Source organism: Arthrobacter sp. B0316-1-20 (genome assembly GCF_059091865.1).
On the sequence record NZ_JBNHHC010000003.1, the window covers coordinates 1 to 114,153 of the forward strand.

Below are 114,153 nucleotides of genomic sequence, written 5' to 3' on the forward strand. Positions count from 1 at the left end.
CAGGTAGGAGAAGGCGCCTTCACAGCTGACCAAAGCCGGAACGGCCGACGGATCGGCGAAGGCCGACTCCAGGCCGGCCATCAGCACGTCCAGCTCCCGTTGGTATTCCGCGCCGTTGCGGCGAAAGTCGGCGGCGTGTGCGGGCAGCAGGCGGCTGAAGGCGTCCACGATGTTGTCCACATAGACCTTCGCCGCCTTCGGGGACATCCACGCGTGCGGGTTCGGCTTCCCGGCATAATTCCCGGCGGTGATGCCCACCGGCTCCACGCCGTCGCTGAGGACCACGTGCGGGGCCGGGACTGCATTCAGGAAGCGTGCGAACCAGCGTTCGAGGCCCAGCCCGTTGTCCAGGATGAGGTCCGCGTCCTGCGCCCGCACCAGGTCCGACGGCGTGGGCTGGTAGCCGTGGATCTCCGCGCCGACCTTGGTGATGGACGCGACCTCCACGTGGCCGCCGCCGATTGTGTCGGCCATGTCGGCCAGCACGGTGAACGTGGTCAGCACCAGCGGCCGCTCCGACGCGGCGGCGAACTGCGGCGGCGCCGCACAGCCGGTCGCCGCCAGCACGATGGCAACGGCCAGCAGGAACCCCCTCGCGCAAAGTTTCGGCATGCCTAAATTTTGCAGGACGGCCAGCCTCAAAACAAGCGGGGGAGGAAAAGTCCGGGGACCGGGGTCAGATCTTCCTGGCCCGCCAGCTGTGGGTCAGGTAGGGCAGGTCGATCATGGCCCCGGGGGAGTGGCCCAGATGGTCGTGCAGGTACCAGTCGAGGTTGCCCAGGACTTTCGCCCGGGTGGCCTCCGTCGCGCGCAGGTAGTAGCTGCGGGTTTTGACCAGCTCCATCACGTCGCCGGTGCTGAGCCGGTCCCGCCACCGGGTCTCGTGCCCTTCCGGCGGGTCGAACTCCGGGCCGACTCGGGGGCGGAAACCGGGCTTGAGCACGTCGCCGGCATGCATGATGCGCGAGAGGCGGTGCACCCACGGCACGCCGGTATCCAACTGGTTCCACACCAGGCCCAGGGTCCCGCCGGGCTTGAGGATGCGGGCGGCCTCGGTGCTCGCCCGCAACGGATCGGTCCAGTGCCAGGCCTGCGCCACGGTGACCACGTCCATGCCGGCGTCGGGGAGGCCGGTGTCCTCGGCGGTGCCCGCCACGGCGGCCACGCCCGGAAGGTTCCGCTGCAGCTGCGCGAGCATGTCGGCCGAGGGATCCACCGCAACCACCCGCAGCCCGCGTGCGGCCAGGGCGGCGGTGTACTTTCCGGTGCCGGCTCCCACGTCGGCGGCATCCCGTGCGCCGGCCGGCAGCAGCCAGTCGACGGCGTCGTCGGGGTAGCCGGGACGGATGCGGTCGTAGTGTTCGCCGCCCTGCTGGAAGGCGTCGGCGTAGGCGCGCCGCCGCTCATCGTCCATCCGGGGGCCGCTGTGTGCCACGTGGTGCTCCTGGTGCGGCGGCGTGCTACCGGCCCTCGCCGGCGGCCTCGATGCTGCCGGCCGCTTCGTCGTCGTACGCTGCCGGGGCTGACCCGGCGGGGCGCTGTCCGCGCAGTTCGGGGTTCAGGCGGTGCAGGGCCTCGACGTGGAGCAGGCCGTTGGTGGCCAGCGCGTTGCCGCCGAACGGGCCGTCTTCGCCCTCCAGCGAGCTGAACCGCCCGCCGGCTTCGGTCACGATCGGCACCAGGGCGGCCATGTCGTAGAGGTTCAGTTCCGGTTCGCAGGCGATGTCCACGGCGCCCTCGGCCACCAGGCAGTAGGACCAGAAATCGCCGAAGGCCCGCGTGCGCCAGACGGATTCGGTCAGGCCAAGGAAGTCGTCCAGGTTCCCGCGTTCCTTCCAGCCGCCCAGGCTGGAGTAGGACAGCGACGCGTTCTCCAGCCGGTCCACGGCGGAGACCTGGAGCCGGGTCGCGGTGGCCAGCGAACGTCCCGTGTAGGCGCCGGTTCCCTTGGCGGCCCACCAGCGCTTGCCCAGTGCGGGCGCGCTGACCAGCCCGACCACCGGCTGCCCCTCGTCCACCAACGCGATCAGGGTGGCCCAGACCGGTACGCCCCGGACAAAGTTCTTGGTGCCGTCAATCGGGTCGATGATCCAGCGGCGGGCGCCGTGGCCGCTGCTGCCGAATTCTTCGCCGAGCACGGCGTCGCGCGGGCGGGAGCGGGAGAGTTGCCCGCGGATTGCCTCTTCGGCGGCACGGTCGGCGTCCGTGACCGGCGTCAGGTCCGGCTTGGTCTCCACCTTCAGGTCGAGTGCCTTGAAGCGGGCCATGGTCTGCGCGTCGACGGAGTCGGCCATCACATGGGCCAGGCGCAGGTCGTCGTTGTAGCTTTGCGAAGCGTGGGTCATAGGTTTCAACCTATCGGTAAGTGAAGTGCGGACGCGGGAGGCGGAGCTGCAGCCCGGCCGGCGGCCCTTAGACGGTGCCGAGTTCTTTGGCCTCGGGGCGCTCTTCGGCGCCCAGCAGGCGGCGCAGCGACGCAAGCCTCGCCGCCCCGGCGTCGCCGGCCCCGCCGTCAGCGACGTAGGGGTCCAGCCCGCAGCCCACGGCGGCGGCGTCGTGCTTGCAGCCGCGCGGACAGTCGGCGGTGCCGGGCTCCAGGTCGGGGAAGGCGGACAAGATCCGGTCGGGGTCCACATAGGCCAGACCGAAGGAACGGATACCCGGGGTGTCGATGATCCAGGTGCCGGCGGGCGAGTCCTGGACCTTCAGCGCCAGGGCCGACGACGACGTGTGCCGGCCGCGCCCGGTGACGGCGTTGACTCCGCCGGTGGCGCGCTGGGCCCCGGTGAGCGCATTGACCATGGTGGACTTGCCGACGCCCGAGTGGCCGAGAGTGACGGTGACCTTGCCGTCGAGATAACCGCGCAGCGCGGCCACGGCGTCGGTATCGAGCCGCGCGGACAGGCCCTCGTCGGAGCGGGTGTCCACGCCGAGGGCGTCGGCGGCGGCGGTGCGGCTGACGATCACCGGCAGCTCCAGGTGCTCGTAATTGGACAGCAGCTCGGCGGGGTCCTTCAGGTCGGCCTTGGTGACGCACAGCAGCGGGCGGATCCCGGCGTCGTACGCGGCCACCAGCGCCCGGTCGATGAACCCGGTGCGGGGTTCGGGGTTCGCCGCCGCCACCACGATGACCAGCTGGTCGGCATTGGCCACCACCGCACGTTCAACCGGATCGGTGTCGTCCGCGCTGCGGCGCAGCAGGGTGCGCCGTTCCTCCACCCGGACCAGCCGGGCGAGGCTGTCGGGTTCGCCGGAGACATCGCCGACCAGGGCCACGAAGTCTCCGGTGACCACCGGGGTGCGGCGCAGTTCGCGGGCCCTGGCCGCGACGACGATGCGCTCGCGGGGAGTGTCTTCATCGACGACGGCGGTGTAGCGGCCGCGGTCGACGGTGACAATCCGCCCGAGCTCCGCATCCTCGTGGGCCGGGCGGTCCTTGGTGCGCGGACGGGAACCGCGCTTGTTCGGGCGGATGCGCACATCCGATTCGTCCCAGCTGCCGGTGCTGCGCGACACCGTCAGCCCTCGCTGGCCGAGGCGGCCGGGGCAACGGTGAACATGTCCTGCCACAGCTGCGGGAACTCGGGCATCGTCTTCGCCGTGGTGCCGATGTCCTCGACCTCCACGCCGCGCACGGCCAATCCGAGGATGGCGCCGGCGGTCGCCATGCGGTGGTCTTCGTAGGAATGGAACAGGCCGCCGTGCAGCGGCTTGGGCCGGATGAGCAAACCGTCTTCCGTCTCCTCGGCGTCGCCGCCCAGCCGGTTGATTTCCGCCACCAGGGCCGCCAAGCGGTCCGTCTCATGGCCGCGCAGGTGGGCAATGCCGCTCAGGCGGGACTCGCCGTCGGCCAACGCGCACAGCGCTGCCGCGGTCGGCGCCAGCTCGCTGGTGTCGGCGAGGTCGGCACCGGTGATCGAGGCGCCGCCGGTGACGGTCAGAGTGCTGCCCTCCAGCGTGACCGTGGCGCCCAGCCGCGGCAGGATGTCCCGCCAGGCGTCGCCCACCTGGGTGGTGGCAGTGGGCCAGTTGGGGATCCTGACCCGGCCGCGGGTGGCCAGGGCGGCGGCCAGGAACGGGCCGGCGTTGGAAAGATCCTGCTCGATCCGGGTATCGAAGGCACGGATCGGGCCCGGGGAGACGACCCAGTGGTTGGGGGTGGAGTCGTCGACGCGCACGCCCAGGTCCCTCAGCAGCCGCACCGTCATGGAGATGTGATCCAGGCTCGGCACGCGGTCGCCGGTGTGCTCGAGGTGCAATCCGTCGCGGAATCGGGGACCGACCAGCAGGAGGGCGGAAACGAACTGCGAGGAGGCGCTGGCATCGATCGCCAGGTGGCCTCCGGCCACTTCACCCGCGCCGGTGACGCGGAACGGCAGGCTGCCGAGCCCGCGGTCGTCCACGTCCACGCCCAGCCGGCGCAGTGCGTCGATGGTGGGGGACATGGGCCGGCGCCGCGCCGCCGGGTCGCCGTCGAACTCCACGGCGCCGCTGCACAGCGCCGCCAGCGGCGGCACGAACCGCATGACCGTGCCTGCCAGTCCGCAGTCGATGCGGGCAGCGCCCAGCGGGCGCGCCGGGTCGATCGGTTCCACCAACAAATCCGGGCCGAACCGGCCGTCGCCCTCGGTCTCCGTGATGCCGGCTCCCAGGGACCGCAGCGCCTCCACCATCAGAACGGTGTCCCGCGAGTGCAGCGGGGAGCGCAGCCGGGAGGGGCCGTCGGCCAGCGCGGCGAGCACCAGGTAACGGTTGGTGAGGGACTTGGAGGCGGGGACTTCTACTGTTGCATCGATCGGCCGCTCCGCGAAGGGGGCGGGCCAGTGGTTGGCAGCGTGGGGCATTGCGTTCAGGATGCCACCACGTCCGCCGTGGCTTCGCGCACCGCGCGCTCGGCCTTCTTCAGCTGCTTCCGGGCGTCATGGCCGATAGAACCGGCATTGCGGCGGGCGTCTTTGCCGATGGAGCGGACGTTGCGCCGGGCGTCAGCGGCAAGGTGCTCGGCCCGCCACACCAGGCCGGGCCGGCCATTGGTATCCACAGCGGCGAGCAGGACCGCACCGATCAAGGACAGATTCTTCAAGAGGTGGTTGCGGCGGGTGCGCCTGGCTTCCGGCGTTGCGGAATCGGCGGCGCGGTAATCCACCACGGTATTGAGGGCTGTGGTGCCGGCCAGTACGGCAGCCGCGAGCCGCGAGAACTTGCCCATGCCCAAGAGCACACCTGCTCCCACCTGGGCCGCGCCGATAGCGCGGGCCATCAGCTTCTCCTGCCCGGCCAGGGCGCCGGCCGCGGGAAGGACGGATTCTGTCTGCTGGACCAGCGGCCGCAGGGACACCGCGGTTTCGTCGGTGTGGCGCAGACGGTCTATTCCGGTAGCTACAAAGCTTGTGGCCAGCAGCGGGCGGGCGGCAAGGCGGACGATTGACATGGAAGCCTCCTGGCTGTCAGCGTGCGTCGAAGGATCTGCGCCTTTCCCGGAGCCAGGCCCCGGGAAGGTGGCACTGGACACTAGTCTGGCACTTTTGTTGGCACCGCACACCTTGCGGGGCCGTTTACCGCGGCCGGCGGGGAATAGTTGCGGCTCGTCGGCGGTTAGCCATGAGAGGAAGGCCGGTGCATTGTCTCCGGCCGGCAAGGTGTCGAAACGGAGGGAGATCCTGTGCCTACAGCGCTTGCCGAACGGGGCCGCGCAGGCCCGGTCGCCGGCGCTGCGTCCGCCCCGGCGTCAGGGCAGCCCAGCGTAGACTGGGAGCCAATGACGACTGAGAATTCGGACGCCACCCAGGACCGCGCCATCCCCGCCACAGCGGGAGAGCCGGATCAGGTCGACGTCCAGACGGAAACCGCCGACCAGCGCCGTGCCCGGTTCGAACGCGACGCCATGCAGTATGTGGACCAGCTCTATTCGGCGGCGATGCGGATGGCACGCAATCCCAGCGACGCCGAGGACCTGGTGCAGGAGGCCTACACCAAGGCGTTTTCGGCCTTCCACCAGTACAAGCCGGGCACCAATCTCAAGGCCTGGCTCTACCGGATCCTGACCAATACGTACATTAACCTCTACCGGAAGCGGCAGCGCGAGCCGCAGCAGTCCAACACGGACCAGGTCGAGGACTGGCAGATGTTCCAGGCTGCCGCGCACACCTCCTCCGGGCTCCGCTCGGCGGAAGCGGAGGCGCTGGACCACCTGCCGGACTCGGACGTGAAGAACGCCCTTCAGGCGATCCCGGAGGAATTCCGGCTGGCCGTCTACTTTTCGGACGTGGAGGGCTTCGCGTACAAGGAAATATCGGAAATCATGAACACCCCCATCGGCACCGTGATGTCCCGCCTGCACCGGGGACGCAAATTGCTGCGCGAACTGCTCGCAGATTATGCGCACGAACGTGGCATGTCAGGCACCAAGGACAAGAAAAACGCCGCGGCGGCGGTGGGGACACAACAGGAGAACGGCACATGAGCGACTGCCACGGACTGGGCGACTGCGAAGACGACCGGATGCAGCGGATCTACGAGTACGTCGACGGCGCACTCTCCCGCGATGACCTAGCGGAGATCAAGGCGCATCTGGACAGCTGTCCCGAATGCGCCGAAGAACACAACCTGGAGTGCCTGATCCGCTCGGTGGTGAAGCGCTCCTGCCAGGAGCACGCACCACAGACGCTGAAGGAACGGATCCTGGACAGGATCAGCCACATCAGGGAAACCGACACCGTGTAACGGACCTGCCGCGTCCTGGCTGCAGGGAACGCGCAGGGAACAACGAAAGAACCCCCGCCGCCCAAACCGGGTGCGGGGGTTCTTGTCTCAGCAGCCTCAGCCGCGCGGGCTGTTGGCGACTGCTTAGGTGTTGGGGCGCTTGCCGTGGTTTGCGCCGCCGCGCTTACGGTCGCGGCGCTTGCGTGCTCGCTTGCTCATGGGCTGCCTCCTTTGCTGGACGAAAAAGAACTGCGCACCAGTCTGTCATATGCCTGCCCCACCTCCTAACCGGCGGAGGGTCCGGAGCGGTCAGCGCAGGGCCGCCGTGATGGAGGCCTTGGCCTGCTCCAGCACGGTCCTGATGGTCTGCACGGCGACTTCGTCCACGGTGCCGGCCGCGGTCCGCCGCCGCAAGCGCACCCTCACGTCGTCGCGGAAATCGTTGAGCAGGTGTTCCAGTTCCTTCACCGTGCGCTGCCCGGCGGCCTCGGCCGCCCGCGGCGACTTCCGGGCGTTGGTGCGGGCGGCCTCGGCCGAGGCGGCAAGGTCGGCCCGCAGCCCCTTCATCGAACTGCGCAGTTCCTCCCGCAGTTCGTCCGCGAGCCGCCGCACCGAGGCAGAGATGTCGGCTTCGACTCCGGCCAGCTCTTCCCGGCGGGCAGCCAGCTCCGCCCGCCCGGCGTCGGTGATGCTGTACACCGTGCGCCGGCCATCGGAGGAGGTGATCACCAGCCCTTCCTCCTCAAGTTTGGCCAGCCTGGGGTAGACGGTGCCCGCGCTGGGGGAGTAGGTGCCGCCGAACCGGTCGCTGAGGGCACGGATGATGTCATAACCATGCTTGTCGCCCTCCGCCACCAGCGCGAGCAGGTAGAGCCGCAAGGCGCCGTGCGCGAAGACCGGAGTCATCAGCCGACCTGGCTTCCGGCGATGTCCCGGTGGAAGACCGCCAAGGTGCCCGAAACCGTGGTGGAGCGGATAGTGAGCCCGGGTCCTTCGGGCCCGATCCGGGTTTTCACCTTCTCGGAGAGTCCGAAAAACTTCTGGTCGTTCACCGTGATGCTGCCGGTGGCCGAGGAAGCAGCCACCTCCACCCCGCATTCCTCCGGTACGCGCACGGTAACGTCGCCGGAGACGGAATTGACGGCCAAGTCCTCCGGGGCGCCGTGCAAATCGAAACCCAGGTCGCCGCTGACCGTGCTGGCGCGGACGTGGCCCAGGAAGCCCGAGGCGGTGATTTCGCCGGAGACGCTCTTGGCCACCAGATTCCCGCTGTGCTCGCGGACGATGATTTCGCCGCTGACCGTATTGACGGTGAGCATGCCGGCGGTGTCGTCCGCCATCATGGACCCGGTGACCGTGCTGACATCCGCCCCGGCCGCGGTGCCACACACCAGGCCGTCGCCACTGACAGTGGCGGCCTTGACGGGCAGATCCCGGGGAACGCCAATACTGATCACCGCTTCGTCCCGGGCTCCGGGAAGCACCAGGTTGACGCGGCGGGCGAGGAAACCCAGCGGGCCGTCGCCGGCCTTGCCGTGGCTGATCTCCAGCGTGCCGTTGCGCAGGGTCATCTCCAGGGGCGATCCGGCGACCTCGGAGACCTCCACGCGGACCGTCGGCTCCTCATGGACGATGATGTCCAGCCGCCCCTTCACGATGGATGCCCGCAGCGAACGGACATCGTCGACGTCGATCGTCCGGGGACCGTCGATGCTCCACGTATCGTTCATGGCCTGTCCTGCCTCTGGCGATAAACCGCTCTAAACGCGATATATCTTGTGATGCAGGACACGATATATCGCGACCGCCGCGACCGCAAGGGCTGGAACCGCGTCCTTAAAGCGGAACGGCGGGACCGGAGCGTTTTCCGGTTCCCGCCGAGGCGGTGTTGAGGGCCTGCCCGGCAGGCCCGTGTCCTGCGCGCCCGCTCAGAAAGGCTCGGGGAGGTCCAGCCACGGGTACCACCCGCGGTGCAGCACCAGCCAGGCCAGCAGCCCGTAGCCCGCTTGGCCGGGGGCCCCTCCGTTGCTGGCCAAATCGGTGCGCCACTGCTCGTGGTTCAGCAGCGGCGTGAACGTGTCGACGAAGACGTGCTTGCGCCGGGTGGTGACATCGCCGAAGGCGGTGGACAGCTCGGCCAGTTGGATGTTGCGGTCCGGGTCCAGTCCCGGCGGCGGGCCGACGACGAAGACCTTGACGCTCAGCTGCGCCGCTCCGTCGAGGATGTTCGCGAGGTTGAGCCGGCTGCGCGCCGTGGACAGTCCGAGCTCGAGATCGCGGCCGGACAGCCCGATGACGAGCCGGTTTTCGAAGCCGTCATCGAAACGCCGTCCGGCTTCCTGCAGCCAGCGGCCGGCCAGTTCCTCCGTTCCTTCGTTGGGTGAGGCCAGCACGAAGGATTCCAGGGTGGCTGGGTCCGGGTTGGTCCGGGCCAAGGTGCGGCCGAGCCAGCCGAGGGCGCGCGGGTCGCCCACACCGGCCAGCAGTTGATCACCCACGGCGGCGATCCTGATTCTGCGTTGCTCCACGGGTAGCTTTCTGGTTCGACGGATGGGAAGCGGGCTTAAACGAAAGTGGGCGGGGCGCCCTGCGGCACCCCGCCCGCCATCTTACTTAGCGGCGTTCAAAGGCCTTCTTGACCAGGACATCCTGCTCCGCGGCGTGGCGCTTGGCCGAGCCGGTGGAGGTGGCAGCGGAGGCCGGGCGGGAAACCAGGCGCAGCTGACGGTCCAGGGCGTCGGGCAGGTACAGACCCATGAAGGGCCACGGGCCCTGGTTGGCCGGTTCGTCCTGTGCCCAGACGATTTCCGCGTTCGGGTACTTGGCCAGTTCCGCCTTGATCTCGTCAACCGGCAGCGGGTAGAGCTGTTCCACCCGGACGAGCGCCGTCTTGGTGTCGGAGTTCTTCTGGCGCGCGGCCAGCAGGTCGTAGTAGAGCCGGCCGGAGACCAGCACCACACGGTCGACGTCCTGGCCGTTGAGGTCCTGAACGTCGCCGATGACCGGCTGGAACGTGCCGCTGGTGAAGTCCTCCACCTTGGCCGCGGCAGCCTTCAGCCGCAACAGCTGCTTCGGGGTGAAGATGATCAGCGGCTTGCGCGGACGGTTGTAGGCCTGGCGGCGCAGCAGGTGGAAGTGCGAGGCCGGCGTGGTCGGGTTGGCCACGATCATGTTGTCCTCGGCGCACATCTGCAGGAAACGCTCGATCCGGGCCGACGAGTGGTCCGGGCCCTGGCCTTCATAGCCGTGCGGCAGCAGCAGCACCAGCGACGACCGCTGGCCCCACTTCTGCTCGGCCGAGGAGAGGAACTCGTCGATCACCGTCTGGGCACCGTTGACGAAGTCGCCGAACTGGGCCTCCCACAGCACCAGTGCGTCCGGTCGCTCGACCGAGTAGCCGTATTCGAAGCCCATGGCCGCGTACTCGGACAGCAGCGAATCGTAGATCCACAGCTTGGCCTGGTCGTCGGACAGGTGGCTCAGCGGCGCCCACTCTTCGCCGGTGACGCGGTCGTGGAAGACCGCGTGCCGCTGCACGAAGGTGCCGCGGCGGGAGTCCTGGCCGGCAAGGCGTACCGGCACCCCTTCCATCAGCAGCGAGCCGAAGGCCGCGAGTTCGCCGAAGCCCCAGTCGATGTTGCCCTCGCGGGACATCTGCTCGCGGCGCTCCAGCAGCGCCTTCAGTTTCGGGTGGACGGAGAAGCCCTCCGGTACTTCCACGTGGGCCTTGCCGATCCGGGCCATCATCTCGGCGGACACGGCGGTGCCGGCGGGCACATCGGCCCTGTCCTCGGTCTGCTGGGAGAGCGGGCGCTCCAGGTCGGACACGGCGGCGGAGTCCTTGGTGATGACCGGGATCGGCGAGGTCTGCGCCGCATGCGTCTCGGCGAAGACGCGCTCCAGCCGTTCCTGGTAGTCGCGCAGGGCCTGGTCGGCTTCGTCCTGGGTGATGTCGCCGCGGCCCACCAGGGCCTCCGTGTACAGCTTGCGGGTGGAGCGCTTGGCTTCGATGAGGTTGTACATCATCGGCTGCGTCATCGAGGGATCGTCGCCCTCGTTGTGTCCGCGACGGCGGTAGCAGACCATGTCGATGACGACGTCCTTGTGGAAGCGCTGGCGGTACTCGTAGGCCAGCTGCCCCACGCGGACCACGGCCTCGGGGTCGTCGCCGTTCACGTGGAAGACCGGCGCCTGGATCATCTTTGCCACGTCGGTTGAGTACACCGAGGACCGCGAGGCGTGCGGCGACGTGGTGAAACCGACCTGGTTATTGACCACGATGTGCACGGTGCCGCCGGTGCGGTAGCCGCGCAGCTGCGACAGGTTCAGGGTCTCTGCCACTACGCCCTGGCCGGCGAAGGCCGCGTCTCCGTGGATGATGATCGGCAGCACCGGGAACTCGTCGCCCTTGTCCAGCCGGTCCTGCTTGGCGCGGGCAATGCCCTCGAGCACCGGGTCGACGGCCTCCAGGTGGGAAGGGTTGGCGGCCAGGTAGACCTTGGTCTCGTTGCCGTTGTCGGAGGTGAACTTCCCTTCCGTGCCCAGGTGGTACTTCACGTCGCCGGAGCCTTGGACGCTACGGGGGTCCTGGGTGCCCTCGAACTCGCGGAAGACCTGTGCGTAGGTCTTGCCGGCGATGTTGGTGAGCACGTTCAGCCGGCCGCGGTGGGCCATGCCGATGGCCACTTCGTCCAGGCCGTCGTCGGCGGCGTCGGAGATCACGGCATCAAGCAGCGGGATCAGGGATTCCCCGCCTTCCAGCGAGAAGCGTTTCTGGCCCACGAACTTGGTCTGCAGGAAGGTCTCGAACGCCTCGGCGGCGTTGAGCTTGCCCAGGATGCGCAACTGCTCCTCGCGGCTGGGCTTGGCGTACTCGCGCTCCAGTTCGTTCTGGAACCACTCCCGCTCGGCCGGGTTCTGGATGTGCATGTATTCGATGCCGGTGGTGCGGCAGTAGGCATCACGCAGCACGCCCAGGATGTCGCGCAGCTTCAGGCGGTCCTTGCCGCCGAATCCGCCGGTGACCCATTCGCGGTCCAGGTCCCAGAGGGTCAGCCCGTACGTGTTGATGTCCAGGTCCGGGTGCTTGCGCTGGACGTACTCCAGCGGGTTGGTGTCCGCCATCAAGTGGCCGCGGACGCGGTAGGCGTGCACCAGTTGCTGGATGCGGGCCACCTTGTTGACCTGCAGGTCGACGTCCACCTGGTTGTCCGGGCGCCAGCGGACCGGCTCGTACGGGATGCGCAGCGCTTCGAAGATCTCGTCGTAGAAGCCCTGTTCGCCCAGCAACAGCGATTCGATCAGGCGCAGGAACTCGCCCGAGCCGGCGCCCTGGATGACCCGGTGGTCGTAGGTAGAGGTGAGCGTGATGATCTTGCCGACGCCCTGCGCGGCGATCGTCCGTTCGCTGGCACCGCGGAACTCGGCGGGGTACTCGAGGGCACCGACGCCCACGATGGTGGCCTGGCCCTTGGACAGCCGGGGGACGGAGTGCACCGTGCCGATGCCGCCCGGGTTGGTCAGCGAAACCGTGGTGCCGGCGTAGTCGTCGGCGGTGAGCTTCCCGGCGCGGGCCCGCTTGATCAGGTCCTCGTAGGTGTGCCAGAACTCGGAGAAGTTCATGGTTTCGGCGCGCTTGATGTTCGGCACCACGAGCAGGCGGGTTCCGTCCGGCTTGGGCATGTCGATCGCGATGCCGAAGTTGACGTGGGCCGGCTGGACAGCGGCGGGCTTGCCGTCGATCTCGGCGTAGTGGACGTTCTGGCTGGGGAACTGGCCCAGCGCCTTGACCACGGCGTAGCCGATGAGGTGGGTGAAGGAGACCTTGCCGCCGCGGGCGCGGGCCAGGTTGGAATTGATCACCAGGCGGTTGTCGATCAGCAGCTTGGCGGGAACCGCGCGCACCGTCGTCGCGGTTGGCACGCTCAGGCTGGCGTCCATGTTGGTGGCAATGGCCTTGGCCGGGCCGCGCAGCACGGAGACGGTGTCTTCTTCGGCCAGTGCGCTGGGCGCGGATTTGGGCAACTGGGCGGGGATCGGGGCAGGCTTCGCCTCGGCCTTCTCGGCCTTCTCGGCCGGCTCGGCCTTCGCCGCCGGCTTGGCGGGCGCGGCGGAGCTGTTGGTGGAGGTGTTGGGGGCCGGCTCATTGTCGGCGGGAATCGGCTTGGTTCCGGCCTGCTCCGTGGCCGTGCTCTCGCCCGAGGCCTGGGGCGCGGTATTAGCCGCGGCGGGGCGGGAAGGCGCGGTGGCGCCCGCCGGGGAAGCTGCAGTGTCTTTCGGGCTGCCGTCGCCGCCGTTGGCCGCCTCGAAGATGCTCCACCATTTCTTGTCCACGGAATTCTTGTCTTGGAGGTACTGCTCGTAGATCTCGTCAACGAGCCATTCGTTACCGCCGAATTCTTCGGGTAGACGAAGGTTGGGATGCTCTGGCACTTGTGATACGCCTCTTCCGTGAATTGCCGCTTGCCCTGCAGATCACGCGCTTCCCTTGGCTGCCTTCCGAACCTGCCGGCCAGCAGCGGAATTGCGAGTGCGCATCTGCCGCGCACTAGATCTGGACCAGTTGCCAGTCTAATGACACTTTCGCAACGCAGGCTAATCTTTAGCGTTTAAGCGGGGGAACTTCGTGCCGATTCGTCCCGCGGCCCGGCGGCCCTAGACTTTCAGGGGAGCCGGGAAATATGCAGGCGGCCGGGCCGCCCTCCGTGCGCAGCCCCGGCAGCGCACGGACACAACGGATCCGGACCCCTGGCCCGCAGCCCCACCTACCCGACCGGCCACCGCGCCACCTGGCCCCCCGGCCTGCACGGCGACGAGGAAAGAGAGCAGCCATGCGCCTGATCAACGAGCCGATGACCGACCTGACCTACTCGGACGTTTTCCTGGTGCCGTCGCGCTCGGATATCACGTCGAGGCTGGATGTGGACCTGTCAGCCGGCGACGGCACCGGGAGCACCATTCCCCTGGTCGTGGCGAACATGACCGCCGTCAGCGGCCGCCGCATGGCGGAGACGATGGCGCGGCGCGGCGGGCTGGCCGTGCTGCCGCAGGACGTGCCGCTGAACGTGCTGTCAGAGGTCACCGGGTGGATCAAGGACCGCCACATCGTCTTCGAAACGCCGTTGGAGCTGACCGCGGGCAACACCGTGATCGATGCCGTGCACCTGATGGACAAACGCGCGCACGGCGCGGTTGCCGTGGTGGACGACGCCGGCAAGTGCGTGGGCGTGGTGCGCGCCGAGGACTGTGAGGGCGTGGACCGCTACGCGTCGCTGGAGTCGGTGATGGCGGTCCACCCGCTGCTGCTGGATGCCTCCATGTTCGACGCCGGGGCGGACACTGCGCTGCGGCAGGCCTTCGACCTGTTCGACTCGGCCTCGGCGTCCTTTGCGCCGGTCGTGGACGACGACGGCGTGCTGGTCGGCGCGCTCACCCGTGCCGGCGCGCTCCGCTCGACCATCTACACCCCCACGCTGGATCCGCAGGGCCGCCTGAAGGTGGCCGCCGCCGTCGGGATCAATGGCGACGTCCGCGCCAAGGCCGAGGCGCTGCTGCAGGCCGGGGTGGACGTCCTGGTGGTTGATACAGCCCACGGGCACCAGCGCAAGATGTTCGACGCCCTCGAAGCGGTCCGCAGCCTGGACCCGCAGGTTCCGGTGGTCGCCGGCAACGTGGTCAGCGCCGACGGCGTGCGCGACCTGGTCGAAGCCGGCGCGGACATCGTCAAGGTCGGCGTGGGACCCGGCGCCATGTGCACCACCCGCATGATGACGGCCGTGGGCCGGCCGCAGTTCTCCGCCGTGCAGGAATGCGCGGAGGCGGCCCGGGAGCTCGGCGCCCACGTGTGGGCCGACGGCGGGGTCCGCTATCCGCGGGATGTCGCCCTGGCGCTGGCGGCCGGGGCCAGCCAGGTGATGATCGGTTCCTGGTTCGCCGGAACGCACGAAAGCCCGGGAGACCTGCTCACGGACAGCAACGGCCGCAAGTACAAGGAAAGCTTTGGCATGGCGTCGGCCCGCGCCGTCCAAAACCGGACCCGGCGGGAGGACGCCTTTGAACGGGCCCGCAAGGCGCTCTTCGAAGAAGGCATTTCGTCCTCCAAGATGTACCTGGACCCGCTGCGTCCCGGCGTCGAGGACCTGCTGGACGGGATTACCGCCGGCCTGCGCAGCTCGCTGACCTACGCCGGCGCACAGAACCTGGTGCAGTTCCGCGAACGCGCCATCGTGGGCGTGCAGTCGGCCGCCGGTTACGAGGAAGGCCGTCCGCTGCCGGAGAGCTGGTAGGACTGCCGCCGGTACGCCGGCGGCAGAACGGCCGCCTGGGACTGCCCCCGGCGTAACCCCGCCTGCTACGCTATTGCCCATAATGGACAGCTATTCTAGGAGCCGGTCCGTGACGCACCCCGCAGGGCAGGCAGCATGCCGGACCGCGGGAGCACAGGCAGCCCAACAGGGCACCGCGTGCGAGGCGTCACCCAGCACCGGCAAATCCCGTGCACGCGCCCGTCACACACTTGCCGCCCGCGCGGCCGGTCAGGAGCCTCCTAGTCCGGGCTCGGACGACCCCCCTCCGACTCCCTCCGACCGCCTGAAGTTTGGGGCGGTGGCGCACTAAATGGAATGGATCCAAATCACCGCCGGCATGCTGCTGATCCTCGGCACCGGCTTTTTTGTCGCCGTGGAATTCGCCCTGGTGGCCCTTGACCAGCCCACCGTGCAGCGCGCCATCGACAACGGCGACCGCGGTGCAGTGCCGCTGATGAAATGCCTGAAGTCCCTCTCCACGCAACTTTCCAGCTGCCAGCTCGGCATCACCCTCACCACGCTGCTGACCGGTTTCCTGATGGAACCGGCCATCAGTTCGCTGCTGCGTCCGCCGCTGACCGCGCTGGGCCTAGCCGAGGCCGTTATCCAGCCGGTGGGCGCGGTGATCGCCATGGTGATCGCCACCCTCCTGTCCATGCTGCTGGGCGAACTCGTGCCGAAGAACGCGTCCATCGCCTTGCCCATGGCGGTCGGCAAGTTGGTGGCCCGGCCGCAACTGATATTCACCGCGGTGTTCAAGCCGTTCGTGCTGCTGCTCAACGGCTTCGCCAACAAGGTGCTGCACCTGTTCGGGCTGGAGGCCAAAGAAGAGCTGTCCGGCGCCCGCACGCCCTCCGAGCTCGCATCGCTGGTACGCCGCTCCGCGGAAATGGGCACCCTGGATGCCGGGACCGCGAACTTCCTCGCCAAGACCTTGTCTTTCTCCGGCAGGACCGCGGCGGACGTGATGACGCCGCGCATCCGGGTGGAGTTCATCGACGCGGACCAGACCGTTGCCGACCTCATCGCCGCGGCCCGCCGCACCGGCTACTCCCGGTTCCCGGTGCTCGGCGATTCCCCCGACGACGTCCGCGGCGTCGCGCACATCAAGAAGGCGATCGGGGTGCCGCGCAAGAAGCGTCCGCACCTGCCCGTGGGCGCCATCATGGCCGACGTGCTGCGGGTGCCCGAGACGGTGCACCTGGATTCGCTGCTGTCGGAGCTGCGGGCCGCAAACCTTCAGTTCGCCGTGGTGCTCGACGAGTACGGCGGCACCGCCGGCGTGGTGACGCTGGAGGACCTGGTGGAAGAGATCGTGGGCGAAGTCGCCGACGAGCACGACCGGGTGAAGCCCGGCGTGCTGCAGAGCGCCGCCGGAAACTGGTATTTCCCCGGCCTGATGCGTCCGGACGAGGTCAGCGAGCAAATCCCGCAGCTGACCGTGCCCGACGGGGCCAGCTACGAAACGGTCGGCGGCTTCATCATGGCGCAGCTGGGCAGGATTGCGGTGGTGGGGGACACCGTGGCCGTGGAAGGCGGCATGCTGGAAGTCGAGCGGCTGGACGGACGGCGGGTGGACCGCGTCCGTTTCATCCCGAGTCCGGCAACCGGTGCGGTGCTGCCTGAGGCCGGCACCGCGGGCGGTGCGCTCTGATGGCCGCCATGGGAATTTTCTGGCTGGTGGTGCTGCTGCTCGCCAACGCGTTCTTCGTCGGCGCCGAATTCGCCGTCATGTCCGCCCGCCGCAGCCAGATCGAGCCGCTGGCCGACAGCGGCTCCAAGCGCGCCAAGACCACGCTCTGGGCCATGGAGCACGTCTCCCTGATGCTGGCCTGCGCGCAGCTGGGCATCACCGTGTGTTCGCTGCTGATCCTGAACGTGGCCGAGCCGGCGATCAAGGAACTGCTGTTGCTGCCGCTGGAGGGCTGGCTGGGCATTCCGCACGAGATCTCCTACGGCATTTCGTTCGCCGTGGCGCTGCTGCTGGTGACGTTCCTGCACGTGACCTTCGGCGAAATGGTGCCGAAGAACATGTCCGTGTCCATGGCAGACAAGGCCGCGCTGCTGCTGGCTCCGCCGCTGGTGGCGGTCTCCAAGGTGGTGCGGCCGGTGATCTCCACCCTGAACTGGACCGCGAACCACTTGCTGCGGGCCGTGCGGATTGAGCCGAAGGACGAGGTCTCTTCCACCTTCACGCTGGAGGAAGTCCAGTCCATTGTGCAGGAATCCACCAGGCACGGGCTGGTCGACGACGACGCCGGACTGATCTCCAGTTCGCTGGAGTTCTCTGCCGTGACCGCCGCCGCCGTGATGGTGCCGCTTGATGAACTGGTCACCATCGGCGTCGACACCACGCCGGAGCAGTTCGAGCGCGCGGTGGGGCGGACCGGGTTCTCCCGGTTTGCCGTGGCCGATGCCAACGACAACCTCACCGGGTACCTGCACCTCAAGGACGTGATGACCATCCCGGAGGACCGGCTCAACAAGACGATTCCGGTCACCAAGGTCCGCACCCTGGCCAACCTGGCGCTCGATGACGAAATCGAGGACGCGCTCGCCGTCATGCAGCGCACCGGCTCGCACCTTGCCCGCGTGCTGGGGTCCGACGGCACCACGCACGGCGTGCTGTTCCTCGAGGACGTGCTGGAAGTGCTGGTGGGCGAGATCCGCGACGAAACGCAGGCCCAAGGATTGCGCCGGACCGGCGAATAGCCCTCGCGTGGCGCGGGGCGGCCGGACCGCCCCGCGCCACGCGCCGGTCCCCGCCGGGGCCGGCTCAGCCCCCGTGCCGCACGCCAGTCCCGCGCCGGGGCGCGTCCGCCGCGCGCGCCGGAGGCCTTCTCCTGGCCGGGCGAGTCTGCCCGGGGCCGCCCGGCTGCCGCGCGCTTGCCTGTGCGCCCCGGACGTTCCCCCCACTGGCCGCGCCCGCCCGGGCGAATGCGAACGGTTCGCAACTGCGCTAAGCTGAAAACCCTTATTGTTACTGATTCTCATTATGAGTAGAACCGAGGTTTGCCCGTGAGGCACTCACGAACCGTTCCTGCACTGGCCGGGCTGGCCGCCGCCGCCCTGCTGCTGTCCGGCTGCGCCGCTGCAGGGGGAGAGGCCGAGGGTGACGGCAAGCTGAGCGTGGTCGCTTCCACCAATGTCTACGGTGATGTGGCCAAAACCATCGGCGGCGAGCACGTCGACGTCACCTCGATCATCGACCGGATGGCCCAGGATCCGCACTCCTACGAGGCAACGGCGCGAGACAAGCTCGCGATCTCCCAGGCCGACCTGCTGTTGGAAAACGGCGGGGGTTATGACACCTTCATGCACACCCTGGCGGACGAGACCGGCGTCGACCACGAGTACCTCATCACTGCGGTGGAGCTGTCGCCGCTGTCCGGTGCAGAAGGCGCCGACGCGGGGCACAGCGAGGACGCCGACGCGGGGCACACCGAGGGCGCCGACGCGGGGCACACGGAGGACGGCGGCCACGCGGACCACAGCCACGGCGGCCTCAATGAACACGTTTGGTACGACCTGCCCACTATGGCCGCGATTGCAGATGCCATCGCGGAGAAGCTCTCGGCCCTTGACCCGGAGCAGGCCGAAACGTTCCGGGCCAATGCCGAGCAGTTCCGCGCCGGAATTGACGGCCTCCAGAGCGACATGGACGAACTCGCCGCCACGGCGAGCGGGGAAGCCGTCGCGGCCACCGATCCGGTGCCCTTGCACTTCTTCGATGCGCTGGGACTCGAGAACAAGACCCCGGCAGGCTTCATGGAGGCGGCCGAGGAAGGCAGCGACGCCGCGCCGGCAGCCCTGAGGGAGGCCGAGGAGTTGATCACCGAGGGATCGGTACGGTTTGTCGCCTATAACGAACAGACCGAAGGCCCGCAGACCCAGGGCCTGCGCAAATTGGCGGAAAAAGCGGGCATCGAGGTCCTCAACTTCACCGAGACCCTGCCGCCGGACCAGGACTACCTGACCTGGATGGCGGAGAACCTGGAATCCGTGGACCAGGCGCTCGGCGCGTGACCGGTCAGAACGCCGGGCCGTGGTTAACTGAGGCTGTCCAAGCCGGAAGCCGCAATAGCCCGCGCATCCCCTTCACGCCCCGCGCGTCACGGAAGCTTCAAGGAACACTGCCATGACCCCCGCCGTCCGCTTGCAGGGCGCCTCGCTGTCCTTCGGCCAGCGCGTGCTGTGGCATGACCTCGACCTGACCATCAACCCGGGCGAGTTCTTCGCGGTGCTGGGTCCCAACGGCTCCGGCAAGACGAGTTTCCTGCGCGTATTGCTTGGCCTGCAGCCGCTGAGCAGTGGGACGGCCGAGGTCAACGGGCGGCCGCTGGAACGCGGCAGCCGGGACATCGGCTATATTCCCCAACAAAAGACCTTCGCTCCGGAGACCCCGCTGCGTGCGCGCGATCTGGTGGGCTTGGGTCTGGACGGGCACCGGTGGGGCATTCGGCTGAACGGCCGCAGGCATCGCCGGCGGGTGGACGAACTGCTTGAGATGGTGGGCGCCTCCGGTTACGCGGAGGCCCCGGTCGGGCAGCTGTCCGGCGGCGAGCAACAGCGTCTGCGGGCGGCCCAAGCGCTGGCCTCCGACCCCCAGGTGCTGCTCTGCGACGAGCCTTTGCTCTCGCTGGACCTGCACCACCAGCAGGCCGTGAGCTCCATGATCAACAGGCAATGCCATGAAAGGAACAGCGCGGTCGTCTTCGTCACGCACGAAATCAACCCGATCATCGACTATGTGGACCGGGTGCTCTACCTGGCCGGCGGCCAGTTCCGGGTTGGCACGCCGAAAGAAGTAATGACCACCGAGGTGCTGTCGCACATGTACAACAGCCACGTCGAGGTCATCCACAACCGGGGCCGGATCATCGTGGTGGGGCTTCCCGACGCGACGACCCACCACCACAGCGAGGTGGTGTAGGCATGGATGCATCGGAACTGCTGAATGCGGTCTTCAACTTCAACGACTACGGCGACCTGCTCCCGCTGGTGCGCAACTCGCTGATTGCCGGCGCCGTCCTGGGCCTGGTCGGCGGCCTGATCGGCGTGTTCGTGATGATGCGGGACCTCGCCTTTGCCGTGCACGGCATCGCCGAGCTGTCCTTCGCCGGGGCGGCATTCGCACTGCTGATCGGCGCGAACGTGGTGTTCGGCTCGCTGGTGGGCTCGGTGATCGCCGCCGTCGTCCTGGGCATGCTGGGGATGCGGGCCCGGGACCGGAACTCGATCACGGGCGTGATCATGTCCTTCGGGCTGGGCCTGGGGATCCTGTTCCTCTCACTCTACGAGGGCCGCTCGGCGAACAAGTTCGGCCTGCTGACCGGGCAGATCGTCTCCGTGGACACCGTGCAGCTGAACCTTCTGACCGCGGGTTCGGCCGTGGTGGTGCTCGGGCTTGTGGCCATCTGGCGTCCGCTGGCCTTCGCCAGCGCCGATCCGGACCTGGCCGAGGCCCGCGGCGTGCCGGTGGGTGCCCTCGCGATCGTGTTCATGTTCCTGCTGGGACTGGCCGTGGCGCTGTCCATCCAGGTGGTCGGCGCCTTGCTGGTGTTGTCCCTGGTCATTACCCCGGCGGCCGCGGCGCTCCGGGTAAGCAGTTCGCCGCGCGTGGTCGTGCTGCTGAGCGTGGTATTCGCGGTGACCGCCGTGGTGGGCGGCATCCTGCTGGCCCTCGGCGGCAGCCTGCCGATCAGCCCCTACGTGACGACGATTTCGTTCCTGATCTACGTGGTCTGCCGGTTGGCCGGGGCACGGCGGCAACGGCGCGGCAAGGTGGGGCGGCGTGACGTCGCCGCGGTACGGGTGACCGCCGGTTAAGCCCTGCCGGGCGGTGCGACGTGCCGCGGTACGGGTGACCGCCGGTTAAGCGCTGGCGGGGGCGGCGCTGCAGTCCGGGCACAGCCCGTACATTTCCACGGTGTGTGCAACCTGTGTGAAGCCGTGCTCCGCCGCCATCCGGGCGGCCCATTGCTCCACCGCCGGAGCCTCAATCTCCACGGTCTTGCCGCAGGTGCGGCAGAGCAAGTGGTGGTGGTGATGTTCGACGGCGCAGCGCCGGTACACGGCCTCGCCCTCGCCACTGCGCATCACGTCCACTTGGCCGTCGTCGGCCATGGCCTGCAGGATCCGGTACGTGGTGGCCAGCGAGACCGAGTCGCCGCGGTCCTGCAGCAAGCGGTGCAGTTCCTGCGTGCTGACGAAGTCCTCCAGGCTGTCCAGGGCGGCAGCCACGGCCACCCGCTGGCGGGTCACCCGCTGTTCCGAACCGCGGCGTTGCGCCTGCGGTTTCGCTGAAGGAACGGACATGTCCGCTTCGGCTCCTCGCTGTTGATACTGGCACCCGTGGGGTGCATCCCAGCCTACCAGCAGGCCTGATCAGCGGGGCCAGCCGGCCCGCCGGCCCGCCGGCCCGCCGGCCCGCCGGCCCGCCGGCCCGCCGGCCCGCCGGCCCGCCGGCCCGCCGGCACGCCTGCAGCGCCGGCCCGCCGGCCCGCTCACAGGCCGAACCGCCGGCACGCCGGCCGGCGCCCGCCGCTAGGGTGTGATCCATGAAGCTGACAAAATACACCCACGCGTGCGTACGGCTTGAGCAGGACGGACACGTCCTGGTGATCGACCCCGGTAACTTCTCGGAAGTGGAGCAGGCCCTCGATGGGGCTACCGCCGTCCTGGTCACCCACGAGCATGCGGACCACATCGACCAGGACCGGGTTCCGGGCCTGCTCGCGGCGGCGGACGACATGCAGTTGTTTGCCCCGGCCTCCGTGGCCGCCGACCTCCGGGCGCTGGTCCCGGCGGCAGCGGGACGGATCCATGCCGCCGAACCGGAGACGGAGTTCGAGGTGCCCGGGTTCCGCATCCGCACCTTCGGCGGCCAGCACGCCCTGATTCATCCGCACATCCCGGTGGTCGCCAACATCGGCTACGTCATCAATGACAGCCTGTACCACCCGGGCGATTCCTTCATCGTTCCGCACGGACTGGACGTCAGGACCGTTTTGGTGCCCATCCACGCGCCATGGTCGAAGACGGCCGAGGTGATCGACTTCGTCACCGCCATGCGCGCCGAGAACGCCTACCCGATCCACGACGCCGGGCTCAGCGACCGCGGCCTGTCGTTGGTGGAGAAGCACGTAACCTTCTTTGGCGGCCACTACGGCACCAGTTACCGGCACCTGTCGCCGGGGGAGAGCGTGGAGCTGGCCTGACCGTCGGGGACGGCACGGGCGGGGCTGCTTGGCCCAATACCCGCTGCTGTGATGGACTGTCGGGACACCTGCGGGCAACGACGCCCGCCAGCAGTCAGGAGGAGATCTCATGAGGACTCTGATGGACGTGCAGACACTGCGTGAACGGATGATCTCCGGACAGCGCACCGTACTGCTCGATGTTCGCTGGAAACTGGGCGACGACGCCGGCCACAGCCACTACCGCCAGGCCCACATTCCCGGCGCCGTCTACGTTGACCTGCCGTCGCAGCTTGCGTCGGCGCCGTCAGCGAAGGGCGGACGCCATCCGCTGCCGGAGCCGGAGGCCTTCCGCGAGGCCGCACGCGATTGGGGCATCAACAACGACGACGTCGTGGTGGCCTACGACGACAACGGCGGCATGGCCGCGGCCCGGGTGTGGTGGCTGCTGAAAGACGGCGGATTCGACTCCGTCTACCTGCTCGACGGCGGGCTCGCCGCCTGGCGGGACGAGGGGTTTGAACTGGACAGCGGCGACGAGCTGGCGTGCCTGGGCAACGTCGAACTGGGCAGCGGCAGGATGCCCAGGCTTGAGCTCGAGGACGTGCTGGATTTCGCGGGTACCTCGCTGTTGCTGGATGCCCGCGCCGCGGAACGTTACCGCGGCGAGTTCGAGCCGGTGGACCCCCGCGCCGGACATATCCCCGGCGCCGTCAGCGCACCGACCACGGCCAACCTGGCCCCGGACGGTCGCTTCCTGCCGCCCGCGGAACTCGCGGCACGATTCAAGGAACTGGGGGCGGAAGGACGGAAGGTGGCCGTCTATTGCGGCTCGGGCATTACCGCCGCCCACCAGGTCGCGGCGTTGGCCGAGGCCGGCATGGATGCGGCGCTCTTCCCCGGCTCCTGGTCGCAGTGGTGCGGACATCCGGAGCTGCCGGTAGCCACGGGGAGCGCGCCGTAACCAGCCGCCTGGTCAGCCCCGTGCCCGCGCCCTGCAGTACGTCACCGAAAGCGTCACAGAGGGTGTGCCGTGGTGGCATGGCGAAGCAGCAAACGGTAGCGTCAGGCCCATGACACTTGGCCGTCCGGCACCGCCGCCGCTGGGGAAACCGCTTACACCTGACCAGGAGCAGCAGGCCCTTGCGGCAGCCGACCTGCAGACACCGAGGAGCAGTATGAGGACGGCCGCGGCCTACGGAGTGACTGGCCCCGGATCCGGAATGGTTGCGCTGCAGATCGAACGCCGCGCCGCCGGGCCGCACGACGTGGAGATCGCCATTGCCTTCTGCGGCCTCTGCCACTCGGATGTCCACACGGTCCGCGGCGAGTGGCGCGAGATCGAGTATCCGCTGGTGCCCGGCCACGAGATCGTTGGGCGGGTCACGGCCATCGGCCAGGACGTCACCCTGCATGCCGTCGGCGACCTGGTGGGGGTGGGCTGCATGGTGGATTCCTGCGGCGACTGCTCCGCCTGCGGGGAAGGACTTGAACAGTACTGCGACAAGGGTGCGGTGGGCACCTACGGCGCCCGCGACCGCCGCCACGGCGGGGAGATGACGCAGGGCGGGTACGCAACGTCCGTCGTCGTCGATGAAAACTTCGTGCTGCGCGTGCCCCCGGAACTGGACCCCGCCGCCGCGGCCCCCCTGCTCTGCGCCGGCATTACCACTTACTCGCCCATGCGCTACTTCGGCGTCGAAGCCGGCGACTCCGTCGGCGTGGTGGGCCTGGGCGGGTTGGGACACATGGCGGTCAAACTGGCCAAGGCCATGGGAGCGTCGGTGACCGTCTTCACGAGCACTGCGGACAAGGCCGATTCGGCCCGCGCGCTCGGCGCCGACCACGTGGTGGTGACCGGAGACGCCGAGGCGCTCGCCGCCGCCCGCCGCAGTGTCGATTTGGTCATCGATACCGTGGCCGCGGCCCACGACCTGGCCCCGTACCTGCGGGCCATCCGCCGCGACGGTGCGCTGATCCAACTGGGCGTGCCGCCCGAGCCGATGCCTCCGGTGCCGGTCAACCTGCTGATGCGCGAGCGCGTCGCCTACGGCGCCTCGAAGATCGGCGGCATAGCCGAGACCCAGGAGATGCTGGACTTTTGCGCCGAACACGGGATCACGGCCGACATCGAACTGGTGGGCGCACCGGACCTCGACCAAGCCTATGACCGCATGGTGGCCGGGGATGTTGCCTACCGGTTTGTCCTGGACATCGCATCGCTGAACCGCTGAGCAGGGGCAGAAACTGTGGCGACCGACCGGTGTGGACCTGCCTGCACCGAAGCTGAGGCCGAACCTTCGCTGTCACCCGACCGGACCCCCATAGGCCCGACTGGAACCTGCCCGACTCTTACCGACCCCCGAGTGACCCCAACCGACAAGGACTGCGTACATGAGCACCCTCTTCACCAAAATCATCGACGGCGAGATCCCCGGCCGCTTCGTCTGGAAGGACGACGACGTGGTGGCGTTCCTGAGCATCGGCCCGCTCGCGGACGGGCACACCTTGGTGGTGCCGCGGCAGGAGGTGGATCGCTGGACCGACGCCCCCGCCGACCTGCTGCAGAAACTCACGGCGGTCGCCCAGACCATCGGCAAGGCCCAGGTGGAAGCCTTTGGCGCCGCCCGCGCCGGTTTGATCATCGCCGGCTTCGAGGTGAACCACCTGCACCTGCACGTCTGGCCCTCCAACTCGGAGGCCGAGTTCGATTTCAAGAGGGCGCAGCAGGACCCGGACCCGGCCGTGATGGATGAGTCAGCCAAGCGCCTCCGGGCGGCGCTGCGCGAGGCCGGACACGGGGACGTCGTCCCCGCCGACTAACGCGCATGCCTCAGCCGGCGAGGGCCTCGTTCAGGGCAGTTCGGACGCGCTTTTCGGATACCGAATACGCGGTGCCGAGTTCCTGCGCGAAGAAGCTGATCCGCAGTTCTTCCAGCATCCAGCGAACCCTGTCCAGCCCGGAGCCGTCCAGGTTGCCGGGCTTCAGCGCCGCCCTCGCGTCGTCGTACTCGTCTTCGAGCCGCTGCACCACCGCCATGTGCTGCACGTCCCGGCCCACGGCGGTCGGCAGTTTTTGCAGCCGGCGCTCAATCCCCTCGAGGTAGCGCGGCAACTGGCTGAGCTGCGCATAACCCGTGGCCGCCACGAACCCGGGATAGACCAGCTGCTCCAGCTGGCTCTTGATGTCGGAGAGCGGACTGATCAGGGCCAGGCTGGCGTTGGACTTCAGCTCCTTCTGAATCCGCCGGGTGCTGGAGAGGATCTTCTCCACGATGGCGGTCACGGTGAAGACGGTGTCGATCAGTTCCGCGCGGACCTGCTCGTACAGCGCGTCAAAGCCGGCCCGGGTGAAGGGCAGCTCGGCCGGCACCAGCTTGTCCACCGCGGCCTGCGTGCAGTCGTCGATCAGCGACGCCACCGAACCGTGCGGGTTCTGCGTGAACGACAGCTTCTCCGTGTTGTTCAGGTGGTCCAGCACGTACCGCTGCGGCGAGGGCACCCGCAGCACCAGCAGCCGGATGATGCCCGAGCGCATCGCCGCCTGCTGGCCGGAAGGTGTCTGGTGAACGCGCACACCGACGGTGCCGCCTTCGTCCACCAGGGCCGGATAGCCGGTCACGGTGTGCCCGGCCACCTCGCGCCTGACCTCGCGGGGGAGATCACCGTCCGGCCAGGCGGTCAGTCCGCTGCGTTCCTGCAGGCCCGCGGCGGCATGTGCAGCAGTGCCCGACGCCGGTGCCCCGGCAACGGGCGCCGCGCCCGGGGCCGCGGTCTGGCCGCCGCCGCGCTTCTTGCCGGTGGCGCCGCGGCGCTGACCCGCCGGCGACGGCTGCGCCGTCTTCGGGGTCGCCCCGAGCGACTCGGCGATGGCCCGGCGGTTGGCCGGCGCAAGTTCCTGCTGCAGCCGGTCCAGGTCCTTGTCCTCGCCCAGCACCCTGCCGGTGCCGTCGAGCACGCGGAACGTCATCCGCAGGTGCGGCGGCACGCTCTCCCAGTTCCATGAGCCGGGCGGGATGATGTGCCCCTTCAGCCGGCGCAGCACCAGCTCCAGCGACGGCTCCAGGTCATCTTCGGCCGGATCGAAGTCCGCCGCCAGGGCCGCCGCCGCGCTCCGGGCAACGTCCGGGGCGGGAACGAAGTTCTTCCGGATCTGCTTGGGCAACGACTTGATCATCGCGGTCACCAGCTCCACCCGCAGGCCCGGGATCTGCCAGCGGAACGGAGCCCCGTCCAGCTGGTTGAGGAACAGCACCGGCACGTGCACGGTCACGCCGTCCGACGGATCCGGGGTTGCCCCCGGTGCCACGGGCGAGAATTCATAACTCAGCGGGAGCTCGAAGGTCCCCTGCCGCCAGGTCTTCGGGAACGCCGAGGTGTCGAGTTCCTCGGCGTCGGCGGCCAGCACGGCATCCGGATCGAAATCCAGCAGCGTGGGATTCTCCGCCCGCGCATCCTTCCACCACTTGTCGAAGTGCCGTTCGGAGACCACCTCGGGGCCGATCCGTTCGTCGTAGAACTCGAACAGCGTTTCGTCGTCCACGCGCAGGTCGCGGCGGCGCATCCGCGTCTCCAGTTCCTCGACCTCGGCCAGCAGCTTGCGGTTGCGGTGGAAGAACTTGTGGTGCGTGCGCCAGTCGCCCTCCACCAGGGCATGGCGGATGAACAGCTCGCGGCTGAGTTCCCGGTCGATCCTGCCGTACTGGATGCGGCGCTGCGGGACGATCGGCACCCCGTAGAGGGTGACCTTCTCGTAGGCCATCACGGAGCCCATCTTCTTGGACCAGTGCGGCTCCGAATACGTGCGTTTGCACAGCTGCGGGGCAATTTCTTCGGCCCAGGCGGGATCGAATTTCGCCGCCACCCTGGCCCACAGCCGTGAGGTTTCCACGAGCTCGGCGGCCATCACCCAGTCCGGCGACTTCTTGAACAGCGCCGATCCGGGGAAGATGGCGAACCGGGTGCCTCGCGCGCCGGCATATTCGCGCTTGCGCTCCTCGTACACGCCGATGTGGCTCAGCAGGCCGGCGAGCAGGGACTTGTGGATGTCATCGTGCCTGCCCACGGGGTCGACCTCGTGTCCCGACTCCAGCGAGATGCCCAGCGGCTTGGCCAACTGGCGCAGCTGCGCGAACAGGTCCTGCCACTCCCGGACCCGCAGGTAGTTGATGAATTCCGTGCGGCACAGTTTGCGGAACTGGGTGGAGGAGAGCTCCTGCTGCCGCTCCTGCAGATAGCGCCATAAATTCAGGATGCCGGTGAAGTCGGACTTCTCGTCCACGAAGCGCTTGTGCTTCTCGTTGGCCTGCTGCTGCTTGGCCGCATTGTCCCCGTGGGACCGTTCCCGGGGGTCCTGGATGGTCAGCGCCGCCGCCAGCACCATCACCTCGCGCACGCAGCCGCGCTGGCCGGCTTCCACGATCATGCGGCCCAGGCGCGGGTCCACCGGCAGTTGCGCCAGTTTGCGCCCGACGGCGGTGAGGCCGGACTTCGGCGCGGGCCCTCCCTTGGCGCCGGGCTCGGGCAGGGCGCCGAGTTCGCGCAGGAGGGTGACGCCGTCGTTGATGGCACGGGACTCGGGCGGCTCCACGAACGGGAAGGCTTCGATGTCCTTCGGACCGCGGGCCACGCCCATCGCAGTCATCTGCAGGATGACCGCGGCCAGATTGGTGCGCAGGATCTCGGGGTCGGTGAACTCGGGCCGGGACTCGTAGTCCTCTTCGGAGTAGAGCCGGATGGCGATGCCGTCGCTCACGCGGCCGCAGCGGCCCGAGCGCTGGTTGGCCGAGGCCTGCGAGATGCGCTCGATCGGCAGCCGCTGGACCTTGGTCCGGTGCGAGTAGCGGGAGATGCGCGCGGTGCCGGTGTCGATGACGTACTTGATGCCCGGAACCGTCAGCGACGTCTCGGCCACGTTGGTGGCCAGCACGATCCTGCGCTGGCCGCCGGGGGAGAAAACCCGGTGCTGTTCCGCCAACGACAGCCGGGCGTACAGCGGCAGGATCTGGGTGCCGGCCAGCCGGCGGTTGGTCTTGATCCTGGCCGTGAGGGCGTCGGCGGCATCGCGGATCTCGCGCTCGCCGGAGAAGAAGACCAGGATGTCGCCGGGAGCCTCCAGGGACAGCTCGTCCACCGCGTCACAGACGGCGTCGAGCGGGTCGCGGTCTTCCTCCAGCTCGTCCACGTCCGGGTTGTCGGGATCGGTGGCCGCCGGCTGGTTCAGCGGGCGGTAGCGGATTTCCACCGGGTAGGTCCGGCCGGAAACCTCGATCACCGGCGCCGGCGCGTCGTCGCTGCCGAAGTGCCGGGCAAAGCGGTCCGGGTCGATCGTCGCGGAGGTGATGATGACCTTCAGGTCCGGACGCTTGGGCAGGATCTGCTTGAGATAGCCCAGGATGAAATCGATGTTGAGGCTGCGTTCGTGGGCCTCGTCGATGATGATTGTGCTGTACTTTTTCAGGAGTTTGTCGTGCTGGATTTCGGCCAACAGGATGCCGTCCGTCATCAGCTTGATCCGGGTATCCCGGCCGACCTCGCCGGTGAAGCGGACCTGGAAGCCGACCTCCTGGCCGATTTTCACGTCCAGTTCCTCGGCGATGCGTTCGGCCACGGTCCGGGCGGCCAGCCGCCGGGGCTGGGTGTGGCCGATCAGCCCCTTCTCGCCCAGGCCCAGCTCCAGGCACATCTTCGGGATTTGCGTTGTCTTGCCGGAGCCGGTTTCGCCGGCGATGACGGTCACCTGGTTCGCGGCGATGGCCGCCATGATGTCCTCGCGCCGCTCCGAAACCGGCAGGGCCGCGGGATACGTGATGTTCACAGCCATGATTGACCACAGTCTAGTCGCTGGACCCGCTGACCCGGACCGTCCGCACAGCGCGCACGGCCCGGCGTGCGTCCGTGGACATAAATAACTATCCGGCGACAAACAGATGCAATTTGTCCGGCGGGGGAGACGTATCTCATATGGTTGTCCTGACCCCGCGGTTCTGATTAGACAATGTGACTCGGTTCACAGGTAAGATCTTCAGGACGCTTCCGCAGGGTTGCCTGCCATAACCGCCGGCGCCGATGACGACGCCGCGTGTGGCGGACCGCTTCAGCCGCGCCGGGGAGGGGCGGCAAGGCGGAAAAGTGCCGGGCTATCCGGCACGTGACGGACATTTGAAAGGAACATCGTGAAGAAACGTTCGACCATGTTCGGCCTGGGGTCAGGCCTGCTGGCCACCGCCCTGCTTGTTTCCGCGTGCGGCAACGCGGGATCCTCCGAGGGCAATGCCGCTGAAGGCAGCACCGAATCGGTGGAGATCGGCATCAGCCAGATCGTCTCGCATCCGTCCCTGGACGCGGCCCGCGAAGGGTTCAAGAAGGCGCTGGCCGACAACGGCTACGTCGAGGGCGAGACCGTGACCTACGACGAGCAGAACGCGCAGGGCGACCAGGGCACCGCGACCTCCATCGCCGGCAAGTTCGCCAGCGACCAGAAGGACCTCATTCTGGCCATCGCGACGCCCACCGCACAGGCAGCCGTGCAGGCCATCGCCGACACCCCGATCCTGTTCACCGCGGTCACCGACCCGGAGTCCGCCTCGCTGGTGGAAAGCATGGACGCTCCGGGATCGAACGTCAGCGGTACCTCGGACCGCAACCCGGTCGAGGAGCAGCTGGCCCTGGTCAAGGAGCTGAACCCGGACGCGAAGTCCGTGGGCATCGTCTACTCCTCGGGCGAGGTCAACTCCACCGTGCAGGTGGAATGGGCCAAGGAAGCGGCCAAGGAACTGGGCCTGGAGATCAAGGAAGCAGCAATCTCCAACTCCGGTGAAGTCCAGCAGGCCGCCGAGTCGCTCGACGTCGACGCGTTCTACGTGCCGACCGACAACAACGTGGTGTCCGCCCTCGAGTCCCTGATCCAGGTGGCCGAATCCAAGAAGATCCTGACGATTGCCGCCGAGGGCGACTCGGTGAAGCGCGGCACGGTGGCCACCTACGGCATCAACTACGAAAAGCTGGGCTACCAGACCGGCGAGATGGCCGTGAAGATCCTCAAGGGCGAGGCTGAACCGGCCTCCATGCCGGTGGAGACCCAGACCGAGCTGGAACTCTACGTCAACCCGGCCGCCGCCAAGCGCATGGGTGTGACCCTGCCGGACGGCTACGCCGACACGGCTGACCACGTCTTCGAGTAAGCCCGAACTCCCAGCTCGAGCCGAAGAAGTCCGCAGTCCCTCCGGCGGCCGGCCAGCCCGGCCGCCGGATCGACGCCACGAGAGAACCAAGGTCCTTTACCTATGATTACCGCGGTTGAGCTTGGGCTGATCTACGCGATCATGGCCCTGGGGGTCTACCTGACCTTCCGCATCCTCGATTTTCCCGACCTGACGGTCGACGGCAGTTTCACCACCGGCGCCGGAGTCGCCGCCATCAGCATCATCAACGGCATGCCGCCGGTCATGGCCACCATCCTGGCCTTCATCGCCGGCATGGCTGCCGGCACCGTCACCGGCCTGCTGCACACCAAGGGCAAGATCAACGGCCTGCTGGCCGGCATCCTGACAATGATCGCCCTCTATTCCATCAACCTGCGCATCATGGGCCGGGCCAACCTGCCGCTGTTGCGCGAAGAAACCCTGATCACCCCGCTGCGCGAGTCGGGGATGCTCGGCGGCATCGGTGCCATCGCCATCTTCCTGCTGGTCGCCCTGGTGGTGAAGGTGATCATGGACTGGTTCCTGCACACCGACATCGGACTGGCCATGCAGGCGACCGGCGACAACGAACAGATGATCCGCAGTTTCGGCGTCAGCACGGACAACCAGAAGATCCTGGGCCTCGCCCTGTCCAACGGGCTCGTGGCCGTCTGCGGCGCGTTCATCGCCCAGTACCAGGGGTTCGCCGACATCGGCATGGGCATCGGCCTGATCCTGGCCGGCCTGGCCTCGGTGATCATCGGCCAGGCGATCTTCGGAACCCGCCTGATCTGGATCGCCACCCTGGCCGTGGTGCTCGGTTCCGTACTGTACCGCGTGGTCATCCAGCTGGCCCTCCAGGCCGGCCTGCAGCCGAACGACATGAAGCTGGTCTCGGCCGTGCTGGTGGTCATCGCGCTGGTGCTGCCGCAGTGGAAGGTCTTTCGCCGCGTCGGCGGGCTCGGAAAGATGAAGAAGTCCCTGACGGGAGCGAAGGGCTGACATGCTGGATATCAAGAACGTTCACAAGACCTTCTTCGCGGGCACCGTCAACGAGCGCGTCGCCCTGCAGGAGATCAACCTGTCCCTGGCCGCCGGCGAATTCGTCACGGTGATCGGCAGCAACGGTGCCGGCAAATCGACCATCCTGAACATCACCTCCGGCAAGCTGCGCCCGGACGTCGGCACGGTGAGCATCGACGGCAACGACGTCACCAGGCTCGCCGACCACCAGCGTGCCCGCTTCGTCGGCCGCGTCTTCCAGGACCCGATGGCGGGAACGTCACCGGAGATGACCATCGAACAGAATCTGGCCATCGCCTACGAACGCGGTAAGCGCCGCGGATTGCGCCCCGGCGTGACCCGCAGGAAGCGCGAATTCTTCAAGGAAGAGCTGCGTTCGTTGGAGCTCGGGCTGGAGAACCGGCTCAAGGCCAAGGTCGGCCTGCTCTCGGGCGGCCAGCGGCAGGCGCTGTCGCTGCTGATGGCCACGTTCAGCAGCCCGAAAATTCTGCTGCTGGACGAGCATACCGCCGCCCTCGACCCGCAGCGTGCGGAGCTGGTCAGCCGCCTGACCGCCGAGGTGGTGGACCGGCACCGCCTGACCACGCTGATGGTGACCCACAATATGGAGCAGGCGCTCCGGCTGGGCACCCGGCTGATCATGATGCACGAGGGCCGGATCATCCTGGACCTAAACCAGGAACAGAAGCAGAAGGCCACCGTGCCGGACCTGTTGCATGAGTTCGAGAAGATCAAGGGTGTGGTCGACGACCGCACCATGCTCCAGTAGCGTCCGCGCTGCAGGAGCCACCGGCATCGGACCGGGTCGACGTACGACGGCGGCTGTCCCACCTAGGCGGTAGGGGCGGCCGCCGTTCCCGTGCCGGCCGCGGCAGCCAGCCGGCCCGCGAGCTCCGCGGCGCGCTGCCGGAATTCCGCCGGCTCCAGGATCTCGAACGCAAAGCCGGTGGCGGCCAGCTCGACCAGGGGGTAGTCCAGCGAATCGTAACCGGCGCGCAGCACGGTGGCCCCGCCGTCGTCGGACAGGACGGCGATGTTCGGCGGGATCCGCTCGGCGACGGCCTGCAGGGGAGCGTCGATCCGGACCACCACGTCGAACCGATACGGGGACCTGGTGATCGACTGCTGGACGTAGGCGGCCAGGTCCGGCTGCGGCAACTTCCGCGGGGCAAAGCGTTCACGCGTCGTGGGAACCGACTCGAACCGGTCCACCCGGAAGGTGCGCCAGTCCTGCCGGCCGGTATCGTAGGCCACCAGGTACCAGCGCCGGCCGGTGTCCACCAGCCGGTACGGTTCGGCCAGGCGGCGGCCGGACTCGCCGTCCGCCTTGGCGTAGCGGAAGCCGACCACGCGCCGTTCGGCGATGGCGGTGGAGATCCCGGTCAGCACCTCGGGGTCAACGGCCGCGGTGGGGCCGGCCAGGGTGACCACGGCGTTCTTCAGCGTGGAAAACTTGGGCCGGAGCCGCGCCGGCAGCACCTGCTCCAGCTTGGTCAGCGCCCGGAGCGACGCCTCGCCGACGCCGGCCACCGGGCTGGCGGTCACCGCCCCAAGACCCAGCGCGACGGCGAGGGCTTCGTCGTCGTCGAGCAGCAGCGGCGGAAGCTGCGCGCCCGCGCCCAGCTGGTAGCCGCCGGCCACGCCGGGGGACGCATTGATGGGATACCCGAGGCTGCGGAGTTTGCCGATGTCGCGGCGCACCGTCCGTTCGGTGACACCCATCCGCTCGGCCAGGGCGGACCCGGTCCACTCCCGGCGCATCTGAAGCAGGGAGAGCAACTGCAGCAGCCGCGCGGATGTTTCGAGCATGGCCCACCTGACTTCAGCAGCCGGAGCGTGCCGAATCGTGCAGCACGCGCGGGTGCCGGTCGTTCCGGCAACAGGGCCACTCTAGTCCCAATTCCGGACAGGATCGGTCCGTGATGCAGGGGGCCCGGCGTCGGCAACCTGCCCGGTTGCAGGGGGTGCGTCCCGACTATGGGCAAACAGCCGGCCGCCCGGCATGATGGATTCCCGGGCTCCCCAGGCGGGGAGCCGCCGTTGGGAGGAGCGGGCATGTCTTTCAATGCAGCCGAGGAGTTGCTCGAGCAGCTGACGTGGCATTGGGACGCCCAGGCCCGGCCGCGGCTGGAGGGGCTCACCGACGAAGAGTACTTCTGGGAGCCCGCCGAGGGCTGCTGGAACGTGCGGCACCGCGGGACCAGTACCGCCCCGATGGCGGTGGGCGCCGGCATTTTCACGATCGACTTCGGACTTCCGGAGCCGGTGCCGCCGCCGGTGACCACCGTCGCCTGGCGGCTGGGCCACATTCTGGTGGGCGTGCTGGGCAGCCGTAACGCCTCGCACTTCAACGGGCCGCCGGTCAGCTACGAATCGTTCGACTATCCGGGCACGGCGTCGGGCGCGTTGGAACTGCTGGACGAATACTATGCGCACTGGACCGCGGGGGTCCGGGGACTCGGCGTCGAGGGGCTGGCGGCGCCCTGCGGGCCGGCCGAAGGCCCCTATGCCGATCGCTCCATGGGGACGCTGGTGCTGCACATCAACCGGGAAATGATTCATCACTTGGCCGAGATCGCGCTGTTGCGCGACTTGTTCGCCCACCGCCAGTAGCGCGACCTGTCCGCCCACCGCCGGCAGTCGGGCGCAGGGGGGACCCGCGCTGCCGTGGAAAAGCTCGGGTCCCGCGGGTCCCTTCGTCAGGAACCCGCGGAGGGGTGGCCGGGTCAGGCCAGCCGGGCGAGGTCGGTGTAGGGGCGGCTCGGGGTGGAGCCGGCCGTCCAGTCGGCCTGTGAGCGTTCCGGCGGGGTGTTGCCCCGTCCGTCACGCAGGATCAGCCGGAGGGTTTCGATGATGACGAGGAGTGCCAGTGCGGTAATCAGGAGGAGTTCCATGCCTCCATGGTGGTCCTGCGGCCGGCAAAAAAAGAGTGGCAGAAACGACCATAAAGCATAAAAAACTGCCATACTGGGGGCATGCTGAAAAAGGTGGCCGTGGTGGTGCTTCCCGGAGCTGCGCCGTTCGAATTCGGGGTGGTCTGCGAAGTCTTCGGCATCGACCGTTCCGACCGGGGGACCGGCGTTCCGGCGTTCGACTTCCGGATCTGCACTCCCGTGCCCGGGGTCGTCAGCAGCAAGCTGGGATTCTCCCTCAATGTCCCCCTCGGGCTGGAGGCCGCCGACGACGCGGACCTCGTGGTGGTGGCGCCGTACCAGCGCATGGACCAGGCCCCCGAAGCACTTCTGCAGGCCCTGCGGGCGGCCCACGCCCGCGGCGCCTGGGTCTTGTCCGTGTGCTCGGCGGCCTTTGTGCTGGCCGAAGCTGGGCTGTTGGACGGCCGGCGCGCCACCACCCACTGGCAGTACTCGCACCAGCTGGCCGCCGAATATCCGCAGGTCGACGTCGACGAAAACGTGCTGTACGTGGAGGACGAGCGCATCATCACCAGCGCCGGCACCGCCGCCGGAATCGACGCCTGCCTGCACCTGGTCCGGACCGAACTCGGGGCATCCGTGGCGTCGGCCATCGCCCGGGACATGGTGGTGCCGCCGCATCGGGCCGGGGGCCAGTCGCAATATATTGACCGGCCCATGTCGCTGGCCGGCTGCCACACCCTCAAGGACCTGCTGGCCTGGCTGTCCGAGAACCTGGCCCAGGACGTCAGCGTTGCCCAGCTGGCCGCGCGGGTCCACATGTCCGAGCGCACCTTCGCCCGCCGGTTCCGGGCCGAGACCGGCGCGACGCCGGCGGCATGGATCAACGCCCAGCGGGTGCTGCGTGCGCAGGAACTGCTTGAGGAATCGGACCTGAACATCGAGGAGATCGCCCGGATTACCGGGTTCGGCCAGGCGGTGCTGCTGCGCCACCATTTCGCCAGGTCCGTTGGCGTGAGCCCGGCGTCCTACCGCCGCACCTTCCGCGGCGGTGGCGCCGCCGCCGGCGCGCGGCAGCCGGCAGGCAGCGCGGCCCGCTAGGGGGCCGTTTCCCTCCGCGGCACGCCGGGGGTTGTCCTTGTACCGCGGCCCGCGTGCAGGCACACTCATAAGTGTGCTTAGTAGTCCGGCGGGCGATGCGCGGCGGATGAGCAGGGTGCATGCGCCTGCCGGGTGCGCGCACCCCAAGCGAATAAAGGAGAACCGGTGATGAGTTCAGCTGCAGAAGGGGCCAGAAGCCCGAAACAACGACGCAATGACGTGGTAGCGGCGGAGAGGCGCCAATTCGGCGGCATCAAGTGGGGCTCCGCGTTCTTCGGCTGGCTCGCGGCCACCGGGATCGGAGTCATCCTGACGGCGCTGATGGCCGCCATCGGCGCCGCCGTGGGGATCGCCGAGAGCGCCGATCCCGCGCAGGTCGCCGAGCAGGCGTCCCGGAACCTGGGGACGGTCGGCATAGTGGGCGGGATCATCCTGGCCGTCATCTTGTTCATTTCGTATTTCTGCGGCGGGTACGTGGCCGGCCGGATGGCCCGCTTCGACGGCGTCAAGCAGGGGCTGGCCGTGTGGCTGTGGGCGATCGTGGTTGCCATTGTGCTCGCCATCCTGGGGCTGATCGCCGGCAGCCAGTTCAATGTGCTGAGCAGCTTGAACAGTTTCCCCCGCGTGCCCCTAGGCGAAGGGGAGCTGACGACCGGCGGCATCGTATTCCTGGTCGTCGCCGCGCTGGTCTCGCTCGCCGGTGCCATTCTTGGTGGCAGGTCCGGCATGCATTTCCACCGCAAGGTGGACCAGGTGGGCGTCGACCGCCGCTTCGACGGGCCGGGAGACGGCGAGTGAGGTGACTCCGGCGCAGGCCGGCTGCCGTTAACGGGAGAATCCCCGGCTCTTGAGCCGGGGATTCTCCCTTGTCCTGCGCTTCAGTGCCCTCGATAGGATTCGAACCTACGGCCTTCTGCTCCGGAGGCAGACGCTCTATCCCCTGAGCTACGAGGGCGCGGCACCGGCTGGAAACCCGGTGCCCTGCGGGACCTATTGAGCTTATCAGTATCTGCGCCGCCAGAAGAAATGCGCCCGGACCGGCCCCGACGGCGGCCGCATGCAAGGTGGCCGGTCCGGCCGGCACAGTGCGCCTGCGAGCCCGGTCACAGCCAGCCCGCCGAAAGCCGGTCGGATCAAGGGATTGCCCTATGCTTGTGGGGTGACTCCTGAAGAACTTTCCGCTGCCATTGCCGCCTGCCTGCAGGCCGCCGTCGACGCCGGCGACTTCGCCGTCGAAATGCCCAGCGAGGTCCGGGTGGAGCGCCCCAAGAACCGCGAGCACGGGGACTGGGCCACCAACATCGCCATGCAGCTGGGCAAGAAGGCCGGCATGAGCCCGCGCCAGTTCGCCGAAATCCTCAGCGCGCGGCTGGAGAAGATCGACGGCGTCAGCCGGGTGGACATCGCCGGACCCGGATTCCTGAACATCACCGTGGACGCCGCCGCAGCCGGAACGCTGGCCCGCAGCATCGTGGAGGCCGGCAGCGCCTTCGGCACCGCCGGCGACCTGGCGGGCCAGCGGATCAACCTCGAATTCGTCTCCGCCAACCCGACCGGTCCGATCCACCTGGGCGGGACCCGCTGGGCGGCACTCGGCGACGCCCTGGCCCGCATCCTGGCCGCCCAGGGTGCCGACGTCACGCGCGAGTACTACTTCAACGACCACGGGTCGCAGATCGACCGCTTCGCCCGCTCGCTGCTGGCGAAGGCAAAGGGCGAACCCGCCCCCGAGGATGGCTACGGCGGTGACTACATCGCGGACATCGCCCAGGCGGTGCTGCGGCAGAATCCGGATGCGCTGTCGGCGGCCGACCCGCAGGAAGAGTTCCGCAGCCGCGGCGTCGAACTGATGTTTGGCGCCATCAAGGAATCGCTGCATGAGTTCGGGGTGGACTTCGACGTCTACTTCCACGAGAACTCCCTGTTCGAGGACGGCGCGGTCGAAAAGCTGCTGGAGCAGCTCAAAACCTCCGGCAGCCTCTACTTCCAGGACGGTGCCTGGTGGCTGAAGTCCACCGACTTCGGCGACGACAAGGACCGCGTCGTCATCAAGTCCGACGGCAATGCCGCCTATATTGCCGGCGACATCGCCTACTTCAAGAACAAGCGGGACCGCGGCTTTGACCTGTGCATTTACATGCTCGGCGCAGACCACCACGGTTACGTCGCCCGGCTGAAAGCCGCCGCGGCCGCCATCGGCGACGACGCCGACCGGGTGGAAGTGCTGATCGGGCAGATGGTCAACCTGGTCAAGGACGGCAAGCCCCTGCGCATGTCGAAGCGGGCCGGCACGGTGGTGACCATGGAGGACCTGGTCGACGCCGTGGGCGTGGATGCCGCCCGCTATGCCCTCACCCGCTCGCACGCCGATTCCAACATCGACATCGACCTGGACCTGCTGGTCAAGCACAGCAACGACAACCCGGTCTTCTACGTGCAGTACGCCCATGCGCGCACCTGCGCCGTCGCGCGCAACGCGGCCTCGTCCGGCGTGGACCGCAGCGCCTTCAATGCCTCGCTGCTGGACCATGCCACGGAGAACGAGCTGCTGGCCGTGCTCGGGGCCTACCCGTCGGTGGTCGCCACCGCCGCGAAGCTGCGCGAACCGCACCGCGTCGCCCGGCACCTAGAAGTCATCGCCGGCGCCTACCACCGCTGGTACGACGCCTGCCGGGTGACGCCGATCGGCGACGGCGCAGTCACCGATACGCACCGTACCCGCCTGTGGTTGAACGCCGCCGTCACCCAGGTCCTGGCCAACGGTCTTGGGCTGCTGGGTGTCAGCGCGCCGGAGAGGATGTAATGCCCGCAGCACACGAAACCGCCGCCGCGTCCGACCTGGCTCCGGACTGGCTCACCTGCCCGCAGGACGTCAACCGGCTGGACGCAAAGCTCTGGGCCCGGGACGTGTCCCGCGGCGCGGAGGGCGAGCTGGAAATCTCCGGCCTCGGCGTCACCCGGCTGAAAGAGCAGTTCGGCACGCCGCTGTTCGTGGTGTCCGAGGACGACTTCCGGGCCCGCGCGCGCGGGTTCAAGCAGGCCTTCGACGAGGCCTTCAGCACGCTCTGCGGCGGCGTCGACGTGTACTACGCCGGCAAGGCGTTCCTCAGCGTGGAGATTGCCCGGTGGGTGGCGCAGGAGGGGCTGCGGCTGGACACCTGCAGCGGCGGGGAGTTGGCCGTGGCCGCCCGCGCGGGCATCCCGGGGGAGGACCTGGGCCTGCACGGCAACAACAAGTCGGACGCCGAACTCCACCGCGCGCTCGACATGGGGCTGGGCCGCATCGTAGTGGACAGCCTGGACGAACTGGCACGCCTGGGAGCCATCGCCGCGGCCCGCGGTGAAATGGCCAACGTGATGCTGCGGCTGACCCCCGGCGTGCACGCGCACACCCACGAGTTCATTGCAACGGCGCACGAAGACCAGAAGTTCGGGCTCTCGATGGCCGGCGCCGACGACGGCGCTGGGCACGACGACGGCGCGCTGCCCCGGCCGGCCGGCTCGCCGGCCGCTCAGGCCGTGGCGGCGGCGCTGGAGCACGAGTCCATCAACCTGCTGGGCCTGCACTGCCACATCGGATCGCAGATCTTCGAGCCCGAGGGCTTCGCGCTGGCGGCCGAGCGGCTGCTCACGTTCGTGGCCGAGGTCAAGCGGGTCCACGGCGTGGACCTGCACGAACTGGACCTGGGCGGCGGCTACGGCATTGCCTACACCGAGGCCGACAGCCCCCGCCCGCCGGCGGAACTCGCCCAGGCGATGGCCGCCGTCGTGCGCTCCGTCACGCAGCGGTTGGGCATCCCGGTGCCGCGGATCTCGATCGAGCCGGGCCGGGCCATCGCCGGGCCCAGCACGTTCACGCTCTACTCGGCCGGCACCCGCAAGACCGTCCAGGTGGACACGGAGGGCGGCGGCAGCAGCCCGCGGCGCTACGTGTCCGTGGACGGAGGCATGAGCGACAACGCCCGGCCGGTGCTCTATGACGCCGATTACTCGGCGGCGCTGGCCTCCCGTGTGACGGACGCGGCCCCGATTATTTCCCGCGTGGTTGGTAAACACTGCGAGAGCGGTGACATTGTAGTCAGGAACGTTTACCTGCCCGAGGACATCGAGGCGGGGGACCTGCTGGCGGTGCCGGCGACCGGGGCCTATTGCTGGGCGCTCTCCAGCAACTACAACTACGTTGCCCGGCCACCTGTGGTTGCCGTGCGCGGCGGCGAGGCGCGGTTGATCATCCGAGGCGAAACCGAAGCCGACCTGCTGGCCCGCGACCTGGGCTGAGCGCCGGCCGGTCAGCAGTAATTGCGAGTAAGACTAAGACTGAGAGTTTGGGCAGCATGAAAACGCTGAAGGTAGCACTGTTGGGATGCGGAAATGTCGGCGCCCAGGTGGCCCGCATCCTGCTTGACGACGCCGACGTGCTGGCCGCGCGGACCGGCGCGCGGCTGGAACTGACCGGCATCGCGGTGCGGAATGCCGCCGCCAAACGGGCCGTGGCACTGCCCGCAGAGCTGTTCACCACCGACGCCGCGACGCTGGTCAAGGACGCGGACATCGTGATCGAACTGCTGGGCGGACTGGAACCGGCCCGGACGCTGATCCGCACCGCAATCGACAACGGCGCCGCCGTCGTCACCGGCAACAAGGCCCTGCTGGCCGCCGACGGCCAGGAGCTGTACGCCCAGGCCGACGACGCCGGCGTCGAACTCTCCTTCGAGGCGGCCGTGGCCGGGGCCATCCCCATCCTGCGGCCGATCCGCGAGTCGCTGGCGGGGGACCGCGTCACCAAGGTGATGGGCATCGTCAACGGAACCACCAACTACATCCTGGACCAGATGGACTCCACCGGCGCCCAGTTTGGCGAGGCGCTGGCCGCCGCGCAGGAGCTCGGCTACGCCGAAGCCGACCCGACCGCCGACATCGAAGGCCATGACGCCGCCGCCAAGGGCGCGATCCTGGCCGGGCTGGCCTTCCACACCGCGGTCGACCTGGCCGACGTCCAGTGCCAGGGCATCAGCTCCGTCTCCGCCGACGACATCGCCGCGGCCCGGGACGCCGGTTACGTGATCAAGCTGCTGGCGATCGCCGAGCGGCTGAGCGGCGCCGACGGCCGCGAGGGCGTGTCCGTGCGCGTCCACCCGACCCTGCTGCCGCGCCAGCACCCGCTGGCCGCCGTGCACGGGGCGTTCAACGCCGTCTTTGTGGAAGCGGAAAACGCCGGCGAACTGATGTTCTACGGCCAGGGTGCCGGCGGCGCGCCGACCGCCTCGGCCGTGGTCGGCGACGTGGTCAGCGCCGCCCGGCGCATGGTCGGCGGCGGCCCGGGCCGGACCGAAACGGCGACCGTGGACCTGCCCGCCGTCGGGCTGGACTCGGTGCGCACCAGCTACTACATCGGCCTGGACGTGGCCGACCGGCCCGGTGTGCTGGCCCAGATTGCCGGCGTTTTCGCCGAGCACGGGGTCTCCATCGAGACCATGCGCCAGACCATCCACACCGAGGGCCCGCTGGATCCCGCCCACGACGGCGGCGAGGTGACCGCCGAACTGCGCTTCGTCACCCACCGGGCCTCCGAGGCGTCGCTGGCCGCAACCGTCGAGGCCGTGCGCGGGCTCGACATCGTCAACGCTGTTACCTCTGTCCTGCGAGTAGAAGGAATCTAAGTGGCCCACCAATGGCGCGGCGTCATCCGCGAATACGCGGACCGGCTGCCGGTATCGGAGCAGACCGAGATCATCACCCTCGGCGAAGGCGGCACCCCGCTGGTGCAGGCCAAGGCCCTCTCCGAACTGACCGGATCCGAGGTCTACCTCAAGGTGGAGGGGATGAACCCCACCGGCTCCTTCAAGGACCGCGGCATGACCATGGCCATCACCGCGGCCGTGGAGGCCGGCGCCAAGGCGGTGGTCTGCGCGTCCACCGGCAACACCTCCGCGTCCGCCGCCGCCTATGCCACCCAGGCCGGGCTGAAGTGCGCGGTGCTGGTGCCGGCCGGCAAGATCGCCATGGGCAAGATGAGCCAGGCGATCGCGCACGGCGCCGAGATCATCCAGATCAACGGCAACTTCGACAACTGCCTGGAAGTGGCCCGCAAGCTCTCCGAGGCCTACCCGGTGTTCCTGGTCAACTCGGTGAACCCGGCACGCATCGAGGGCCAGAAGACGGCGGCCTTCGAGACTGTCGACTACCTGGGCGACGCCCCGGACATCCACGTGATGCCGGTGGGCAACGCGGGCAACATCACCGCGTACTGGAAGGGGTACCAGGAGTACGCCGCGCCGTACGAATCGGCCATTGCCGGCATGCTCCCGCCGGTCGCCACCAAGACCCCCACGTTGTGGGGCTTCCAGGCCGCCGGCGCGGCGCCGCTGGTGCTGGGACACCCGGTAACCGAACCGGAAACCATCGCCACCGCCATCCGGATCGGCAATCCGGCCTCCTGGGACACCGCCATCGCCGCACGCGACGAGTCCGGAGGCCTGATCGACTCGGTGACCGACGACGAGATCCTGGCCGCGCACCGCTGGCTCTCCTCCCGCGAGGGCGTCTTCGTGGAGCCCGGCTCCGCGGCAGGCGTTGCCGGCGTGCTCAAGAAGCACGCGGCCGGCGAGGTGCCCGCGGGCAAGACCATCGTCATCACGGTCACCGGCCACGGGCTGAAGGACCCGCAGTGGGCCCTGCAGACCGAGGACGGCAGCGAGGCGGCGCCGGTCAAGGTGGACTTCGACGTGGTCAGCGTGGCCAGCGCCCTGGGTCTTGAGTAGCAGCACCTTGCCGGGGGAGGGCACCGCCGTGGCCGGACGCATCGCGCCCGGCCAGCGTGTCACCGTGCGGGTTCCGGCCACCAGCGCCAACCTGGGCCCGGGCTTCGACAGCCTGGGCCTGGCCCTGGCCTACTACGACACCGTCACGGTGGAATCGACCGACGACGGCGTCTTCCACGCCTCCGTGAGCGGCGAGGGCGCGGCGGGCCTTCCCGCCGATGAAAGCCACCTGATCATCCGCACCCTGCGCGGCACGCTGCGTGAGGCCGGGTACGACGCCGGCGGGCTGCGCCTGCGGGCCCGGAACCTCATTCCGCACGGCCGCGGCATGGGATCCTCGGCCGCCGCCGTCGTCTCCGCCGTGCTGTTGGCCAACGCGCTGCTGCCGGAGCGGGAACGGCTGGGGGCGGCGGACATCCTGCAGGTTTGCTCGGCGCTGGAGGGCCACCCCGACAACGTGGCTCCGGCCCTGGGCGGACAGCTGGCCATCTCCTGGGAAGAGGCCGGCGTGTTCGCCAGCACCTGCGTGCCGATCTGCCCGGACATCGTGCCCGTGCTGGCCATCCCGGCCTACGAGCTGTCCACGGAAACCGCGCGCAACCTCCTGCCCGCGTCCGTGCCGCACCACGTGGCCGCCGCCAATTCCGGCCGCGCCGCCCTGCTGGTCCACGCGCTGACCCGCGATCCGTCCCTGCTGCGGGCCGGAACCGAAGACTGGCTGCACCAGCGGCACCGGGCACCGGCCATGGAACCCAGCGCCGCGCTGATCGCGGCGCTGCGCAGCCAGGGCCACGCCGCCGTCGTCTCCGGTGCCGGACCCACCGTGCTGACACTCGCCGCCGACGAGGCCGAAGCGGAGCAGGTCCAGCAGGCCATCGCCGCGCATCTGGAACGCCGCGACTCGCCGGGAAACTGGCGGGTGCTGAAACTGGCAGTGGACACAGATGGTGCTAAAGTGGAAGTGCACCCCCGGGATTAACCGGCGAGGACACCTGCCGGATGCTCCGGATCAAGCAAGCCGAGTAGCCGTTTGGGCAGGATCCCCGTTCCAGGTGCAGCCTTTCAGGAGCCTTCCGCGGCACTCAACGGCGTTGCTGCCGGCCATCGGCCGGACAGGACCTCACTCGTTCCATCCGGACGGCTTGTTTCAAGGTTTTTCATCTCTGATCACCCGGACTTGTTTCGGCACGACGCCGCAGGCAATACCGGACCCAGCCGGGCTTCTCATGCAACGGCCGGGTAGCAAACAACGCGGTGCGCTTCATATGCACACCGCCCGACGAGGGGGAAGGATCCTTCGTGACCGAAACCACTGACCTGACCGCAGGTGTGGAAACAATAGACTCTCCTGCACCGAAGAGTGCAGGCCTTGCCGGCCTGAAGCTGGCCCAACTGCAGGTGCTGGCCGGGCAGCTCGGCATCACCGGCGGCTCGCGGATGCGCAAGGGCGACTTGGTCGCCGCAATCTCCGACCACCAGCGTGGCTCCTCCGTGGCAGACCGCACGGCCAAGAAGGCCGAGCAGCCGGTGCGCACCGAAACTCCGGCGGCCAAGGAAGAGACCACCGGCGCGGCAAGCGGCGGCGCGACCGGCGGCACCGCCGGCGGCGATCTGACCAAGGCGGCGGAGCGGGTCAGCCGCACCCGCAACCGCAACCGCCGCGCCAGCAGCGACGGCACCGTGGCTGCCGCCGACGGGGAAGCAGCCGCCGCCACCACCGAGGCCCCGGCCGACACCGCGCCGGCCCAGGCCCCCGCGGCGGACAACGCACCGGGCGACGGCGACGGACGCCAGGAGCGCCGCAGCCGCGGACGCAACCGCCGCTCCGAATCCGGGCAGCAGGACGCGGCCGAGACCAAGGCCGACGCACCGCAGGAAGCTGCGGACGGCAAGCCGGCCGAGGCTCAGCAGGAAGAGAAGAGGGACGGCCAGGACGCCGCCGGCCAGCAGCAGCAGTCCGGCCGCGGAGACGGCCAGTCCGACCGCCGCAGCCGCAACCGCAACCGCAGCGACGCCGACCGCGACACCCGGGACAACCGGGACAACCGCGATTCCCGCGACACCCGGGAGCGCGACACCCGGGAGCGCGACACCCGCGATACCCGCCAGGATGACGGCGACGAGGGCGGCCGCGGCCGCAACCGCAACCGCCGCAACCGCCGCGACAACGACAGCAACAACACCCGCTACCGCGACCGCAACGAGCGTCGCCGCGGCCGCGACCGCGGTCCCGAAGTCGACGACACCGAGATTTCCGACGACGACGTGCTGCTGCCCGTTGCCGGCATCCTGGACGTGCTGGAGAACTACGCCTTCGTGCGCACCTCGGGCTACCTGCCCGGACCGAACGACGTTTACGTCTCGCTGGCCCAGGTCAAGAAGCACAACCTGCGCAAGGGCGACGCCGTCGTCGGCGCCATCCGCGCCCCGCGTGACGGCGATTCCGGCGGCCAGGGCAACCGGCAGAAGTTCAACGCATTGGTCAAGCTCACCTCCGTCAACGGCAAGCCGGTGGAGGAGAACAAGGACCGCGTGGACTTCACCAAGCTGGTCCCGCTGTACCCGTCCGAGCGGCTGCGCCTGGAGACCGAGCCGAAGAAGATCGGCCCCCGCGTCATCGACCTGGTGGCTCCGATCGGCAAGGGCCAGCGCGGCCTGATCGTCTCCCCGCCGAAGGCCGGCAAGACGTTGATCCTGCAGTCCATCGCCAACGCGATCACCACCAACAATCCCGAGGTCCACCTCATGATGGTGCTGGTCGATGAGCGGCCCGAAGAGGTCACGGACATGCAGCGCACGGTCAAGGGCGAGGTCATCGCCTCGACCTTCGACCGTCCCGCCGACGACCACACCACCGTGGCCGAACTGGCCATCGAGCGCGCCAAGCGGCTGGTGGAGATGGGCATGGACGTGGTTGTCCTGCTGGACTCGATGACCCGTCTGGGCCGCGCCTACAACCTGGCCGCCCCGGCCTCGGGCCGCATCCTCTCCGGCGGCGTGGACTCCTCGGCGCTGTACCCGCCGAAGCGTTTCTTCGGCGCCGCCCGGAACATCGAAAACGGCGGCTCCCTGACCATCCTCGCCACCGCACTGGTGGAGACCGGGTCCAAGATGGACGAGGTCATCTTCGAGGAGTTCAAGGGCACCGGCAACATGGAACTGCGACTGTCCCGCTCGCTGGCGGACAAGCGCATCTTCCCGGCCGTCGACGTCAACGCCTCGGGCACCCGCCGCGAGGAGAACCTGCTCTCGCCCGAAGAGGTCAAGATCATGTGGCGCCTGCGCCGCGTCCTCTCCGGTCTGGACACCCAGCAGGCGCTGGAACTGCTCACCGGCAAGATCCGGGAGACGCAGTCCAACGTCGAGTTCCTGATGCAGGTCCAGAAGACGACGCTCGGCTCGAAGGCCGAAAACGACAAGTAGCTGGGTTACCGCTCAGAATTTTCTCCGGCCCCGCCCCTTCGCGCGGAGGCTCTCGTCCTACGGACTCGAGCCTCCGCGCTACGGCAGGCCCGATGCCACTCCCGGGCCGGAGAAAGATTCTGAGCGGCTTGTCGTTTAAGCCGCCTTACCTGCCGTCCCTTTCGTTGCTATTTAGACTTGTTGTGAGTCGAAAGAGGTTTGAAGATGTTTGAGTCCGTTCAGGGGCTTCTTGACGAGCACGCCGAGCTCCAGAAGGAATTGAGCGACCCTGCCGTCTATTCCGACCAGGCCCGGGCCCGGAAGCTGGGGCGGCGGTCGGCGGAGCTGAACGGCATCGTCGAGGCGTACAAGCGCTGGTCGCACCTGGCGGACGACCTCGAAGCGACACGCGAGCTCGCCGACGAGGATCCCGAACTGGCGGCCGAGGTGCCCGGACTCGAAGCCGAACTCGAAATCGCCCAGGAACGGCTCCGCCGCCTGCTGATCCCGCGCGATCCGGACGACGCGCGCAACGTGATCATCGAGGTCAAGGGCGGCGAAGGCGGCGACGAGGCGGCCCTGTTCGCCGGCGACCTGCTCCGGATGTACATGCGCTACGCCGAATCCCGCGGCTGGAAGACCGAGATCATCTCCGCGACGGAGTCCGACCTGGGCGGCTACAAGGACGTCCAGATGGCCATCAAGGGCAACTCCAACGACCCGTCCGAAGGCGTCTGGGCCAGGCTCAAGTTCGAGGGCGGCGTGCACCGCGTCCAGCGCGTCCCGGTGACCGAATCGCAGGGCCGCATCCACACCTCCGCCGCAGGCGTACTGGTGCTTCCGGAAGTGGACGAGCCGGAAGAAGTGGATATCCATCAGAACGACCTGAAGATCGATGTTTACCGTTCCTCGGGTCCGGGCGGCCAGTCGGTGAACACCACCGACTCGGCGGTGCGCATTACCCACCTGCCCACCGGCATCGTGGTCGCGATGCAGAACGAAAAGTCCCAGCTGCAGAACCGCGAGGCCGGCATGCGCGTGCTCCGGGCGCGGCTGCTGGCCCACCAGCAGGAGCAGATCGACGCCGCGAACTCCGAGACGCGCAAGTCGCAGATCCGCACCATGGACCGGTCCGAGCGCATCCGTACGTACAACTTCCCGGAAAACCGGATTGCCGACCACCGCACCGGCTACAAGGCCTACAACCTGGACGCGGTGATGAACGGTGAACTGGAACCGGTGATCCAGTCCGCCATCCAGGCGGACGAGGAACACCGGCTGGCCGCCCTGGGCGAGGAAAACTAGCCGGCAGTGCCCGCCACGAACCTGGCCCACGCCCTGTCCGCCGCCGCCGCGCGGCTGGCCGAGGCCGGCGTCCCCTCGCCGCGGGTGGACGCCGAACTGCTCGCCGCCCACCTGCTGGACGTCTCCCCGGGGCGAGTCCGCGCGCTGGCCCTGCTGGGAGCGGAAGCTCCGCCCGGGCTCGAGGACCTGGTGGCCGAGCGGGCCACCCGCATCCCGCTGCAGCACATCACCGGCCGCGCCTATTTCCGGCATCTCGAACTGCAGGTGGGACCGGGCGTGTTCGTCCCGCGGCCGGAAACCGAAACCGTTGCCCAGCACGCGATCGACCGCGCCCGCGCCCTGCCCGCGGCCAAAGTGGTGGACCTGGGCACCGGCTCCGGCGCGATCGCCGCCGCCGTGGCCAGCGAAGTTCCCACGGCCACCGTCTACGCGGTGGAACTGAGCGCCCTCGCCCACGCCTGGGCCGAACGGAACCTGGCGCCGCTGGGCGTCACCCTCCTGCGGGGGGACCTGCGCACCGCGCTGTCCGCGCACGACGGAACGTTCGACGTCGTCGTCTCCAATCCGCCGTACATCCCCGCCGAAGCGGTCCCGCGCGAGCCCGAAGTGGCCGAGCACGACCCGCAGATGGCGCTCTACGGCGGGGGAGCGGACGGCATGGAACTGCCGGCGGCGACGGCGGCGACGGCCGCGCGGCTGCTGAAGCCGGGCGGCCATTTCATCATGGAGCACGCCGAAGTCCAGGCCGCTGCCGTGCACTCCCTCCTGCGCTCGGCCGGATGCTGGGACCAGGTAGCCACCCGTTACGATCTGACCGGGCGCGAGCGGGCCACGTCGGCCCGACGGTTATGAGAATGGAACAATGAGTCTGTGAGCACTACGTATAACTGCGACGACGCCGCCGCCCGCAGCGAGGGACTGGCGGCAGCCCAAGCCGCCATCGCCGACCGGCAGTGCGTTGTCCTGCCGACCGATACCGTCTACGGGATCGCCGCCGACGCGTTCTCGCCGCAGGCCGTGTCCACCCTGCTGGCCGCCAAGGGACGCGGGCGCAAAATGCCCCCGCCGGTGCTGGTGCCGCGGCCGCAGACCATGGACGGGCTGGCCACCGACGTGGGCGACGAAGCCCGGGCCCTCGCCGACACCTTCTGGCCCGGCGGTCTGACCCTGATTTTCCGCGCGCAGCCGTCGCTGACCTGGGACCTGGGCGAGACCAAGGGCACCGTCGCCCTGCGCATGCCCGACGACGAACTGGCGCTGGAACTGCTGGCGGCCACCGGGCCGCTGGCCGTGTCCTCCGCGAACCGCACCGGGCAGCCGTCGGCGCAGACGGCCGCGCAGGCCAAGGAACAGTTGGCCGAGTCGGTGGAGGTCTACCTGGAAGACGGCTTCCGGCCCGTGGACGGCACGACGGCGGTTCCCTCCACCATCGTCGACTGCACCTCCGCCACACTGCGGGTGGTCCGCGAGGGCACGATCAGCCTGGAGGCCCTGCGCACCGTCGTGCCGGGCATCCTGGGCCTGGGGGAGACCGTAGAGGCATGAGCCACGATTCCGCTCTTCCCCGCGGCAAGACCGCCAGCAGCGACCGGGCCCTGTGGCTCTGGTCGCAGATCCTGCTGGACTCCCTGGCCTGGGTCCTGGCCATCGTGCTGGCCGTCTTCCTGCGCTACGAGATGACGCTGAGCCTGACCAAGATTCCCGGCATTATCCTGCTCTGCGCGGTGGCCATCGCGGCCCAGATGGCCGTCGGGTCTGCGTTCGCCCTCTATAAGGGCCGCTACAGTTTCGGCAGCTTCCACGAGGCCAAGCTGCTGGTCATGGTGACCATCTCGGTGTCGTTGATCCTCAGCGTCGGACTGCTGTTGTTCGGCATCTCGCTGGGCATCGCGCGCGGCACCGGCCTGATCGCCTTCCCGTTCGCCTGCCTGTTCATGGCCGCCGTCCGCTACCTGAAGCGGATGTACGTGGAAAGCAAGGCCAAACCGGGCGACGAGGCGGAGCGGACGCTGATCTACGGCGCCGGTTTCGTCGGCAACAACATCGTGACCCGGATGAGCAACGACCCGGCCTCGCCCTGGCTGCCGGTGGGGCTGATCGACGACGATCCGGCCAAAAAGCACCTGCGCATCGCCTCAGTCCCCGTGCTGGGCCGGATGGAGGACCTGCCGGAGATAGCGCAGCGCACCGGGGCGACCGTGCTGCTGGTGGCGATCGCGGACATCGACTCCGCGCGGATGCGGCAGATCTCCGACAGCATCGCGGGCCGGAACATGCGGGTGCTGGTGGTGCCGCCGCTGAAGGAAATGCTCACCGGCCGCCAGGACTTTTCCTTCCGCGAGGTGGACATCGAGGACCTCATCGGGCGGCAGCCGGTGGATATCCACGTCGAAGAGATTGCCCACTACGTCACCGGCAAGCGCGTGCTGGTCACGGGCGCCGGCGGGTCCATCGGTTCCGAACTGTGCCGCCAGATCCACGCCTTCCAGCCGGCCGAGCTGATCATGCTGGACCGCGACGAGACCGGGCTGCAGGGCACGCAGATCTCGATCACCGGCAAGGGCCTGCTCACGGGCAGGGACACCGTGCTGGCCGACATCCGCGACCCCGCCGCCCTCGAGGCCATCTTCCTCGACCGGAAGCCGGAAGTGGTGTTCCACGCCGCGGCGCTCAAGCACGTGTCGCTGCTGGAGCAGTACCCGGAGGAGGCCTGGAAGACCAACGTGCTCGGTTCGCTGAACGTGCTGCGCGCGGCCCGCGCCGCGCACGTGGCGACCTTCGTCAACATCTCCACCGACAAGGCTGCCAACCCAACCACCGTGCTGGGCCATTCCAAGCGCGTGGCGGAAAAGCTGACGGCCTGGGTGGCGCAGCAGACCGGGCAGAAGTACGTCTCCGTTCGGTTCGGCAACGTATTGGGCAGCCGCGGCTCGGTGCTGCCGCTGTTCAGCGAGCAGATCCGCAAGGGCGGTCCGGTCACGGTCACCGACGCCGCGGCCACCCGGTTCTTCATGACGATTCCGGAAGCCTGCCAGCTCGTGATCCAGGCCGGCGCGATCGGCAGCGGCGGGGAAGTGCTGATCCTCGACATGGGCGAACCGGTGAAGATCCTGGACGTCGCCGAGCGGATGATCGCGATGTCGGGCAAGGACGTGGAAATTGTGTTCACCGGCCTGCGCCCCGGCGAAAAGCTGCACGAGGACCTGATCGGGGAGGGCGAAAGCGATTCCCGTCCCCTGCACCCCAAAATCTCGCACGCCTCCATCGAGGGCCTGGACCCGGACCTGATGAGCCTGTCCGAGTGGAAGAGCCGGCAGGACCTGATCTCGGCCTCGACCGGGGCGATAAACGTGGTCCCGGCGGCAGCGGCCGCTGACGACGAACTCGACGACGTGGTCCCGCCGGCAGCATCCGCCGACGATGAACTCGAGGCCGGGCTCAAGGACGACGGGCGGGAGCGGGCGTCGTGACGGCAGCCGTGGTGGCCGTTGCCGCGGCCCTCCTGCTCAGCCTGTTGCTGCCGTTCGCGCTGATCCCGGTGCTCAAGCGGCTGGGCGTGCTCGACGTGCCGAACGAGCGGTCCTCGCACACCCGCGTCGTCGTCCGCGGCGTGGGCATCACGGTGGCGGCCGGGCTGCTGGCAGGCCTGCTGATCGCCGCGCTCGGAGGCGCCGTCGAGGCGCCGCAACTGCTGCTCGCGGTCGCCGGGGTGGCCGCCGCCGCCGCGTTGCTGGGCTGGATCGAAGACTTCCGGGGACTGTCCATCCGCGGCCGGGCCGCGCTGCAGCTGGGCATCGGAGTCGGCGGCACCGCACTGGCCATCGGACTCACCGGCCAGACGTGGTGGTGGCTGCCCCTGGGCGCCCTCGCCCTGGCGGCCTACATCAACATCGCCAACTTCATGGACGGCATCAACGGGATTTCCGGGTTGCACGGCACGGCCGTCGGACTGATGTTCGCCGCTACCGGCGCCATCACCGGCCACGGCTGGCTGGTGGTCGGCGGGACCGTGGTGGCGGCCGCCTTTGCGGCGTTCCTGCCCTGGAACCTGGGCCGCGGGAACGTCTTCCTGGGCGACGTCGGCAGCTACCTGCTGGGGGCGGGCCTGGCCATGCTGGGCATCACCGCCTTTCTGGACGGCGTGCAGGCGGAGTACCTGCTGGGACCGGTGGCCATCTACCTGGCCGACACGCTCGCCACGCTGCTGCGCCGGATCAGCGCGGGGGAGCGGTGGTACACGCCGCACCGGCAGCACGCCTACCAGCGGCTGACGGACGTGGGCTTCAGCCACGTGCAGTCGGCGCTGCTGGTCACCGGCTGTACGTTGCTGACCGGTTTCTGCGGCTACCTGGCGGCCGAATCGGGCCTCGCGGGCAAGGCGGCAGCCATCGCCGCGTGCGCCGCCGTCGTTGTTTTTTACTTGCGGGCGCCGGTGCTCTTCAGCCGCCGCTCATCCAACGCCGCCAACCGGGCGGCGTAACGGCGGGGCCCGACTCGTAGGCAAGTTCTATCTCATGTAGAATAAACCCGGCCGTTCCGGCCCGCCCCGCACCGCGATCGAAAACGGACTACCAATGCGCGCTTCACGCCACGACGGCCACTCCGCCGCTGGCGCAGCTGTCGCTGCATCCGGTCCCACCCGGTCGCCGTGGCTGAAGATCCTGCGGTCCGCCCTGGTCGCCGGCGGTGCAACCGCCGGGCTGGTCATCGTGATGTCAACGGTGGCGGCGGGTGCGGCCGGTGCCCTGAGTGCCCTGCTCGGCGCGACGCTGGTGGTGCTGTTCTTCGCGATCAGCCTGCTGGTGGGCCACTACGTGGGGCGGTCCAATCCTTCCGGCGCCATCGGTGCCTTCATCGCCACCTACATCATCAAAGTAGTGGGCTTTGGGGCGGCTCTCTTCCTCATCGGCACCCCGATGTGGCTCGAGCGGACCTGGTTCTTTGTTGCGGCGGTGGCCACCGTGGTGGTCTGGCAGGCGGCCGAAGTGTTCGCCTTCTCGCGCACCCGGCACCAGTTGTACGCCGACCCCGAACCGGAGCCGGCGGACCGTCGGCAGCATTCGGAAGGGGAAATCGGACATGGCCTCTAAAGGCACATCCGGCCCCGCGCGGAGCGGTTCCGGGGACGATTCCACCTACCAGGGCGGCAACACCGTCCTCACCTATATCCTTGGCGGGATCATCGCCTGGGGTTTGGTAGGCTGGGGTTTGGACTATCTGTTGGATACCCGCTGGCTGATTTTCGTCGGCGCCGTTCTGGGCGCTGGAGGCGGATATTATCTGGCCCGCAAACACAACCTCACGCGCGGCGCCCGGCGCCGCCATGAGGATGGCGCGGGGGACCACACCTAAATGTCAGAAAACTTTATATGGTGGCCTGCCTCGATGGCGACCCACCCTGAAACGCCCAAAGATGGACACTGCAGAGAGGAAACGCGTTGATCGCGCTTGCGCTTCCGGCGGCCGCTGATGAAGGTGGCTTCGTCCCACCGAGCCTCGAAGATATGCATCTACCGGAGGTTCTCCCGTGGATGGCCCCGTACGGTGAGGGCTTCGGCAAGCAGATGCTGCTGGTCCTGCTGTCCGTCGCACTGATTTCCTGGTTCTTCGTGGCGGCCTCCCGCCGCCGCCAGCTTGTTCCCGGCAAGCTGCAGCACCTGGGCGAAATGAGCTACAACTTCGTCCGCAACTCGGTGGGCAAGGACATCATCGGTGAGCGCGACTTCAGGCCGTTCGTCCCGCTGCTGATGGCACTGTTCTTCTTCATCCTGGTGAACAACCTCTTCGGCTCCATTCCGCTGCTGCAGCTGCCGACCCCGTCGCACGTGGGCACGGCCTACGCCCTGGCCGGCGTCGTCTACATTACGTGGATCGCCCTGGGCATCAAGAAGCACGGCGTCGGCTACTTCAAGCTCGCCGTCGTTCCCACCGGCGTTCCGAAGGCGATCCTTCCGCTGGTCGTCCTCATCGAGATCATCTCCACCTTCCTGGTCCGCCCGGTCACGCACAGCCTCCGTCTGTTCGCCACCATGCTGGCCGGCCACCTGATCATCATGCTGGCCGCCGCCGGTTCACAATACCTACTGGTCGAAGCCGACTTCTGGTTCAAGCCGCTGGGAGTGCTGACCATTGCGGGCGGTGTCGCCATGTACTTCTTCGAAATCCTGATCCAGGTCCTGCAGGCGTACGTGTTCGTCCTGCTGACCGCGATCTACATCCAAGGCTCCTTGGCCGAGGAACACTAAATTTCCCCTCTGGGGAAGCGCCTGAACCAACAACCTGCCCGACGGGCATCTTGAAAGGAACAAAATGGAAATCCACGGTAGCCTCAACCTCATCGGATACGGCCTCTCCGCAATCGGCGGTGCCATCGGTGTGGGTCTGGTCTTCGCCGCGTACATCAACGGTGTCGCTCGCCAGCCCGAGGCACAGCGTGTGCTGCAGCCGATCGCCTTCCTGGGTCTGGCCCTGACTGAAGCTCTGGCTATCCTCGGACTGGTGTTCGCGTTCGTCATCGGTGTCTAAGACCGAACGCTTATTTTCCACACCGAATAGATAGGACGGGTGAGATATGAATCAGGCAATGATCCTCGCCGCCGCGGAGGGTGTTAACCCTCTGATCCCTAACATCTGGGAAATCGTCGTCACGCTGATCGGCTTCGCGATTCTCATGTACATCGTCGCCAAGTTCGTCGTTCCGGCGTTCGAGAAGACGTATGCGGAGCGCACCGAAGCTATCGAGGGCGGGATCGCCAAGGCGGAGGCCGCCCAGGCCGAAGCCAGCGCTGCGTTGGACGAGTACAAGCAGCAGTTGATGGACGCCCGCGCGGAAGCCAACCGCATCCGCGAGGACGCCCGCGCCGAAGGCGCCCAGATCCTGGCGGAGCTGAAGGAAAAGGCCCAGGCAGAGGCTGCACGCATCAGCGAGCAGGCCCAGGTCCAGATTGATGCAGAGCGTCAGGCAGCCGTGACATCGCTGCGCAGCGAAGTCGGCACCCTGGCCACCGAACTGGCCGGCAGGATTGTCGGCGAGTCGCTGAACGACGACGCGCGCGCTGCCCGCGTCGTGGACCGCTTCCTCGCCGACCTTGAGTCTCAGAGTGCAGGTGCTGCTAAATAATGGCCGGTGTATCGAGCGAGTCACTGAAAGCGGCACAGCAGGAACTGGAGGCTAAGCTTCCCACCGCTTCGCTGTCCCTGGCAGAGGAACTCTTTGGGATCCTGGGCCTGCTGGACAGCAATGCCGGTCTGCGCCGTGCCCTGACCGATCCGGCGCGCGACAGCAGCGAGAAGGCCGACATGTTCGGCCGCCTCCTCGAGGGGAAGGTCTCGGCGGATGCCCGGGCCATCGCAACCTCGTTGGCTGCCGCGCGTTGGGCCTCCGCGCGCGACATCGGGGACGCCTTGGAGACCTTGGCGGCCACGACGGCTGTCGCAGTCGCAGAGGGCCAGGGTGTTGACGGACTCGAAGGTCTGGAGAGGGACCTGTTCGCGTTCAACCGCATTGTCGGGTCGGACCACGGCCTGCAGCGTGCCCTGCTGGAACCCCAAGCTTCGGACGAAGCCAAGTCGGCGCTGGCACTGAAGCTGGTGCCGGCCGCGGGCCCCGTGGCACAGCTGCTGATCCGGCAGGCGGTAACCGCCCCGCGCGGCATCAAGCCCACGGCCCTGGTAGAGCGGTTCATCCAGTTGGTGGCCAAGCGCCAGCAGCGTTGGATCGCGGAGGTCAGCGTTACCCGTCCGCTGACCGGCGAACAGATGAGCCGCCTGCAGGCCGGGCTCAACCGGTTGTACGGCCGGGAGCTGCGGATCCACTTCAACGTTGATCCACGGCTGGTTGGCGGCGTGCGGGTCATGGTCGGGGATGAGGTCGTGGATGCGTCCGTGATCTCCCGCCTGGCCGAACTCCGCCGGAGTCTCGCGGTTTAGTCTCCTCGCGGAGACTGGGCCGGAAGCCTCACACAGACTGAAAAACACACCGGTCGTCGCGCACCACGCGATGATCATAAACACAGGAGAGCAGGGACTGCAGATGGCCGAATTGACCATCAACGCCGACGACGTCCGCAATGCGCTGAACGAGTTCGCGGCGTCCTATGAACCCGGAAGCGCCGAGCGGGTCGAAGTCGGCCACGTGACCACCGCCAGCGATGGCATCGCCCGTGTCGAGGGTCTTCCCTCGGCCATGGCGAACGAACTGCTGCGTTTCGAGAACGGCGTCCTGGGCCTGGCCCAGAACCTCGACACCCGCGAAATCGGCGTCGTGATCCTCGGTGAATTCACCGGCATCGAAGAGGGCATGGAAGTTCACCGCACCGGTGAGATCCTGTCCGTACCGGTCGGCGACGCCTTCCTCGGCCGTGTCGTGGACCCGCTGGGCCTGCCCATCGACGACAAGGGCCCGATCGAATCGCACGAGCGCCGCGCACTGGAGCTGCAGGCTCCCGGCGTTACCCAGCGCAAGTCCGTGCACGAGCCGCTGCAGACCGGCATGAAGGCCATCGACGCGATGATCCCGATCGGACGCGGACAGCGCCAGCTGATCATTGGCGACCGCCAGACCGGCAAGACCGCCATCGCCGTCGACGCCATCTTGAACCAGAAGGCCAACTGGGAGTCCGGTGACGTCAACCGGCAGGTCCGCTGCATCTACGTGGCGATCGGCCAGAAGGCATCGACCATCGCCGCCGTCCGCCAGACCCTGGAGGACAAGGGTGCGCTGGAGTACACCACCATCGTGGCGTCTCCGGCCTCCGATCCCGCCGGCTTTAAGTACCTGGCGCCGTACGCCGGTTCGGCCATCGGCCAGCACTGGATGTACTCCGGCAAGCACGTCCTGATCATCTTTGATGATCTCTCCAAGCAGGCCGAAGCCTACCGCGCCGTGTCGCTGCTGCTGCGCCGCCCGCCGGGACGCGAAGCCTACCCGGGCGACGTGTTCTACCTGCACTCCCGCCTGCTGGAGCGTTGTGCCAAGCTCTCCGACGAGCTGGGCGCGGGTTCGATGACCGGCCTGCCGATCATCGAGACCAAGGCGAACGACGTCTCGGCCTACATCCCGACCAACGTCATCTCCATCACGGACGGCCAGATCTTCCTGCAGTCCGACCTGTTCAACGCCAACCAGCGTCCCGCCGTGGACGTCGGCGTGTCCGTCTCCCGCGTGGGCGGTGCGGCACAGGTCAAGGCCATGAAGAAGGTTTCCGGCACGCTAAAGCTGGACCTGGCCCAGTACCGCGACATGCAGGCGTTCGCCATGTTCGCCTCGGACCTCGATGCGGCGTCGCGCCAGCAGCTGACCCGCGGTGCGCGCCTGATGGAACTGCTGAAGCAGGGCCAGTACACGCCGTACCCGGTGGAAAACCAGGTCGTGTCCATCTGGGCCGGCACCAACGGCTACCTGGACGATGTTCCGGTCGAGGACGTCACCCGGTTCGAGACCGAGTTCCTCTCGCACCTGCGGCACCGCAGCTCGGTGCTGACGACGATCGCCCAGACGAATCTGCTCGAGGATTCGACCGTGGACGAGTTGAAGTCGCAGATCGTGGACTTCAAGCAGGGCTTCTTCGGGGAGGGCGACAGCCGTCTGGTCGGCGCCGGCCACGAAGAGTACGACCCCCTGGCTGAAGACGAAGTCGCCCAGGAACAGATCGTCAAGCAGAAGCGCTAATTCATCTTCGTTGGCCGGGCGGAACCACTTGAGGGTTCCGTCCGGCCGCCGAGGACGAGGAAAGGAAGAGTATGGGAGCCCAGATTCGGGTCTACCGCCAGAAGATCGCATCGACTTCGTCGCTGCGGAAGATCTTCAAGGCGATGGAGCTGATCGCCGCCTCACGCATTGGCAAGGCCCGCAGCCGCGTCGCGGCCTCGTTGCCGTACGCCAATGCGATCACCCGTGCCGTTTCTGCCGTGGCCTCGCAGTCCGAGATCGACCATCCGCTGACCACCGAGCCGGAGCAGATCCGCAGGGCCGCCGTGCTCGTGCTGACCTCCGACCGCGGTCTGGCGGGATCGTACTCCGCGTCGGTGCTGAAGCAGGCCCAGTCCCTGACCGAGCTGCTTCATGGAGAAGGCAAGGAAGTCCGCCACTACCTGGTCGGCCGCAAGGCGCAGGCCTACTTCGACTTCCGGAACATTCAGTACCAGCAGGTCTGGACGGGCGGAACGGACGCTCCTGAGTTCGCGACCGCCCGCGAGATCGGCGAGGCACTGCTCTCCGACTTCAACACGCCGTATGAGGACGGTGGCGTAGACGAGCTCCACATTGTCTACACCCGCTTCAAGTCCATGGTTACCCAGGAGCCCGCGGTCATCCGACTGCTGCCGCTGGAGGTTGTGGAAGAAGAGGCCACCGCAGAGACCGATCTGCTGCCGCTGTACGAGTACGAGCCGGAGCCCGAGCAGGTTTTGGACGCACTGCTGCCGCGCTACATCGAGTCGCGCATCTTCGCAGCCCTGCTCCAGGCCGCTGCCAGCGAGCTCGCTGCACGCCAGCGCGCGATGAAGTCGGCCAGCGACAACGCCACGGACCTGATCGAGAAGTACACCCGTCTGCGCAACAACGCGCGCCAGGCAGAGATTACGCAGGAACTCACCGAGATTGTCGGTGGCGCGGACGCCCTGGCGGCGTCCTGATAAGTCCCTGCAGCAACAGCACACATAACCACGCCATCGAAACTGAGAAGTGAGAAAGATGACTGCCCAAACCATCGAGCACGGAACCGGTTCCGTCGCTACGGGCGCTACCGGCCGTATCGCCCGTGTCATCGGCCCGGTTGTCGACGTCGAATTTCCGGCGGACGCAATCCCCGCAATGTACAACGCCCTCACCGCTGAGGTGACCCTCAACGGCGAGACCCGCACCATTACCTTCGAGACCTCGCAGCACCTGGGCGACAACCTGGTCCGCGCGATCTCGCTGCAGGCCACCGACGGCCTGGTCCGCGGCACCACGGTCCAGGACGCCGGCTCCCCGATCACCGTGCCCGTGGGCGACGGCGTCAAGGGCCACATCTTCAACGTCCTGGGCGAGCCGCTCGACGTCGAAGCGTCCCAGCTGGAAATCACCGAGCGCTGGCCGATCCACCGCAAGGCACCGAACTTCGCCGAGCTGGAAGGCTCCACCGAGATGCTGGAGACCGGCATCAAGGTGATCGACCTGCTGACCCCGTACATCAAGGGCGGCAAGATTGGGCTCTTCGGCGGCGCCGGCGTGGGCAAGACCGTGCTGATCCAGGAAATGATCACCCGTGTGGCCCGCAACTTCGGCGGCACGTCGGTGTTCGCCGGCGTTGGCGAGCGTACCCGCGAGGGCAACGACCTCTGGGTGGAAATGGAAGAAGCCGGCGTGCTCAAGGACACCGCGCTGGTGTTCGGCCAGATGGATGAGCCGCCGGGAACGCGTCTGCGCGTGGCCCTGTCCGCCCTGACCATGGCGGAGTACTTCCGCGATGTGCAGAAGCAGGACGTGCTGCTGTTCATCGACAACATCTTCCGCTTCACGCAGGCCGGTTCCGAGGTTTCCACGCTGCTGGGCCGCATGCCCTCGGCCGTGGGCTACCAGCCGAACCTGGCCGACGAGATGGGCGTGCTGCAGGAACGCATCACCTCCACCAAGGGCCACTCGATCACCTCGATGCAGGCGATCTACGTCCCCGCGGACGACTACACCGACCCGGCTCCGGCGACGACCTTCGCCCACCTGGACGCGACCACGGAACTGTCCCGTGAAATCGCCTCGCGCGGCCTGTACCCGGCCGTGGATCCGCTGACCTCGACGTCGCGCATCCTGGATCCGCAGTACATCGGGCAGGACCACTACAACACCGCGGTCCGCGTGAAGCAGATCCTGCAGAAGAACAAGGAACTGCAGGACATCATTGCCATCCTCGGCATTGACGAACTGGGCGAAGAAGACAAGATCGTCGTCGCCCGCGCCCGCCGCATCCAGCAGTTCCTGTCGCAGAACACCTACACCGCCAAGCAGTTCACCGGTGTCGAGGGTTCCACGGTCTCCATCAAGGACACCGTGGAAGGCTTCCGGGCCATCTGCGACGGCGAGCTCGACCACATCGCCGAGCAGGCCTTCTTCAACGTGGGCGGCCTGGACGACGTGGAGCGCCAGTGGGCCAAGATCCAGGAACAGACCGGGAAGTAAGGCCTGTGGCTAATATTTCTGCTGAACTGGAAGTTGAGATTGTTGCCGCCGACCACTTCGTGTGGTCCGGCCCGGCAACAATGGTCAGGGCGCGGACCAGCGACGGCGAGATCGGGATCCTGCCCGGGCACAGCCCGGTGCTGGCGGTCCTGGCCGCCGGCGAGCTGGTCATCGAGCCGGTCTCCGGTGAGCGCATCAATGTGAATGTCGACGGCGGGTTCTTCTCGGTCGACAGCAACCGGGTCGTCATCGTCGCAGACAACGCGACGGTGGGCGACGAGGCTACGGCGGGAACCCGCTAGCCGCCGGTGAACGGTCTCGACGTCACGTTCGCCATACTGGCCGCAGTCTTCCTGCTGCTGGTGTTGGCACTGGTCGCCTTCGGGGTGCGCCGCTACCAGCTGCGGCGCGCCCTGGGCACCTTCGACGCCTCCATCGCCATGCTGCCCGGCAGCTGGCAGATGGGGGTTTGTCGTTATACGGACACGCACCTGGAATGGCTGCGCCTGTTGTCGTTGAGTCCCAAACCGCGCTACCGGTTCCGGCGCAGTTCCCTGGAACTGCAGGGATGGCGGCAGCCGACCGAAACCGAGCGGGCCAAGATCCAGCCCGGTGCGATCGTCGTGATGCTCACGCACGAAAAACAGGATCTGTCGATGGCCATGACCTTCGACGTCTATGCGGGTCTCTCGTCGTGGCTGGAAGCCGGGCCGGTGATCGGCATCGGCACCTGGCGTTGAGATCTTTCTGCGGCGCGGCTCTTCCAGGAGCCGCGCCGTCCGCCTTTAACCGGCCCAGCCGTTCGTAACCGGCACAGTCCCGCCCCAACCGTAGGATGGTTTCCATGGAGAACGTGATCGTGGTGCATGGCCCCAGTTCGCTGAACGGGCGGGTGGAGGTTCCCGGCGCCAAGAACAGCGTTTTGAAGCTGATGGCCGCGGTGCTATTGGCCCAGGGCCGTTCCACGATCACGAATGTGCCGGACATCCAGGACGTCTGGATCATGTCCGAACTGCTGCGCCGGCTCGGCTGCGCGGTGGACTACGACGTGGACGCCGCCAGCGTCCACATCGACGTCCCGGAGGAGCCAGCCCATCAGGCAGACTACGACCTGGTCCGCGCCATGCGGGCCTCCATTTCCGTGCTCGGCCCGCTCGTGGCACGCTGCCGGCAGGCGGAAGTGGCACTGCCCGGGGGCGACGCCATCGGCAGCCGCGGCCTGGACATGCACCGGGCCGGGCTGGAACAGATGGGCGCCCACATCAGCATCGACCACGGCTACCTGGTGGCCAAGGCGCCGCAGGGGCTGCACGGGACCCGCCACCGCCTGCCGTATCCGTCGGTCGGCGCCACCGAAAACCTGATGATGGCCGCGACCCTGGCCCGGGGAGTGACGGTGATCGACAACGCCGCGCGGGAACCGGAGATCACCGACATCGCGAACCTGCTGGTCTCGATGGGTGCCCGGATCGAAGGGATCGGCTCGCCCACGCTGGTCATCACCGGCGTGGAGAGCCTGCAGCCCGTGCGCCACAGCACCGTGCCGGACCGGATCGTCGCCGGGACCTGGGCCTTCGCCGCTGCCGTCACCGGGGGAACCGTGGACGTGGCCAGGTCCAATCCCGGCCACCTGGCCGTGGTTTTGGACAAGCTGGAACAGGCCGGCTGCCGGATCACCAGCAGGGACGACGGATTCACGGTGGAAGGACCGGAGCGCCCGCGGCCGATCAACGTCTCCACGCTGCCGTACCCCGGCTTTCCCACGGACCTGCAGCCGTTCGTCGTCGCGCTGAATGCCGTGGCGGACGGGCACGGGATGGTGACGGAAAACGTCTTCGAAGCGCGCTGGGGTTTCACCTCCGAACTGGCCCGGCTGGGAGCGGTGGTGCGGCTGGACGGGCACCACGCGCTGATCAAGGGCGTGCCGCAACTCTCCGGCGCACCGGTCGAGGCCAACGACATCCGGGCCGGCGCCGCGCTGGTGATCGCGGGGCTGGTAGCCGACGGCACCACCGAGATCCACGGCGTCGAGCACATTGACCGGGGATACGAGCGGTTCGACGAACGCCTGCGCGCACTGGGCGGAGACGTGGTCCGGCTGGGACCGCCGAAGCTTCCCGCCTGACGCCGCAACGTCCGACGCCGGAAAACACAGAACCCCTCCGAAGGCATCGGAGGGGTTCTGTGTGCGTTGCGGTGCCGTGGACGGCCCGCCCTGCCAAGCCGAAGCTAGATGACAGTGACGCCGGTGGCCTGGGGGCCCTTGGCGCCCTGGCCGATTTCGAAGCTCACGCGCTGGTTTTCGTCGAGGGTCTTGAATCCGCCCGACTGGATTTCAGAGTAGTGAACGAAGACGTCGCCGTCGGCCTCATCCGGTGTGATGAAGCCGAAGCCCTTTTCCGCGTTAAACCACTTAACGGTCCCCTGTGCCATTTAAATCTCCTCATCGTGAAACAAAAACAAGCCGGCACACCTCGTACCAACCCGGTTACTCCGTGGAAGATCCAAACGACACGGCCTGCGGGCCGGACGCCGTGGAGCTTCACACTCGCAACACGTCTTGCGAGCATGAAAACCACACCTACACAAAGACTGAGTTAAGCATCACACAAGCCCCATGGGCGGTCAACGGTACAAAGAACAATTCAATCTTTTATTAAGCGAGAGTTCGGCGCGGGGTTAATGACCGCCAGGCGGGCGACGAGCGCGGCACCGGCGGCAGGAAAGCGGGCGCTGTTGCACGCCCGCCGGAGCGTCAGAACAGGCGGGAGTCGGCGTCGTCCACGCCGCGCATCTCGTCGTAATCGAGGGTCAGGCATTCGATGCCCCGGTCGGCGGCAAGCACGCGCGCCTGCGGCTTGATCTGCTGGGCCGCGAAAATGCCCTTGACCGGAGCCAGCAGGGGATCGCGGTTGAGCAGTTCCAGATAGCGGGTCAGCTGTTCCACGCCGTCGATGTCGCCGCGGCGCTTGAGCTCCACGGCCACGGTCCCGCCATCGGCGTTGCGGGCCAGGATGTCCACCGGCCCGATCGCCGTCATGTATTCGCGCCGCACCAAAGTGTGGCCGGGGCCGAGGCGGTGGATCTGTTCGGCCAGCAGGCGCTGCAGGTCGGCCTCCACGCCGTCCTTGACCAGCCCAGGGTCCACGCCGAGGTCGTGGCTGTATTCGTGCAGGTGCTCGTGGATGCTGATCACCAGGCGGTCGTCGCTCTTGGCATGCTGGACATGCCAGACTTCGCGGACGCCCGAGGAGGCATCATCGGCCTCCGGCTCCGCCACCCGGAGATTCGCCGGCGGGCTCATCCAGTTGAGCGGCTTGTAGGAACCGCCGTCGGAATGGATCAGGACGGAGCCGTCCGCCTTCACCATCAGCAGGCGGGTGGCCAGCGGCAGGTGGGCGCGGAGGCGGCCGATGTAGTCGACGGAGCAACGGGCAATGACAAGACGCACAGTAGGCCACTTTACCGGTGCCCGCTGCGTGGTCGGTCCGGTGCAGCGGCGGGCGGGCGCGGTTCGGCCCGGGCCGCGCCGGTGGGGCAGAATGGTGGCATGCCCCGTTCCAACCGCCCGCGCCGCCGCTCAGGGGCCGGCAGCAGCAAGTGGACGCGGGCCAACGAGCTGGACCTGGACCGCGCCCGCGCCGGCATTCCGGAGCGCCAGAACGCGCCCGACGGCGAATGGAACGTGCGGCGCATCACCCCGTCGAACGCCGCCAAGGAGTACACCTGCCCGGGCTGCAACCGGACGATCGGCCCGGGGATCGAGCACCTCGTCGCCTGGCAGGCCGACTCGCTGTTCGGCGGCGAGACGGCGCTAGCCGAGCGGCGGCACTGGCATCCGCGCTGCTGGCAGACCCGCAGTTTCCGCTACCGCTGACCCGGCCTCAGTTCCGGTCCTGCCGGACGATGAAGACGTCCTTCAGCAGCAGCATCACCGATGCCGCGGCCGGAATCGCCATCAGGGCGCCCAGCACACCCATCAGCGAACCGCCGGCAATCACGGCGATCACGGCAACGGCGCCGGGGACGGCCACCGCGCGCTGCATGATGCGCGGCGAGACGAAGTAGGCCTCGATCTGCAGGTAGGCAAAGTAGATGACGGCGAACAGCAGCGCCGGCTGCCAGCCCACGGTCAGGGCAACCAGCGAGACGAACCCGCCGGCGATCACGGCCCCGATCAGCGGGATGAAGGCCAGCAGGCCGACGACGAAGGTCAGCAAGGCCGTGAACGGCACCTGCGCAATGGTCATGGCGATAAACGCCACCGCCGCGTTGATCAGGGCCACGCAGGCCTGGCCGATCACATAGCTGCCCACGCTGCCGGTGATTTCTTCGGACAGGCGCTGCACCTGTCGCCGCTTGGACCGCGGAGCGAGCCGGTAGGCCCACACCTTCAGCGCCGGGAGCGACGCCAGGAAGTACAGCGTGAGCACCAGCACGATCAGCGCCCCGAACGCACCCTGGAGCACGGCACTGCCGACGCCGAGAACGCCGCCGAAGATGCCCGTGACGTTCTCGGAACTGGCAAAGAACCGCTCCAGTTCGATGTCGATGCGCTCCCGGACCTGGAACTGCGCATCGATCGTCTGGAAGAAGGCCGAGTTCAGGATGTCCTCGACATAGCGCGGAGCGTTGGCCACGATCTGCGTGGTCTGGTTGACGATGGTCGGGATGAGCGTGGAGATGAACGCCGCGATCAGCCCGGCCAGGATCAGCACCACAATGATGACCCCGGCCGGACGCGGCAGCCCCTTGCTTTCCAGCCAGCGGACGATCGGATCGAGCCCCAGGGCAATGAAGAGCGCCGCCGCGATCCACGCCAGCAGCTCGCCGACGTTGGTCAGCACAAAGTAGAGCAGCAGCGCGAAACCGACGCCGACCGTGGCCATGAATCCGAAGTGGATCGGGTGCCGGGCGGGGGAGAACTCGGTGCCTGCGGCGCCGTCGCGGGCGGCGGCGGGGGAATCGTCCTCGGGCGGCATCTGGAAGCGGACGCGCGGCCGGGCGCGGGGCATCGAGGCGCCGAGGCGCCCGAGGGCGCCGAGCACGGCGTGCCGGCGAGCCGCCATGACCGGCGGCGAGGCCGGAGAGCCGGCCGTCGCGGCGGGATCCGTGGCCGGCGCGGCGGGATCCGGGGCCGGTGCCGCGAGGTCGGCGGGCTGGCCCTCGGCCGGCGATCCGTTGCCGGCGGCGGGCGTGGGAGCATCCCGGGGTTCGCTCACGCAGCATCCTCTCTTCCGCCTGCAGCCGCTGAAGCAGCGGGCGGGCGCACTTGTCACGCGCTAAGCAACAACGGCGCAGGATAGGGGCAATTCTGAGCGAAAGACTACCAGTCCGGTATGGTGTGGCAGCGGATGCCGACGGCAAAAAGGGCAAAAGGCGGACCACGCGGTCCGGCCGCGCACGGACGGCCGAGAGGGTTCGTTACCATAGGGTTATAAAGCATGACCGATGGCGGGCACCCCGGCCGGCCCTGGAGGCTTGGGCGTCCCTGCGGCCCTTCCCTCCTGCAGCGATCGACGATTGGTATTTTTGTGCGTTTTAAGATTTCAGTGGCCCTGATGGTGATCGGCCTGCTGGCCATCGCGCTGGGCATCGCCCAGCGGACCGTGTGGGCGCCGCCCGAGCGTGCCTCGGCCACCTACACGGCAGCCGATGCAACCGCACCCGTGACCGTCATCGAACCGGAAGTCTTCGGTGTCCACGAAGAAGAAGTGGACGTTTCGGTGGAGGCCGACGGCGAGTTCCTGCTGGCCATCGGCCGAGCGGGCGACGTCGAGGCCTGGGTCGGAGAGGCGGCGCACACCTCCCTGACCGGCATCGAGGACGGGCAACTGCAGGGGACCGTGACCGAGGGCGAGGCCAAGGTGCCGAACCCTGCGGGCTCCGACCTGTGGGTGAGCCAGCAGCAGGCCGAGGGCAGCCTTGAGCACCGGTGGCTGGCTCCGGCCGACGGCGAGTGGTCCATCCTGCTGGCCGCGGACGGCACCGAGCCGGCGCCGACGACGGTGACCGTCACCTGGCCGAACGACACCTCGGTGCCGTGGTCGCTGGCCCTGATGATCATCGGAGCCCTGCTGCTGGTGCTCGGCGTGGCGATGGCCGTGGTGTCCCGCCGCCCGAACCGGCCGGTCCCCGGCGGCGACTCCGATCCCCGGGGCGGCGGCGGCCGGCCGAACGCAGGCGGCCCGGAAACGGCACCGCTGGCTCAGCGGGGCGGCAGTGTTCCGGCCGGCCGTCCCGGCCAGGCCGGGCCCGGAGACGCGGGCCTGGAAAAGCCCGAACAGGGCGAGCGGTCACCGGGCCGCCGTTCCCTGATGGAACGCCCGAAGCTGGGCCTGCGCGCCGCCGCCGCTGCGGGAGCGGCCGTGGTGCTGGCCTCCGGCGCCGTGCTTCCCGCCCACGCCGCCTCTCCGGCCGCCCCGTCCCAGGGCGCAGGGGAAGCCGCCGGCCACCCGGTGGTGCTGGAGGGCCAACTGACCCGGATCATGGACTCGGTGGCGAAGGCGGTCTCCGACGCAGACTCGGCGCGGGATTCCGGCAAGCTGAAGCCGCGGGTCGCCGGTGCCGCCCTGACCGTCCGCGAGGCCAACTACAAGGTTCGGGCCGAAAACGGCGAGGCTGCGGCTCCCGTCCCGGTGGCTGCCGGGCCGATCCTGACCTCGATGGTCAGCACGAGTGCCGACTGGCCGCGGACGGTCGTGACGGTCACGGAGGGCGAGGACAATCCGGTGCCGCAGGTGATCGTGCTGGTGCAGCAGGATCCGCGCTCGAACTACCGGATGGTGGGCGCGCTCCAGATGCTGCCGGGCACCACGTTCCCGCAGGTCTCCACCGAGAGCGGCGGGACGCCGGCCGTGGCGCCGGACGCCGGGGAAGGCCTGCTGTACGCGCCGCAGGCGGCGGTGAAAATGGTCGCGGAGAACCTCGACGACGGCAAGCACAAGGACGCGATCGGTAAGAACACCTTCTCCGAGCAGATCCAGGCGTTCCAAAAAGACCAGGTGAAATCCAACAAGAACGCCGACATCTCCTTCAGCCGCAGCGTCGACGACGGCTCGCTGCGGGCGCTCCGCACCGCAGACGGCGGCGCCGTGGTGTTCGGCCACATGGAGTCGGTGATGAGCAGCGTGCCGGCCGAGGCCGGCGCCACCGTGGAACTCTCGCCCGAGTTCGCGGCGCTGGCAGGGGATGACTCCACCACCGAAGGCGTGGACGTGACCTACGGCGAGTCCGTCTTCCTGTACGTGCCGCCGGCCGGTTCCGACGACCGGCTCACCCTGGTGGGCGTCGCCCAGGGCCTGGTGGACGCCGAACTGAAGTAGCCCCGGCCGGCCGGGCCGCGACGCCGGCCCGGTCGGGCAAAATTCCGGGCGCCGACCGAGACGTATTAGTGTGATGTCATGACCACTCCAACTCCAGGACAGGGCCCCGCGCCGTCTTCCGTCAGCCTCCGCGGCGCCGTCGACCTGTCCGCGCTGAAAAAGCCGCAGCCGCCGGCGGGAGGCACGCCGGCCGCCGGCGCGCCGGCCGCCGGCGCGCCGGCAGCGGGTGAAGGCGAAGCTCCGGGCTACATCGTCGAGGTCAACGAGCAGAGCTTCCAGCCGCTCGTCCAGCTGTCCGCACAGGTCCCCGTGATCGTGGAACTGACCGCGTCATGGAGCGACCTGGCGCAGCAGCTGGCCTCCGCCATGGCGGAGGTGGCGAACGAGTTCGCCGGCCGCTTTGTGCTGGCCCGGGTCGACGTCGATGCCAGTCCCGGCATCGCCCAGGCCTTCCAGCTGCAGAGCGTGCCGGCCGCCGTGGCGCTCCTGAAGGGGCAGCCGATCCCGCTGTTCCAGGGGGCGGCGACGGCCGACGAGCTGCGGCAGTTCGTCAACGAGCTGCTCAAGGTGGCACAGGCCAACGGCGTCACCGGCACCGCGCCCGGAGCGGGCGATGCCCCGGCCGAGGAAGAGAAGCCGCTGCCGCCGCTGCACCAGGAAGCGTTCGAGGCCATCGAGGCCGGGGACTTTGATCGCGCCGCCGCGGCATACCGGAAGGCGCTGGCCGAGCAGCCGGCGGACGACGAGGCGCGCACCGGCCTGTACCAGGTCCAGCTGCTGCAGCGGCTGCAGGGGGCCGATGCGGCCGGGCTGCGGGCCGCTGCGGCCGACCGGCCCGACGACCTGCAGGCCCAGCTGGCCGTTGCCGACCTGGACGTCTCGGGCGGCCATGTCGAGGACGCCTTCGCCCGCTTGGTGGGTTTCATCAGCCGCCACGCCGGGGATGAACGGGAGGCCGCCCGGGCCCGCCTCGTGGAACTGTTCGACGTGGTGGGCAGCACCGACCCGCGGGTGTCCAAGGCACGCCAGGCTCTGGCCAGGGCGCTCTTCTAAATGGCGCAGGCTGTAGCCGGCGGCCTGTTCGAGCCGCTGAAACTGCGCGGTCTGCAGCTCCTGCACCGCGGCTGGGTGGCGCCGATGTGCCAGTACTCGGTGCGGCGGGAGGACGCGCCCGGGACACCGAACGACTGGCACCTGATGCATCTGGGCCAGTTCGCCGCCGGAGGGGCCGCGCTGATCCTCACCGAGGCGACAGCGGTTGACGCGGCCGGCCGGATCAGTCCCGAGGACACCGGCATCTGGACCGACGACCAGGCCCAGGCGTGGGGCAGGATCACGGAGTTCGTGCACCGCTATGGCTCGGCGGACACCAAGATCGGGATCCAGTTGGCCCACGCCGGGCGCAAGGCGTCGACCTACGCGCCCTTCGCCCCGAAGTCCGGCTCGGTGCCGCCCGCCGAGGGGGGCTGGCGGACCGTGGGCCCGACGGCTGCCGCCTTTGGCCGCTACGCGGCGCCGGACGCCCTGGACGAGGCCGGCATCCGGCGGGTCATCGCGGACTTCCGCGACGCGGCGGCCCGTGCCGTCTGGGCCGGCTTCGACACCGTGGAGATCCACGGCGCCCACGGCTACCTGCTGCACCAGTTCCTCTCGCCGCTGGTCAATACCCGCACCGACGGCTGGGGCGGTACCGCGGCCGGGCGTGCCCGGCTGCTGCTGGAGGTGGTGGAGGCGGTTCGCGGCGTCATCCCGGACGCCATGCCGCTGCTGCTCCGCGTCTCCGCCTCCGACTGGTCGGACGGCGGGCTGGAACCGGAGGCCGTGGCCGACGTGGTGGAACAGGCCGCCGCCCGCGGCGTGGACCTGGTGGACGTCTCTAGCGGCGGCGCGGTGCACGGGGCGAACATCCCGCTGCGGCCGGGATACCAGGTGCCCTTCGCGGCCGCCATCCGGCGCCAGGCGGGCATCCCGACCGGCGCCGTCGGACTCATCACCACAGCCGCGCAGGCCGACTCGATCATCAGGGAAGGCTCGGCGGACGCGGTACTGCTCGCCCGGGCGGCGCTGCGGGACCCGCACTGGTGGCAGCGCGCCGCCGTCGAACTGGGCCACGAACTGGCGTGGGCGCCGCAATACGAGCGTGCCGCGGTGGCGGAGAAATATTAGTCCTTGCGGATGACGTCCCGGTGAACCCCCGGTTGTTAGCGTGGACACATGACTTCGCACCCATCACACCCTCCGGTCCAGCAGCCGGACGAGCAGAACAGCAGCGCGGTACCGGTGCCGGGCGGCGCCGCCCCGCAGGGGTACCCGGCGCCCGGCCCTTCGGACGCTGCGCCGGCTGCCGCGCCCGCCCAGGCCCCCGTTCCCGCCCAGGCTCCCGTTCCCGCCCAGGCACCCGTTCCCGCCCTCGCGGTGCGCGGTCTGGCCAAGCGCTTCGGCGACAAGATCGCCGTCAACGGCGTCAACCTGGACGTGCCCGCCGGGTCCTTCTACGGGCTGGTCGGGCCGAACGGGGCGGGCAAGACCACCTCGCTCTCCATGGCCACCGGGCTGCTGCGGCCGGATTACGGCCAGGTGTGGGTGCACGGCGTGGACGTCTGGGCCGAGCCGCTGACGGCCAAGCGCCTGATGGGCGTGCTGCCCGACGGCGTCCGGCTGTTCGACCGGCTGACCGGGGAACAGCTGGTCACCTATGCCGGGCTGCTGCGGGGCATGGACCGGGAGACCGTGGCCGCCCGCGTCCCGGACCTGCTGCGGGCCATGGACCTGACCAACGACGCCGGCACCCTGGTGGTGGACTATTCCGCCGGCATGACCAAGAAGATCGCCCTGGCCACCGCACTGATCCATGCGCCGAAGCTGTTGGTGCTGGATGAACCGTTCGAGGCGGTAGACCCGGTCTCCGCGGCGAACATCCGCGACATCCTCCACGACTACGTGGACTCCGGGGGCACGGTGATCGTGTCCAGCCACGTCATGGACCTGGTCCAGCGCATGTGCGACCACGTGGCGGTGATCGCCGGCGGCAACGTGCTGGCCGCCGGCACCGTGGACGAGGTCCGCGCCGGCGCGAGCCTGGAAGAGCGCTTCGTCCAGCTGGTCGGCGGACGGACCCAGGCGGAGGGGCTCGAGTGGTTGCGCACCTCGTAAGGCTGAAGCTGGCGCTGCTGCGCAACGGCTTCAAACGCAGCCCGTGGCAGCTGGTGGGGGTGATCCTCGGGGGCCTGTACGCGATCGGCATGCTGGCCCTGCTGATTTCCGGACTGTTCTTCCTCAGCTACACCGAGCCGGACATGGCCCGCATGGTGGTGGTGCTGGGCGGCTCCGCGGCCTTCCTGGGCTGGGCGCTGATCCCCATGATGGCCACCGGCGTGGACATGACGCTGGACCCGGCCCGGTTCGTGACCTACGCCGTGCCCATGCGCCAGCTGCTGCTCGGGCTCGCCATCGGCGGGCTGGTCGGCATCCCGGGCGTGGTGACGCTGGTCGCCGCGCTCGGGCATGCGGCCGCCTGGTGGCAGCACCCGGCCGCGCTCGTGGCCGCCGTCCTGTGCGCCCTGATCGCAACGCTGACGTGCGTGGTGCTCTCCCGCGTGACGACGTCGGCGTCCACGACGCTGGCCAGCTCGCGCCGGTTCAAGGACCTCAGCGGCGTCATCGGCATCATCCCGCTGGTGCTGCTGGGACCGATCATGGTCGGCATCGTCGAGGGGTTCCGCAGCTCGCAGGACTTCCTGCCGGCCCTGGCCGAGGGCCTGGCCTGGTCGCCGCTGGGAGCGGTCTGGGCCGTCCCCGGCGACCTGGCCCTTGGCAACTGGGGCCCGGCCGGCGCCCGGCTGCTCATCGCGGTGGCCTTCCTGGCCGTGCTGGCCTGGCTCTGGAAGCTCAGCCTGGCCCGTGCGCTGGTCACCCCGCCGTACAACGCCGTGTCCCGGAAGGCCGGCGGCAGGCTGGGCTGGTTCTCCCGGATGCCCGGAACCCCTGCCGGAGCCGTGGCGGCGCGCGCGCTCATCTACTGGTTCAAGGATCCCCGCTACGGGGCGTCCCTGGTTTCCATTCCGCTCATACCGGTGGCGGTCTTCTTCGGCCTCTCGCAGACCGGCGACTTCACCTTCATGCTGTGGATGGGCCCGATGATCGCCTTCCTGCTGTCCTTCGGCATTTCCGCGGACATCGCCTACGACAACACGGCGTTCGCGCTGCACGTCACCACCGGCGTGAGCGGACGCGCCGACCGGATCGGCCGGGCCGCGGCCTGCGCGGTGATCGCGCTGCCGGCCACCGTCGTGCTGACCGTCCTGCCGTTCGTGTTCATCGGCGGGTGGCACCTGCTCCCGCCCGTTGCCGGGGTGGCCCTCGGCGTGCTGCTGACCGGCCTGGGCCTGTCCAGCGTGGTCTCGGCCCGTTACACCTACAACGTGCCGCTGCCGGGGGAGAGCCCGTTCAAGACCCCGCCCGGCTCGACAGCCCGGATGATGCTGGTCCAGCTCGGCGGGCTCGGCGTGCTGGTGCTGCTCTCGCTGCCGGAACTGGTGCTGGCGCTGATCGGTGTCTTCACCGGCGACGCGCTGTGGGGATGGCTGGCGCTGGCGGTCGGCCTCGTGCTCGGTGCGGTCCTGCTGGTGGTCGGCATCGAGCTGGGCGGCCGCTGGTATGACCGCCGGACGCCGGAACTCCTCCAGGCCGTGGCCAAAAACAAATAGCACACAAACCCAGCCGCGGCGGCGGGCGACGACGACGGGGGAGCCGGGCTCCGCCGTCGTCGTTCCCGTTTCAGGGGTTAAGATGGGTGGCATGAGTCTTCCCCCGGATCCTTTCGAAAACGACCCCCGCGCGCCGCAGACCCCGGGCAGGTCCACCGCGACGATCGAGCGTGAAGAACTCCGCGAAGAGCTTGAGCCCGGCGACCGCGAACGCTTTGCGCACTACGTCCGCAAGGAAAAGATCATGGAGTCGGCGCTGTCCGGCGAACCGGTGATCGCCCTGTGCGGCAAGGTGTGGGTGCCCGGCCGCGACCCGAACAAGTTCCCGGTATGCCCGGACTGCAAGGCCATCTACGAGGGCCTGCGCCCCGGCGGCGACGATTCCGGCAAGAAGAAGTAGTAACCTTCCCCACCCCACGAGCGCGGGCGCGTCCGGTGCCCGCCGCGCTTCCCCCTGCCTGCCAAGAAAGTCAGCCCTGGTTTTTTGATGCCCGAATCCACCGCCATCCGCGCGCCCGGCGCCATGTCTGCTGCCTACCGGCCGCTGACCATCGGCCTGCTGACGGTGATCACGCTGGCGGCGTTCGAGGCCGTGGCGGTGGCGACGGCGATGCCGGTGGTGGCGGCCGACCTGGAGGGCAAGTCCGCCTACGGGCTGGCGTTCTCCATGTTCCTGACCGCTTCGCTGCTGGCCAGCGTGGTGGCCGGAGTCTGGTGCGACGCGAAGGGCCCGCGCCCGGCCCTCGCCGCGGGGCTGGTGCTGATGGTCGCCGGGCTGGTCCTGTCCGGGGTGGCCGGGGAGTTCTGGATCTTCACCGCGGGCCGCGCCGTGGCCGGGCTGGGCGGCGGGTTCGCAATCGTGGCCGTCTACGTGATCATCGGACAGGTCTATCCGCAGCGGCTGCAGCCGGTGGTCTTTGGCTGGCTGGCGGCGGCCTGGGTGGTGCCGTCGCTGGTGGGGCCGCTGGCCGCCGGCGTCGTCGCCCAGTACCTTTCCTGGCGCCTGGTGTTCTACGGCGTGGCGCCGATCTTCCTGCTGGCCGTGCTGGTCATCTGGCCGCAGACCGGCAGCGTGGGAGCCCCGGAGAACCCGACCACGGACAAGCGCGGCGGGCGCCTGCAGGCGATGCGGGGTCTGCTGCTGGCCGGCGGCGTGTTCCTGGCCCAGTGGGCCCTGTTCGAGGCGGTCGCCGGCGGGTCCGCCGGGAAGCTGGTGCTGATGTACGCGCTGGCGGCCGGCGGCGTGGTGCTGGCGCTGGCGGCGCTGCCCAAGCTGATGCCGCCGGGCACCTTGCGGCTGCGTCGAGGGCTGCCCAGCGTGATTGCCACCCGCGGACTGATCAACCTGGCATTCTTCGGCGCCGAGGCGTTCATCCCGCTGATGCTGGTGGCGGCGCACGGCATCTCGCCGGCCACCGCGGGCCTGGCCCTGACGGCCGGCGCGGTCGGCTGGAGCATCGGCTCCTGGCTGCAGGCACGCGTCGAGACCGCCCGGCACCGGATGCTGGTGATCGGATCCGGCATCCTGACCGCCTGCATGGGGCTGATGGCGCTGGTGTCCGCGCCGTCGGTGCCGCTCGCGGCGCTCATCGTCGTCTGGGCGCTGGCCGGGTTCTCGATGGGCATGGCCTTGTCCACCACGTCCGTGATGGTGCTGAAGCTGTCCGCCCCCCAGGAGCGCGGACGGAACTCCGCGTCGCTGCAACTGGCCGACCAGCTGGGCGGCGTGGTGGGTACCGCCGGGGCGGGAGGACTGTTCGCGCTGCTGCGGGATCCGGACAACCCGGGCTCGGTGGGCGTCTACGTGGTCATTTGGCTGGTGCTGGCCGTGGTGGCGGCGGGCGGGATCGCCACCGGCTGGCGCAGCGCGGAACGGATTGAAAACGGACAGGAACAACGGGAGGAGGCCGGCACATGAGCAACGACACACTATTCGGCGCCGGACCGGTGCTGCCGCCGGCTTACCCGGAACGGGCTGCCTGGGGCACCGCCCCCAAACTGCGCCAATGGCAGGCCGAGGCCCTGCAGAAGTACTTCGAGATGGCCCCGCAGGATTTCCTGGCCGTGGCTACCCCCGGCGCGGGCAAGACGACCTTCGCGCTGCGCGTGGCCACCGAACTGGTGGACCGGGGGATCGTTAACCGGATCACCGTCGTCGCCCCGACCGACCACCTCAAGCGCCAGTGGGCGGACGCCGCGGCGCGCGTTGGGCTGGCGATCGATCCGAACTTCAAGAACTCGGACGGTTCGCACGGCCGCGATTTCATCGGCGTCGCCGTTACCTACGCGCAGGTGGCCATGAAGCCGCTGTTGCACCGGGCCAAGACCGAGGCCGCCAAGACGCTGGTGATCCTCGACGAGATCCACCACGGCGGCGACGCCCTCAGCTGGGGCGACGGCATCCGCGAGGCGTTTGAACCCGCCGCCCGGCGCCTGGCGCTGACCGGCACCCCGTTCCGCTCGGACACGGCGGCGATCCCGTTCGTGGAGTACGCCGAGGACAAGGACGGCATCCGCCGCTCGCGGGCCGACTACACCTACGGCTACGGCAGCGCCCTGCGCGACCACGTGGTGCGCCCGGTCATGTTCATGGCCTACTCGGGGCAGATGCGTTGGCGCACCAGTTCGGGGGACGAGTACGCCGCGTCGCTCGGCGAGGCCGCGGTCACCAAGGACATCACCGCGCAGGCCTGGCGCACGGCGCTGAACCCGCAGGGGCAATGGATCCCGTCGGTGCTGGCGGCAGCCGACAAGCGGCTGACCGAGGTCCGCCGGGCCGTGCCCGACGCCGGCGGGCTGGTGATCGCCACCGACCACGAGGACGCGCGGGCCTACGCCGGCCAGCTGAAGAAGATCACCGGGGAATCCGCCACCGTCATCCTCTCCGACGACGCCGGCGCCTCCGAAAAGATCGAGGCGTTTTCCGCCGGCGACAGCCGCTGGATGGTCGCCGTCCGCATGGTCTCCGAAGGCGTGGACGTGCCCCGCCTCTCGGTCGGGGTCTACGCCACCTCGACGGCCACCCCGCTGTTCTTCGCGCAGGCCGTGGGCCGCTTCGTGCGCGCCCGGAAGCGCGGCGAAACGGCGTCGGTGTTCCTTCCGTCGGTGCCGAACCTAATGGAACTGGCCAACCAGATGGAGCTGGAGCGCGACCACGCGCTGGACCGGCCGGACAAGGACAACGACGAGGGCTTCATTCCCGAAGAGGCCCTGATGGAGCAGGCCAACCGGGAAGAGTCGGCCTCGGATGCGCTGACCAAGCAGAAGTTCGAGGCACTGGACTCCCAGGCATCTTTCGACCGCGTGCTGTTCGACGGCGCCGAGTTCGGCACCGGCGGCGAGCTCGGCAGCGAAGAGGAACTGGACTTCCTGGGCATTCCGGGGCTGCTGGACGCGGAGCAGGTGGGCATGCTGTTGCGCCAGCGCCAGCAGGAACAGCAGTCGCGCAAACGCAAGCGTTCGGGCGGGGCCGCGGATCCCGAGCCGGCCCCGGCCGTGGTTGACCACCGGCAGCTGACCGAACTCCGCAACCAGCTGGCCAAGAACGTGTCCGCCTGGTCGGCGCGCTCCGGCATGCCGCACGGCGTGGTCCACTCCGAGCTGCGCCGGGTCTGCGGCGGTCCGCCGGTGGCCCAGGCCAACGAGGAGCAGCTGAACCGGCGCCTGAAGAAGCTCCAGGACTGGTTCATCGGCCGGAAGTAGCCGGCGGCCGGCCGGCTACTCGATGACGTCGATGCCGTAGTCGCTGAATTCGGCCAACGTCTTCTCGACGCGCCCGGCGTTGATTCCCGCCGACAGCGCCAGGTTCACGGCGGTGGCGTAGCCGGCCTGGGCGGCGTCGAGGGCGGTCTGGCGGACGCAGTAGTCGGTCGCCAGCCCGGCCACCACCACCTCGTCCACCCCGTGCTCCTGCAGCCAGTCGTCCAGGCTGGGCATCTCGACCAGCTCTTCCTCCTCGTCGCCCTCGCGCTCCCCGGTGGCAACCTCATCCGCCGGCGCCAGCAGTCCGTCGAAGCCGGAGTAGCCGGCGTCGTACTGGCCCTTGCGGAAGTAGGCGTCGATCCGGTCGGTGTCCAGGTCGGGATGCAGATCAGCCCCGCGGGTACCGGCGACGCAGTGCCGCGGCCAGCTGTCCACGAAGTCCGGCTCGTCGGAGAAGTGGCTGCCCGGATCCACGTGCCAGTCCTGGGTCGCGACCACGACGTCGTATTCGTCCGGCCGGGTCTCCAAATGTTCGCTGATGTCGGCGGCAGTTTTCGCTCCGCCGTCGACGGCCAGGGTGCCTCCCTCGCAGAAGTCGTTCTGGACGTCGACGATGATCAGTGCGCGTGTCATGGCTGCTCCTCGAATTCGGTGGGAATGGCGGCCTCGCCGCGCTGCAGCCGGTTCACGGCGCCGGGCAGCTCGGCCATGGAAGCGGTGTGGCGTTCGGCGGCGCGGCGGACGCCCTCGGCGCCGGTCCAGCCGTCCGCCAGCTTGCCGTTCGTGACGAACTGCTGCAGCAGCGGGCGGTCGTTGCCGTCGTCGAAGGGCGGGTGGCCGATGCCGACCACCTCGGCCGTGGCCGACCCGTGCTCGTCCAGCCGGCGCAGCGCGTATTTGCGTCCGCCGACGGAAATCTTGTTCTTCGACGCCTTCGCCACCGACACCTGCTCGCCGTTGCTGCCCTCGCGGCTGACCAGTTTGTAGACCATGCTGGCGGTCGGGGCACCGGATCCGGTGACCAGCGCGGTGCCGACGCCGTAGGAATCCACCGGAGCCGAGGCGAGGGCCGCGATCGCGTATTCGTCCAGGTCCGAGGTGACGGTGATGCGGGTGTGGTGGTTGCCCAGGTCGTCCAGCAGCTGGCGCACCCACTGGGCCTGGGCGATCAGGTCGCCTGAATCCAGCCGCACGCCGCCCAGCTCCGGACCCGCCAGGTCCACGGCCGTCCGGACGGCGGTTTCGACGTCGTACGTGTCCGCCAGCAGGGTGGTTCCCACACCCAGCGAGGCCAGCTGTGCCTCGAAGGCCTGCTGCTCGGTGTCGTGCAGCAGGGTGAAGGAATGGGCGGCGGTGCCCACCGTCTTGACGCCGTACCGGTAGCCGGCTTCCAGGTTGGAGGTGCTGGAGAAGCCGCCGATCACCGCGGCCCGGGCGGCAGCCACCGCCGACTCCTCGTGCGTGCGGCGGGACCCCATCTCGATGCAGGGCCGGCTGCCGGCGGCCCCGGTCATCCGCGAGGCGGCCGAGGCGATGGCGCTGTCGTGGTTCAGCACGGACAGGATGAAGGTCTCCAGCACGCAGGCCTCGGCGAAGCTCGACTCCACCACCAGGATCGGCGAATACGGGAAGTAGGCCTCGCCCTCGGCATAGCCGTAGATGTCGCCGGAGAACCGGAAATCGGCCAGCCAGTCGATGGTGCGCGCGTCGACCACGCCGGTGCGGGCCAGGAAGTCCAGCTGGTGCTCGGAGAACGTGAAGTGTTCCAGGCCCTCCAGAATCCGGCCGGTTCCGGCCACCACGCCGTACCGGCGGCCTTCCGGCAGCCGCCGGGCGAACGCCTCGAAGACCGAACGCCGGTGCGCCGCGCCGGAGTGCAGGGCGGCCTGGAGCATGGTCAGCTCGTAATGGTCGGTGTACAGGGAGGTGCTGGGGTGCGCCCAGCCGGCTGCGATGTTCACATCCCCGACTCTAATCCTGTTTCGCCCTCCGGGCAGTTCCGTGCCGCCGTCGCCCTCCGGGCAGTTCCGTGCCGCAGTCGCCGTCCGCGGAGTTCCGTGCCGCCGTCGGGCCGGAAGGGCGCGCCCTGCCTACAATGGAAGCCATGACCGTGAGCATCCTTCCCTCCTGCACAACCGTGCTGGACTCGGATATCGAGACGTCCCGCCGCGCGGAATCCGCCGAACTTACGGCCAAGGACACCCCGTGGGTCGTGATCGTGTGGAACGATCCGGTCAACCTGATGAGCTACGTCAGCTATGTCTTCCAAAGCTACTTCGGCTATTCGGAAACCAAGGCCCGCAAGCTGATGCTCGAGGTGCACCAGCAGGGGAAGTCAGTGGTGGCCACGGGCAGCCGCGAGCAGGCCGAGCGGGACACCGTGGCGATGCATTCGTTCGGCCTGTGGGCCACGTACCAGAAGGCGGACCAGGCGTAGATGGCCAAGGCATTCAAGCACACGCGCAAGGGAATCACCGGGTTCCTGGAACCCGCCGAGCGGGACCTGATCCGGAAGCTGTTCGCGGACGTCGTCGCCATGCTGGAAGTCGACCGGCAGGACGAGGATCCGCTCGCGGCGATCGTCGGCCTGGACATGGATGCCGCCAAGCCCCGGGACCCCGCGCTGCTCCGGTTGCTGCCGGATGCTGTGGAGCACGACGACGGCGAGGCCCTGGAGTTCCGCAGGCTCACCGAACGCTCGCTGCGGGAGGACAAGCTCGGGGCGCTGCGCGCCAGCGCGCTGCTGCTGGAACAGACGCCGCTGCACCTGACCGACGAGCAGGCCCGGCTGTTCGCCCGGGCCGTGAACGACGTCCGCTTGGTGCTGGCCGAGCGGCTGGAGCTGCGCACCGACGAGGACGCCCAGGCCCTGCATGAGATCGACGACTGGTCCCAGGCCGAGGACCTCGAGACCTATCTGGCGCTGGTCTACAACTTCATGACGTGGCTTCAGGAGACCCTGATGCAGGCGTTGCTGGACGGGCTGGACCACCCGTCGGGCCGGCACCGCTGAGCCACGCCCCGGCGCGCCGGCACCGCTGAGCCATGCTGCGTCGGGCCGCCGCCGCTGAGCCACGCCCCGTCGGGCCTGCACCGCTGAGCCACGCCCGTCCCGTCGGGCCCATAGACACGTGAAACCGAGGCCCCGAGATCGCGGGGCCACGCCCTGCGTCGGCCCGGCCACGGCGACCCGGGAATGGGCCGCAACCTTCCCGGGTCCGCGCCCAGGCGGCGCCCGGGTCGGGAGGCCGCCGTCGGCGGGGAAACACTGTGAGATGGCTAACAGAAGCCGCGCAGAAGTTCGCTCAACCGGCCGCCAACGTCTTATCCTCTAGTGAACATGAGCCCGGAAAGGCAGTGAAACTGAAGATGTTGATCCAACCCGCAGCTCCGATCGGCATCTTTGATTCCGGGGTGGGTGGGCTGACCGTGGCCCGCGCAGTGATAGATCAGCTGCCCAACGAATCCATCTTGTATGTCGGCGACACCGCAAACGGCCCCTACGGGCCGCTGCCGATCGCCGAGGTGCGCGCGAACGCGCTGGGCGTGATGGATGAACTCGTGGACGCCGGCGTGAAGCTCCTCGTGATCGCCTGCAACTCCGCCTCCGCCGCCGTTCTGCGCGACGCCCGGGAGCGCTACACGGCCCGCTACGGCATCCCGGTGATCGAGGTGATCCAGCCAGCCGTCCGCCGCGCGGTCGCCTCCACGCGGAGCGGCAGGATCGGCGTGATCGGCACCTCGGCCACCGTCGGTTCCCGCGCCTACGAGGACACCTTCGCCGCCGCGCCGCACCTCGACGTCACCTCCGTGGCCTGCCCCCGGTTCGTGGAATACGTGGAGGCCGGCGTGACGGCCGGCCAGGAGCTGCTGTCCACCGCCGAGGAGTACCTGGAGCCGCTCAAGCGTGCCGACGTGGACACGCTGGTGCTCGGCTGCACGCACTATCCGCTGCTGACCGGCGTGATCTCCTACGTCATGGGCGACGGCGTGACGCTGGTTTCCAGCGCGGAAGAGACCGCCAAGGACGTTTACCGGTCTTTGGTGTCCCACGATCTGCTGCGTCCGGAAGGGACGCCGGGCCGGCACCACTTCATTGCCACGGGCGACGCAGCATCCTTCGAGGTGCTGGCGCGCCGGTTCCTGGGGCCGGAAGTGATCGCCGTGGAGCATGTGGAGCACGTGGCGGCGCAGTATCCCACCGGGAGCATGGCCAGGATCACCCCGGAGATGGTTGCCGCCGCGCGCGCCGGGGCGCAGGCGGGCCCGAAGGTTTCGCCGTTCGCCGGTGCATCGGGGCAGTACAACCCGGGGGAGCGGGCATGAACCTGACCATCATCGGCTGCAGCGGCTCGTTTCCCGGACCGCAGTCACCGGCGTCGTGCTATCTGGTCAGCGCCCACGACGGCGAGCGGACCTGGCGCATCCTGCTCGACCTGGGCAACGGCGCATTGGGCACCGCACAGCGCTACATGGCGTTGGAGGATATCGACGCCGTCTTCCTGAGCCACCTGCACCCGGACCATTGCATGGACCTGTGCGGCCTGCATGTGGCGGTGCGCTGGAATCCCGACGGCTGGACCAAGGGCCGCATCCCCGTGTGGGGGCCGGCCGCCACGGCGGACCGCATGGCCACCGCCTACGGGCTGGAATTGGATCCGGGCATGAAAGAGGAGTTCGACTTCCACGTTTGGGCGGAACGGGAACCGGTGAAGCTGGGCCCGTTCACCATCACGCCGTATCCGGTGCGCCACCCCGTCGATGAGGCCTACGCGATCCGGGTCGAGGCTACGGAGCCCACGTCCGAGGGGCCGGTCACGCGGGTGCTGGCCTACTCCGGTGACACCGACAGCTGTCCCGCACTGGTCGAAGCGGCGTTCGGCGCGGACATGTTCCTGTGCGAGGCGGCCTTCCACGAGGGACGCGACGACGCCGTCGACGGCGTGCACCTCACCGGAAAGCGGGCTGGTGCCGCTGCCACCGAGGCGCAGGTCCGGCGGCTGCTGCTGACCCACCTGCCCGTCTGGAACGACTCCGTGCGTACCGTCGAGGAGGCCCGCGAAACCTACGTCGGCGATCTCGCGGTCGCGGTAGCCGGCGTCAGCTACGTCGTTTAAGCGGCAGCGGAGCGGTGGCGGCGACGCCTTCCGGGCGGCTCTTGGACGGAGTCGGGCGCCGGCGTCTAGGCGGCCACGGCCCGGTGGCGGCTACGTCTTCCGGGCTGCGGCGGCTGCGAGCTCCGGCCCCCGAGCGACCGCGGCCGCTGCGAGCCGATAGGGTGGACTCATGATTGATGTTGATCCAGGTTCCGCCATGCCCGCTGCCGCCGCCCGCGCCGACGGCCGGACGCCCGAGCAGTTGCGTCCGATCAGCATCACTCGCGGCTGGTCCAACCAGGCTGAAGGATCGGCGCTGATCGAGTTCGGCAACACCCGCGTGCTTTGCACCGCATCGGTGACCGCGGGCGTGCCCCGCTGGCTGAAGGGCGAAGGACGCGGCTGGGTGACGGCTGAATACGCGATGCTTCCCCGTGCCACCAACACCCGTTCCGACCGCGAATCCGTCAAAGGCAAGATCGGCGGCCGCACGCACGAGATTTCCCGGCTGATCGGTCGCTCGCTCCGCTCGGTCATCGACACCAAGGCGCTGGGGGAGAACACCATCGTCTTGGACTGCGACGTGCTCCAGGCCGACGGCGGCACGCGCACGGCGGCCATCACCGGCGCTTTCGTGGCCCTTGCCGACGCCTTGCACTGGGCTAAAGAACAGAAGCTGATCGCCCGTTCGGCCCGCCCGCTCACCGATACCGTTGCGGCCGTGAGCGTCGGCATTATCGACGGCGTGCCGATGCTGGACCTGCCCTACGTCGAGGACGTGCGCGCCGAAACGGACATGAACGTGGTGGTCACCGGATCCGGCCAGTTCGTGGAAGTCCAGGGCACCGCCGAGGGCGCGCCGTTCGACCGCGCGGAACTCGACGCGCTGCTGGACCTGGCTCTTGCCGGCACCGCCCAGTTGGCCCAGATCCAGCGGGACACGCTGGCGGAGACGCTGGGCGAAGTCATCCGTGGCTGACACCGCGGCCGCAGGCGCCGAGCCCGGCGGAGCGCCGGACGCCGGGCAGGAAATCAAGCCCCGGCTGGTCTTGGCCACCCGCAACCAGGGAAAGCTGCGCGAATTGCGAGACCTGCTGCGCGGCCAGATACCGGGGCTCGACGTGGACACCCAAGTGATCGACGCTGCCACCGCAGGGGTCCCGGACGTTGCCGAAACCGGACTCACGTTCGCGGAGAACTCCCTGTTGAAGGCACGCGCAGTGGCCGAAGCCACCGGGCTGGTGGCGGTGGCCGACGACTCGGGCCTGGCGGTTGACGTACTCGGCGGGGCGCCCGGCATCTTCTCGGCCCGCTGGGCCGGGAAACACGGCGACGACGAAGCGAACCTGCGCCTGCTCTTGAACCAATTGTCCGATATCGCGCCCGAGCACCGCGGGGCCGCGTTCGTCTGCGCAGCAAGCGTCGTGTCGGCGCGTCTCGAAGCCGTCGAGGAGGGCCGTCTGGCGGGCACCCTGCTGGCCGAACCGCGCGGCTCCGGCGGATTTGGCTACGACCCCATCCTGCAGCCGGCGGGGATGGACCGCAGTTGCGCCGAACTGCGGCCGGAGGAAAAGAACGCCATCAGCCACCGCGGCCAGGCGTTCCGCGCGCTGCTGCCTCACATAGTGGCGGCACTCGGCTAGGAATCGGAGAGGCCGTGCCGCAGCGCAGCCGGGGACCCGCCGCAGCCGGGGACCCGCCGCAGCGGAGGGGCCACTGTCGGCGGCTTGCGGCGCCCCCACACCTGCGGACTGACCGCTTTCTGCGGAGGATTTCTGCATCGCCCGAAACTGTCAGTGGCGGCGGATAGCCTGTTTTCAGTAGCAGTTCAGCACCATCGTTGGCCGCCGGGTTGTGGGTTTGTCGGCGGCGTCTGCGGATCCGTGCAGGGTTCGTGACCGCTCGTAGTCGAGGCCATGCAGCACGCATGCTGAAGATTGAGACGCTGAGATGTTTGATCCGGCCATACCCGAACCACCCGCCGCAGCAGCGCTAGCGCCCAGATCGTCTGCCACAGCGCCGAGTGCCGCAGCCACCTCTGCCGCAGCCGCGGACGCCGCAGCATCGCCTGTTGCAGGACCACTTGCCGGAGCCCCGTCTGTCACAGCCCCGCCCGCCCAAGCATCAGAAGCAGGACCACCTGCCACAGCCCCGTCTGCCGGCAGCGGTTTGTTGCGGGGCGCCGGGCCGACGGCGGGTCCGATGCGGTCTGCCGCTGTTCGGGCTGCGGCCGTTGCCCTCGAGGGCATCGACGTGGGTGCGTCGGAGCGGGAACTGGTGGAGGAGCTTACGGCGCTGGAGGGTTTGAAGGCTGCCGCCGCGGCCGCGCAGGCCAGGGTGCAGGTCGCGTTGGAGGAATCGGTGCGTGCCCGCCGTGCCTGCGCCGGGGTCCCGAAAGACCGGCAGGGCGCCGGGGTGGCCGCCCAGATCGGGTTGGCTAGGCGCGAGTCTCCGCACCGTGCCGCGGTCCTGCTGAACCTGTCCCGGACCCTGGTCGCACAGATGCCGCACACCCTGGCCGCCCTGGCCGCGGGGGATCTGAACGAATACCGGGCCGAGATCCTGGCCCAGGAGACCGGCTGCCTGTCCCCGGAGCACCGGGCCCGCGTGGACCGGGAACTGGCCGGGAACCGGGAGCGGCTGCACGGGCTCGGGAACCGTGCGCTGCGGGCCGAAGCCAAACGCCTGGCCTACCGGCTCGATCCCCGCTCGGTGGTGGAGCGGGCGGCGAAGGCCGAAGCGGACCGGAATGTGTCCTCCCGGCCCGAACCGGACACGATGGTCTCGGTCCGGACCCTGCTGCCGGTCGTCCAGGGGGTGGCGGTGATGGCAGCCCTGCACAAGGAAGCGGACCGGCTGCGCAGCACGGGCGACCCCCGGTCGCGGGGCCAGCTGATGGCCGATACCGTGTTCGAACGCGTCACCGGCCGCAGCACCGCCGACCCGGCCCGGCTGGAAATCCAGTTGGTGATGACCGACCGCGCCCTGCTCCGGGGCGAGGCCGAACCGGCCTGGCTGACCGGGCACGGCATCGTCCCGGCCCGTTACGCCCGCAACCTCACCCGCCCGCCGCAACCGCCGGCACCGGCGCCAGCACTGGCAGCAACCGGCGGCAGCCCGCGGGGCGGGGCCGGGCAGAAGGCGCCGCCGGCCGGGACCGAGCCGGGCTGGAAGACCGCCCGCGAGCAGGCCCAACGCACCAAGGTATTGAAACAGGCCAGCGTGGAAGACGTCTGGGTCCGCCGCCTCTACACCGAGCCGGGGACCGGGCAGCTGTTGGGGATGGACTCGGCCGCACGGAGATTCCCGGATGGGATGCGCCGGATGATCCACGCCCGCGACGCCGTCTGCGCAAGGCCCTGGTGCGACGCCCCGATCCGGCACATCGACCACATCGTGCCCTGGACGCAGGGCGGTGAAACGACCATGGCCAACGGCCAGGGACTGTGTGAACAATGCAACCAGTCAAAGGAAGCCGAAGGCTGGTCCAGCCGCACCCTCGACGGACCGCACCACACGGTGGAAACCACCACCCCCACCGGACACACCTACACATCCACCCCGCCACCACTGCCAGGCACACTCGCTGCAGGTGGTGCCTTCAGATCCGTGATCGCCGCCGAAGCGGCTCTAGGGGAGTCGACAGTGCGGGCACGGCGCCGTCGGCGCTTCCGACTGATGTGTAGGCGCAGCCTCCCACATCCAGCAATAAGGGCAACTAAGTTATAGCTGCGCGGATTGCGCGCGAACTGCACCTCTTCGGGTGTCCGGACCGTCCAGACCCGACGCCCGGTTCGGTCTTGACGGGGGCGGTAAGGCAGACTTGTACACGATGAGCATGCTGATCCCTTACCTGATGTCCGGTCCCCGCCCTGCCCAGTCCGCAGATGATACCTCTGCCCTCACCGGGGTGGCCGAGTGGGCCGTAGGGCTGATGGAAGGCATCGGGGCACCAGGCGCGGGTCTGGCGATCGCGCTGGAGAATCTTTTCCCGCCGCTGCCCAGTGAAGTGGTGCTCCCGCTGGCAGGCTTCACGGCCAGCCGCGGCAGCTTCAGCCTTATCGAGGCGCTGGTATGGACCACGATGGGCTCGATTATCGGCGCGTGGGCGCTTTACGGGTTGGGGGCTTGGCTGGGCCGACGGCGCATGCGCGCCATCGCCGACAAGCTTCCGCTGATCGACCTGGAAGATGTGGACAGGGTGGAAGCCTGGTTCAACCGCCACGGCTACAAGGCAGTCTTCTTTGGTCGCATGATCCCTATCTTCCGCAGCCTGATTTCCATCCCCGCCGGCATCGAGCGCATGCCGATGGGCAAGTTCCTCGCGCTCACCGCAGCCGGGAGCCTGATCTGGAACAGCATCTTTGTGCTGGCCGGCTTCTACTTGGGAGAGAACTGGCACATCGTGGAGGAGTACGCCGGCGTCTTCCAGAAGATCGTCATTGTCGTTGTCGTTGTTGCTGGCCTGTACTGGTTGACCACCAGGATCCGCAAGATCAGGAACCGGCGGGCGTAGGTAGCTGCTAAGGGCTGATCCTCCCATCGGTCAGCTTTGCCGCCGGCCCTGTAGACCTTCCGTTCCGCCGCCAGTTCCTCCGCACCACGAATCCTGCTCTAGCCCCCACCGGTCCTTACGGCGACGGACGCCACTCCGCTGACACCCCGCTGCCTTTACACCTTGACGGGCCCCCGGCCGCCACCGTGCTGCCCTCACGCCGTTGACGGGCCGCCGGCCGCCAGGCATCGCCCTCACACCCCTTGACGGCAGTCCGCCGCCACCGTGATCCCTCACATCCTTGACGGGGCCTGCGCCGCCACCTTGATGCCCGCTGGCCCAAGTGCGCCGCCGCCGAATTGACGGGAACTGCCTGGCGTCCGCACCCCGGAGCCCGCGTACGAGCTCCGGGCCGGCTCGGCCTAGGCGTTCAGTCGCCCCAATCCTCCTCCAGTTGACACGTACTCCACCTGTTGTATGGTTAGCTACATGAGTAATGAACCCGTGCACCCAGCCCAACTAGGGGTGCAATGGGCCGGGAAAGGGAGGCGGCAGTGATCGATGACTCAAAGCCGATCTTCCTCCAGATCGCCGAACGAGTTGAGAACGACATCGTGGACGGGGCGCTGGCCGAGGAAGGCCAGGTGCCGTCGACCAATGAGTTCGCCGCCTTCTACCGGATCAATCCCGCCACCGCGGCCAAAGGCGTCAACCGCTTGGTCGATGACGGGATTCTGTACAAAAAGCGGGGGATCGGCATGTTCGTAGCCGCCGGAGCCCGCTCCCGCTTACTGGCCCGCCGGCGTGACGACTTCTACCGCGAGTACGTTCAGCCGATGGCCCGGGAAGCACGAAAACTGGGTATCAGCACCGAACAGCTGACTGCCATGCTCCACCGCACCGAGTCCACCAGCGACATGACAGAGGGAAGCGTGTCCCCATGAGCTACCAGAACAAACCAGCCATCGAACTGAGGCAGGTGAGCAAGTCCTACGGTGATGCCAAGGCACTGGACAACGTCAGCCTGCGTCTGGAGGGCAACCGGATCTACGGGTTGCTGGGTCGAAACGGCGCCGGCAAGACCACCCTGATGTCGGTGCTCACTGGCCAAGGCTTCCAGAGCAGCGGTGAAGCCTTGGTCTTCGGGCAGCACCCGTATGAAAACGACGCCGTGCTGTCCCGGATCTGTTTCATCCGGGAATCACAGAAGTACCCGGACGATTTCACGCCCCGGCAGGCGTTCAAGTCCGCCGCCCTGTTCTTCCGGAACTGGGACCAGGCCTACGCAGACCGGTTGGTCGAGGATTTCCAGCTCCCGCCCAAACGGCGGATCAAGAAGCTTTCCCGCGGCCAACTCTCCGCCGTCGGCGTGATCATCGGGCTGGCATCCCGCGCGGAGATAACATTCTTCGACGAACCGTATCTGGGGCTCGACGCCGTGGCCCGCCAGATCTTCTATGACCGGCTGGTCGAGGATTTCGCCCACCATCCGCGCACCATCATCCTTTCCTCGCACTTGATCGATGAGGTGGCAAACCTGCTGGAGCACGTCGTACTGATCGACCGCGGCCGGGTCATCATGGACGACGACGCCGAAGCGATCCGCGGGACGGCCTTCACCGTGGCCGGCAGCGCTGAAGCGGTCAGGTCCTTCGCGGTGGGGCGGGAAGTGTTGCACCGCGAATCGCTGGGCTCACTGGCCTCGTGGACCATCGACGGCAGGCTCTCGGATGGCGAACACGCCGAGGCTGCGGAACTCGGTGTGGAGTTGGCGCCGGTGTCGCTCCAACAACTGGTCGTGCGGAAGACCACTGCTGCAACCGATGCCGTCGCCGATGCCGACTCCGAGCTGGAGGTCTTGAAATGAACCGCGTCATCAACGTAGCGCGCATGCAGTTGATCAATAAGTGGACCTTCCTGGGCATCCCCGCCGTAATCCTGCTGGCCTCCTTTCTGGTGACCCTGGCCATCTGGGCGATGATTCCTGCCGACGGCGGCACGCTGTATTCCGGAACCGCGCAGGCGGTGATGTGGTACTTCCTGGCGCTGGGCATTCAGTCGCTGACACTGACGTTCCCGTTCTCGCAGGCGATGAGCGTGAGCCGCCGTACCTTTTACCTCGGCACCGTCGGCCTGTTCGCCGTGGTCGCCCTTGCCGTCAGTGTCCTGTACTACCTGCTGGGCCTGCTGGAAATTGCCACCGGCGGCTGGGGCTTCAACGGCAGGATGTATGCCCTGGGCTGGATCGCCGACAGCAGCCCGATGGTGCAGATCCTGTTCTACTTCATCGCCATGGTGGCGTTGTTCATGATCGGTTTCTGGTTCGCCACCATCTACAAGCGCTGGCAGGCGACCGGGATGTTAATCACATGGGTCGCGATCGCCGTGGTCCTGATCGGGCTGCTGGGCCTTATCGCCTGGCAGGGCTGGTGGCCGGCCGTCGGCGGGTGGCTGGTGGCCCAGACCCCGCTGAGCACCTCCGGCTGGACGGCGCTGTTCTGCGCGGCCCTGGCGGCCGGGTCCTACCTGACCCTCCGCCGGGCCACCCCCTGACCAAGCCTTGACCCGCCCGCAGGACGGCGGCCCCAGCACGCGCGCCGGGGCCGCCGTCGTGGCGTGTTGCAGGCGCAGAACCGTCCGTGCCGTCGCTTAGGGTTGAACGCGTGGCAGTTGACTTCACGGCGATCGATTTCGAGACGGCAAACGGGTTCCGGGGCTCCCCATGCTCCGTCGGCTTGAGCAAGGTCCGTGACGGCCGGATCGTCGAGGAAGCCTCCTGGCTGATGCGGCCGCCGGAGGGCTTCGACCACTTCGACCGGCGCAACGTCCAGATCCACGGCATCACCGCGGGCATGGTAGCGGGAAAGCCGCGTTTCGGTGAGATCTTCGCCGACCTGGCAGCCTTCATCGGCTCCGACGTGCTGGTCGCCCACAACGCCGCCTTCGACATGGGCGTGATCCGATCGGCTCTGGAAGTCTCGGAACTCTCCGGGCCGGCCTACGACTACGCCTGCACCGTCATCCTGTCGCGGCGCAGCTATTCGCTCGTCTCATATTCCCTGCCGTTCGTCGCCGAGGCCGCAGGCGTGCCGCTGCACAACCACCACGACGCCGTGGCGGACGCGCGGGCCTGCGCCGGCATCATGATCGACATCGCCGGCCGCAACTCCGCCGGCAGCATTCCCGAGCTGCTGACCGCCCTGCAGTTGCGCGCCACGCGCCTGGAGGCCTACCTCCACGGCAGCGCGGCGGTGTCCAAACCCACCCGGACCGCGCTCGAGCGGCAGGCGCTGGGTGCGGCCGGGGGCGCCGCGCCGTCGTCGGCCTGGACCTACTGGCCGGACGAGGGGGAGAACCCCGAGCCCAACCACGCGGCCGACGACTCCCACCCGCTGTACGGCCAGACCGTGGTGTTCACCGGCAATCTGGGCCTGTCGCGGCAGGAGGCGAAGAACCGGGCGGCGGAGCTGGGGGCCCGGCCGGCCAGCAACGTCACCCGGAAGACCACCGTGCTCGTCGTCGGCGACGGTTTCGTCGCCTCCGACCTCAAGAGCGGCCGCGTCACGGCCAAGGCACACAAGGTGCTGCAGCTGCACAGCAGGGGCCAGCAGATCGAGGTGCTGTCCGAAGGCGAGTTCTTGCAAATGATCGGGGGACGCTGGCCCGCGCACAGCGTCTGACCCGCCGCCGTCGCCCGCCACCGGAGTCAGAGCCGGAGGCCTACCCCGGTGAGTTCCTCGGACAGGTCGATCAGTCGGGAGGCGGCGTTGCGCTCGCGGGCGTGCCGCCGCGGCGCGACGACGGCGGGGCGTCCGGTCAGCTGGAACGGCCCGTCCGGTCCCCAGTAGTCGCCGTTGCGGACCTCCTCGGCGGCTGCCGCGTGCACCAGCGGCCGGGCGCCGGCGTCCTTGCCCTGCGCCACCAGCCCGAAAAGCACCCGTTGCCAGCCCGCCGCCGGACGCGACAGCTGCAAGCCCGGCCGGTCCGGGGTGAAGTATTTGCGCGCGTACCCGGGATGGGCCACCACGGAAGCGACCGGCGAGCCCACCGCGTGAAGCCGGTTCGCCAGCTCGAATCCGAAACTCATCACCGCCAGCTTGGACAGCGCGTAGGACCGGTAGCTGTTGTACCGGGCCGGCAAAGCTGCCCGGCGGAAGTCCGGCCGGACCCAGCGATGGCTGATGCTGCCCACATGCACCACGCGGCCGCGGCTGCGGCGCAGTACAGGCATCAGCCTAGCGACGAGCGCGAAGTGGCCCAGGTGGTTGGTGCCGAACTGCAGTTCGAAGCCGTCGGCGGTGAACTGCAGTTCCCGGGAACCGATTACCCCGGCGTTGGCCAGCAGGGCATCGATCCGCCCCCGCTCGGCAAGTTCGCCTGCCGCTTGCCGGACCGAGGCCAGATTGGCAAGATCCAGCTCCTGAAAGTGCACGTCCGCGCCGGGCACAGTGCGGCGGACGGCTTCCATGGCTGCCCGGGCGCGTGCCGCATCACGGGCAGCCATGACCACCGTGGCTCCCGCCGCGGCCAGTTGTTCACTGGCGAAGTAGCCGAGGCCGGCGCTGGCACCGGTCACGAGGATCGTCTTCCCGTCCTGGCGGGGCAGCGCAGGGGCAGCGCGGTCGTGGTCCACGGGCTCAGCCCTGGGTTTGCGCCAGGAAGCGCTCCGCCATGCCGAGAATGACGTTGGGGGCCTCCAGCGCGGCCAGCCATTCGGCGGGGAGTGCCGCCTCGCCATAATGGGCGCCCAGGAGGTTCCCGGCGAGGCTGCCGGCCGAGTCGCTGTCGCCGTCGTGATTAATGGCCGCGGCGACCGCCCGGCGGAAGTGGTGCTCCGGCGTCGTGCTGTCCGCCGTCGCCAAGACGGCGTAGAGGGCGATGGCCAGGGCTTCCTCGGCCACCCGGCCCAGGCCCAGCGTGGCGGTCAGCACGGCCGGCTGCACGGGGCCGCCTGCCGACAGCTCGATGGCGGCGCGCAGCCGCCCTGCCAACTCGGCGGCGGCCGGGTCCTGCTCGGTGCGGGCCAGCAGGGCCACGGCGGCGCCGGGCAGCGTGGCCTGTTCGTGCACCAGCAGCCGGATCAGCGTGGCGAAGGTTGCCGCGCTCTGGTGGGCCGTCGGATGGCCGTGGGTGAGCGCCGAGCCGTCCGTGGCCAGCCGCTGGACTGTTTGGTCGTCGACGAACGGCAGCAGCCCGAAGGGAGCCGACCGGACCACCGTGCCGCAGTCCTTCGAGTCCGGGTTGACCGGGCGCGCCCGCGTTCCCATTTCCCCGGTGGCCAGGCCGGACAGGCAGGCGGCGCCGGGGGCGCGGCGTGCGTGCAGCACGTCCTGTTCGTCGATCCAGCGCGGCTGGGGCTCCGGCGCGTTGTCCGGAAAGCGGCCCTCCTGGGTGGCGTACCAGCGCAGGTAAGCCAGCCAGAGGCAGGCGGCTTCGTCGGCGGCGGTACCGGCATTGGCCCATTCCAGCGCCTCGGTCAGCCCGTCGAGGGTATAAAGCGTCAACTGCGTGTCGTCGGAGAAGTGGCCGGGCTCCGCCAGTTGGGAGAAGTCCCGCAGCCCGTCCGCCCCGAAGCGTCCGGCGATCGCGTCGAAGGAGTCGAATTCGACGCCGGCCCCCAGCTGGTCCGCCAGGGCGCCCCCGAGCAGGCAGCCGCGCACCCGCGAGGCGAAGTCCGGCACCGCGTGGGCCGTCGTCTCCGGCTGGGTAATGGGCGGCGGCGCGGCGGCGGGAACCGGTGTGGGCTGGGCAGCGTCGGGAGCGGGCCGCATGGTGCCGGGAGGAGGCGGCGCGCTGCCGGCGAAGTCCGGCGCGTCGGCGGAGGGGGAACCGGGGAGCGGGGCGTCGTTAGTCACGACTACCAGCTTAGGCGCGGGACCGGACCTTTCGCCGGGCATCCTTCCCGGGCAGCACCCAGCTTTTTCACAGACCCCGATGCCAGAGTGGAGTAGTTTTGAGTAATCCGCCGGCTGCTGGCCGGCCCTGCAGAAGGACAGTATCCATGGCAGCAGCCCACCCCGCGTCACCGGCTCCGGCCGTCCACGCCGCCCCGCCCCGGCTAGGCGAGGGGCGCAGCTATTCGGCCCGCATCGGCGCCGAAGCGGCAGGTTCGTTCCTGCTCTTTTTCGGTGCCCTGGGGATCGGCATGTTCAATCCGCAGGGCGGCTTCAGCGTCCCCTTCGGCTTCGGCCTGGCGGTCGTTGCCGGCATGCTTGCGTTCGGCCACGTCTCCGGCGGCCACTTCAACCCGGCCATCACGCTGGGCAGCGCGCTCGCGGGCCGGACCTCCTGGAAGTCGGTGCCGCCCTACGTCCTGGCGCAGCTGGCCGGCACCTCGCTGGCCGCCGTCGTGCTCTGGGTGATCATGGGCAGCCACCCGGTCAGCGCCCAGTCGGCCGGCGTGTTCACGTCCATCTCCAACGGTTACGCCGGCGGCGACGAACTGGGCTTCTCGATGGCGGGGGTTTTCCTGGCCGAAACCGTCGCCACCGGGCTGCTCGTGGCGGTCTACCTCGGTGCCACCTCGTCCCTGGACCGGCTCCGCAGCGCCCCGTACGCGGTGGGGCTTGCGTTCGGCGTGCTGACCGCCGTGATGCTCCCGATTTCCAACGCCGGACTGAACCCGGCCCGCTCCACGGCCGCGGTGTATTTCGCGGACGGCAGCCCGCTGGGCGAACTGTGGCTGTTCTGGGCGGCCCCGCTGCTGGGTGCGGTGATCGCCGGGCTGCTCTACCGCAGTGCCGAACTGGTGCCCGGGCCGCGCAAGGCAACCAACGACGGCGATGCACCGGCTGCATCTTCCGGCAAGCCTGTGGAGGGGAAGACTGCCGCTGGCGGCGGCGTTTCGGCCGGCACGGTGTCCGCCGGAGGCGCGGCCGCCGGATCCGCGGCCGGCTCGGTGCCCGCCGGGTCCGCCGCCGGACGTGAGGTTCCCGACGTCGCGGTGGAGGACCAGCCGGACGAGCCCGCGCCGGCGGACGATCAGGGCGCCGCCGAAGCCCGCGACTTCTTTGACCGCAAGCCGAACCGGACACGCCCGGACGGCGAATAACCACAAGGCCCCGCGCAACGGCACGTCCCGATTTCGGGACGTGCCGTTGCGCTTGTCCGAAACTGTCCCAGCCGGCGGATAGTTTGGAAATATGAGGTTACTGCACACGTCCGACTGGCACCTGGGTCGTTCTTTCCACGGCGTCGGGATGCTGCAGGCGCAGCACGCTTTCGTGGAGCAACTCCTGCAGACAGTACGCGAGGAGGGCATCGACGTGGTGCTCATCGCGGGCGATGTGTACGACCGCGCGCTTCCCGGTGTAGATGTGGTCAACCTCTTTTCCGATGCCTTGTCGCGCATCCGCGGTGCCGGGGCAACGGTGATCTTGACCAGCGGCAACCACGATTCGGCCACCCGGTTGGGCTTCGGCTCCGGCATCCTGGCCCACGGCGGGGTCCATATCCGTGCCCGGCTGGACCAGCTTGCGGACCCTGTGGAGCTGGACCTGGACGGCGCGACCCTGGCCGTGTACGGGATCCCGTACCTCGAGCCGCGGCTGTGCGCGGAGGAGCTGGGCGCGGAGGCTCCCAGCCACACCGCCGTCACGCGGTCGGCGCTGGATCTAGTCCGTGCCGACCTTGAGCAGAGGCGCGCCGGCGGCGCCGTGCATTCCCTGGTCATGGCGCACACCTTTGCCAGCGGCGGCGTCACCTCGGACAGCGAACGGGACCTGAGCATCGGGGGAGTGGGAGCGGTCCCGCTGGATTTGTTCGACGGCCTCGACTATGTGGCGCTGGGCCACCTGCACGGGCGCCAGGCGCTGAGCGAAACCGTGCGCTATTCCGGCTCACCGCTGCCTTATTCGTTCTCCGAGGCCGGCCACGAGAAGGGCGGCATCATCCTCGAATTCACCGCGGACGGGCTCGCGTCGGTGGAAAACGTCAGCTGGCCCTCCCCGCGCAGGCTCGCCGTGCTCAGGGGCACCATGCAGGACCTGCTCGAATCGGCGGACCACGCCTGGGCGCAGGACGCCTATTGCCAAATCACGGTCACCGACGACGAACGCCCGGCGAAGGCGATGGAACGGCTGCGGGCGCGCTTTCCCGACACGCTGGTGCTCAACTTCGAACCCGCCTCCGGGCCGCGCCGCGACACCATGAGCTACAGCCAGCGCATCGCGAAGGCCCAGGACGACCTGGAGGTCTGCTGCGGCTTCCTGGACCACGTCCGCTCCCGGCCGGCCGACGAAGCCGAACGCGCACTGCTGGCCGAGGCGTTGGCCGAGGTGCAGGCCGCGGAGGCCGCGGCATGAGGATCCACCGGCTTGAAATGCAGGCCTTCGGGCCGTTCGCTGCGCGGGAAACCATTGACTTCGACGAGCTGGGAGAGCAGGGGCTGTTCCTGCTCAACGGGCCGACCGGGGCCGGCAAGACCAGCATCCTGGACGCCATCTGTTTTGCGCTGTACGGGTCCGTTCCCGGCGCACGCCAGCAGGGGAAGCGGCTGCGCAGCGACCACGCCGAACCCGGGACAGAGCCGGAAGTCGTGTGCGAATTCTCCGCCCGCGGCAGACGGTTCGAAGTGACCCGCAACCCGCAGTGGGAACGGCCCTCGTCCCGGGCCAGGTCCGGATCGGTGACGGAGCAGGCGCGCACGCTGCTGCGCGAGAAGATCAACGGGGCCTGGGTCCAGAAAAGCGGCCGCAACGACGAGGCCGCGGCCGAGCTGCTGGCCGTCCTGGGCATGAGCCTGGAACAGTTCACCAAGGTAGTCCTGTTGCCCCAAGGCGACTTCGCGGCGTTCCTGCGCGCCGACGCCAGGGAACGCCGGCCGTTGCTGCAGCGACTGTTCGCGACCGACCGCTACGAGGCGGTGGAGCAGGTCCTGGCGGACGAAGCGGCCAAGGCTCGCTCGGACTACCTGGCCGCGGTGGCAGGATCCGACCACCTGCTCGCGCGGGCAACAGAGGAAGCAGCCCGGCATCTGGCCGCCGAGGACATGCCGGACCAGTCAATGCCTGCCGCGGACCTGCTCGCCGCGCTTGAGTCCTCGATGGCGTCCGCGGCCGGCTCCGTCCGCGACGTGGCCGAGCGCGGACAAGATGAGCTGGGCCGGCTGCGGGAGGCGATCGCCCGGCACGAGCGGGCGCTGGCCGACCACGCGGAATTGGCGGCGCTGGAGAAACTGGCAGCCGAGCACCGCAACGGCGCCGACGGCCACGCAGCGCTGACCGAAACCCTGGCATCGCACCGGGCCGCGGAACTGCTGGCGTCGCCCATCCGGCACCGGGATCAGGCGGCACTTGCTGTGGAACGGGCCGGGAAAGAGTTTTTGGACCGGATCGACGAGGCCGAAGCCCATCCGCTCTTCCCAACATTCGTTTCCCGCCGCCCCGACCCCGATGCCGCGGGACAGGCGCTGCTCGAGGAGGCGGCGGCACAGCTCTCCGCCGAGCTCGGACGAATCCGCGCCCTGCTGCCGGAAGAGCAGCGGTTGCAGGCGGCGGCTGCCGACGTGCGGCGGTTGGAACAGCACGCGGGCCGATTGGCCAAGGACATCGGTGCCGCGGAAACAACCCGGGAACGGCTGGCTGAAACCGGCCGCGGGCTGCAGGAGGAATTGGCCACGCTGGCGGCAGCCTCCGACGACGTAGGCCTGCTCACCGAGCGGCTGGAACAAGCCCGGCAGCTTCGGGAGACCGTGGCCGACTACGGCGCCTGCCTGGCCAAGACCGACGAGGCCCGCCGGAACCGCGATGCGGCGCACGCCAGGCAACTTCGGCGCAAGGAAGCCTGGCTGTCGCTGTTGGAACAGCGACTCGATCAAGCCGCAGCGGAGCTCGCCGCCAACCTTGCAGAGGGAGACCCCTGTCCGGTGTGTGGCGGAACGGAACATCCGCAACCGGCCGCGGCCGCCGGCGGACACCTGGTCACCCGTGAACAGGAAACAGCAGCCCGGGAGGACCACGCGGCGGCGGAAGCCACGTACTCCCAGGCCCGTGAGGCGTGCGCGGCACTGGAACAGCAACTCTCGGCCCTGGCCTCCCGCGGCGGCGCGACCGACGCCGCCGAAGCGGCCGCCGCCGTCGTCGCCGCCCGTGCCCGTTTGGACGAGGCCGTCGCGGTCCGGGAACGGCGCACAAAACTGCAGGAACGGGCGGCCGCCACGACCGAGCAGCTCGACGAGAACGGCCGGCAGCTGTCGGCCCTGGCCGTGGCCAAGGCCTCCGCCGATTCCGACCTCAAGGCCGGGAGGGAACGCGTGCAGGAACTCGAGCAGAAGCTGCGCGAGGCCCGTCCGGACGGAGGCAGCCTGCACGAACACGCGGCCTCGCTGTCCCGCCTCGACCAACTGCTGGCCGCTGCCCTGGACGTCCTGGGACAGCACCGCCACTGCGGCAACGCGTTGGAGCAGGCAGAGGCCGATCTGGCCTCGGCCATCGGGCAGTCCAGCTTCGCCTCCGAAGACGAAATCCGGGTGTCCCTGCTGGCACCGGCACAGCTGCAAGAACTGCAGCGGCGCCACACCGCCTACACCGAAGCAGGCCAGCGGCTGCAGGTGCTGGAGTCCTCCGAAGCCGTCGTCCGTGCCCGCACCGCCCTCGAGAAGGGCGAAACACTGCCGGGGACCGCGGAACTGGACGCGGCACGCGGGGAAGCCGCGGTCCTGGACGGGCTGGTGCAGGAGCACCACGTGCGGCACGGGGTGCTGACTGCGTCGCAGCAACAACTTGCCAGCTACCGCCGGCGTTTTGACGAGGAACAAGTCCGCTTGGCCCCGATCGCGGAACGGCACGAGCTCCTGCAGTCGGTGGCGGACACGGTCAGGGGACTGGGCGAGAACGAACGCAAGATGACGCTCACCACCTACGTCCTGGCCGCGCGGCTGGAGCAGATTGCGGCGGCGGCTTCCGAACGCCTCATCGCCATGACCGACGGGCGGTACACCCTGGTCCACGACGACTCGAAGTCCGGCAACAAGAAGTCGGGCCTGGGATTGCACGTCAGCGACGAATGGACGGGGCAGCGGCGCGACACCTCCACCCTGTCCGGCGGCGAATCCTTCATGGCCTCGCTTGCGCTGGCACTCGGCCTGGCCGACGTAGTGCAGGCAGAGGCAGGCGGCGTGGACATCGAGACGCTGTTCGTCGATGAGGGATTCGGCAGCCTGGATGAGCAGGCGTTGGAGCAGGTCATGGATGCGTTGGAGGGACTGCGCGACGGGGGCCGGGTCATCGGCCTGGTCAGCCACGTAGCGGAGATGAAGCAGCGCATCGGCGCCCAGCTCCAAGTCACGAAGGGGCGCCACGGCTCCTCCGTCCGCACCGTGCTCACCGGGGCCGCCTGACCACCGGTATGATAGTTGTGTTATCCGGGTTGTGCGCATCGGGAGGCGGGACGATGCGCGGTTCGAACCAACGGAAAAACCGATGACTGCTTCTGATTCCGGCGCGCCCGCCCAGCAACAAGCCCCCGGCAACGACACCTCCGGCCGCCGACGTCGCAAGACCCGAAACCCCTTCGGCCGCTACGCGCGGCTGGCGCGGATGGCCGGAGCCTCTTTTCTGGCCATCGGATTCCTTGCCCGGCTGCCGCTGGCGATGCTCACGGTCGGCGCCCTGACACTGGTCACCGTAAGCACCGGATCCTACGCCTCAGGCGGTTTCGCCGCAGGTGCCGTAGGCATCGGCTCGGCCGCCGGTGCGCCGCTCTTCGGCTACCTTGCCGACCGGGTCGGTCAGCGGCCCGTGCTGCTGGTCGCGGCTGCCGCACACACCTGCGCGATTGCCGTGCTGCTGACCTGCGTCTACATCGGAGGCAGTGGAGCCGGCCCCGTGGCGGTGCTTGCGGCGTCCTTCGCCGTCGGGGCCACCTGTCCGCAGGTCGGCCCGCTGGCCAGGGTGCGCTGGATGGCGATGACCCGCAAGGACAAGCCGGTATTGGACACGGCGCTGTCCTACGAGAGCACCGCCGACGAACTGACGTTCGTGCTCGGACCGGCCCTGGTCGGGCTGCTCGCGGCGCTGATTGCCCCGTGGCTGCCCTTCGTGCTGGCCGCCGCCCTGACCGTGACGATGGTGACTGCCTTTGCCGTCCACCCCACCTACCGTGCGGTCGTCCCGGTGACGCCCGGACTGGTCAAGGCGCATCCCGGAGCCGCTGCGGCTGCCTCGCCGGTGCGGATCAACTGGCCGCTGGTTGCCATCCCCGTGCTGGGGATGGTGGCCATGGGCGTGTTCTTCGGCGCAACCCAGAACGCCCTGAGTGCCTTCGGCGGCAGCTTCGGCGCGGCCGACACCGCGGGCCTGCTGTATGCGCTGCTGGGCCTGACGTCGGCCTTCGGTGCGCTGTCCGTGGCCTACTGGCCCGCACGGTGGAAACATTCCAGCCGCTGGGTCGTGTGCGCGGCGGCGATGACGGCGTTCTGCGTCCTGCTGCTGCTGCCCGCCGAAGTGCTGCCGATGATTTTCGTGCTGCTGGTGGTCGGCGTACCCGTCGGACCCACCATGGTCACCATCTACGGCATCGGAAGCCTGGTCGCTCCGGACGAGCGGCTCGGCACGGTGATGACGCTGCTCGCCAGCGGCGTCGTCCTCGGCTCTGCCATTGGCTCGGCGGTAGCCGGGGCGCTGGCCGAGAACCTGGGACACTCCGGTGCGTTCCTGGTGTCGATTGCCGCCTCAGCCATGCTGCTGGTGCTGGGCCTGGTCGCTGCCGCCGTCGTCCGGCGCCGCGGGGACGCCTGACAGCCGGCCGCCTGCTGCCGCGGCCGGGCTCAGCGCAGCTCCGCCTCGATGACTGCGGCTGAGCGCTTCAACGCCTCCGCAATTTGCTCATCCGGAGTGTCGGTCCGGATGTAGACCACGGCCACGGCAGCCGGGAGCTGCCCCGGGACGGTGACCGGCACGGCGACCGACGAGACGCCGGGGATGACCTCGTCATGGCTGATGGCATACCCGGCGGCCTTGGCGAGCCGGGCCTCCGGACGGATCGGCTGGCCCGGAGCATGCTGCTCCCACTGGTCCCGGGTCAGGGCCGATTGGATGGCGATGCCCGGGGCTCCCGCGGCAAAGGAATGCCGGGTGCCCGGACGCTGCACCAGTGCCGTCGTATGCCGCGGCTCCACGGTCAGCAGCGTCACGCAGTCGTGCTGGTCCCAGACCGCGACAAAGGCCGTCATCATCAGGTCGTTGGCCAGTGCTGTCAGCTCCGGCAGCGCCGCCGACTGCAGGTCCCGCGAAACACCCCGGGCCAGCGCGGCCAGGCCGGGCCCCGCCTGCACCCTGCCAGCCGAATCGCGCATCAGCAGCGAATGGTCCTCGAGCGTGCGCAGGATCCGGTAGGCGACCGAGCGGTGCACGCCCAACGCCTCGGACAACTCGGCGATCGTCATCGGCGACGGCGCCTCCGCCAGGATCTCCAGGGCCCTGATGCCGCGCGACAGGGTCTGCGAGTGCGCCGGAGCGGGTTTGATGGGGGTCTGGCTCATCGGTACATCCTCTGGAAAGTCCTGCACGGGAAATGCGGCGGGAACCGGTCACAGTGCTTGTGCCGGCCCTCACAGGTCCCATTGTTCTATATCGGGACAAAGCGTCCAACTATAGAACGCAGCGCCGTGCTCGGCAGCTTCTTTGGGGTATGGGGCGCTCACGGCCTCCTGTCGTTCCCGCAGGAGAGCGACGTCGTGGCGCACCCCGGCGGCGTTTGGGCGTTATGGAAATGATATGGCGGCGCTATGTGTGGCCCGTCACTGTCCGGTAATATGGCTCCAGTCACATTACCGACCGTTCGGTAACCGTTCTGTGAATTCAACGGAGAAAATATGTCAACGTCAGAAGAGCTGGCAGGCAACCTCAGCCCAGCAGCCCGCCGTGAAGAGCGCAAGGTGCTCGCGGGCACCTTGGTCGGTACCACCATCGAGTGGTACGACTTCTTCATTTACGCGCAAGCCGCCGGCCTGGTGCTGGCTACGTTGTACTTCGCGCCGCTGTCCCAGGAGAGCGCCGGCCTGGCGCAGATCGTTTCCTGGGCCTCGCTGGGTATCAGCTTCCTGTTCCGCCCGCTCGGCGCCATCGTCGCCGGCCACTTGGGCGACCGTTTGGGCCGGAAGATGATGCTGGTCTTCACGCTGGTGCTCATGGGCGCCGCGACATTCCTGATCGGCGTGCTGCCGACCTATGGGGACATCGGGATCACGGCCCCGATCCTGTTGGTGTTCCTGCGCATCCTGCAGGGATTCTCGGCCGGCGGCGAATGGGGCGGCGCCGCGCTGATGTCCGTGGAGCACGCGCCGGTCAACAAGCGCGGCTTCTTCGGTGCCTACCCGCAAATCGGTGTTCCCATCGGCATGATCCTTGCCACCGGTGTGATGTGGCTGATGACCACTATCCTCAGCGAGGATGCCTTCCTTGCGTGGGGCTGGCGCGTACCGTTCCTGTTCTCGGTCGTGCTGATCCTGGTCGGCTACTTCATCCGTCGCTCCGTGTCCGAGTCCCCGGTCTTCAAGGAGATGCAGGAGCGCAAGAAGGAATCGGCCGCTCCGCTGGGCCAGCTGTTCAAGCACAACTGGAAAGAGGTCATCCTCACCGCGCTGATCTTCATTGCCAACAATGCCGCCGGATACCTGCTGATCGCGTTCTTCGCTTCCTACGCCACCAAGCCGGCGGAGGCCGGAGGCCTGGGGATGGACCGCCCATCGGTCTTGCTGGCCACCACGCTTGCTGCTTTCGGCTGGTTGATCTTTACCATGTACGGCGGAATTCTCTCCGACAAGATCGGCCGCATCCGCACCTTCCAGATTGGCTACGTGTGGGTCCTGCTGTGGCAGATTCCCATGTTCATGCTCATCGACACCGCGAGCATTCTGCTGATGGGCATCGCGATGTTCGTGCTGACCATCGGTCTGGGCCTGTCCTACGGCCCGCAGTCGGCCCTCTATGCCGAAATGTTCCCGGCCAACGTCCGATACTCCGGCGTTTCCATCGGCTACGCCATTGGTGCCATCCTTGGCGGTGCCTTCGCTCCGTTGATCGCCGAGTTGTTGTTGGGCCGGACCGGAAGCACGATCTCCATCGGGATCTACATCATGGTGCTGTGCGTCATCTCGCTCGTGGCAGTCTCCGTGGTCAAGGAGACCAAGGGCAAGAACCTGCGCGTGGAGGAAGCACACCAGGAGTACCTGCAGCAGCACCCCGAAGCGCGCGAGAACCGCTAAGTCGCGCCAGTCACCAGAGGCCACCAACTAAGGCCTCCGCGGGACTGCAGAGACGGACCGCCGCCGGCAGCGATGCCGGCGGCGGTCCGCTGTGCTTTAACCTGGTGGCGGCAGCCGCTACCGGGGCAGCGCTGCCATGACCTCGTCGTCGCTGACCTGGCCAAAGTATTGGTAGGCCTCGCCTACGGCTCTGAAATTGCGTGGCTGGCGCAGGCAGATCACGGCCTCGGCCAGTTTCTGGAGCTCGGCACAGGCCTGCGGCGGGCCCACCGGCACCGCGACGACGATCTCGCGGGGGTCGCTCTGCCGTACGGCGTTGATCGCAGCCTTCATGGTGGCGCCGGTGGCCAACCCGTCATCGCAGAGGATCGTGGTCCGGCCGCGCACCTCTACCGTCCGGCCCTGGAGATACGCTTCCTGCCGCCGCTTCAGTTCGGCCCGTTCCCTGTCCTGGACCTCCTGCAGCCGCTGTTCGCTGTAATTGCGGCGGCGCAGTTCTGCCACTATCGCTTCCACCATGACGACGGCGGTGTGCCCGCCATGGGCGGCCAAGGCACCGAAGGCGACCTCCGGCTGGCCCGGAATGCCTAGTTTGCGGACGATGAGCGCGTCGAAGTCGGCGGCCAGTTCTTTCGCCAACACCGCGCCCACCGGGACGCCGCCGCGCGCCAGGCCGAGCACGGTGACGTCGTCGCGGCCGCGGTATGCTGCCAGTTCGGCCGCCAGTTGCCGGGCGGCATCGGGTCGATCGGTGAAAGGGGCAGGTGCTCCGCTCAACAGTCCCACAATTTCAGTATCCTCTTGCGTTTCCCGGCTCGCGAGGGGGAGCGAACGCCCGCCGCGGCGGCGAAACGTGACGTGGCGGGCGTTCCGCCGGCCCAACGAAGCGGCTATTGCTCGACAGCCTGATAGACCGCTTAACCTGCATGGGTAGTTCTCCCCATCGCGGGTCGGATGCCCGCGGGATATGCTCGTGACAACGGTGGGGCTCGGAACGGGGGCCCGCATCGCGTCGGCTGGACTTGGGTCCGGCCGTGGAAGAGCCGGACCCGCAGGATTCCCCCAACGCCTGCCGCTCCGGCTCTTTCGTTTAACGCGGCTGTCGCCGCAGGCGCGCGGTTTGGCAGCGGAGCCGTCCCGGCGTATGAATGGTAGGTGACCCAAGCCTCCGACCCCGCTCCCGAGAACCGATCAGCGCCCCGACCGGCCGGCCCCGACGGCACCGAGGCCGGCTTCGTCCCCGACCCCGGCCGGTGGCGGATCCTGGCCGTGCTGCTGGTGGCCATCTTCATGTCGCTGGTGAGCGTGAGCATCGTCAACGTGGTGCTGCCGTCCATCCAAACCGGACTGGGCGCGTCGGACTCGGACCTCCAGTGGGTGCTCTCCGGCTATGCGCTGACTTTTGGTGTAGTGCTGGTGGCCGCCGGACGGGCGGGCGATATTCTGGGCCGCGGCCCGCTGTTCATCGCCGGCGTCGCGCTCTTCACGCTCTCCTCGGTGGCCGCCGGACTCGCTCCGGATCCGCTCAGCCTGAACATCACCCGCTTCGTGCAGGGCCTGGGGTCGGGGCTGCTGAATCCTCAGGCCGTGGGGATGATCCAGCAGTATTTCCGCGGTGCGGAACGCGGCCGTGCCTACGGGGCGCTCGGCAGCGTGATTGGCGTGTCGGTGGCCGTCGGGCCCCTGTTGGGCGGAACGATCATTGAGTTCGCCGGTGTCCAGGACGGGTGGCGCTGGACCTTCCTCGTGAATGTACCGGTCGGGATCCTGGCCATCGTGCTGGCGCTGATGTGGTTCAAACCGCGGCACACCGCCGTTGACCCTCCAGGGGAAGCAGACCGCGAAGGCGCCGCCGGCCTGCCCCGGGTAGCCAAGCCCGAACGCGACCTCGATCCCGTCGGGGCCGTGCTGCTGGGCCTGTCGGTGCTGGCGCTGCTGCTGCCCTTCGTCGAACGCGGGGCCGGTGCATGGATCTGGCTGCTGCTTCCCGGCGGCGCGGGACTGCTGGCGCTGTGGGCCTGGTGGGAACATACTTACAGCCACCGCGGGCGCAGCCCGATGGTCGACCTGCGGATCTTCCGCACCCACAGCTTCTCCGCCGGCTCGCTGATCGCCGGCCTGTACTTCATGGGCGTGACCAGCGTATGGGTGCTGGTGGCGCTCTACATCCAGCAGGGGCTGGGCGGCAGCGCTCTGGAGGCGGGGTTGATCGGGCTGCCTGCCGCGCTGCTCGGCGCCTATTCGTCGCACTGGTCCGGCAAGCGGGTGCTGGAGCGTGGGCGGCAAATGATCGTCGCCGGGATCCTCTGCGCGTTGCTGGGGCTGGCGTCGACCATCGCCGTAATCCAACTGGAGGCAGCCGGGTTGCTCAGCATCTGGTGGATGCTGCTGACGCTGTCGTTCATCGGCATGGCGCAGGGCCTCATTATCACCCCCAACCAGACGCTAACTTTGGCCGACGTGTCGTTGGAGTACGCGGGGAGCGCCGGGGGAGTGCTGCAGACGGCCCAGCGCATCGGCACCGCCGTGGGCATTGCGGTCATCACCGCCGTCGCCTTTTCCGTCCAGGCCCGGTCAGGCTGGACCGAGGCGATCACCGCCGGACTGGCCGTCACCGCCGCGTCCGTTGTCGCCACGCTCGTCATCGCCGGAACCGACGCCCGCCGCGCCTCCCGCAGGTCCAGGCCGCGGCGGGGCTGAGCCGGTCAGCTCAGCCGGACCTCGACCTGCCCCTCGCGGACGCGTGTTTCGTAGGCTGGCTGCTCGGAGCTGGCGGGGCCCCTGACGATGCTGCCGTCCGCCAGGCGGAAGCGGCTGCCGTGCCAGGGGCAGGTGATGCACCCGTCGTCGACCTGTCCTTCTGCCAGCGGCCCGCCCATGTGGCTGCAGACGCTGTCCAGCGCCCGGACGGTGCCATCGCTGCGAAACAGGACCAGCGACACGTCGCCGGCGTGCGCCAGCTGCGGCCGGCCCTCGGCCAGTTCGCTCTCCGCCAGGACGGGGGTCCACTCGACGGGACCTTTCCGCCACGCCGTGTGGTTGACGTTGACGCCGCGGGCGTAGCTCAGGTGGCCGCCCAGGTAGCCGCCGGACATCACCAGCCCGAAGCCGCCCAGCGCGAGCACCTTGGCAAGCCCCCGGCGCTCGCCGCGGCGGGCCAGGAAGGAAGCGGCGAAGCACACCAACGCCGCCGAGTTGGATGCGGCGTGCACGATGCCGAGCCGGCGGTCCTCGCCCTGCGTATCCGACCAGTCGTTGAGCCCGGCCCACGCCGTGGGTACGGCCGTGAGAATTCCGGCGGCCACCAGGAGGTCGGCCGCGGGCTCGGCACGGCGGCCGCCCACGGTGTCCAGCAGCGTGGACATGGTCCAGGCACCGATGGGAAAGTCGGTCAACAGCGGATGCAGCGGGTGGCCCACGAAGCTGCCGCTGAGGACGTTCCTGATCGGCCGGGGTCTGACGATCCTGCCCACCAGCCCGGCCACCGGTTCGGCGACCTTGTCCAGAGCCTCGGTTCGTTCTATCCGTGCAACGACGGTGCGCAGAATACTCACGCCGTTTCCCCCATCCCCTAGAACGGTCGGCACCCCGGACCGCCCCGTCGGCCGGGCGCCGGCACCGCGTGTAGGTGCCAGTGTGGCATCCGGCGGCGGGGCGGGCAAGGCCACAGACGCCGCTGGGCGGCTTCCCTGCGGAAGCCGCCCAGCGGCGTCGTCATGCGGTCGAAGACCGGGACTAGACCTGGTTGCCGATCTTAAAGCCCTTCGACGCCTGGCCGCGGAAGGTGCCGTCCTCGTCGTCCGCCCGGGTGAAGGAGAATCCGTCGGCGCCGATGGTCACCTCCATCTCGGAGTTGTCGGTGCGCTCGATGACCTCCTGCGGGTTGCCGTCGAGGTCGAGCACCAGGGACGCCTCGGTGTACCAGGACGGGACCACCGGGTTGCCCCACCAGTCGCGGCGCTGGTTGTCGTGGACATCCCAGGTGATGACGGGGTTGTCCGGGTCGCCGGTGTAGTAGTCCTGGGTGTAGATCTCCACGCGGTGGCCATCGGGATCCAGGATGTACAGGTAGAAGGCGTTGGACACGCCGTGGCGGCCGGGACCGCGTTCGATCCGGTCGGACATGCGCAGGGCGCCCATCTTGTCGCAGATCTGGATGATGTTGTGCTTCTCGTGGGTGGAGAAGGCCACGTGGTGCATCCGCGGACCGTTGCCGCCGGTCAGGGCGGTGTCGTGCACCGTGCCCTTGCGGTGCATCCAGGCCGCGTAGGTTACGCCGTCGGAGTCCTTGATGTCCTCGGTGACGCGGAAGCCCAGGTCCTCCAGGTACTTGCGGCCGCGCGGGACGTCCGGGGTGACCTGGTTGAAGTGGTCCAGGCGCACCAGCTCGCCGGCCGAGTAGAGGTCGTAGCGCATGTGCAGGCGCTCCACGTGGTCCACCTCGTGGAAGAACTCGTACGGGAAGCCCAGCGGGTCCTCCACGCGGACGGAGTCGCCGATGCCCTTGACGAAGCCTTCCTTGCGGCGCTCGGTGCGGCAGCCCAGCTCCTGGTAGTAGGACTCGGCGCGGTCCACGTCCTCCGGGGACCGCACGCGGTAGGCGAAGGCCGCCACCGCGGCGATCGGGCCCTTGCGCAGCACCAGGTTGTGGTGGATGAACTCTTCGAACGAGCGCAGGTAGATTGCCTCGTCGTCTTCGTGGGTCACGTGCAGGCCCAGCAGGTCCACGTAGAAGGCGCGGGACTTGGCCAGGTCGGTGACCACAATCTCCATGTAGGCGCAGCGCAGGATGTCCGGGGCCGGAACCGAGGGCTTGGGGATTTCGTTGCTCATAATTCTCTCCTTCGAGCGGTAGGGGTAGGTGTCAGGCGTCCGGGATGGCGGCAGCGTCTTCGGCCTTGCCGAAGACCGGGTTGTGCACCTCGCCGAGGTTGATGTGCACGGCCTGCTGGTCGGTGTAGAAGTCGATGGAACGGTATCCGCCCTCGTGGCCCAGGCCGGACGCCTTCACGCCGCCGAACGGGGTGCGCAGGTCGCGGACGTTGTTGGAGTTCAGCCACACCATCCCGGCCTCGACATTCTGGGCGAAGTTGTGGGACCGCTTCAGGTCGTTCGTCCAGATGTAGGCGGCCAGTCCGTACTTGGTGTTGTTGGCCAGTTCGAGGGCCTCCTCGTCCGTATCAAACGGGGTGATGGCCACGACCGGACCGAAGATCTCCTCCTGGAAGATCCGGGCGTCCGGTGCCACGTCGGCGAAGACGGTCGGCTGGATGAAGTTGCCCTCCGGGAACTCCGCGGGCCGGCCGCCGCCGGCGGTCAGGCGGGCCTCCTGCTTGCCGATCTCCACGTAGGACATGACCTTCTCGAAGTGCTCCGGGTGGACCAGGGCGCCGACCTCCGTCGTCTCCTCGTGGGGGAGTCCGACCTTGACCCGCTTTGCCTGGGCGGAGTAGCGCTCGACGAATTCGTCGTAGATGCTCCGCTGGACCAGGATGCGCGAGCCCGCGGTGCAGCGTTCGCCGTTGAGCGAGAAGACGCCGAAGATCGTTGCGTCGATGGCCGCCTCCAGATCGGCATCCTCGAAGACGACGGCGGGGGACTTGCCTCCCAGCTCCATGGAGAGGCCCTTCAGGTACGGCGCCGCGTTCGCGAAGATGATCTGGCCCGTGCGGGATTCGCCCGTGAAGGAGATCAGCGGGACGTCCGGGTGCTTGACCAGGGAGTCCCCGGCGTAGCCTTCCTCGCCGTAGCCGTGGACGATGTTGAAGACGCCCTCGGGCAGGCCGGCCTCTTCGAAGATTCCCGGCCACAGGGACGCGGAGAGCGGGGTGAACTCGGCTGGCTTCAGGACCACGGTGTTGCCGGTGGCCAGCGCCGGACCCAGCTTCCAGGACTCCAGCATGAACGGGGTGTTCCACGGCGTGATCAGGCCCGCGACGCCGATCGGCTTGCGGTTGACGTAGTTGGCCTGGCGGCCGGGAACCTTGAAGGCGTCGTCGTGCTGGGCGACGATGAGGTCGGCGAAGAAACGGAAGTTCTCCGCCGCGCGCTGGGCCTGCCCCAGGGCCTGCTTGATGGGCAGCCCGGTGTCGAAGCACTCCATCTCGGCCAGTTCCTGGCCGCGGGACTCGACGATGTCGGCGACCTTGTGCAGCACGCGGGAGCGCTGGCGCGGCAGCATGGTGGGCCAGGGGCCGTTCTCGAAGGCGTCCTTGGCGGCGGCAACGGCCGCGGCAACGTCGGCTACCTTGCCGGAGGCAGCCTTGAGGTACGGCTTGTTGGTGACCGGGTCCAGCACGTCGAAGGTGTCGCCGTCGATGGAGTCGACAAGCTTGCCGCCGATGTAGTGCTGCAGGTTGGTGGGCAGGTTGTCCGGGACAAAGTGCTCGGCCATGATGGTCCTTTCCATGGGGGTTGAATGGTCGGTAGTCGGTGAGGTCTGGGCTGTGTGTGGTGCTTGGCCGCTGACGACGGCGGGGTGTCGCCGTCGGCAGCGGTCGCGGCCTACAGGGGCGAGGGCGGCAAGCCGTCCGCGGCCAGGTAGGCGTTGAGCGTGTTGGTCCGGTGTGCCCGGGCCGCCTTCTCCACTTCGCCGGCGCTGGCACCGGCGTCGATCAGATCCAGCAGTTGCTCGTGTTCCTCGACGGAGGAGCGGGCGCGGCCGGGGATGTGGCTGAAGCTGGAGGCCCGCATGGCGTTGAGCCGGTTCCAGCCGCGGTGCACCAGGTCCAGGATGTGCGGGTTGGGGCAGCGTTCGTACAACCCGGCGTGGAACCGGTCGTTGAGTTGGGTGAAGCGGCGCGGATCGAAGTCTTCCAGGCAGCGGCGCAGCTCGGCGTTGACCGCTCGCGCCTCGGCCAGGTCCGCGGCGGAGAGCAGCGGCGCGGCCAGGGCCGTCGCCGCGCCCTCGATCACGGCCAGCGTCTGCATGGTGTGCAGGTACAACTCGGCGTCGACGGCCGCGACCGTCGCCCCGATGTTGCGCTCGAACGTCACCAGGCCCTCGGCCTCCAGCCGGCGGATCGCCTCGCGCACAGGCACGGTGCTGCAGCCAAGCTCCGCGGCGATGGTCCCGAGGACCAGCCGGTAGCCGGGCACCAGTTCGCCCTTGGCGATCCGCTCGTGCAGCAGCTCGTAGGCCTGTTCCGACTTGCTGGGGGCCAGGGTGGTCACTTCGGCTGCTCCGCGACCCATGCCTCGTAGCGTGCGCGCCATTCGGCGTTCAGGGGGAACAGGCCCTCGATCTTGTGGCCCTCCTTGACCATCTCGAAGACGAAGCTGTCCTGGCGTTCCTGTTCGACCACCTCGTCCGCGATCTCGGCGGCCAGGGCCGGCGGAATCACCAGGATGCCGTTGTCGTCGGCCACGATGATGTCGCCGGGCTGGATGGTGGTGCCGCCGCAGGCGACCGTCACGTCGGTGTCCCACGGCACGTGCTTGCGTCCCAGCACCGCCGGGTGGGCACCGTTGTAGAACGTCGGGATGTCCAGCGCCGCCACCTCGGAAAGGTCGCGGACCCCGCCGTCGGTAATGATGGCCTCCGCGCCGCGTACCTGGGAGCGCAGGGCGAGGATGTCCCCGAGGGTTCCGGAGCCCTTCTCGCCGCGGGCCTCCATGACCAGGATCTCGCCCGGACCGAGCGCGTCGATGATGCGCTTCTGCGCGTTGTAACCGCCGCCGTGCGACTTGAACAGGTCCTCGCGGTTGGGCACATAGCGCAGGGTACGGGCGGTGCCGATGACCTTCTGGCCCGGCTTGGTGGCCAACAGGCCGTCGACGCTGACGTTGTTCAGCCCGCGCTTCCGCAGCGCGCCGGAGATGGTGGCGGTGGCGACCGACAGCAGCTTGGCCTTGACGTCCTCGGTCAGCGCGGACTTGCCGGTGATTGCCGGCGCCAGCCCGGCCGCTTCCTCGCTGCCGAAGGCATCGATCCGGTCGGCGTCGGTGATCTTGGGAGTGTTGCCGAAGGACGCGAATTCCGCCTCGCCCTGGGTGACGGTGGTCGACAGGCGGCCGGTGCTCAGCCCTGCGGCTTCGTCGGAGACCTCGACCTCGACGACGTCGCCCGGCACGATCACGGAGGAGCCGGCCGGCGTTCCCGTAAGGATGATGTCCCCCGGATGCAGCGTCATCAGCTGCGACAGGTCGGCGACGATCCGGGCGAAGGAGAAGATCAGGCCCGCGGTGGTGTCGTCCTGGACGACCTCGCCGTTGACCCAGGTGCGGATCCGGAGGGCGTCCGGGTTGACCGACGCCGCGGGCAGCAGGGCCGGGCCGATCGGGGTGAAGCCGTCGCCGGACTTGGAGCGGACGTTGGAGCCCTTGTCGGCGTACTTGATGTCGTAGACGCCCAGGTCGTTGCTGGCGGTCACGTGACCCACATGATCCCAAGCCTCGTCGATGCTGATGCGGCGGGCAGGCTTGCCGATGATCAGGGCAATCTCGCCCTCGAAGGCCAGCAGTTCGGTGCCAGCGGGGCGCTCCACGGTGCCGCCCGAGAGGGCCAGCGAGGAGGAGGCCTTCATGAAGTAGGAGGGGTGCGCCGGAACCCGTCCGCGCTGTGCCGCCCGGGAGTTGTAGGACAGATGTACGGCCAGCACCTTGCCGGCGTCCTCCAGGATCTGGGTATCCACCGTTTGCAGCGTGCCCGCGGACTGGGTGACGTTGGCTTCGGACAAAGCTTCCTCCTGTGAAGTACGAAATCGTATATGATCCATCATGGCCTGTGGCGAGGGCCACGTCAAGAACGTGGGGGACATTTTCTTGAACGACCGGTCGGCCGGACCCGATGTGCTGCGTGCCTGTCTGCGAAGGTCACGGTGGGAGCAGTTACCCGTCAGGGAATGCCAATCCGTTCCTAGGTGCCGTAAGGCGAGTCAACGTTTGCATATCTTGCATCTCCCGGGGAACCGCCTAGAGTGAATGCATATGCATGGATTTGCGTGCGTACCGCTCAAGGAAGTGATTGTGTAATGAAGGCTTGGCAGTTTACAGAAATCGACACACCTCTCTCGCTCAATGAAGTTGCCGCACCGGAACCTGCTGCGGATGAAGTTGTCCTGGACATCAAGGCCGCCGGGCTGTGCCACAGCGATGTTGGATTCATTGACGGCACCTTGACGTCGCTGCTTCCGTTCCGGCCTATCACGCTCGGCCATGAGATCGCCGGTATCGTCTCAGCGGTCGGTGCGGATGTCACGACCTTCTCGGTGGGGGACCGAGCCGTTATTCCCGCCGCGATCGAAGGCCCCGGCACCTCGCTTGACGGGGGCTTCGCAGAAAAGGTGAAGGCCCCCGCACGGTTGGTGGCACCGTTGCCGGACGGCGTCCCGTTTGATCAGGCGGCGGCCGCGACGGATGCCGGTATGACTTCCTACCACGCCATGATGGTTCAGGGCAGACTCAAGCCGGGGATGAAGGTCGGGGTTATCGGCCTGGGTGGTCTGGGATCACTCGGAGCGCAGACGGCGATAGCCAACGGCGCAGAACTTCACGTGGCCGAAGTCAATGAGAAGGTGCACCCGATGGCACTCGAGATCGGTGCCACAGCAGTAGCCAAGGACATTCGGGATTTTGCCGACAAGGAACTGGACCTGGTAGTCGACTTTGCAGGCTTCGGCACTACAACCGCCGGTGCCGTCGACATCGTTCGTCGCGGTGGCCGCGTCGTCCAGGTGGGGCTCGGACGGAGCGAAGGCACCATCAACCTCCAGCAGCTCACGCTGAACGAAGTCGAGCTGGTCGGTTCCCAGGCAGGAACACTGCAGGACTGCGCCGACGTGCTTCAGCTGATGGCGGATGGAAAACTGTCGGCCCACATCAGCCAGATTTCCTTCGACGAAATCGGAGAAGGCATCGGCAAGTTGGCTCGCGGCGAGGTTATTGGCCGGCTGGTCGCTTTGATCGACTGATCCAGCGAAGTCCGTGGTTCCTGGACACACAACACAAGGCACCTCCAGCCCAAGTTGGAGGTGCCTTGTGTTGCGTTCAATGCCTCGTTCAACCCACGCTGGGAGCGCGGTTCGGCGGTGCGGGGATAGCCACGTTCCCCGTGATGTGCCCGCCGGTACGCTCTTCGATCGCCCCGGCCGAGTCCGAGCCGGTCGTACCGCTCAACAGCGCAGGTGACGCCAACGCAGGGGATGACAACACGGGTGCCGTCGCTACGATCTGCTCCGGCAGCGGCGCCTCCGCCAGGTTCCGCAAACTCAGGGCCACTTCGTGCGCGGTCGGACGAGCCTCCGGGTCGCGGCGGGTCATCCGGGTCAGCAGGTCCGCCCAAGCGGCGGGGAGGGCGTCCGGAATCTCGGGGTCGCGCAAGAGCCGGGCAAGGGCCGCTTCCATCGGTGTGCCGGAGAATGCCTTTTCGCAGGTAAGGCATTCGAGCAGGACCAACGCCAGCGAGTACACGTCACTGGCCGCGGTGACGGGGTTGCCCAAGGCCTGTTCGGGGCTGAGGTAGTTCGCGGATCCGATGGTCGCACCCTGGGCGGTGGCCATGGTGGCTTCCACCATCCGGGCGATGCCGAAGTCGGTGAGCTTGGGGTGGTGCCGCGTATCTTCCGCGTGGCCGTTGGCCAGCAGAATATTGGCCGGCTTCACGTCCCGGTGCACGACACCCTGACTATGGATGTAGTTCAGCGCGTCGGCCAAATCTGCCCCGATCTGCGCGGTCTCCACCTCGGAGAGAGGCCCGCCTTTCAGCCGCCGCCGCAGGTCGGACCCTTCAATCAGTTCCATCACCAAGTAACTGGTGGTCGCGCCATCGTCGGCTGTGTGCAGGCCGGCATCCAGCAAGGTCACCAAACCGGGGTGGTTCAGCGTGGCCAGCAGCAGGGTTTCGGTGTGCTGCCGCCGGTACTCGTCATCGTCCGGCGTCGTCGGTGCGAACATTTTGACCGCCACGTCGCGGCCCAAAGATTCGTCCACGGCCCGGTACACGGACGCTGCCCCGCCGGTGCCTATGAGCTCCCGTGTCCTGTAGCGCCCGCCCAGGAATACCTCCATCAAGCCTCCACGCCCCAGGAATTTACTTTCATCGAGAATTGTACCGACCAAAAGCTCTGTGGGCGGCACCGAAAGATGCGCGAACGGTTAACCAGCGAGGAATTCGATGGCGGCGGTCTTGAAGGCCCGGGAGGTCACGGCATTGGCGTGCGTACGTGCGGGCAGCCACATCAGCTCCGCCGCGTCGGAGAGCGCAGCCAGCTCCGGTGCGGTGACGGCCAGGTCGTCCTTGTCGCCGGCCACCAGGAGCACCGGCATCCTCGGCACGGCCTCGGTCGGGACGAAGGGTTCGGTTTTGATCGCCTCGATCATGGTCATCAGCGCGAAGATGTCGTTCGACGGCACCAGCTTGGCCATCCGCAAAAGCTCGGCGGTGTTGACGTCCTCGATGGGCGTCCCGTCCGCCAGGAAGCGCTGGGCAGCGCGCAGGTCGAAGTCCGCCAAGGGGTCGCTGCTGCCGGGTCCGCCGAGCACCATCCGCCGGACGAGTTCCGGCTGGGTGGCGCCGAACTCCCACGCCAGCCGCGCTCCCAGGGAGTAGCCGATCAGGTCAACCCCGGTGTCGGCGTCGTTCTCTTTCAGCGGACGGACCTTGGCGTCCTGGACCAACTGCAGCAGGTCGGCGCGGATCCGGCTGGGGGCGTAGGCGTCCATTTCTTCGGGGGCGGCGCTTTCGCCGTGGCCGGGAAGGTCCACCGTGACCACGCGCCGGCCGGCCTGGGTCAGCGCCGTAATCCAGCCGGCGTCCTCCCAGTTGAGTTTGCTGGAGGAAGCGAAACCGTGCAGCAGGATCACCGGGCGGCGCGGGCCCTCGGTCCCTTCGGCGGCCTCGTGCACTTGGACGTGCAGGCGCGGATCGAGGCCTTCAACGGTGTGCTGCGGGGTGTTTCCCATGCTCAGTCCTCGTCGTCGAGCGCCGCCGTCAGGCGGACGCGGCGCTTGGGCGCTTCTTCCTTCGGTACGGTGCCCACAATACCGGCGGTGTCATCGGGAACCTCGAAAACGATCAATGGTTCGCCCACCTTGATGATGTCGCCGGGTTCCCCATGGATTTTCACCACTTTGCCCGCCTGCGGGGAGGGCAGTTCAACGGCGGACTTGGTGGTCTCCACCTCGACCAGCGGGTGGTTGCGCTCGACCTGCTCGCCCTCGGAGACGAGCCATTCCAGCACGGTTGCCTCGATCAGGCCCTCACCAAGATCCGGCAGGGGGAACGTAATTTCAGCCACGGCGATACTCCAATACTCGCTGGATCCCGAACAGGATGCGGTCAATGTTGGGTACGTACTCGTCTTCCAGGTCTCCCGAAGGGTACGGTACGTCGAATCCGGTCACCCGCTCAACAGGTGCCCGCAGGGTGTTGAAGCAGCGCTCGGCAATCAGCGCGGCTACTTCCGCACCCAGGCCGGAGGTCAGCGGTGCCTCGTGCACGACGACGGCGCGGCGCGTCTTGGCCACGGAAGCGGCCAGTCCTTCGGCATCGATTGGCTTCAGCCAGCGCAGGTCCAGCACCTCGATCTCGATGCCGTCCTCGGCGGCGAGCTCGGCGACCTGCAGGCACCGGGCCACCATGGCGCCCCAGGCCACCAGGGTCAGGTGCCTGCCTTCGCGGACGATCCGCGAGCCTTCGGGGGAGTAGCCGTCCGGCTCGGGGGAGGTGTCCACCGGCCCCTTCTGCCAATAGCGGGACTTCGGCTCCATGAAGATCACCGGGTCGGGCCGCGTGGCCGCGTGCTTGAGCAGGTGGTACGCCTCGTTCGGGCTGGACGGGGAGACCACCTTCAGGCCGGGTACGTGGGCGAACAGCGATTCCAGCGACTCGCCGTGGTGTTCGGGAGCGCGGATGCCGCCGAAGCTGGGTACCCGCAGCGTGATGGGCATCGGCATGGTGCCGCGGCTGCGGTAGTTCATTCGGCCCACCTGGCAGACAATCTGGTTGATCGCCGGGTAGGCGAACCCGTCGAACTGCACCTCGGGGATCGGGTGGTAGCCGGCCATGGCCAGGCCCACCGACATGCCGAGAATGCCGGATTCGGCCAGCGGGGTGTCGAAAACCCGAGCTTCGCCGAACGTCTTCTGCAGGCCATCGGTGATGCGGAAGACGCCGCCGAGCTGTCCGACGTCCTCGCCCAAAACCAGTGCCTTGGGGTTGTCCTCCAGCACCTCTGCCAGCGCGCGGTTCAGTGCCTGCTGCATGGAGAGCTGTTCGACGGCGGTGACGTGGCCGGGTTCCACCACGTCCGCGGATTCCTGCTGGGCGCTCGTTTCTGTGGTGTTGTCGAAGGCGGCTTCAAGGTCGCTCAGGGTCTTGTGCTCAGACATGCTCGGACTCCTCCCGCCAGGCGCGTGCCTGGGCCTTCAGCGCGTGTGTGGGTTCCTGGTAGACGAAATCGAACATCTCCGTGCCGGGACGGGAACCAAGTGCCGCCACGCCTTCCCGGATCTGTTCTTCTTCCGCCTTGGCGGCCGCGAGCACCTCGGCGAAGAAGTCCTCGCCGGCGATGCCGTCGGCTTCCAGCCGGGCCCGCATGCGCAGCAGCGGATCCTCGCCGCCGTCGGCGCGTTCCTCGGCCAGGGTACGGTAGCGGCCGGGGTCGTCGCTGGTGGAGTGCGGGCCCCGCCGGTACGTCATGGCTTCCACGACGGCCGGCCCGTTGCCCGCCCGCGCATGGGCGAGGGCGGCCGCCGTCGCCTGGTGGACCGCCACGGCGTCGTTGCCGTCCACCTGGAGTGACGGCATGGCGTAGCCGGCCGCCCGGGCGGCAACCGAGCCCCCGGCCACCTGGCGCTCCGTCGGCACCGAGATCGCAAAGCCGTTGTTTTGGATGAAAAAGACGACGGGAGCCTTCATGACCGCGGCGAAGTTCATGGCTTCGTGGACGTCGCCCTGCGAGCTGGCGCCGTCGCCGAAGTAGGTGATGGCCACGCCGAGTTCTCCGGCCGGGGCGCCGGAGAGCGTCTGCCCGTGCGCCCAGCCGACGGCGTGCAGCACGGAGCCTGCCACGACGGCTTGGATCGGGGCGAAACGGGTGGCCTGGGGATCGTAGAGCCCGCCGTGCCAGGTCGCCTTGTGGGTGGACATGTACTCGACCATGTCCACGCCCACCGTCCGGGCCACGCCCATCTCGCGGTAGGTCGGGAAGACGAAGTCGCGGGACATGTCCAGCGCATACCCGCTGCCCACCTGGGCGGCTTCCTGTCCGAGTTCCGGCGCGTAGCCGGGAATTAGGCCCTGGCGCTGCCACCGGATGGCCGATTCGTCCAGGTGGCGGACCGACACCATCAGCCGGTAGAGCTCCTTGAGGTCCTCTGCGGACAGGTTCGGCCGGGCCGACGGGTCCAGGGAAAGAACGCTGCTCATGCCTGCTCCTCCACGTAGTTATGGTGCCGCCGCGTCCCCGCGGGGAGGAGCGCGACGGCGTCACTTGCTTACGGTGACACTAGTCACCCCGCGTGGAGTGCGCAATCTGCCATGCGATCACCAAACAGTGTGCACAGTTAGCTGCCCCTGATGGCAATAGCTACACGCAGATTGCATACTACTAACGGCGAGGTGAACTTTCGGCAGGTGTTCGGCGCGCGGCGATTTTGGCAGCTGCAGCTAT

103 protein-coding genes, 1 tRNA gene and 1 pseudogene (1 of these 105 only partly in view) are annotated in these 114,153 nt (G+C 68.5%); 69 read left to right on the plus strand and 36 right to left on the minus strand.

Features of this window, described 5'->3' with window-relative positions:
• The 6 genes from AC5RW2_RS05245 to AC5RW2_RS05270 all read right to left on the minus strand — a co-directional run.
• Positions 1-612 (minus strand): metal ABC transporter solute-binding protein, Zn/Mn family (locus tag AC5RW2_RS05245; protein WP_494073708.1); only part of this gene is annotated, 612 nt, incomplete at its 3' end.
• Positions 613-676: 64 nt separating this feature from the next.
• Complete coding sequence (locus AC5RW2_RS05250; RefSeq protein ID WP_494073880.1) at positions 677-1,414, minus strand: class I SAM-dependent methyltransferase; 738 nt, start codon at positions 1,412-1,414, stop codon at positions 677-679.
• A gap of 46 nt (positions 1,415-1,460) precedes the next feature.
• Positions 1,461-2,345: a histidinol-phosphatase gene (hisN, locus tag AC5RW2_RS05255; RefSeq protein WP_494073709.1), complete on the minus strand. Its 885-nt coding sequence runs from the start codon at positions 2,343-2,345 to the stop codon at positions 1,461-1,463.
• A 67-nt stretch (positions 2,346-2,412) separates the two neighbouring features.
• Positions 2,413-3,516: a ribosome small subunit-dependent GTPase A gene (gene rsgA, locus AC5RW2_RS05260; protein WP_494073710.1), complete on the minus strand. Its 1,104-nt coding sequence runs from the start codon at positions 3,514-3,516 to the stop codon at positions 2,413-2,415.
• 2 nt (positions 3,517-3,518) lie between these two features.
• Positions 3,519-4,844, minus strand: a complete 1,326-nt coding sequence (aroA, locus tag AC5RW2_RS05265; protein WP_494049735.1) for a 3-phosphoshikimate 1-carboxyvinyltransferase — start codon at positions 4,842-4,844, stop codon at positions 3,519-3,521.
• A 5-nt stretch (positions 4,845-4,849) separates the two neighbouring features.
• Positions 4,850-5,431, minus strand: a complete 582-nt coding sequence (locus AC5RW2_RS05270) for a DoxX family protein (RefSeq protein ID WP_494000160.1) — start codon at positions 5,429-5,431, stop codon at positions 4,850-4,852.
• Between the two features lie 327 nt (positions 5,432-5,758).
• Between AC5RW2_RS05270 and AC5RW2_RS05275 the strand changes: the two genes are divergently transcribed.
• The gene (locus AC5RW2_RS05275; RefSeq protein ID WP_494000159.1) at positions 5,759-6,463 is read left to right on the plus strand and encodes a sigma-70 family RNA polymerase sigma factor; all 705 of its coding nucleotides are present in this window, start codon (positions 5,759-5,761) and stop codon (positions 6,461-6,463) included.
• Positions 6,460-6,723 (plus strand): mycothiol system anti-sigma-R factor, encoded by a 264-nt coding sequence (gene rsrA, locus AC5RW2_RS05280; RefSeq protein ID WP_493979048.1) that lies wholly within the window; start codon positions 6,460-6,462, stop codon positions 6,721-6,723. Before AC5RW2_RS05275 ends, rsrA begins: the two co-directional genes overlap by 4 nt.
• Before the next feature lie 123 nt (positions 6,724-6,846).
• On the opposite strand, the gene AC5RW2_RS05285 is transcribed toward rsrA, so the two are convergent.
• The 5 genes from AC5RW2_RS05285 to AC5RW2_RS05305 all read right to left on the minus strand — a co-directional run bounded on the left by AC5RW2_RS05285 (position 6,847) and on the right by AC5RW2_RS05305 (position 13,134).
• Complete coding sequence (locus AC5RW2_RS05285; protein ID WP_369299106.1) at positions 6,847-6,921, minus strand: 50S ribosomal protein bL37; 75 nt, start codon at positions 6,919-6,921, stop codon at positions 6,847-6,849.
• A gap of 90 nt (positions 6,922-7,011) precedes the next feature.
• A complete protein-coding gene (locus AC5RW2_RS05290; protein ID WP_494012454.1) occupies positions 7,012-7,608 on the minus strand; it encodes a PadR family transcriptional regulator in 597 nt (198 codons plus the stop codon).
• On the minus strand, positions 7,608-8,432 hold the full coding sequence (locus AC5RW2_RS05295; protein ID WP_494012453.1) for a DUF4097 family beta strand repeat-containing protein: 825 nt from the start codon (positions 8,430-8,432) through the stop codon (positions 7,608-7,610). Before AC5RW2_RS05295 ends, AC5RW2_RS05290 begins: the two co-directional genes overlap by 1 nt.
• Positions 8,433-8,630: 198 nt before the next feature.
• Positions 8,631-9,230 (minus strand): GDSL-type esterase/lipase family protein, encoded by a 600-nt coding sequence (locus AC5RW2_RS05300; RefSeq protein WP_494000156.1) that lies wholly within the window; start codon positions 9,228-9,230, stop codon positions 8,631-8,633.
• 85 nt (positions 9,231-9,315) lie between these two features.
• Positions 9,316-13,134, minus strand: a complete 3,819-nt coding sequence (locus tag AC5RW2_RS05305) for a multifunctional oxoglutarate decarboxylase/oxoglutarate dehydrogenase thiamine pyrophosphate-binding subunit/dihydrolipoyllysine-residue succinyltransferase subunit (protein ID WP_494073711.1) — start codon at positions 13,132-13,134, stop codon at positions 9,316-9,318.
• A 398-nt stretch (positions 13,135-13,532) separates the two neighbouring features.
• Here AC5RW2_RS05305 and guaB1 point away from each other — a divergent pair, with 398 nt between their 5' ends.
• The 6 genes from guaB1 to AC5RW2_RS05335 all read left to right on the plus strand — a co-directional run bounded on the left by guaB1 (position 13,533) and on the right by AC5RW2_RS05335 (position 20,837).
• Positions 13,533-14,987 (plus strand): GMP reductase, encoded by a 1,455-nt coding sequence (guaB1, locus tag AC5RW2_RS05310; RefSeq protein ID WP_494073712.1) that lies wholly within the window; start codon positions 13,533-13,535, stop codon positions 14,985-14,987.
• A gap of 331 nt (positions 14,988-15,318) precedes the next feature.
• Entirely contained in the window at positions 15,319-16,662 is a 1,344-nt protein-coding gene (locus AC5RW2_RS05315; protein WP_494073713.1) for a hemolysin family protein, read from the plus strand.
• A gap of 8 nt (positions 16,663-16,670) precedes the next feature.
• On the plus strand, positions 16,671-17,720 hold the full coding sequence (locus tag AC5RW2_RS05320) for a hemolysin family protein (RefSeq protein WP_494000152.1): 1,050 nt from the start codon (positions 16,671-16,673) through the stop codon (positions 17,718-17,720).
• 306 nt (positions 17,721-18,026) lie between these two features.
• A complete protein-coding gene (locus AC5RW2_RS05325; protein WP_494073714.1) occupies positions 18,027-19,034 on the plus strand; it encodes a metal ABC transporter solute-binding protein, Zn/Mn family in 1,008 nt (335 codons plus the stop codon).
• Positions 19,035-19,146: 112 nt separating this feature from the next.
• Entirely contained in the window at positions 19,147-19,941 is a 795-nt protein-coding gene (locus tag AC5RW2_RS05330) for a metal ABC transporter ATP-binding protein (protein WP_494073715.1), read from the plus strand.
• Positions 19,942-19,943: 2 nt separating this feature from the next.
• Positions 19,944-20,837: a metal ABC transporter permease gene (locus AC5RW2_RS05335; RefSeq protein WP_493979038.1), complete on the plus strand. Its 894-nt coding sequence runs from the start codon at positions 19,944-19,946 to the stop codon at positions 20,835-20,837.
• A 45-nt stretch (positions 20,838-20,882) separates the two neighbouring features.
• Here AC5RW2_RS05335 and AC5RW2_RS05340 read toward each other — a convergent pair whose 3' ends face one another.
• Positions 20,883-21,326 carry a Fur family transcriptional regulator gene (locus tag AC5RW2_RS05340; RefSeq protein WP_494000149.1) on the minus strand — a complete coding sequence of 148 codons (444 nt, stop codon included), beginning with the start codon at positions 21,324-21,326 and terminating at the stop codon, positions 20,883-20,885.
• A gap of 242 nt (positions 21,327-21,568) precedes the next feature.
• Between AC5RW2_RS05340 and AC5RW2_RS05345 the strand changes: the two genes are divergently transcribed.
• The 4 genes from AC5RW2_RS05345 (at position 21,569) to AC5RW2_RS05360 (ending at position 25,030) form a co-directional block, all read left to right on the plus strand.
• Positions 21,569-22,228: an MBL fold metallo-hydrolase gene (locus AC5RW2_RS05345; RefSeq protein ID WP_494073716.1), complete on the plus strand. Its 660-nt coding sequence runs from the start codon at positions 21,569-21,571 to the stop codon at positions 22,226-22,228.
• A gap of 109 nt (positions 22,229-22,337) precedes the next feature.
• Positions 22,338-23,171: a sulfurtransferase gene (locus tag AC5RW2_RS05350; protein ID WP_494012445.1), complete on the plus strand. Its 834-nt coding sequence runs from the start codon at positions 22,338-22,340 to the stop codon at positions 23,169-23,171.
• Between the two features lie 109 nt (positions 23,172-23,280).
• A complete protein-coding gene (locus AC5RW2_RS05355) occupies positions 23,281-24,441 on the plus strand; it encodes an NAD(P)-dependent alcohol dehydrogenase (protein WP_494025626.1) in 1,161 nt (386 codons plus the stop codon).
• A 160-nt stretch (positions 24,442-24,601) separates the two neighbouring features.
• Positions 24,602-25,030 (plus strand): HIT family protein, encoded by a 429-nt coding sequence (locus tag AC5RW2_RS05360; protein WP_494012443.1) that lies wholly within the window; start codon positions 24,602-24,604, stop codon positions 25,028-25,030.
• A 10-nt stretch (positions 25,031-25,040) separates the two neighbouring features.
• On the opposite strand, the gene hrpA is transcribed toward AC5RW2_RS05360, so the two are convergent.
• Positions 25,041-29,030 (minus strand): ATP-dependent RNA helicase HrpA, encoded by a 3,990-nt coding sequence (hrpA, locus tag AC5RW2_RS05365; protein ID WP_494073717.1) that lies wholly within the window; start codon positions 29,028-29,030, stop codon positions 25,041-25,043.
• A 370-nt stretch (positions 29,031-29,400) separates the two neighbouring features.
• Here hrpA and AC5RW2_RS05370 point away from each other — a divergent pair, with 370 nt between their 5' ends.
• The 3 genes from AC5RW2_RS05370 to AC5RW2_RS05380 all read left to right on the plus strand — a co-directional run bounded on the left by AC5RW2_RS05370 (position 29,401) and on the right by AC5RW2_RS05380 (position 32,182).
• Complete coding sequence (locus tag AC5RW2_RS05370; protein WP_494025781.1) at positions 29,401-30,390, plus strand: ABC transporter substrate-binding protein; 990 nt, start codon at positions 29,401-29,403, stop codon at positions 30,388-30,390.
• 102 nt (positions 30,391-30,492) lie between these two features.
• Positions 30,493-31,392, plus strand: coding sequence for an ABC transporter permease (locus AC5RW2_RS05375; protein ID WP_493979031.1), 900 nt, complete (start codon positions 30,493-30,495; stop codon positions 31,390-31,392).
• A gap of 1 nt (position 31,393) precedes the next feature.
• Entirely contained in the window at positions 31,394-32,182 is a 789-nt protein-coding gene (locus AC5RW2_RS05380) for an ABC transporter ATP-binding protein (RefSeq protein WP_494000143.1), read from the plus strand.
• A gap of 62 nt (positions 32,183-32,244) precedes the next feature.
• Here AC5RW2_RS05380 and AC5RW2_RS05385 read toward each other — a convergent pair whose 3' ends face one another.
• Positions 32,245-33,222, minus strand: coding sequence for a helix-turn-helix transcriptional regulator (locus AC5RW2_RS05385; protein ID WP_494000142.1), 978 nt, complete (start codon positions 33,220-33,222; stop codon positions 32,245-32,247).
• Between the two features lie 246 nt (positions 33,223-33,468).
• Between AC5RW2_RS05385 and AC5RW2_RS05390 the strand changes: the two genes are divergently transcribed.
• Entirely contained in the window at positions 33,469-34,026 is a 558-nt protein-coding gene (locus AC5RW2_RS05390) for a DinB family protein (protein ID WP_494073718.1), read from the plus strand.
• Between the two features lie 113 nt (positions 34,027-34,139).
• Here AC5RW2_RS05390 and AC5RW2_RS05395 read toward each other — a convergent pair whose 3' ends face one another.
• Complete coding sequence (locus AC5RW2_RS05395; protein ID WP_494000140.1) at positions 34,140-34,307, minus strand: hypothetical protein; 168 nt, start codon at positions 34,305-34,307, stop codon at positions 34,140-34,142.
• Positions 34,308-34,388: 81 nt separating this feature from the next.
• On the opposite strand from AC5RW2_RS05395, the gene AC5RW2_RS05400 reads away from it, so the two are divergent.
• Both AC5RW2_RS05400 and AC5RW2_RS05405 read left to right on the plus strand, forming a co-directional pair.
• Complete coding sequence (locus AC5RW2_RS05400; RefSeq protein WP_494073719.1) at positions 34,389-35,387, plus strand: GlxA family transcriptional regulator; 999 nt, start codon at positions 34,389-34,391, stop codon at positions 35,385-35,387.
• 168 nt (positions 35,388-35,555) lie between these two features.
• Positions 35,556-36,185 (plus strand): hypothetical protein, encoded by a 630-nt coding sequence (locus tag AC5RW2_RS05405; protein ID WP_494000138.1) that lies wholly within the window; start codon positions 35,556-35,558, stop codon positions 36,183-36,185.
• Positions 36,186-36,269: 84 nt separating this feature from the next.
• Here AC5RW2_RS05405 and AC5RW2_RS05410 read toward each other — a convergent pair.
• Positions 36,270-36,342 (minus strand) — tRNA-Arg (locus AC5RW2_RS05410).
• A gap of 204 nt (positions 36,343-36,546) precedes the next feature.
• Here AC5RW2_RS05410 and argS point away from each other — a divergent pair.
• The 23 genes and pseudogenes from argS to murA all read left to right on the plus strand — a co-directional run bounded on the left by argS (position 36,547) and on the right by murA (position 61,137).
• A complete protein-coding gene (argS, locus tag AC5RW2_RS05415) occupies positions 36,547-38,190 on the plus strand; it encodes an arginine--tRNA ligase (RefSeq protein WP_494000137.1) in 1,644 nt (547 codons plus the stop codon).
• A complete protein-coding gene (gene lysA / locus AC5RW2_RS05420; protein ID WP_494073720.1) occupies positions 38,190-39,665 on the plus strand; it encodes a diaminopimelate decarboxylase in 1,476 nt (491 codons plus the stop codon). Before argS ends, lysA begins: the two co-directional genes overlap by 1 nt.
• 56 nt (positions 39,666-39,721) lie before the next feature.
• Positions 39,722-41,047 (plus strand): homoserine dehydrogenase, encoded by a 1,326-nt coding sequence (locus AC5RW2_RS05425; RefSeq protein WP_494073881.1) that lies wholly within the window; start codon positions 39,722-39,724, stop codon positions 41,045-41,047.
• On the plus strand, positions 41,048-42,148 hold the full coding sequence (thrC, locus tag AC5RW2_RS05430) for a threonine synthase (protein ID WP_494073721.1): 1,101 nt from the start codon (positions 41,048-41,050) through the stop codon (positions 42,146-42,148).
• On the plus strand, positions 42,141-43,127 hold the full coding sequence (gene thrB, locus AC5RW2_RS05435; RefSeq protein ID WP_494073722.1) for a homoserine kinase: 987 nt from the start codon (positions 42,141-42,143) through the stop codon (positions 43,125-43,127). The genes thrC and thrB overlap by 8 nt, the downstream gene beginning before the upstream one ends.
• A 320-nt stretch (positions 43,128-43,447) precedes the next feature.
• The gene (gene rho, locus AC5RW2_RS05440) at positions 43,448-45,571 is read left to right on the plus strand and encodes a transcription termination factor Rho (RefSeq protein WP_494073723.1); all 2,124 of its coding nucleotides are present in this window, start codon (positions 43,448-43,450) and stop codon (positions 45,569-45,571) included.
• A 204-nt stretch (positions 45,572-45,775) separates the two neighbouring features.
• Positions 45,776-46,855 carry a peptide chain release factor 1 gene (gene prfA / locus AC5RW2_RS05445; protein ID WP_494000132.1) on the plus strand — a complete coding sequence of 360 codons (1,080 nt, stop codon included), beginning with the start codon at positions 45,776-45,778 and terminating at the stop codon, positions 46,853-46,855.
• 6 nt (positions 46,856-46,861) lie between these two features.
• Positions 46,862-47,707, plus strand: a complete 846-nt coding sequence (gene prmC, locus AC5RW2_RS05450) for a peptide chain release factor N(5)-glutamine methyltransferase (RefSeq protein WP_494073724.1) — start codon at positions 46,862-46,864, stop codon at positions 47,705-47,707.
• 18 nt (positions 47,708-47,725) lie between these two features.
• A pseudogene (locus AC5RW2_RS05455) lies at positions 47,726-48,385 on the plus strand (L-threonylcarbamoyladenylate synthase); the annotation flags it as partial.
• Positions 48,386-48,396: 11 nt separating this feature from the next.
• The gene (locus AC5RW2_RS05460) at positions 48,397-50,325 is read left to right on the plus strand and encodes a polysaccharide biosynthesis protein (RefSeq protein WP_494073725.1); all 1,929 of its coding nucleotides are present in this window, start codon (positions 48,397-48,399) and stop codon (positions 50,323-50,325) included.
• Positions 50,322-51,335: an MraY family glycosyltransferase gene (locus AC5RW2_RS05465; RefSeq protein WP_494073726.1), complete on the plus strand. Its 1,014-nt coding sequence runs from the start codon at positions 50,322-50,324 to the stop codon at positions 51,333-51,335. Before AC5RW2_RS05460 ends, AC5RW2_RS05465 begins: the two co-directional genes overlap by 4 nt.
• A gap of 94 nt (positions 51,336-51,429) precedes the next feature.
• Complete coding sequence (locus tag AC5RW2_RS05470; protein ID WP_494073727.1) at positions 51,430-51,945, plus strand: Cg1360 family ATP-synthase-associated protein; 516 nt, start codon at positions 51,430-51,432, stop codon at positions 51,943-51,945.
• Positions 51,935-52,207 (plus strand): hypothetical protein, encoded by a 273-nt coding sequence (locus AC5RW2_RS05475; protein WP_494012427.1) that lies wholly within the window; start codon positions 51,935-51,937, stop codon positions 52,205-52,207. The genes AC5RW2_RS05470 and AC5RW2_RS05475 overlap by 11 nt, the downstream gene beginning before the upstream one ends.
• A gap of 86 nt (positions 52,208-52,293) precedes the next feature.
• A complete protein-coding gene (atpB, locus tag AC5RW2_RS05480) occupies positions 52,294-53,100 on the plus strand; it encodes a F0F1 ATP synthase subunit A (RefSeq protein WP_494073728.1) in 807 nt (268 codons plus the stop codon).
• 64 nt (positions 53,101-53,164) lie between these two features.
• Positions 53,165-53,380, plus strand: coding sequence for a F0F1 ATP synthase subunit C (locus AC5RW2_RS05485; protein ID WP_494000124.1), 216 nt, complete (start codon positions 53,165-53,167; stop codon positions 53,378-53,380).
• A 46-nt stretch (positions 53,381-53,426) separates the two neighbouring features.
• On the plus strand, positions 53,427-53,975 hold the full coding sequence (locus tag AC5RW2_RS05490; RefSeq protein WP_494000123.1) for a F0F1 ATP synthase subunit B: 549 nt from the start codon (positions 53,427-53,429) through the stop codon (positions 53,973-53,975).
• Complete coding sequence (locus tag AC5RW2_RS05495) at positions 53,975-54,784, plus strand: F0F1 ATP synthase subunit delta (protein WP_494000122.1); 810 nt, start codon at positions 53,975-53,977, stop codon at positions 54,782-54,784. The genes AC5RW2_RS05490 and AC5RW2_RS05495 overlap by 1 nt, the downstream gene beginning before the upstream one ends.
• Positions 54,785-54,887: 103 nt before the next feature.
• Positions 54,888-56,525: a F0F1 ATP synthase subunit alpha gene (gene atpA / locus AC5RW2_RS05500; RefSeq protein ID WP_494000121.1), complete on the plus strand. Its 1,638-nt coding sequence runs from the start codon at positions 54,888-54,890 to the stop codon at positions 56,523-56,525.
• Positions 56,526-56,596: 71 nt separating this feature from the next.
• Complete coding sequence (locus AC5RW2_RS05505) at positions 56,597-57,490, plus strand: F0F1 ATP synthase subunit gamma (RefSeq protein WP_493979721.1); 894 nt, start codon at positions 56,597-56,599, stop codon at positions 57,488-57,490.
• A 58-nt stretch (positions 57,491-57,548) separates the two neighbouring features.
• A complete protein-coding gene (gene atpD, locus AC5RW2_RS05510; RefSeq protein WP_494012423.1) occupies positions 57,549-59,012 on the plus strand; it encodes a F0F1 ATP synthase subunit beta in 1,464 nt (487 codons plus the stop codon).
• A 5-nt stretch (positions 59,013-59,017) separates the two neighbouring features.
• A complete protein-coding gene (locus tag AC5RW2_RS05515) occupies positions 59,018-59,314 on the plus strand; it encodes a F0F1 ATP synthase subunit epsilon (protein WP_494000118.1) in 297 nt (98 codons plus the stop codon).
• Positions 59,315-59,320: 6 nt separating this feature from the next.
• On the plus strand, positions 59,321-59,752 hold the full coding sequence (locus AC5RW2_RS05520) for a DUF2550 domain-containing protein (RefSeq protein ID WP_493989254.1): 432 nt from the start codon (positions 59,321-59,323) through the stop codon (positions 59,750-59,752).
• Positions 59,753-59,856: 104 nt separating this feature from the next.
• Complete coding sequence (murA, locus tag AC5RW2_RS05525) at positions 59,857-61,137, plus strand: UDP-N-acetylglucosamine 1-carboxyvinyltransferase (protein ID WP_494073729.1); 1,281 nt, start codon at positions 59,857-59,859, stop codon at positions 61,135-61,137.
• 104 nt (positions 61,138-61,241) lie between these two features.
• Here the strand turns inward: murA and AC5RW2_RS05530 are convergent, their stop codons facing one another.
• Positions 61,242-61,445, minus strand: coding sequence for a cold-shock protein (locus AC5RW2_RS05530; protein WP_136787594.1), 204 nt, complete (start codon positions 61,443-61,445; stop codon positions 61,242-61,244).
• Positions 61,446-61,767: 322 nt separating this feature from the next.
• Positions 61,768-62,463 (minus strand): endonuclease NucS, encoded by a 696-nt coding sequence (nucS, locus tag AC5RW2_RS05535; RefSeq protein WP_494000115.1) that lies wholly within the window; start codon positions 62,461-62,463, stop codon positions 61,768-61,770.
• A gap of 99 nt (positions 62,464-62,562) precedes the next feature.
• On the opposite strand from nucS, the gene AC5RW2_RS05540 reads away from it, so the two are divergent.
• Positions 62,563-62,889, plus strand: coding sequence for an Rv1322 family protein (locus AC5RW2_RS05540; RefSeq protein WP_494000114.1), 327 nt, complete (start codon positions 62,563-62,565; stop codon positions 62,887-62,889).
• 7 nt (positions 62,890-62,896) lie between these two features.
• On the opposite strand, the gene AC5RW2_RS05545 is transcribed toward AC5RW2_RS05540, so the two are convergent.
• Positions 62,897-64,234, minus strand: coding sequence for an AI-2E family transporter (locus AC5RW2_RS05545; RefSeq protein WP_494073730.1), 1,338 nt, complete (start codon positions 64,232-64,234; stop codon positions 62,897-62,899).
• Positions 64,235-64,546: 312 nt separating this feature from the next.
• Between AC5RW2_RS05545 and AC5RW2_RS05550 the strand changes: the two genes are divergently transcribed.
• The 8 genes from AC5RW2_RS05550 to AC5RW2_RS05585 all read left to right on the plus strand — a co-directional run bounded on the left by AC5RW2_RS05550 (position 64,547) and on the right by AC5RW2_RS05585 (position 74,745).
• On the plus strand, positions 64,547-66,337 hold the full coding sequence (locus AC5RW2_RS05550) for a DUF8094 domain-containing protein (RefSeq protein WP_494073731.1): 1,791 nt from the start codon (positions 64,547-64,549) through the stop codon (positions 66,335-66,337).
• Between the two features lie 78 nt (positions 66,338-66,415).
• Positions 66,416-67,390 carry a tetratricopeptide repeat protein gene (locus AC5RW2_RS05555; RefSeq protein ID WP_494073732.1) on the plus strand — a complete coding sequence of 325 codons (975 nt, stop codon included), beginning with the start codon at positions 66,416-66,418 and terminating at the stop codon, positions 67,388-67,390.
• Positions 67,391-68,503 carry an NADH:flavin oxidoreductase/NADH oxidase gene (locus tag AC5RW2_RS05560; protein WP_494012418.1) on the plus strand — a complete coding sequence of 371 codons (1,113 nt, stop codon included), beginning with the start codon at positions 67,391-67,393 and terminating at the stop codon, positions 68,501-68,503. It begins immediately after the preceding gene.
• Between the two features lie 48 nt (positions 68,504-68,551).
• Positions 68,552-69,490 (plus strand): ABC transporter ATP-binding protein, encoded by a 939-nt coding sequence (locus AC5RW2_RS05565; RefSeq protein WP_494025638.1) that lies wholly within the window; start codon positions 68,552-68,554, stop codon positions 69,488-69,490.
• Complete coding sequence (locus tag AC5RW2_RS05570; protein WP_494022834.1) at positions 69,472-71,043, plus strand: transporter; 1,572 nt, start codon at positions 69,472-69,474, stop codon at positions 71,041-71,043. Before AC5RW2_RS05565 ends, AC5RW2_RS05570 begins: the two co-directional genes overlap by 19 nt.
• Before the next feature lie 91 nt (positions 71,044-71,134).
• Positions 71,135-71,443, plus strand: coding sequence for a DUF3039 domain-containing protein (locus tag AC5RW2_RS05575; RefSeq protein WP_494073733.1), 309 nt, complete (start codon positions 71,135-71,137; stop codon positions 71,441-71,443).
• An 87-nt stretch (positions 71,444-71,530) separates the two neighbouring features.
• Complete coding sequence (locus AC5RW2_RS05580; RefSeq protein ID WP_494073734.1) at positions 71,531-72,961, plus strand: MFS transporter; 1,431 nt, start codon at positions 71,531-71,533, stop codon at positions 72,959-72,961.
• Positions 72,958-74,745 (plus strand): DEAD/DEAH box helicase, encoded by a 1,788-nt coding sequence (locus AC5RW2_RS05585; RefSeq protein ID WP_494000106.1) that lies wholly within the window; start codon positions 72,958-72,960, stop codon positions 74,743-74,745. The genes AC5RW2_RS05580 and AC5RW2_RS05585 overlap by 4 nt, the downstream gene beginning before the upstream one ends.
• A 15-nt stretch (positions 74,746-74,760) precedes the next feature.
• Here the strand turns inward: AC5RW2_RS05585 and AC5RW2_RS05590 are convergent, their stop codons facing one another.
• On the minus strand, positions 74,761-75,378 hold the full coding sequence (locus AC5RW2_RS05590) for an isochorismatase family protein (protein WP_494073735.1): 618 nt from the start codon (positions 75,376-75,378) through the stop codon (positions 74,761-74,763).
• Positions 75,375-76,706, minus strand: a complete 1,332-nt coding sequence (locus tag AC5RW2_RS05595; RefSeq protein ID WP_494000104.1) for a nicotinate phosphoribosyltransferase — start codon at positions 76,704-76,706, stop codon at positions 75,375-75,377. Before AC5RW2_RS05595 ends, AC5RW2_RS05590 begins: the two co-directional genes overlap by 4 nt.
• A 143-nt stretch (positions 76,707-76,849) precedes the next feature.
• Here AC5RW2_RS05595 and clpS point away from each other — a divergent pair, with 143 nt between their 5' ends.
• From clpS to AC5RW2_RS05655, 12 genes are all read left to right on the plus strand, one after another.
• On the plus strand, positions 76,850-77,182 hold the full coding sequence (clpS, locus tag AC5RW2_RS05600) for an ATP-dependent Clp protease adapter ClpS (RefSeq protein ID WP_493979739.1): 333 nt from the start codon (positions 76,850-76,852) through the stop codon (positions 77,180-77,182).
• A complete protein-coding gene (locus tag AC5RW2_RS05605; protein ID WP_494022837.1) occupies positions 77,183-77,758 on the plus strand; it encodes a DUF2017 domain-containing protein in 576 nt (191 codons plus the stop codon).
• 356 nt (positions 77,759-78,114) lie between these two features.
• Positions 78,115-79,071, plus strand: coding sequence for a glutamate racemase (gene murI, locus AC5RW2_RS05610; RefSeq protein WP_494001275.1), 957 nt, complete (start codon positions 78,115-78,117; stop codon positions 79,069-79,071).
• Positions 79,068-79,862, plus strand: coding sequence for an MBL fold metallo-hydrolase (locus tag AC5RW2_RS05615; protein WP_494000101.1), 795 nt, complete (start codon positions 79,068-79,070; stop codon positions 79,860-79,862). The genes murI and AC5RW2_RS05615 overlap by 4 nt, the downstream gene beginning before the upstream one ends.
• Positions 79,863-80,031: 169 nt before the next feature.
• Positions 80,032-80,820: a ribonuclease PH gene (gene rph, locus AC5RW2_RS05620; protein ID WP_493979743.1), complete on the plus strand. Its 789-nt coding sequence runs from the start codon at positions 80,032-80,034 to the stop codon at positions 80,818-80,820.
• A gap of 52 nt (positions 80,821-80,872) precedes the next feature.
• On the plus strand, positions 80,873-81,484 hold the full coding sequence (rdgB, locus tag AC5RW2_RS05625) for an RdgB/HAM1 family non-canonical purine NTP pyrophosphatase (protein ID WP_494073882.1): 612 nt from the start codon (positions 80,873-80,875) through the stop codon (positions 81,482-81,484).
• Between the two features lie 559 nt (positions 81,485-82,043).
• A complete protein-coding gene (locus AC5RW2_RS05630) occupies positions 82,044-83,570 on the plus strand; it encodes an HNH endonuclease (protein WP_494073736.1) in 1,527 nt (508 codons plus the stop codon).
• A 109-nt stretch (positions 83,571-83,679) separates the two neighbouring features.
• Complete coding sequence (locus AC5RW2_RS05635; protein ID WP_494073883.1) at positions 83,680-84,357, plus strand: DedA family protein; 678 nt, start codon at positions 83,680-83,682, stop codon at positions 84,355-84,357.
• A 533-nt stretch (positions 84,358-84,890) separates the two neighbouring features.
• On the plus strand, positions 84,891-85,280 hold the full coding sequence (locus AC5RW2_RS05640; RefSeq protein ID WP_494022839.1) for a GntR family transcriptional regulator: 390 nt from the start codon (positions 84,891-84,893) through the stop codon (positions 85,278-85,280).
• Positions 85,277-86,203 (plus strand): ABC transporter ATP-binding protein, encoded by a 927-nt coding sequence (locus tag AC5RW2_RS05645; RefSeq protein ID WP_494073737.1) that lies wholly within the window; start codon positions 85,277-85,279, stop codon positions 86,201-86,203. The genes AC5RW2_RS05640 and AC5RW2_RS05645 overlap by 4 nt, the downstream gene beginning before the upstream one ends.
• Complete coding sequence (locus tag AC5RW2_RS05650; RefSeq protein WP_494012409.1) at positions 86,200-86,889, plus strand: hypothetical protein; 690 nt, start codon at positions 86,200-86,202, stop codon at positions 86,887-86,889. The genes AC5RW2_RS05645 and AC5RW2_RS05650 overlap by 4 nt, the downstream gene beginning before the upstream one ends.
• A gap of 110 nt (positions 86,890-86,999) precedes the next feature.
• Positions 87,000-88,016, plus strand: coding sequence for a 3'-5' exonuclease (locus tag AC5RW2_RS05655; RefSeq protein ID WP_494073738.1), 1,017 nt, complete (start codon positions 87,000-87,002; stop codon positions 88,014-88,016).
• Between the two features lie 26 nt (positions 88,017-88,042).
• Here AC5RW2_RS05655 and AC5RW2_RS05660 read toward each other — a convergent pair whose 3' ends face one another.
• Positions 88,043-88,969, minus strand: a complete 927-nt coding sequence (locus AC5RW2_RS05660; protein ID WP_494025645.1) for an SDR family NAD(P)-dependent oxidoreductase — start codon at positions 88,967-88,969, stop codon at positions 88,043-88,045.
• 4 nt (positions 88,970-88,973) lie between these two features.
• Entirely contained in the window at positions 88,974-90,191 is a 1,218-nt protein-coding gene (locus AC5RW2_RS05665; RefSeq protein ID WP_494073739.1) for an ADP-ribosylglycohydrolase family protein, read from the minus strand.
• Between the two features lie 146 nt (positions 90,192-90,337).
• Here AC5RW2_RS05665 and AC5RW2_RS05670 point away from each other — a divergent pair, with 146 nt between their 5' ends.
• The 4 genes from AC5RW2_RS05670 to AC5RW2_RS05685 all read left to right on the plus strand — a co-directional run bounded on the left by AC5RW2_RS05670 (position 90,338) and on the right by AC5RW2_RS05685 (position 97,073).
• Complete coding sequence (locus tag AC5RW2_RS05670) at positions 90,338-91,387, plus strand: MIP/aquaporin family protein (protein WP_494073740.1); 1,050 nt, start codon at positions 90,338-90,340, stop codon at positions 91,385-91,387.
• Positions 91,388-91,478: 91 nt separating this feature from the next.
• The gene (locus tag AC5RW2_RS05675) at positions 91,479-92,639 is read left to right on the plus strand and encodes an exonuclease SbcCD subunit D (protein ID WP_494073741.1); all 1,161 of its coding nucleotides are present in this window, start codon (positions 91,479-91,481) and stop codon (positions 92,637-92,639) included.
• On the plus strand, positions 92,636-95,674 hold the full coding sequence (locus tag AC5RW2_RS05680) for an AAA family ATPase (protein WP_494073742.1): 3,039 nt from the start codon (positions 92,636-92,638) through the stop codon (positions 95,672-95,674). Before AC5RW2_RS05675 ends, AC5RW2_RS05680 begins: the two co-directional genes overlap by 4 nt.
• An 82-nt stretch (positions 95,675-95,756) precedes the next feature.
• Positions 95,757-97,073, plus strand: coding sequence for an MFS transporter (locus AC5RW2_RS05685; RefSeq protein WP_494000090.1), 1,317 nt, complete (start codon positions 95,757-95,759; stop codon positions 97,071-97,073).
• A 29-nt stretch (positions 97,074-97,102) separates the two neighbouring features.
• On the opposite strand, the gene AC5RW2_RS05690 is transcribed toward AC5RW2_RS05685, so the two are convergent.
• Positions 97,103-97,816 carry an IclR family transcriptional regulator gene (locus AC5RW2_RS05690; protein WP_494012403.1) on the minus strand — a complete coding sequence of 238 codons (714 nt, stop codon included), beginning with the start codon at positions 97,814-97,816 and terminating at the stop codon, positions 97,103-97,105.
• Between the two features lie 333 nt (positions 97,817-98,149).
• Between AC5RW2_RS05690 and AC5RW2_RS05695 the strand changes: the two genes are divergently transcribed.
• On the plus strand, positions 98,150-99,541 hold the full coding sequence (locus AC5RW2_RS05695) for an MFS transporter (protein ID WP_494073743.1): 1,392 nt from the start codon (positions 98,150-98,152) through the stop codon (positions 99,539-99,541).
• Between the two features lie 117 nt (positions 99,542-99,658).
• Here the strand turns inward: AC5RW2_RS05695 and AC5RW2_RS05700 are convergent, their stop codons facing one another.
• Entirely contained in the window at positions 99,659-100,327 is a 669-nt protein-coding gene (locus AC5RW2_RS05700; RefSeq protein ID WP_494073744.1) for a phosphoribosyltransferase, read from the minus strand.
• A gap of 369 nt (positions 100,328-100,696) precedes the next feature.
• On the opposite strand from AC5RW2_RS05700, the gene AC5RW2_RS05705 reads away from it, so the two are divergent.
• On the plus strand, positions 100,697-102,241 hold the full coding sequence (locus AC5RW2_RS05705; protein WP_494073745.1) for an MFS transporter: 1,545 nt from the start codon (positions 100,697-100,699) through the stop codon (positions 102,239-102,241).
• 5 nt (positions 102,242-102,246) lie between these two features.
• Here the strand turns inward: AC5RW2_RS05705 and AC5RW2_RS05710 are convergent, their stop codons facing one another.
• From AC5RW2_RS05710 to AC5RW2_RS05730, 5 genes are all read right to left on the minus strand, one after another.
• Positions 102,247-103,095: a Rieske (2Fe-2S) protein gene (locus AC5RW2_RS05710; protein ID WP_494012399.1), complete on the minus strand. Its 849-nt coding sequence runs from the start codon at positions 103,093-103,095 to the stop codon at positions 102,247-102,249.
• Between the two features lie 181 nt (positions 103,096-103,276).
• Positions 103,277-104,374, minus strand: a complete 1,098-nt coding sequence (gene hpaD, locus AC5RW2_RS05715; RefSeq protein ID WP_494073746.1) for a 3,4-dihydroxyphenylacetate 2,3-dioxygenase — start codon at positions 104,372-104,374, stop codon at positions 103,277-103,279.
• Between the two features lie 31 nt (positions 104,375-104,405).
• Entirely contained in the window at positions 104,406-105,935 is a 1,530-nt protein-coding gene (gene hpaE, locus AC5RW2_RS05720) for a 5-carboxymethyl-2-hydroxymuconate semialdehyde dehydrogenase (protein WP_494073747.1), read from the minus strand.
• A gap of 110 nt (positions 105,936-106,045) precedes the next feature.
• Entirely contained in the window at positions 106,046-106,735 is a 690-nt protein-coding gene (locus tag AC5RW2_RS05725) for a GntR family transcriptional regulator (RefSeq protein WP_494000082.1), read from the minus strand.
• The gene (locus tag AC5RW2_RS05730; RefSeq protein ID WP_494073884.1) at positions 106,711-108,183 is read right to left on the minus strand and encodes a fumarylacetoacetate hydrolase family protein; all 1,473 of its coding nucleotides are present in this window, start codon (positions 108,181-108,183) and stop codon (positions 106,711-106,713) included. The genes AC5RW2_RS05725 and AC5RW2_RS05730 overlap by 25 nt, the downstream gene beginning before the upstream one ends.
• Positions 108,184-108,513: 330 nt before the next feature.
• Here AC5RW2_RS05730 and AC5RW2_RS05735 point away from each other — a divergent pair, with 330 nt between their 5' ends.
• Positions 108,514-109,452 (plus strand): zinc-binding dehydrogenase, encoded by a 939-nt coding sequence (locus AC5RW2_RS05735; RefSeq protein ID WP_494073748.1) that lies wholly within the window; start codon positions 108,514-108,516, stop codon positions 109,450-109,452.
• An 88-nt stretch (positions 109,453-109,540) separates the two neighbouring features.
• Here AC5RW2_RS05735 and AC5RW2_RS05740 read toward each other — a convergent pair whose 3' ends face one another.
• The 6 genes from AC5RW2_RS05740 to AC5RW2_RS05765 all read right to left on the minus strand — a co-directional run.
• The gene (locus tag AC5RW2_RS05740) at positions 109,541-110,548 is read right to left on the minus strand and encodes a serine/threonine-protein kinase (protein WP_494025656.1); all 1,008 of its coding nucleotides are present in this window, start codon (positions 110,546-110,548) and stop codon (positions 109,541-109,543) included.
• 87 nt (positions 110,549-110,635) lie between these two features.
• Complete coding sequence (locus tag AC5RW2_RS05745; protein WP_494012395.1) at positions 110,636-111,442, minus strand: alpha/beta fold hydrolase; 807 nt, start codon at positions 111,440-111,442, stop codon at positions 110,636-110,638.
• Positions 111,443-111,444: 2 nt separating this feature from the next.
• A complete protein-coding gene (locus AC5RW2_RS05750; RefSeq protein ID WP_494000078.1) occupies positions 111,445-111,777 on the minus strand; it encodes a biotin/lipoyl-containing protein in 333 nt (110 codons plus the stop codon).
• A complete protein-coding gene (locus tag AC5RW2_RS05755; RefSeq protein WP_494073885.1) occupies positions 111,770-112,744 on the minus strand; it encodes an alpha-ketoacid dehydrogenase subunit beta in 975 nt (324 codons plus the stop codon). The genes AC5RW2_RS05750 and AC5RW2_RS05755 overlap by 8 nt, the downstream gene beginning before the upstream one ends.
• Before the next feature lie 118 nt (positions 112,745-112,862).
• Positions 112,863-113,909, minus strand: coding sequence for a thiamine pyrophosphate-dependent enzyme (locus AC5RW2_RS05760; protein ID WP_494073749.1), 1,047 nt, complete (start codon positions 113,907-113,909; stop codon positions 112,863-112,865).
• Positions 113,910-114,090: 181 nt separating this feature from the next.
• Positions 114,091-114,153, minus strand: partial view of an amino acid permease gene (locus AC5RW2_RS05765; RefSeq protein ID WP_494073750.1) — the 3' end only. 1,344 nt of this gene lie beyond the right edge of the window; the window shows 63 of its 1,407 coding nt (coding positions 1,345-1,407); its start codon lies beyond the right edge, outside the window; its stop codon occupies positions 114,091-114,093.

What these genes read in the sequence shown, in the direction of transcription:
- AC5RW2_RS05695 (WP_494073743.1), top strand. Translation starts at nt 98,150, where the DNA reads ATGTCAACGTCAGAAGAGCTGGCAGGCAACCTCAGCCCAGCAGCCCGC.
- AC5RW2_RS05340 (WP_494000149.1), bottom strand. Translation starts at nt 21,326, where the DNA reads ATGTCCGTTCCTTCAGCGAAACCGCAGGCGCAACGCCGCGGTTCGGAA.
- AC5RW2_RS05745 (WP_494012395.1), bottom strand. Translation starts at nt 111,442, where the DNA reads ATGGGAAACACCCCGCAGCACACCGTTGAAGGCCTCGATCCGCGCCTG.
- AC5RW2_RS05725 (WP_494000082.1), bottom strand. Translation starts at nt 106,735, where the DNA reads ATGGGTCGCGGAGCAGCCGAAGTGACCACCCTGGCCCCCAGCAAGTCG.
- AC5RW2_RS05735 (WP_494073748.1), top strand. Translation starts at nt 108,514, where the DNA reads ATGAAGGCTTGGCAGTTTACAGAAATCGACACACCTCTCTCGCTCAAT.
- AC5RW2_RS05370 (WP_494025781.1), top strand. Translation starts at nt 29,401, where the DNA reads ATGTTCGGCCTGGGGTCAGGCCTGCTGGCCACCGCCCTGCTTGTTTCC.
- AC5RW2_RS05290 (WP_494012454.1), bottom strand. Translation starts at nt 7,608, where the DNA reads ATGACTCCGGTCTTCGCGCACGGCGCCTTGCGGCTCTACCTGCTCGCG.
- AC5RW2_RS05540 (WP_494000114.1), top strand. Translation starts at nt 62,563, where the DNA reads ATGCCCCGTTCCAACCGCCCGCGCCGCCGCTCAGGGGCCGGCAGCAGC.
- hpaE (WP_494073747.1), bottom strand. Translation starts at nt 105,935, where the DNA reads ATGGCCGAGCACTTTGTCCCGGACAACCTGCCCACCAACCTGCAGCAC.
- AC5RW2_RS05755 (WP_494073885.1), bottom strand. Translation starts at nt 112,744, where the DNA reads ATGCAGCAGGCACTGAACCGCGCGCTGGCAGAGGTGCTGGAGGACAAC.
- AC5RW2_RS05345 (WP_494073716.1), top strand. Translation starts at nt 21,569, where the DNA reads ATGAAGCTGACAAAATACACCCACGCGTGCGTACGGCTTGAGCAGGAC.
- AC5RW2_RS05670 (WP_494073740.1), top strand. Translation starts at nt 90,338, where the DNA reads ATGGCAGCAGCCCACCCCGCGTCACCGGCTCCGGCCGTCCACGCCGCC.
- AC5RW2_RS05295 (WP_494012453.1), bottom strand. Translation starts at nt 8,432, where the DNA reads ATGAACGATACGTGGAGCATCGACGGTCCCCGGACGATCGACGTCGAC.
- hrpA (WP_494073717.1), bottom strand. Translation starts at nt 29,030, where the DNA reads ATGGCTGTGAACATCACGTATCCCGCGGCCCTGCCGGTTTCGGAGCGG.
- AC5RW2_RS05690 (WP_494012403.1), bottom strand. Translation starts at nt 97,816, where the DNA reads ATGAGCCAGACCCCCATCAAACCCGCTCCGGCGCACTCGCAGACCCTG.
- AC5RW2_RS05630 (WP_494073736.1), top strand. Translation starts at nt 82,044, where the DNA reads ATGCGGTCTGCCGCTGTTCGGGCTGCGGCCGTTGCCCTCGAGGGCATC.
- guaB1 (WP_494073712.1), top strand. Translation starts at nt 13,533, where the DNA reads ATGCGCCTGATCAACGAGCCGATGACCGACCTGACCTACTCGGACGTT.
- clpS (WP_493979739.1), top strand. Translation starts at nt 76,850, where the DNA reads ATGACCGTGAGCATCCTTCCCTCCTGCACAACCGTGCTGGACTCGGAT.
- AC5RW2_RS05555 (WP_494073732.1), top strand. Translation starts at nt 66,416, where the DNA reads ATGACCACTCCAACTCCAGGACAGGGCCCCGCGCCGTCTTCCGTCAGC.
- AC5RW2_RS05270 (WP_494000160.1), bottom strand. Translation starts at nt 5,431, where the DNA reads ATGTCAATCGTCCGCCTTGCCGCCCGCCCGCTGCTGGCCACAAGCTTT.
- AC5RW2_RS05505 (WP_493979721.1), top strand. Translation starts at nt 56,597, where the DNA reads ATGGGAGCCCAGATTCGGGTCTACCGCCAGAAGATCGCATCGACTTCG.
- AC5RW2_RS05680 (WP_494073742.1), top strand. Translation starts at nt 92,636, where the DNA reads ATGAGGATCCACCGGCTTGAAATGCAGGCCTTCGGGCCGTTCGCTGCG.
- murI (WP_494001275.1), top strand. Translation starts at nt 78,115, where the DNA reads ATGTTGATCCAACCCGCAGCTCCGATCGGCATCTTTGATTCCGGGGTG.
- AC5RW2_RS05400 (WP_494073719.1), top strand. Translation starts at nt 34,389, where the DNA reads ATGCTGAAAAAGGTGGCCGTGGTGGTGCTTCCCGGAGCTGCGCCGTTC.
- AC5RW2_RS05275 (WP_494000159.1), top strand. Translation starts at nt 5,759, where the DNA reads ATGACGACTGAGAATTCGGACGCCACCCAGGACCGCGCCATCCCCGCC.
- AC5RW2_RS05380 (WP_494000143.1), top strand. Translation starts at nt 31,394, where the DNA reads ATGCTGGATATCAAGAACGTTCACAAGACCTTCTTCGCGGGCACCGTC.
- AC5RW2_RS05685 (WP_494000090.1), top strand. Translation starts at nt 95,757, where the DNA reads ATGACTGCTTCTGATTCCGGCGCGCCCGCCCAGCAACAAGCCCCCGGC.
- prfA (WP_494000132.1), top strand. Translation starts at nt 45,776, where the DNA reads ATGTTTGAGTCCGTTCAGGGGCTTCTTGACGAGCACGCCGAGCTCCAG.
- AC5RW2_RS05530 (WP_136787594.1), bottom strand. Translation starts at nt 61,445, where the DNA reads ATGGCACAGGGGACCGTTAAGTGGTTTAACGCGGAAAAGGGCTTCGGC.
- AC5RW2_RS05635 (WP_494073883.1), top strand. Translation starts at nt 83,680, where the DNA reads ATGCTGATCCCTTACCTGATGTCCGGTCCCCGCCCTGCCCAGTCCGCA.
- rph (WP_493979743.1), top strand. Translation starts at nt 80,032, where the DNA reads ATGATTGATGTTGATCCAGGTTCCGCCATGCCCGCTGCCGCCGCCCGC.
- AC5RW2_RS05360 (WP_494012443.1), top strand. Translation starts at nt 24,602, where the DNA reads ATGAGCACCCTCTTCACCAAAATCATCGACGGCGAGATCCCCGGCCGC.
- AC5RW2_RS05580 (WP_494073734.1), top strand. Translation starts at nt 71,531, where the DNA reads ATGCCCGAATCCACCGCCATCCGCGCGCCCGGCGCCATGTCTGCTGCC.
- AC5RW2_RS05615 (WP_494000101.1), top strand. Translation starts at nt 79,068, where the DNA reads ATGAACCTGACCATCATCGGCTGCAGCGGCTCGTTTCCCGGACCGCAG.
- AC5RW2_RS05405 (WP_494000138.1), top strand. Translation starts at nt 35,556, where the DNA reads ATGAGTTCAGCTGCAGAAGGGGCCAGAAGCCCGAAACAACGACGCAAT.
- AC5RW2_RS05760 (WP_494073749.1), bottom strand. Translation starts at nt 113,909, where the DNA reads ATGAGCAGCGTTCTTTCCCTGGACCCGTCGGCCCGGCCGAACCTGTCC.
- AC5RW2_RS05350 (WP_494012445.1), top strand. Translation starts at nt 22,338, where the DNA reads ATGAGGACTCTGATGGACGTGCAGACACTGCGTGAACGGATGATCTCC.
- AC5RW2_RS05485 (WP_494000124.1), top strand. Translation starts at nt 53,165, where the DNA reads ATGGAAATCCACGGTAGCCTCAACCTCATCGGATACGGCCTCTCCGCA.
- AC5RW2_RS05470 (WP_494073727.1), top strand. Translation starts at nt 51,430, where the DNA reads ATGCGCGCTTCACGCCACGACGGCCACTCCGCCGCTGGCGCAGCTGTC.
- AC5RW2_RS05460 (WP_494073725.1), top strand. Translation starts at nt 48,397, where the DNA reads ATGAGCCACGATTCCGCTCTTCCCCGCGGCAAGACCGCCAGCAGCGAC.
- hpaD (WP_494073746.1), bottom strand. Translation starts at nt 104,374, where the DNA reads ATGAGCAACGAAATCCCCAAGCCCTCGGTTCCGGCCCCGGACATCCTG.
- AC5RW2_RS05565 (WP_494025638.1), top strand. Translation starts at nt 68,552, where the DNA reads ATGACTTCGCACCCATCACACCCTCCGGTCCAGCAGCCGGACGAGCAG.
- hisN (WP_494073709.1), bottom strand. Translation starts at nt 2,345, where the DNA reads ATGACCCACGCTTCGCAAAGCTACAACGACGACCTGCGCCTGGCCCAT.
- AC5RW2_RS05385 (WP_494000142.1), bottom strand. Translation starts at nt 33,222, where the DNA reads ATGCTCGAAACATCCGCGCGGCTGCTGCAGTTGCTCTCCCTGCTTCAG.
- AC5RW2_RS05645 (WP_494073737.1), top strand. Translation starts at nt 85,277, where the DNA reads ATGAGCTACCAGAACAAACCAGCCATCGAACTGAGGCAGGTGAGCAAG.
- atpA (WP_494000121.1), top strand. Translation starts at nt 54,888, where the DNA reads ATGGCCGAATTGACCATCAACGCCGACGACGTCCGCAATGCGCTGAAC.
- AC5RW2_RS05740 (WP_494025656.1), bottom strand. Translation starts at nt 110,548, where the DNA reads ATGGAGGTATTCCTGGGCGGGCGCTACAGGACACGGGAGCTCATAGGC.
- AC5RW2_RS05675 (WP_494073741.1), top strand. Translation starts at nt 91,479, where the DNA reads ATGAGGTTACTGCACACGTCCGACTGGCACCTGGGTCGTTCTTTCCAC.
- AC5RW2_RS05575 (WP_494073733.1), top strand. Translation starts at nt 71,135, where the DNA reads ATGAGTCTTCCCCCGGATCCTTTCGAAAACGACCCCCGCGCGCCGCAG.
- lysA (WP_494073720.1), top strand. Translation starts at nt 38,190, where the DNA reads ATGCCCGCAGCACACGAAACCGCCGCCGCGTCCGACCTGGCTCCGGAC.
- rsrA (WP_493979048.1), top strand. Translation starts at nt 6,460, where the DNA reads ATGAGCGACTGCCACGGACTGGGCGACTGCGAAGACGACCGGATGCAG.
- murA (WP_494073729.1), top strand. Translation starts at nt 59,857, where the DNA reads ATGGAGAACGTGATCGTGGTGCATGGCCCCAGTTCGCTGAACGGGCGG.
- atpD (WP_494012423.1), top strand. Translation starts at nt 57,549, where the DNA reads ATGACTGCCCAAACCATCGAGCACGGAACCGGTTCCGTCGCTACGGGC.
- AC5RW2_RS05650 (WP_494012409.1), top strand. Translation starts at nt 86,200, where the DNA reads ATGAACCGCGTCATCAACGTAGCGCGCATGCAGTTGATCAATAAGTGG.
- AC5RW2_RS05335 (WP_493979038.1), top strand. Translation starts at nt 19,944, where the DNA reads ATGGATGCATCGGAACTGCTGAATGCGGTCTTCAACTTCAACGACTAC.
- AC5RW2_RS05560 (WP_494012418.1), top strand. Translation starts at nt 67,391, where the DNA reads ATGGCGCAGGCTGTAGCCGGCGGCCTGTTCGAGCCGCTGAAACTGCGC.
- AC5RW2_RS05475 (WP_494012427.1), top strand. Translation starts at nt 51,935, where the DNA reads ATGGCCTCTAAAGGCACATCCGGCCCCGCGCGGAGCGGTTCCGGGGAC.
- AC5RW2_RS05490 (WP_494000123.1), top strand. Translation starts at nt 53,427, where the DNA reads ATGAATCAGGCAATGATCCTCGCCGCCGCGGAGGGTGTTAACCCTCTG.
- AC5RW2_RS05495 (WP_494000122.1), top strand. Translation starts at nt 53,975, where the DNA reads ATGGCCGGTGTATCGAGCGAGTCACTGAAAGCGGCACAGCAGGAACTG.
- AC5RW2_RS05330 (WP_494073715.1), top strand. Translation starts at nt 19,147, where the DNA reads ATGACCCCCGCCGTCCGCTTGCAGGGCGCCTCGCTGTCCTTCGGCCAG.
- AC5RW2_RS05355 (WP_494025626.1), top strand. Translation starts at nt 23,281, where the DNA reads ATGACACTTGGCCGTCCGGCACCGCCGCCGCTGGGGAAACCGCTTACA.
- AC5RW2_RS05395 (WP_494000140.1), bottom strand. Translation starts at nt 34,307, where the DNA reads ATGGAACTCCTCCTGATTACCGCACTGGCACTCCTCGTCATCATCGAA.
- AC5RW2_RS05315 (WP_494073713.1), top strand. Translation starts at nt 15,319, where the DNA reads ATGGAATGGATCCAAATCACCGCCGGCATGCTGCTGATCCTCGGCACC.
- aroA (WP_494049735.1), bottom strand. Translation starts at nt 4,844, where the DNA reads ATGCCCCACGCTGCCAACCACTGGCCCGCCCCCTTCGCGGAGCGGCCG.
- AC5RW2_RS05425 (WP_494073881.1), top strand. Translation starts at nt 39,722, where the DNA reads ATGAAAACGCTGAAGGTAGCACTGTTGGGATGCGGAAATGTCGGCGCC.
- AC5RW2_RS05590 (WP_494073735.1), bottom strand. Translation starts at nt 75,378, where the DNA reads ATGACACGCGCACTGATCATCGTCGACGTCCAGAACGACTTCTGCGAG.
- AC5RW2_RS05390 (WP_494073718.1), top strand. Translation starts at nt 33,469, where the DNA reads ATGTCTTTCAATGCAGCCGAGGAGTTGCTCGAGCAGCTGACGTGGCAT.
- AC5RW2_RS05585 (WP_494000106.1), top strand. Translation starts at nt 72,958, where the DNA reads ATGAGCAACGACACACTATTCGGCGCCGGACCGGTGCTGCCGCCGGCT.
- AC5RW2_RS05320 (WP_494000152.1), top strand. Translation starts at nt 16,671, where the DNA reads ATGGGAATTTTCTGGCTGGTGGTGCTGCTGCTCGCCAACGCGTTCTTC.
- AC5RW2_RS05250 (WP_494073880.1), bottom strand. Translation starts at nt 1,414, where the DNA reads ATGGACGATGAGCGGCGGCGCGCCTACGCCGACGCCTTCCAGCAGGGC.
- AC5RW2_RS05375 (WP_493979031.1), top strand. Translation starts at nt 30,493, where the DNA reads ATGATTACCGCGGTTGAGCTTGGGCTGATCTACGCGATCATGGCCCTG.
- AC5RW2_RS05605 (WP_494022837.1), top strand. Translation starts at nt 77,183, where the DNA reads ATGGCCAAGGCATTCAAGCACACGCGCAAGGGAATCACCGGGTTCCTG.